The organism is Bradyrhizobium sp. Gha (genome assembly GCF_900113735.1).
Taxonomy (GTDB): Bacteria; Pseudomonadota; Alphaproteobacteria; order Rhizobiales; family Xanthobacteraceae; genus Bradyrhizobium.
Window position 1 is genome coordinate 1 of sequence record NZ_FOQM01000020.1, and the last position, 112,221, is coordinate 112,221.

General features: G+C 64.6%; 110 protein-coding genes, 1 tRNA gene and 1 riboswitch (1 of these 112 only partly in view). Of the genes, 47 read left to right on the forward strand and 64 right to left on the reverse strand.

Features of this window, described 5'->3' with window-relative positions; genetic code table 11:
- Positions 1-291: transposase (locus BM222_RS22620; RefSeq protein WP_177243383.1), on the forward strand; the 291-nt coding region annotated here is incomplete at its 5' end.
- A gap of 6 nt (positions 292-297) precedes the next feature.
- Here the strand turns inward: BM222_RS22620 and BM222_RS22625 are convergent.
- The 8 genes from BM222_RS22625 to dnaK form a co-directional block, all read right to left on the reverse strand.
- The gene (locus BM222_RS22625) at positions 298-921 is read right to left on the reverse strand and encodes a 2,3-bisphosphoglycerate-dependent phosphoglycerate mutase (RefSeq protein WP_092232298.1); all 624 of its coding nucleotides are present in this window, start codon (positions 919-921) and stop codon (positions 298-300) included.
- 25 nt (positions 922-946) lie between these two features.
- Positions 947-1,765, reverse strand: coding sequence for a 4-hydroxy-tetrahydrodipicolinate reductase (gene dapB / locus BM222_RS22630; protein WP_092232301.1), 819 nt, complete (start codon positions 1,763-1,765; stop codon positions 947-949).
- Between the two features lie 165 nt (positions 1,766-1,930).
- Positions 1,931-2,242, reverse strand: a complete 312-nt coding sequence (locus tag BM222_RS22635; RefSeq protein WP_092232303.1) for a DUF1330 domain-containing protein — start codon at positions 2,240-2,242, stop codon at positions 1,931-1,933.
- A 22-nt stretch (positions 2,243-2,264) separates the two neighbouring features.
- A complete protein-coding gene (gene pyrF, locus BM222_RS22640) occupies positions 2,265-2,975 on the reverse strand; it encodes an orotidine-5'-phosphate decarboxylase (RefSeq protein ID WP_092232305.1) in 711 nt (236 codons plus the stop codon).
- 6 nt (positions 2,976-2,981) lie between these two features.
- Positions 2,982-3,560, reverse strand: coding sequence for an NADPH-dependent FMN reductase (locus tag BM222_RS22645; RefSeq protein ID WP_092232307.1), 579 nt, complete (start codon positions 3,558-3,560; stop codon positions 2,982-2,984).
- A 57-nt stretch (positions 3,561-3,617) separates the two neighbouring features.
- Positions 3,618-4,217 (reverse strand): class I SAM-dependent methyltransferase, encoded by a 600-nt coding sequence (locus tag BM222_RS22650; protein ID WP_092232309.1) that lies wholly within the window; start codon positions 4,215-4,217, stop codon positions 3,618-3,620.
- Between the two features lie 88 nt (positions 4,218-4,305).
- Complete coding sequence (gene dnaJ, locus BM222_RS22655; protein WP_092232311.1) at positions 4,306-5,442, reverse strand: molecular chaperone DnaJ; 1,137 nt, start codon at positions 5,440-5,442, stop codon at positions 4,306-4,308.
- A gap of 246 nt (positions 5,443-5,688) precedes the next feature.
- A complete protein-coding gene (gene dnaK / locus BM222_RS22665) occupies positions 5,689-7,590 on the reverse strand; it encodes a molecular chaperone DnaK (RefSeq protein WP_092232313.1) in 1,902 nt (633 codons plus the stop codon).
- A 397-nt stretch (positions 7,591-7,987) separates the two neighbouring features.
- On the opposite strand from dnaK, the gene BM222_RS22670 reads away from it, so the two are divergent.
- Complete coding sequence (locus BM222_RS22670; RefSeq protein WP_177243384.1) at positions 7,988-8,926, forward strand: hypothetical protein; 939 nt, start codon at positions 7,988-7,990, stop codon at positions 8,924-8,926.
- A gap of 102 nt (positions 8,927-9,028) precedes the next feature.
- Positions 9,029-9,751: a bifunctional nicotinamidase/pyrazinamidase gene (pncA, locus tag BM222_RS22675; RefSeq protein ID WP_092232317.1), complete on the forward strand. Its 723-nt coding sequence runs from the start codon at positions 9,029-9,031 to the stop codon at positions 9,749-9,751.
- A gap of 123 nt (positions 9,752-9,874) precedes the next feature.
- On the opposite strand, the gene grpE is transcribed toward pncA, so the two are convergent.
- Together grpE and hrcA are read right to left on the reverse strand one after the other, a co-directional pair.
- A complete protein-coding gene (grpE, locus tag BM222_RS22680) occupies positions 9,875-10,480 on the reverse strand; it encodes a nucleotide exchange factor GrpE (RefSeq protein ID WP_092232319.1) in 606 nt (201 codons plus the stop codon).
- A 68-nt stretch (positions 10,481-10,548) separates the two neighbouring features.
- Entirely contained in the window at positions 10,549-11,667 is a 1,119-nt protein-coding gene (hrcA, locus tag BM222_RS22685) for a heat-inducible transcriptional repressor HrcA (protein ID WP_092232322.1), read from the reverse strand.
- A 167-nt stretch (positions 11,668-11,834) separates the two neighbouring features.
- Between hrcA and rph the strand changes: the two genes are divergently transcribed.
- The 3 genes from rph to hemW are packed head-to-tail and all read left to right on the forward strand — an operon-like array spanning position 11,835 to position 14,339.
- Positions 11,835-12,548, forward strand: a complete 714-nt coding sequence (rph, locus tag BM222_RS22690) for a ribonuclease PH (protein WP_092232324.1) — start codon at positions 11,835-11,837, stop codon at positions 12,546-12,548.
- 11 nt (positions 12,549-12,559) lie between these two features.
- Entirely contained in the window at positions 12,560-13,195 is a 636-nt protein-coding gene (gene rdgB, locus BM222_RS22695; protein WP_092232326.1) for an RdgB/HAM1 family non-canonical purine NTP pyrophosphatase, read from the forward strand.
- The gene (hemW, locus tag BM222_RS22700; RefSeq protein WP_092232328.1) at positions 13,182-14,339 is read left to right on the forward strand and encodes a radical SAM family heme chaperone HemW; all 1,158 of its coding nucleotides are present in this window, start codon (positions 13,182-13,184) and stop codon (positions 14,337-14,339) included. The genes rdgB and hemW overlap by 14 nt, the downstream gene beginning before the upstream one ends.
- Before the next feature lie 2 nt (positions 14,340-14,341).
- On the opposite strand, the gene BM222_RS22705 is transcribed toward hemW, so the two are convergent.
- A complete protein-coding gene (locus BM222_RS22705; RefSeq protein ID WP_177243385.1) occupies positions 14,342-15,577 on the reverse strand; it encodes a penicillin-binding protein activator in 1,236 nt (411 codons plus the stop codon).
- A gap of 328 nt (positions 15,578-15,905) precedes the next feature.
- On the opposite strand from BM222_RS22705, the gene rsmI reads away from it, so the two are divergent.
- From rsmI to BM222_RS22740, 7 genes are all read left to right on the forward strand, one after another.
- Positions 15,906-16,868, forward strand: a complete 963-nt coding sequence (rsmI, locus tag BM222_RS22710; RefSeq protein WP_092232333.1) for a 16S rRNA (cytidine(1402)-2'-O)-methyltransferase — start codon at positions 15,906-15,908, stop codon at positions 16,866-16,868.
- Positions 16,855-17,268 (forward strand): YraN family protein, encoded by a 414-nt coding sequence (locus BM222_RS22715; protein ID WP_092232336.1) that lies wholly within the window; start codon positions 16,855-16,857, stop codon positions 17,266-17,268. The genes rsmI and BM222_RS22715 overlap by 14 nt, the downstream gene beginning before the upstream one ends.
- 10 nt (positions 17,269-17,278) lie before the next feature.
- Complete coding sequence (gene gshB / locus BM222_RS22720; protein WP_092232340.1) at positions 17,279-18,223, forward strand: glutathione synthase; 945 nt, start codon at positions 17,279-17,281, stop codon at positions 18,221-18,223.
- 423 nt (positions 18,224-18,646) lie between these two features.
- On the forward strand, positions 18,647-19,462 hold the full coding sequence (gene cpaB / locus BM222_RS22725) for a Flp pilus assembly protein CpaB (RefSeq protein WP_092232343.1): 816 nt from the start codon (positions 18,647-18,649) through the stop codon (positions 19,460-19,462).
- A 10-nt stretch (positions 19,463-19,472) separates the two neighbouring features.
- Complete coding sequence (locus BM222_RS22730) at positions 19,473-20,990, forward strand: type II and III secretion system protein family protein (RefSeq protein ID WP_092232684.1); 1,518 nt, start codon at positions 19,473-19,475, stop codon at positions 20,988-20,990.
- 46 nt (positions 20,991-21,036) lie between these two features.
- A complete protein-coding gene (locus BM222_RS22735; RefSeq protein WP_092232346.1) occupies positions 21,037-21,774 on the forward strand; it encodes a CpaD family pilus assembly protein in 738 nt (245 codons plus the stop codon).
- A complete protein-coding gene (locus BM222_RS22740) occupies positions 21,771-23,057 on the forward strand; it encodes a CpaE/TadZ family protein (protein ID WP_092232349.1) in 1,287 nt (428 codons plus the stop codon). The genes BM222_RS22735 and BM222_RS22740 overlap by 4 nt, the downstream gene beginning before the upstream one ends.
- Before the next feature lie 38 nt (positions 23,058-23,095).
- On the opposite strand, the gene BM222_RS22745 is transcribed toward BM222_RS22740, so the two are convergent.
- Together BM222_RS22745 and BM222_RS22750 are read right to left on the reverse strand one after the other, a co-directional pair.
- Positions 23,096-23,872: a tetratricopeptide repeat protein gene (locus BM222_RS22745; protein WP_092232352.1), complete on the reverse strand. Its 777-nt coding sequence runs from the start codon at positions 23,870-23,872 to the stop codon at positions 23,096-23,098.
- Positions 23,873-23,955: 83 nt separating this feature from the next.
- A complete protein-coding gene (locus tag BM222_RS22750) occupies positions 23,956-24,201 on the reverse strand; it encodes a PilZ domain-containing protein (protein ID WP_092232357.1) in 246 nt (81 codons plus the stop codon).
- Positions 24,202-24,420: 219 nt separating this feature from the next.
- Between BM222_RS22750 and BM222_RS22755 the strand changes: the two genes are divergently transcribed.
- The 3 genes from BM222_RS22755 (at position 24,421) to BM222_RS22765 (ending at position 28,870) form a co-directional block, all read left to right on the forward strand.
- Positions 24,421-25,959 carry a YifB family Mg chelatase-like AAA ATPase gene (locus BM222_RS22755; protein ID WP_092232360.1) on the forward strand — a complete coding sequence of 513 codons (1,539 nt, stop codon included), beginning with the start codon at positions 24,421-24,423 and terminating at the stop codon, positions 25,957-25,959.
- Positions 25,960-26,056: 97 nt separating this feature from the next.
- Positions 26,057-26,524 carry a hypothetical protein gene (locus tag BM222_RS22760; protein WP_092232363.1) on the forward strand — a complete coding sequence of 156 codons (468 nt, stop codon included), beginning with the start codon at positions 26,057-26,059 and terminating at the stop codon, positions 26,522-26,524.
- A gap of 120 nt (positions 26,525-26,644) precedes the next feature.
- On the forward strand, positions 26,645-28,870 hold the full coding sequence (locus BM222_RS22765; protein ID WP_177243386.1) for an ATP-binding protein: 2,226 nt from the start codon (positions 26,645-26,647) through the stop codon (positions 28,868-28,870).
- A gap of 348 nt (positions 28,871-29,218) precedes the next feature.
- On the opposite strand, the gene coaA is transcribed toward BM222_RS22765, so the two are convergent.
- The 7 genes from coaA to hisB all read right to left on the reverse strand — a co-directional run bounded on the left by coaA (position 29,219) and on the right by hisB (position 34,128).
- Complete coding sequence (coaA, locus tag BM222_RS22775) at positions 29,219-30,175, reverse strand: type I pantothenate kinase (RefSeq protein ID WP_092232370.1); 957 nt, start codon at positions 30,173-30,175, stop codon at positions 29,219-29,221.
- Between the two features lie 21 nt (positions 30,176-30,196).
- The gene (locus BM222_RS22780; protein WP_092232373.1) at positions 30,197-30,523 is read right to left on the reverse strand and encodes a phosphoribosyl-ATP diphosphatase; all 327 of its coding nucleotides are present in this window, start codon (positions 30,521-30,523) and stop codon (positions 30,197-30,199) included.
- 77 nt (positions 30,524-30,600) lie between these two features.
- Positions 30,601-31,374: an imidazole glycerol phosphate synthase subunit HisF gene (gene hisF, locus BM222_RS22785; RefSeq protein WP_092232376.1), complete on the reverse strand. Its 774-nt coding sequence runs from the start codon at positions 31,372-31,374 to the stop codon at positions 30,601-30,603.
- Between the two features lie 3 nt (positions 31,375-31,377).
- Positions 31,378-32,115, reverse strand: a complete 738-nt coding sequence (hisA, locus tag BM222_RS22790) for a 1-(5-phosphoribosyl)-5-[(5-phosphoribosylamino)methylideneamino]imidazole-4-carboxamide isomerase (RefSeq protein WP_092232378.1) — start codon at positions 32,113-32,115, stop codon at positions 31,378-31,380.
- A gap of 172 nt (positions 32,116-32,287) precedes the next feature.
- Positions 32,288-32,938, reverse strand: coding sequence for an imidazole glycerol phosphate synthase subunit HisH (hisH, locus tag BM222_RS22795; RefSeq protein ID WP_092232381.1), 651 nt, complete (start codon positions 32,936-32,938; stop codon positions 32,288-32,290).
- Positions 32,935-33,465: a DUF2628 domain-containing protein gene (locus tag BM222_RS22800; RefSeq protein WP_092232384.1), complete on the reverse strand. Its 531-nt coding sequence runs from the start codon at positions 33,463-33,465 to the stop codon at positions 32,935-32,937. Before BM222_RS22800 ends, hisH begins: the two co-directional genes overlap by 4 nt.
- A 69-nt stretch (positions 33,466-33,534) precedes the next feature.
- Positions 33,535-34,128, reverse strand: coding sequence for an imidazoleglycerol-phosphate dehydratase HisB (gene hisB, locus BM222_RS22805; RefSeq protein WP_092232387.1), 594 nt, complete (start codon positions 34,126-34,128; stop codon positions 33,535-33,537).
- A gap of 200 nt (positions 34,129-34,328) precedes the next feature.
- Between hisB and hslV the strand changes: the two genes are divergently transcribed.
- From hslV to BM222_RS22825, 4 genes are all read left to right on the forward strand, one after another.
- The gene (hslV, locus tag BM222_RS22810) at positions 34,329-34,889 is read left to right on the forward strand and encodes an ATP-dependent protease subunit HslV (protein ID WP_092232686.1); all 561 of its coding nucleotides are present in this window, start codon (positions 34,329-34,331) and stop codon (positions 34,887-34,889) included.
- A 181-nt stretch (positions 34,890-35,070) separates the two neighbouring features.
- Positions 35,071-35,673, forward strand: coding sequence for a DUF2585 domain-containing protein (locus tag BM222_RS22815; RefSeq protein WP_092232389.1), 603 nt, complete (start codon positions 35,071-35,073; stop codon positions 35,671-35,673).
- A 51-nt stretch (positions 35,674-35,724) separates the two neighbouring features.
- A complete protein-coding gene (hslU, locus tag BM222_RS22820) occupies positions 35,725-37,029 on the forward strand; it encodes an ATP-dependent protease ATPase subunit HslU (protein ID WP_092232391.1) in 1,305 nt (434 codons plus the stop codon).
- A 190-nt stretch (positions 37,030-37,219) separates the two neighbouring features.
- The gene (locus BM222_RS22825) at positions 37,220-38,344 is read left to right on the forward strand and encodes a hypothetical protein (RefSeq protein ID WP_092232394.1); all 1,125 of its coding nucleotides are present in this window, start codon (positions 37,220-37,222) and stop codon (positions 38,342-38,344) included.
- Between the two features lie 152 nt (positions 38,345-38,496).
- Here the strand turns inward: BM222_RS22825 and BM222_RS22830 are convergent, their stop codons facing one another.
- Genes BM222_RS22830 through BM222_RS22840 form a run of 3 tightly spaced genes read right to left on the reverse strand, consistent with a single transcriptional unit; the run spans position 38,497 to position 41,286 of the window.
- Complete coding sequence (locus tag BM222_RS22830; protein WP_092232397.1) at positions 38,497-39,087, reverse strand: Smr/MutS family protein; 591 nt, start codon at positions 39,085-39,087, stop codon at positions 38,497-38,499.
- Entirely contained in the window at positions 39,084-40,604 is a 1,521-nt protein-coding gene (mltA, locus tag BM222_RS22835; RefSeq protein WP_092232400.1) for a murein transglycosylase A, read from the reverse strand. The genes BM222_RS22830 and mltA overlap by 4 nt, the downstream gene beginning before the upstream one ends.
- Positions 40,582-41,286, reverse strand: a complete 705-nt coding sequence (locus BM222_RS22840; protein ID WP_092232402.1) for a Tim44/TimA family putative adaptor protein — start codon at positions 41,284-41,286, stop codon at positions 40,582-40,584. Before BM222_RS22840 ends, mltA begins: the two co-directional genes overlap by 23 nt.
- 410 nt (positions 41,287-41,696) lie before the next feature.
- Between BM222_RS22840 and secB the strand changes: the two genes are divergently transcribed.
- Positions 41,697-42,185: a protein-export chaperone SecB gene (gene secB, locus BM222_RS22845; RefSeq protein WP_092232405.1), complete on the forward strand. Its 489-nt coding sequence runs from the start codon at positions 41,697-41,699 to the stop codon at positions 42,183-42,185.
- Here secB and dnaQ read toward each other — a convergent pair.
- The 4 genes from dnaQ to BM222_RS22865 are packed head-to-tail and all read right to left on the reverse strand — an operon-like array spanning position 42,182 to position 45,020.
- Positions 42,182-42,898, reverse strand: coding sequence for a DNA polymerase III subunit epsilon (dnaQ, locus tag BM222_RS22850; protein ID WP_092232408.1), 717 nt, complete (start codon positions 42,896-42,898; stop codon positions 42,182-42,184). The genes secB and dnaQ overlap by 4 nt on opposite strands.
- A 37-nt stretch (positions 42,899-42,935) precedes the next feature.
- The gene (coaE, locus tag BM222_RS22855; protein ID WP_092232411.1) at positions 42,936-43,535 is read right to left on the reverse strand and encodes a dephospho-CoA kinase; all 600 of its coding nucleotides are present in this window, start codon (positions 43,533-43,535) and stop codon (positions 42,936-42,938) included.
- A 22-nt stretch (positions 43,536-43,557) separates the two neighbouring features.
- Positions 43,558-44,166 carry a Maf family nucleotide pyrophosphatase gene (locus BM222_RS22860; RefSeq protein ID WP_092232414.1) on the reverse strand — a complete coding sequence of 203 codons (609 nt, stop codon included), beginning with the start codon at positions 44,164-44,166 and terminating at the stop codon, positions 43,558-43,560.
- 8 nt (positions 44,167-44,174) lie between these two features.
- Entirely contained in the window at positions 44,175-45,020 is an 846-nt protein-coding gene (locus BM222_RS22865; protein ID WP_092232417.1) for a pyruvate, water dikinase regulatory protein, read from the reverse strand.
- 460 nt (positions 45,021-45,480) lie between these two features.
- Between BM222_RS22865 and hemJ the strand changes: the two genes are divergently transcribed.
- The 3 genes from hemJ (at position 45,481) to mnmE (ending at position 49,067) form a co-directional block, all read left to right on the forward strand.
- A complete protein-coding gene (gene hemJ / locus BM222_RS22875) occupies positions 45,481-45,915 on the forward strand; it encodes a protoporphyrinogen oxidase HemJ (RefSeq protein ID WP_092232689.1) in 435 nt (144 codons plus the stop codon).
- A gap of 262 nt (positions 45,916-46,177) precedes the next feature.
- Complete coding sequence (gene rho / locus BM222_RS22880; protein WP_092232423.1) at positions 46,178-47,443, forward strand: transcription termination factor Rho; 1,266 nt, start codon at positions 46,178-46,180, stop codon at positions 47,441-47,443.
- Between the two features lie 301 nt (positions 47,444-47,744).
- Positions 47,745-49,067 (forward strand): tRNA uridine-5-carboxymethylaminomethyl(34) synthesis GTPase MnmE, encoded by a 1,323-nt coding sequence (mnmE, locus tag BM222_RS22885; protein WP_092232426.1) that lies wholly within the window; start codon positions 47,745-47,747, stop codon positions 49,065-49,067.
- A 151-nt stretch (positions 49,068-49,218) separates the two neighbouring features.
- Here the strand turns inward: mnmE and BM222_RS43360 are convergent, their stop codons facing one another.
- Positions 49,219-49,368 (reverse strand): hypothetical protein, encoded by a 150-nt coding sequence (locus BM222_RS43360; RefSeq protein ID WP_502690916.1) that lies wholly within the window; start codon positions 49,366-49,368, stop codon positions 49,219-49,221.
- A gap of 112 nt (positions 49,369-49,480) precedes the next feature.
- On the opposite strand from BM222_RS43360, the gene mnmG reads away from it, so the two are divergent.
- The 4 genes from mnmG to BM222_RS22905 all read left to right on the forward strand — a co-directional run bounded on the left by mnmG (position 49,481) and on the right by BM222_RS22905 (position 54,080).
- Positions 49,481-51,358 carry a tRNA uridine-5-carboxymethylaminomethyl(34) synthesis enzyme MnmG gene (mnmG, locus tag BM222_RS22890; protein ID WP_092232429.1) on the forward strand — a complete coding sequence of 626 codons (1,878 nt, stop codon included), beginning with the start codon at positions 49,481-49,483 and terminating at the stop codon, positions 51,356-51,358.
- 9 nt (positions 51,359-51,367) lie between these two features.
- Entirely contained in the window at positions 51,368-52,141 is a 774-nt protein-coding gene (rsmG, locus tag BM222_RS22895; protein WP_092232432.1) for a 16S rRNA (guanine(527)-N(7))-methyltransferase RsmG, read from the forward strand.
- Between the two features lie 29 nt (positions 52,142-52,170).
- Positions 52,171-53,037, forward strand: coding sequence for a ParA family protein (locus tag BM222_RS22900; protein ID WP_092232434.1), 867 nt, complete (start codon positions 52,171-52,173; stop codon positions 53,035-53,037).
- 155 nt (positions 53,038-53,192) lie between these two features.
- A complete protein-coding gene (locus BM222_RS22905; protein ID WP_177243387.1) occupies positions 53,193-54,080 on the forward strand; it encodes a ParB/RepB/Spo0J family partition protein in 888 nt (295 codons plus the stop codon).
- Positions 54,081-54,243: 163 nt separating this feature from the next.
- Here BM222_RS22905 and holA read toward each other — a convergent pair whose 3' ends face one another.
- From holA to BM222_RS22925, 4 genes are all read right to left on the reverse strand, one after another.
- Complete coding sequence (gene holA, locus BM222_RS22910; RefSeq protein WP_092232440.1) at positions 54,244-55,272, reverse strand: DNA polymerase III subunit delta; 1,029 nt, start codon at positions 55,270-55,272, stop codon at positions 54,244-54,246.
- A gap of 61 nt (positions 55,273-55,333) precedes the next feature.
- The gene (gene lptE, locus BM222_RS22915; RefSeq protein ID WP_092232443.1) at positions 55,334-55,885 is read right to left on the reverse strand and encodes an LPS assembly lipoprotein LptE; all 552 of its coding nucleotides are present in this window, start codon (positions 55,883-55,885) and stop codon (positions 55,334-55,336) included.
- Positions 55,872-58,508, reverse strand: a complete 2,637-nt coding sequence (gene leuS, locus BM222_RS22920) for a leucine--tRNA ligase (RefSeq protein WP_092232446.1) — start codon at positions 58,506-58,508, stop codon at positions 55,872-55,874. The genes lptE and leuS overlap by 14 nt, the downstream gene beginning before the upstream one ends.
- A gap of 145 nt (positions 58,509-58,653) precedes the next feature.
- Entirely contained in the window at positions 58,654-60,369 is a 1,716-nt protein-coding gene (locus tag BM222_RS22925) for a diguanylate cyclase domain-containing protein (RefSeq protein ID WP_092232449.1), read from the reverse strand.
- 109 nt (positions 60,370-60,478) lie between these two features.
- Between BM222_RS22925 and BM222_RS22930 the strand changes: the two genes are divergently transcribed.
- Positions 60,479-61,168, forward strand: coding sequence for a YggS family pyridoxal phosphate-dependent enzyme (locus BM222_RS22930; RefSeq protein ID WP_092232452.1), 690 nt, complete (start codon positions 60,479-60,481; stop codon positions 61,166-61,168).
- An 87-nt stretch (positions 61,169-61,255) separates the two neighbouring features.
- On the opposite strand, the gene BM222_RS22935 is transcribed toward BM222_RS22930, so the two are convergent.
- The gene (locus BM222_RS22935; RefSeq protein ID WP_092232455.1) at positions 61,256-61,825 is read right to left on the reverse strand and encodes a L,D-transpeptidase family protein; all 570 of its coding nucleotides are present in this window, start codon (positions 61,823-61,825) and stop codon (positions 61,256-61,258) included.
- A 202-nt stretch (positions 61,826-62,027) separates the two neighbouring features.
- Here BM222_RS22935 and BM222_RS22940 point away from each other — a divergent pair, with 202 nt between their 5' ends.
- Both BM222_RS22940 and BM222_RS22945 read left to right on the forward strand, forming a co-directional pair.
- A complete protein-coding gene (locus BM222_RS22940; RefSeq protein WP_007598630.1) occupies positions 62,028-62,714 on the forward strand; it encodes a response regulator transcription factor in 687 nt (228 codons plus the stop codon).
- 60 nt (positions 62,715-62,774) lie between these two features.
- Positions 62,775-63,218 carry a cyclic nucleotide-binding domain-containing protein gene (locus BM222_RS22945; RefSeq protein ID WP_092232458.1) on the forward strand — a complete coding sequence of 148 codons (444 nt, stop codon included), beginning with the start codon at positions 62,775-62,777 and terminating at the stop codon, positions 63,216-63,218.
- A gap of 62 nt (positions 63,219-63,280) precedes the next feature.
- Here the strand turns inward: BM222_RS22945 and xth are convergent, their stop codons facing one another.
- From xth to BM222_RS23005, 12 genes are all read right to left on the reverse strand, one after another.
- Positions 63,281-64,096 carry an exodeoxyribonuclease III gene (gene xth / locus BM222_RS22950; RefSeq protein ID WP_092232460.1) on the reverse strand — a complete coding sequence of 272 codons (816 nt, stop codon included), beginning with the start codon at positions 64,094-64,096 and terminating at the stop codon, positions 63,281-63,283.
- A gap of 159 nt (positions 64,097-64,255) precedes the next feature.
- The gene (locus BM222_RS22955; protein WP_092232691.1) at positions 64,256-64,984 is read right to left on the reverse strand and encodes an outer membrane lipoprotein carrier protein LolA; all 729 of its coding nucleotides are present in this window, start codon (positions 64,982-64,984) and stop codon (positions 64,256-64,258) included.
- A gap of 193 nt (positions 64,985-65,177) precedes the next feature.
- On the reverse strand, positions 65,178-67,658 hold the full coding sequence (locus tag BM222_RS22960; RefSeq protein ID WP_092232462.1) for a DNA translocase FtsK: 2,481 nt from the start codon (positions 67,656-67,658) through the stop codon (positions 65,178-65,180).
- An 8-nt stretch (positions 67,659-67,666) separates the two neighbouring features.
- The gene (locus tag BM222_RS22965) at positions 67,667-68,881 is read right to left on the reverse strand and encodes an aminotransferase class I/II-fold pyridoxal phosphate-dependent enzyme (RefSeq protein WP_177243389.1); all 1,215 of its coding nucleotides are present in this window, start codon (positions 68,879-68,881) and stop codon (positions 67,667-67,669) included.
- Positions 68,882-69,201: 320 nt separating this feature from the next.
- Positions 69,202-69,606, reverse strand: a complete 405-nt coding sequence (locus BM222_RS22970) for a GFA family protein (RefSeq protein WP_092232465.1) — start codon at positions 69,604-69,606, stop codon at positions 69,202-69,204.
- 217 nt (positions 69,607-69,823) lie between these two features.
- Positions 69,824-71,272, reverse strand: a complete 1,449-nt coding sequence (locus tag BM222_RS22975; protein ID WP_092232467.1) for an ammonium transporter — start codon at positions 71,270-71,272, stop codon at positions 69,824-69,826.
- A gap of 38 nt (positions 71,273-71,310) precedes the next feature.
- Positions 71,311-71,649 (reverse strand): P-II family nitrogen regulator, encoded by a 339-nt coding sequence (locus BM222_RS22980; RefSeq protein WP_092232470.1) that lies wholly within the window; start codon positions 71,647-71,649, stop codon positions 71,311-71,313.
- A gap of 321 nt (positions 71,650-71,970) precedes the next feature.
- Positions 71,971-72,588 (reverse strand): ATP-dependent Clp protease proteolytic subunit, encoded by a 618-nt coding sequence (locus BM222_RS22985; RefSeq protein ID WP_092232473.1) that lies wholly within the window; start codon positions 72,586-72,588, stop codon positions 71,971-71,973.
- Between the two features lie 41 nt (positions 72,589-72,629).
- Positions 72,630-73,004, reverse strand: coding sequence for an SRPBCC family protein (locus BM222_RS22990; protein WP_092232476.1), 375 nt, complete (start codon positions 73,002-73,004; stop codon positions 72,630-72,632).
- Entirely contained in the window at positions 73,001-73,315 is a 315-nt protein-coding gene (locus tag BM222_RS22995) for an ArsR/SmtB family transcription factor (RefSeq protein ID WP_092232479.1), read from the reverse strand. Before BM222_RS22995 ends, BM222_RS22990 begins: the two co-directional genes overlap by 4 nt.
- Positions 73,316-73,357: 42 nt before the next feature.
- Positions 73,358-74,659, reverse strand: coding sequence for an ammonium transporter (locus tag BM222_RS23000; RefSeq protein WP_092232698.1), 1,302 nt, complete (start codon positions 74,657-74,659; stop codon positions 73,358-73,360).
- A gap of 74 nt (positions 74,660-74,733) precedes the next feature.
- Positions 74,734-75,072 (reverse strand): P-II family nitrogen regulator, encoded by a 339-nt coding sequence (locus tag BM222_RS23005; RefSeq protein ID WP_092232482.1) that lies wholly within the window; start codon positions 75,070-75,072, stop codon positions 74,734-74,736.
- Between the two features lie 245 nt (positions 75,073-75,317).
- Here BM222_RS23005 and BM222_RS23010 point away from each other — a divergent pair, with 245 nt between their 5' ends.
- Positions 75,318-76,208, forward strand: a complete 891-nt coding sequence (locus tag BM222_RS23010; protein ID WP_092232485.1) for a DUF4339 domain-containing protein — start codon at positions 75,318-75,320, stop codon at positions 76,206-76,208.
- A 58-nt stretch (positions 76,209-76,266) separates the two neighbouring features.
- Here the strand turns inward: BM222_RS23010 and tesB are convergent, their stop codons facing one another.
- Entirely contained in the window at positions 76,267-77,130 is an 864-nt protein-coding gene (gene tesB, locus BM222_RS23015) for an acyl-CoA thioesterase II (RefSeq protein ID WP_092232488.1), read from the reverse strand.
- Positions 77,131-77,326: 196 nt separating this feature from the next.
- Between tesB and BM222_RS23020 the strand changes: the two genes are divergently transcribed.
- The gene (locus tag BM222_RS23020; protein WP_092232491.1) at positions 77,327-78,547 is read left to right on the forward strand and encodes a ubiquinone biosynthesis hydroxylase; all 1,221 of its coding nucleotides are present in this window, start codon (positions 77,327-77,329) and stop codon (positions 78,545-78,547) included.
- A gap of 67 nt (positions 78,548-78,614) precedes the next feature.
- Here BM222_RS23020 and BM222_RS23025 read toward each other — a convergent pair whose 3' ends face one another.
- Both BM222_RS23025 and BM222_RS23030 read right to left on the reverse strand, forming a co-directional pair.
- Positions 78,615-78,812 carry a Trm112 family protein gene (locus BM222_RS23025; RefSeq protein ID WP_092232493.1) on the reverse strand — a complete coding sequence of 66 codons (198 nt, stop codon included), beginning with the start codon at positions 78,810-78,812 and terminating at the stop codon, positions 78,615-78,617.
- 58 nt (positions 78,813-78,870) lie between these two features.
- Complete coding sequence (locus BM222_RS23030) at positions 78,871-79,401, reverse strand: TetR/AcrR family transcriptional regulator (protein WP_092232496.1); 531 nt, start codon at positions 79,399-79,401, stop codon at positions 78,871-78,873.
- 89 nt (positions 79,402-79,490) lie between these two features.
- On the opposite strand from BM222_RS23030, the gene BM222_RS23035 reads away from it, so the two are divergent.
- The 4 genes from BM222_RS23035 to BM222_RS23050 all read left to right on the forward strand — a co-directional run bounded on the left by BM222_RS23035 (position 79,491) and on the right by BM222_RS23050 (position 83,650).
- Complete coding sequence (locus BM222_RS23035) at positions 79,491-79,841, forward strand: hypothetical protein (protein WP_092232499.1); 351 nt, start codon at positions 79,491-79,493, stop codon at positions 79,839-79,841.
- A 192-nt stretch (positions 79,842-80,033) separates the two neighbouring features.
- On the forward strand, positions 80,034-80,312 hold the full coding sequence (locus BM222_RS23040) for a PepSY domain-containing protein (RefSeq protein ID WP_177243390.1): 279 nt from the start codon (positions 80,034-80,036) through the stop codon (positions 80,310-80,312).
- A gap of 46 nt (positions 80,313-80,358) precedes the next feature.
- Entirely contained in the window at positions 80,359-80,931 is a 573-nt protein-coding gene (locus BM222_RS23045) for a cytochrome b/b6 domain-containing protein (RefSeq protein ID WP_092232507.1), read from the forward strand.
- A 211-nt stretch (positions 80,932-81,142) separates the two neighbouring features.
- Entirely contained in the window at positions 81,143-83,650 is a 2,508-nt protein-coding gene (locus BM222_RS23050) for an EAL domain-containing protein (RefSeq protein ID WP_092232510.1), read from the forward strand.
- A gap of 112 nt (positions 83,651-83,762) precedes the next feature.
- Here BM222_RS23050 and BM222_RS23055 read toward each other — a convergent pair whose 3' ends face one another.
- Positions 83,763-84,440 carry an LON peptidase substrate-binding domain-containing protein gene (locus tag BM222_RS23055; RefSeq protein WP_092232513.1) on the reverse strand — a complete coding sequence of 226 codons (678 nt, stop codon included), beginning with the start codon at positions 84,438-84,440 and terminating at the stop codon, positions 83,763-83,765.
- An 84-nt stretch (positions 84,441-84,524) separates the two neighbouring features.
- Positions 84,525-85,445, reverse strand: coding sequence for a thioredoxin (gene trxA, locus BM222_RS23060; RefSeq protein ID WP_177243392.1), 921 nt, complete (start codon positions 85,443-85,445; stop codon positions 84,525-84,527).
- A 274-nt stretch (positions 85,446-85,719) separates the two neighbouring features.
- Here trxA and BM222_RS23065 point away from each other — a divergent pair.
- A tRNA-Gly gene (locus tag BM222_RS23065) sits at positions 85,720-85,794 on the forward strand.
- A 198-nt stretch (positions 85,795-85,992) separates the two neighbouring features.
- Here BM222_RS23065 and panE read toward each other — a convergent pair.
- The 4 genes from panE to BM222_RS23085 all read right to left on the reverse strand — a co-directional run bounded on the left by panE (position 85,993) and on the right by BM222_RS23085 (position 89,760).
- Positions 85,993-86,916 carry a 2-dehydropantoate 2-reductase gene (panE, locus tag BM222_RS23070; protein WP_092232521.1) on the reverse strand — a complete coding sequence of 308 codons (924 nt, stop codon included), beginning with the start codon at positions 86,914-86,916 and terminating at the stop codon, positions 85,993-85,995.
- Positions 86,917-87,036: 120 nt separating this feature from the next.
- The gene (locus tag BM222_RS23075) at positions 87,037-87,651 is read right to left on the reverse strand and encodes a 2-hydroxychromene-2-carboxylate isomerase (protein WP_177243393.1); all 615 of its coding nucleotides are present in this window, start codon (positions 87,649-87,651) and stop codon (positions 87,037-87,039) included.
- A gap of 90 nt (positions 87,652-87,741) precedes the next feature.
- Positions 87,742-89,076: an MATE family efflux transporter gene (locus tag BM222_RS23080; protein ID WP_177243394.1), complete on the reverse strand. Its 1,335-nt coding sequence runs from the start codon at positions 89,074-89,076 to the stop codon at positions 87,742-87,744.
- An 87-nt stretch (positions 89,077-89,163) separates the two neighbouring features.
- The gene (locus BM222_RS23085) at positions 89,164-89,760 is read right to left on the reverse strand and encodes a DUF2239 family protein (protein WP_092232529.1); all 597 of its coding nucleotides are present in this window, start codon (positions 89,758-89,760) and stop codon (positions 89,164-89,166) included.
- Between the two features lie 147 nt (positions 89,761-89,907).
- Here BM222_RS23085 and BM222_RS23090 point away from each other — a divergent pair, with 147 nt between their 5' ends.
- Positions 89,908-90,573: a glutathione S-transferase family protein gene (locus tag BM222_RS23090; RefSeq protein ID WP_092232532.1), complete on the forward strand. Its 666-nt coding sequence runs from the start codon at positions 89,908-89,910 to the stop codon at positions 90,571-90,573.
- A gap of 67 nt (positions 90,574-90,640) precedes the next feature.
- Here BM222_RS23090 and ggt read toward each other — a convergent pair whose 3' ends face one another.
- Positions 90,641-92,392 (reverse strand): gamma-glutamyltransferase, encoded by a 1,752-nt coding sequence (ggt, locus tag BM222_RS23095; protein ID WP_092232536.1) that lies wholly within the window; start codon positions 92,390-92,392, stop codon positions 90,641-90,643.
- A 100-nt stretch (positions 92,393-92,492) separates the two neighbouring features.
- Here ggt and BM222_RS23100 point away from each other — a divergent pair, with 100 nt between their 5' ends.
- Positions 92,493-93,878 (forward strand): MFS transporter, encoded by a 1,386-nt coding sequence (locus BM222_RS23100; RefSeq protein ID WP_092232540.1) that lies wholly within the window; start codon positions 92,493-92,495, stop codon positions 93,876-93,878.
- Positions 93,879-93,994: 116 nt separating this feature from the next.
- Here the strand turns inward: BM222_RS23100 and purH are convergent, their stop codons facing one another.
- From purH to BM222_RS23115, 3 genes are all read right to left on the reverse strand, one after another.
- A complete protein-coding gene (gene purH, locus BM222_RS23105; RefSeq protein WP_092232543.1) occupies positions 93,995-95,587 on the reverse strand; it encodes a bifunctional phosphoribosylaminoimidazolecarboxamide formyltransferase/IMP cyclohydrolase in 1,593 nt (530 codons plus the stop codon).
- A gap of 24 nt (positions 95,588-95,611) precedes the next feature.
- A riboswitch (ZMP/ZTP riboswitch) is annotated at positions 95,612-95,693 on the reverse strand.
- Positions 95,694-95,752: 59 nt separating this feature from the next.
- Positions 95,753-97,471, reverse strand: coding sequence for a heparinase II/III family protein (locus BM222_RS23110; RefSeq protein WP_177243395.1), 1,719 nt, complete (start codon positions 97,469-97,471; stop codon positions 95,753-95,755).
- A 158-nt stretch (positions 97,472-97,629) separates the two neighbouring features.
- A complete protein-coding gene (locus BM222_RS23115; protein ID WP_092232551.1) occupies positions 97,630-98,976 on the reverse strand; it encodes an RsmB/NOP family class I SAM-dependent RNA methyltransferase in 1,347 nt (448 codons plus the stop codon).
- A gap of 186 nt (positions 98,977-99,162) precedes the next feature.
- On the opposite strand from BM222_RS23115, the gene BM222_RS23120 reads away from it, so the two are divergent.
- Entirely contained in the window at positions 99,163-99,360 is a 198-nt protein-coding gene (locus BM222_RS23120; RefSeq protein WP_092232554.1) for a DUF1674 domain-containing protein, read from the forward strand.
- Positions 99,361-99,417: 57 nt separating this feature from the next.
- Complete coding sequence (locus BM222_RS23125; protein ID WP_092232557.1) at positions 99,418-100,008, forward strand: thermonuclease family protein; 591 nt, start codon at positions 99,418-99,420, stop codon at positions 100,006-100,008.
- Positions 100,009-100,061: 53 nt separating this feature from the next.
- Here BM222_RS23125 and BM222_RS23130 read toward each other — a convergent pair whose 3' ends face one another.
- Both BM222_RS23130 and acs read right to left on the reverse strand, forming a co-directional pair.
- The gene (locus BM222_RS23130; protein WP_092232560.1) at positions 100,062-100,577 is read right to left on the reverse strand and encodes a L,D-transpeptidase; all 516 of its coding nucleotides are present in this window, start codon (positions 100,575-100,577) and stop codon (positions 100,062-100,064) included.
- Positions 100,578-101,005: 428 nt separating this feature from the next.
- Complete coding sequence (gene acs / locus BM222_RS23135) at positions 101,006-102,946, reverse strand: acetate--CoA ligase (protein ID WP_177243396.1); 1,941 nt, start codon at positions 102,944-102,946, stop codon at positions 101,006-101,008.
- A gap of 408 nt (positions 102,947-103,354) precedes the next feature.
- Between acs and BM222_RS23140 the strand changes: the two genes are divergently transcribed.
- Positions 103,355-104,524: a DNA topoisomerase IB gene (locus BM222_RS23140; protein WP_092232565.1), complete on the forward strand. Its 1,170-nt coding sequence runs from the start codon at positions 103,355-103,357 to the stop codon at positions 104,522-104,524.
- 11 nt (positions 104,525-104,535) lie between these two features.
- Here the strand turns inward: BM222_RS23140 and BM222_RS23145 are convergent, their stop codons facing one another.
- Positions 104,536-104,991 carry an SRPBCC family protein gene (locus BM222_RS23145; protein ID WP_092232704.1) on the reverse strand — a complete coding sequence of 152 codons (456 nt, stop codon included), beginning with the start codon at positions 104,989-104,991 and terminating at the stop codon, positions 104,536-104,538.
- Between the two features lie 197 nt (positions 104,992-105,188).
- Here BM222_RS23145 and BM222_RS23150 point away from each other — a divergent pair, with 197 nt between their 5' ends.
- Entirely contained in the window at positions 105,189-106,280 is a 1,092-nt protein-coding gene (locus tag BM222_RS23150) for an adenylate/guanylate cyclase domain-containing protein (RefSeq protein ID WP_177243400.1), read from the forward strand.
- A 4-nt stretch (positions 106,281-106,284) separates the two neighbouring features.
- On the opposite strand, the gene BM222_RS23155 is transcribed toward BM222_RS23150, so the two are convergent.
- Genes BM222_RS23155 through tsaD form a run of 3 tightly spaced genes read right to left on the reverse strand, consistent with a single transcriptional unit; the run spans position 106,285 to position 108,757 of the window.
- A complete protein-coding gene (locus tag BM222_RS23155) occupies positions 106,285-106,698 on the reverse strand; it encodes an EVE domain-containing protein (protein ID WP_092232571.1) in 414 nt (137 codons plus the stop codon).
- A gap of 2 nt (positions 106,699-106,700) precedes the next feature.
- Positions 106,701-107,681 carry an NAD(P)H-dependent glycerol-3-phosphate dehydrogenase gene (locus BM222_RS23160; protein ID WP_092232574.1) on the reverse strand — a complete coding sequence of 327 codons (981 nt, stop codon included), beginning with the start codon at positions 107,679-107,681 and terminating at the stop codon, positions 106,701-106,703.
- 2 nt (positions 107,682-107,683) lie between these two features.
- Positions 107,684-108,757 (reverse strand): tRNA (adenosine(37)-N6)-threonylcarbamoyltransferase complex transferase subunit TsaD, encoded by a 1,074-nt coding sequence (gene tsaD / locus BM222_RS23165; RefSeq protein WP_092232577.1) that lies wholly within the window; start codon positions 108,755-108,757, stop codon positions 107,684-107,686.
- A gap of 112 nt (positions 108,758-108,869) precedes the next feature.
- Here tsaD and BM222_RS23170 point away from each other — a divergent pair, with 112 nt between their 5' ends.
- The 3 genes from BM222_RS23170 to BM222_RS23180 form a co-directional block, all read left to right on the forward strand.
- A complete protein-coding gene (locus tag BM222_RS23170) occupies positions 108,870-109,616 on the forward strand; it encodes a uroporphyrinogen-III synthase (protein ID WP_092232579.1) in 747 nt (248 codons plus the stop codon).
- 65 nt (positions 109,617-109,681) lie between these two features.
- On the forward strand, positions 109,682-110,935 hold the full coding sequence (locus tag BM222_RS23175; protein WP_092232582.1) for a COG4223 family protein: 1,254 nt from the start codon (positions 109,682-109,684) through the stop codon (positions 110,933-110,935).
- Between the two features lie 35 nt (positions 110,936-110,970).
- Positions 110,971-112,221, forward strand: partial view of a heme biosynthesis protein HemY gene (locus tag BM222_RS23180; protein WP_092232586.1) — the 5' portion only. Its footprint extends 519 nt past the window's final position; only the first 1,251 of its 1,770 coding nucleotides appear in the window; the start codon lies at positions 110,971-110,973; the stop codon falls past the right edge of the window.

A 112,221-nucleotide genomic window follows, 5' to 3' on the forward strand; every position in this document is an offset into this window, starting at 1 on the left:
CTGCGCGAAGGCGACATCGTCATTCTCGACAATCTCGGAAGCCACAAGTCGAAAGCTGTCAGGCAAATGATCCAAGCTGCTGGCGCCAGGCTCTGGTACCTGCCGCCATACTCGCCCGACCTCAACCCGATCGAACAGGCATTCTCCAAGATCAAACACTGGATGCGGCAAGCTCAGAAGCGCACCATCGAGGACACTTGGCGCCACATCGGTCACCTCATCCAGGGCATCCAGCCTCGCGAATGCGCCAACTACTTCGCCAACGCAGGTTATGCTTCCGTCAAAATGTGAAACGCTCTAGCTCGCCAGATCCAGCTTCGAGGCCACGGTCGAATCCGCGTTGAGCCGGTAGATGATTGGCACGCCCGTCGCGAGCTCGCGCTTCAGGATGCCTTCGGGCGACAGCTTCTCCAACACCATGATCAGCGCACGCAGCGAATTGCCGTGGGCGGCGACCAGGGTGCGCTTGCCGTTGAGCACGCCGGGCAGGATTTCCTGCACGTAATAAGGCAGCGCGCGGGCCAGCGTGTCCTTCAGGCTTTCACCGCCGGGCGGCGGCACGTCATACGAGCGGCGCCAGATCAGCACTTGCTCCTCGCCCCATTTCTTGCGGGCGTCGTCCTTGTTGAGGCCGGAGAGATCGCCGTAGTCGCGCTCGTTCAGCGCGAGGTTCTTCGAGGTCGGCAGCCCGGTCTGGCCGAGCTCGCCGAGAATGAGATCGAGCGTGTGCTGCGCGCGCGTCAGCACCGAGGTGTAGGCGACGTCGAACACGAGGCCCTCGGCCTTCAGCTTGCGGCCGGCTTCGGTTGCTTCCTTGACGCCGAGCTCGGTGAGATCAGGATCCTTCCAGCCGGTGAACAGGTTCTTCAGATTCCATTCGCTCTGGCCGTGCCGCACCAGCACGAGAAGACGTTCGCTCATTGACTGCTTTCCGTTCAGGTTATCGTTAGATGTCCGCGAGGCCGAGCACGTCGGCCATGGAGTAGTGCCCCGGCTTCTTGCCATGCGCCCACAGCGCCGCCTTCAGCGCGCCGTGCGCGAACAGAATGCGGTCTTCGGCGAGATGGGACAGAGTCAGCCGCTCGAACGGGCCGAGGAAGGTGACACTGTGCTCGCCGGCGACGGTGCCGCCGCGCAACGAGGCAAAACCGATGGCCCCGGGCTTGCGCGCGCCGGTGATGCCGTCGCGGCCGCGTTCGGAATGCGCTTCGTCGAGCGGGATGCCGCGACCGGCGGCTGCCGCCTGGCCCAACATCAGCGCGGTGCCGGAGGGCGCATCGACCTTCATGCGGTGATGGGATTCGACGATCTCGATGTCGAAGCTCTCGTCGAGCGCCTTGGCGACGCGCTTGACCACGGCGGCGAGGAGATTGACCCCCAGGCTCATATTGCCCGACTGCACCACGACCGCGCGGTTGGTGACGCTCTTGATCACGGCATTGTCCGAGGCCGAAAGCCCGGTGGTGCCGACGACGTGGACCAGCCCGCGCTCGGCCGCGATCGCGACATTGGCGATGGTTGCGGCCGGCACGGTGAAATCCAGGATGCCGTCGGCGTTCTTGGACATCGCCCAGAGGTCGGCTGACAATCTGATGCCGTTTTCAGGCAGACCCGCAAGCACGCCGGCATCCTTGCCCAAGAGCTCCGAGCCCGGCGCCTCCAGCGCGCCAGCCAGCACCGCGCCTTTGCTGTCGGCAATCGCCCGCACCAGGGCGCGGCCCATCCGGCCCCCGGCTCCAGCAACAATCAAGCGCATGTCTGACATGGTGTGATCCTCTCAGCGCCGTTGTAGCGGCGGGATGCAGTTCCGGCAACCGAGGGGATCGGGGGCGTGTCGCCACGTTCACCGTCATTCCGGGGGCTCGCAGACCCGAACCCGGAATCTCGAGATTCCGGGTTCGCCTTCGGCGCCCCGGAATGACAGTGTGTTTCAGCCGTCCTGCGGCTGCGGGCCCTCATAGCCCTCGATGATGATGAGGTCGGCGATCGAGTGTGGCTGGCGCACCTTGATATTAGCCTGGTATTCCGGCGAGTTGTAGCAGGCGATCGCGGTCTGGTAGTCCGGGAATTCGATCACGACGTTGCGGGTGCGGCTGGCGCCCTCGACTGTGGTGAACTTGCCGGCGCGGACGACGAAGCGACCGCCCCATTTCTTGAAGATGGGACCATTGGCGACGGCATAGGGCTTGTAGCCCTCGTCATTGTTCACATCGACGCGCCCGATCCAGTAGCCTTTTGCCATTGTTCTTCTCCTTGGTTGTTATTCAGCCGAGCGCTTGCGCGATTTCACTTTGGATGGCTTCAGCGACCGCCTTCGGATCGGCGGCTTCCACCACCGGCCGGCCGACGACGAGATAATCCGCGCCCGCGGCAATTGCACGGCCCGGCGTCATGATGCGCTTCTGGTCTCCGGCCGCCGATCCAGCCGGACGAATGCCTGGCGTGACGAGATGCATCTTGTGGCCGACGATCCTGCGCAAGGCTCCCGCCTCCTCGGGCGACGATACCAGCCCATCGATGCCGAGCGCCTGTGCCTGCCCCGCGCGCGCTTCGACGAGCTCGGAGACGCCGAGCGGGAAACCGGCCGCGTGCAGATCGTCCTGATTGTACGAGGTCAGCACCGTGACGGCGAGAAGCTTCAGCTTCGAGGAGCCGCGGCCCTCGACGGCGCCCTTCATGGTCTGCGGATAAGCATGCACGGTGAGGAAGGTTGCGCCCAGCCTGGTGATGCTCTCGACGCCTTGCGCCACGGTGTTGCCGATGTCGTGCAGCTTGAGATCGAGGAAGACCTTCTTGCCCTCGTCGGCAAGCCTGGCGACCAGCGGCAAGCCGCCGGCATAAGCGAGCCGATAGCCGATCTTGTAGAAGGTGACGCTGTCGCCGAGCCCAGCGATCATCGCCTCCGCGGCATCGACGCTGGGCAGATCGAGCGCGACGATCAGACGGTCCTTCGGAGCGATTTCGGCTGGCGTCATGTCACCTCACATCATGCGTTGGGAAATGTCGATCAACTGCCGCACCATCTCCTTCAGCCCGTCGCTGTCGGTCTGGCTCTTGAGCCTGTCCATATCGTCGTAGGCCTGGTCGGCAAAGGCGAGCGTGAATTGGCTGGCGATCACATTGGCCTGGCAGGACGTCAGGATCAGCCGCAATGCCTGAAGCGCACGGGCGGCACCCAACCGGCTCTGCGACGCACCGGCGAGTGCGAAGGCGCGGTTGCGGAAGACATCGCCGCGTGCCTCGTGCAGATCGTGCACGCGGCTCACCCAGTCGATCGCGTTCTTCAGCAGCGGCGGCACCGAGGCGTTGTATTCGGGCGAGACGATCAGCACGCCATGATGCGCGCCGATCATGCGCTTGAGATTGATGGCGTGCTTCGGGATGCCTGACTTGGCCTGGAGATCGCCGTCATAGATCGGCAGCGGAAAATCGGCCAGCGAGATGCGGGTGATGTCGACACCGGCCTGGGCGAACTCATAGGCAGCGACCGCCGCCAGCTTCGCATTGTGCGAGCCGGTGCGCAGCGAGCCGGGAATGACCAGGATTTTCGGTGCGGACATCCGCTTCCATACGTTCGGCGAAACAAGCCCGCCGCGCAGAGAAGAAAGCCGGCGGAATTAGTCCTTGCGATACACCCAGACGCGGGCCGGCGGAAGGTTCATCCAGATCCGTTCCGAGGCCTCTGTGGACACGCCGGGCAGCGATTTCGGGATCGGCGGCACCACCGCATAGGTGAACTGGACGAACGGCGCGCCGGGCGCCAGCGCCAGGAAGGAATCGCGAATGAGCCGCAGCCGGGTCAGCATCGGCTTCGTGACCAGCGGCAGGCCGGAGACAACGGCGGAGGCCGGCGCGCTCAGGACGTTCCAGAGCGTGTCGCGCAGGCGATAGGCGTCGCCCTGCACCACAGTCGCCTGCGGATAGCGGTCGCGCAGCAGCGCGCAGAAGCCGGGATTGTATTCGACGAGCACCAGACGCTTCTGGTCGACGCCGCGCTCGATCAGGGCCGAGGTGATGGCGCCGGTGCCGGGCCCAAGCTCGACCACCGGAGCGTCGGAATCGACATCGACATAATGAGCCATGGTCCGGGCCAGCAGCTTGCCCGACGGCATCACCGCGCCCATGTGGAGGGGCTTTTCGATCCACGATCTGAGAAAGCGCACCTCGTCATCTAGACGGGGCTTCTTCAACGCACGCGCGGACGATGGCAATGGCATGTCAGGACCGGACGGGACCGCGTGACAGCGGCGTGTCAGAAAAAGGTCATAAAGACGTATAGGCCGAAGCCGATACGGTCAAGCCGGCTCAGTTCGCTCGATTACCGAAGAAATCCTTGACCTTGGTGAAGAAGCCCTCGGATTCCGGCTGGGTGTTGCCGGAGGAGAGCTTTTCGAACTCGGCCAGCAATTCCTGCTGCTTCTTGGTGAGGTTCTGGGGGGTCTCGACCACGACCTGAACGTACATGTCGCCCATCTGGCGCGAGCGCAGCACCGGCATCCCTTTTGATGCGATGCGGAATCGGCGAGCGGATTGGGTTCCGGCAGGCACCTTCACTTTGGCCTTGGCCTGATCGATGGTCGGCACCTCGAATTCGCCGCCGAGCGCCGCTGTCACCATCGAGATCGGAACCCGGCAATGCAGATCGGCGCCGTCGCGCTGGAAGAACTGGTGCTGGGCCAGCGACAGGAAGATGTAGAGATCGCCGGGCGGGCCGCCGCGGACGCCGGCTTCGCCTTCCCCGGCGAGCCTGATCCTGGTGCCGTCCTCGACGCCTTGCGGGATATTGACCGACAGCGTGCGCTCGCGGGTGACGCGGCCCTGGCCCGAGCAGGTCGGGCAGGCGTCCTCGATCATCTGGCCGCGGCCTTGGCAGCCGGGGCAGGTGCGTTCGAGGGTGAAGAATCCTTGCGACTGCCGCACGCGGCCGGCGCCGCCGCAGGTCGAGCAGGACTTGGGCTTGGTGCCGGCCTTGGCGCCGATGCCCGAGCAGGCCTCGCAGGTGACCGAGACCGGAATCTCGATCTGCGCGGTCTTGCCGCTGAAGGCTTCCTCGAGGGTGATTTCCATGTTGTAGCGCAGGTCGGCGCCACGCTCGCGACCGCCGCGGCCACGCTGGCCGGCCATGCCAAACAGATCTTCGAAAATATCGGAGAAGGAGGAGGCGAAGCCCGCACCGAAGCCGGCGCCACCGCCGCCGGGACCGCCCTGCTCGAACGCGGCATGGCCGAAGCGGTCATAGGCCGCGCGCTTGTCCTTGTCCTTGAGGACCTCGTAGGCCTCGTTGATCTCCTTGAACTTGACCTCGCTGGTCTCGTCCCCGGGATTGCGGTCCGGATGAAACTTCATCGCCAGCTTGCGGAACGACGATTTCAGCTTGCTCTCGTCGGCCGTGCGTTCGACTTCGAGGGTTTCGTAGTAGCAGCGCTTGGTGGACGTGGACATGTCTGACTCAGGTCTATCCGATCGCGATTCAAGTCGGAGCGAAACAACGTCGCCACGCGACGATATGGGCGGCCTTCCGCGTCGTGGCAGCGGAGTGCATGGGAGCGTTGAGCATAAATGCCGGGAATTGATTGATCGTAGCGGGCGCATCGCCCGTCTGTCCCGACACGAAAGCCTCCCCCCTCAGGGGGGAGGCCGACGAAGCGTGTGGGGTCCAAGCCGTCCGCATCATACCCTCTCGGGGCTTCAGGCGGACTTCTTGTTGTTCTTGTCGTCGTCGACTTCGGTGAATTCCGCGTCCACAACGTCGTCCTTCGCAGCGTCCTTGGCCGCATCGGCCTCGGCCTGCTGCTTGTACATGGCTTCGCCGAGCTTCATCGAGGCCTGCGCCAGCGTGTTGGTCTTGGCCTTGATCGCCTCGGCATCGCTGCCCTTCAGCGCTTCCTTCAGATCGCTAACGGCGTCCTCGATGGCGCGGCGCTCGGTTTCGGCGACCTTCGAACCGTGCTCGGCCAGTGCCTTCTCGGTGGAGTGCACCAGCGCATCGGCATGGTTCTTGGCGTCGACCGCCTCGCGGCGCTGCTTGTCGGCCGCGGCGTTGGCCTCGGCGTCCTTGACCATCTTGTCGATGTCGGCTTCCGAAAGGCCGCCGGAGGCCTGGATGCGGATCTGCTGCTCCTTGCCCGTGGCTTTGTCCTTGGCCGAGACGTTGACGATACCGTTGGCGTCGATGTCGAAGGTCACCTCGATCTGCGGCATGCCGCGCGGCGCCGGCGGGATGCCCATCAGGTCGAACTGGCCGAGCATCTTGTTGTCGGCCGCCATTTCACGCTCGCCCTGGAAGACGCGGATGGTGACCGCGTTCTGGTTGTCCTCGGCGGTCGAGAACACCTGGCTCTTCTTGGTCGGGATCGTCGTGTTGCGGTCGATGATGCGGGTGAACACGCCGCCCAGCGTCTCGATGCCCAGCGACAGCGGGGTCACGTCGAGCAGCAGCACGTCCTTGACGTCGCCCTGGAGCACGCCGGCCTGGATCGCGGCACCGATCGCCACGACTTCGTCCGGGTTGACGCCCTTGTGCGGCTCCTTGCCGAACAGCTGCTTCACGACTTCCTGGACCTTCGGCATGCGCGACATGCCGCCGACCAGAACGACTTCGCCGATCTCACCGGCGGTGACGCCGGCGTCCTTGAGCGCCTTGCGGCAGGGCTCGACGGTCTTCTGGACGAGGTCGTCGACCAGCGCCTCGAACTTGGCGCGGGTGAGCTTCATCGTCAGATGCTTCGGACCGGTCTGGTCCGCGGTGATGAAGGGCAGGTTGATCTCGGTCTGCGTCGTCGACGACAGCTCGATCTTGGCCTTTTCAGCGGCTTCCTTCAGGCGCTGCAACGCGAGCTTGTCGTTGCGCAGGTTGATGCCCTGCTCCTTCTGGAACTCGTCGGCGAGATAGCCGACCAGCCGCATGTCGAAATCTTCGCCGCCGAGGAAGGTGTCGCCGTTGGTCGACTTCACCTCGAACACACCGTCGCCGATTTCGAGAATGGAGATATCGAACGTGCCGCCGCCGAGATCGTACACGGCGATCGTACCGGCCTTGGTCTTGTCGAGGCCATAGGCCAGCGCGGCCGCGGTCGGCTCGTTGATGATGCGCAGCACCTCAAGGCCCGCGATCTTGCCGGCGTCCTTGGTCGCCTGGCGCTGGGCGTCGTTGAAGTAAGCGGGAACGGTGATGACCGCCTGGTCGACCTTCTGGCCGAGATGGGCTTCCGCGGTCTCCTTCATCTTCTGCAAGATGAACGCAGAGACCTGCGAGGGCGAGTAGGTCTGGCCGTCGGCCTCGACCCAGGCGTCGCCGTTCGAAGCCTTCACGATCTTGTACGGAACGAGCTTCTTGTCCTTCTCGACCATCGGGTCGTCGTAGCGGCGGCCGATGAGGCGCTTCACTGCGAAGAACGTACGCTCTGGATTGGTCACGGCCTGGCGCTTGGCGGGCTGGCCGACGAGGCGCTCACCGTCATCAGTCACGGCGACGATCGAAGGCGTCGTGCGCATGCCTTCGGAATTCTCGATAACTTTGGCGTTCTTGCCGTCCATCACGGCGACGCACGAATTCGTGGTGCCGAGGTCGATCCCAATGACCTTTCCCATGGTCCTGATATCCTTCTTTTTGCGGCAGGTTGGCTGGGCCCAGAAGGCACCCGAACCGAAACCCCCTAAGATCAAACATTCGCGATATTGCGATGGTTGAGGCTCATATAGGAGGGGGGCAGGAGCCCGCAAGGACCGAACGCAAGTTTGGACCGTGAAAACATCGGGTTTTGGAAGATCATATCCGGGCTTCACCGCCCTTGCAGGTGAGGATTTGTTAACAGGTTCAGCCCCCGGGCCGTCCCCGCTGCCGTGATCGGCCCGGCCCTGTTGCCGGCGCACCAAACCCGCTAAAAGGCGGACCGGCCGGGCAGCCTCGTCACGGGGCTGCTTCGCGCGACAAAGCGGCCAATGGCCGACCATCGTACGGCCTCAATATGAACCAATCAGAGTGCCCATGAAGCTGATCCGCCCCCTCGCCGCGCTCGCCCTTCTCGTTGTCTCCGCGCTTCCGGCGCTTGCTGCCGACGCCGTGTATCCGCCGGGTCTGCGTCTCGGCATGGTGCCGCTGGTCGGGCTGAGCAAGGCCAAGACCTTCCCGGGCTTCGAGAACGAGGACGGCAGCGTCAAAGTGCTGGTCACCGAACTGCCGCCGGCGGCCTATAACGAGGTCGCAACGGCCTTCAACGCCAATCCGGCCGGCGCCAACGGCGTCAAGCCGGAGAAGATCGAGACATCAGCGGGGCTTGCCTATTTTACCACCGAGAGCGGCAAGGCCGGGGACACGCTGGTGAAGCGCTATTCGATGATCGTGCCGGGCACTGGCTTCTCCGGCTATGTCGCGGTGCAGGTCCCGGAGAACGCCACGAAGATCTATACCGACGAGGCGGTGCGGCAGATGTTTGCGACCGCCACCCTGCGCAAGGAGGTGTCGGCTGACGAGCAGCTCGGACTGATGCCGTTCAAGATCACCGATCTCGCCGGCTTCAAGGACATCCGCACGCTGGTGCCGGGCTCGAGCATCATCCTGGCCGACGGTAGCGAGAGCGCGGGCTATGAAGCGAAGCCGTTCATGATCCTCGGCCTGATCGGCGCCACCCCGCAAGCCGCCGACGACCGCGCCCGCTTCGCCCAGGAGGCCGCGCTCCAGATCCCCGGCCTGCGCGAGTCCCGCGTCACCATGTCCGAGCCGATCCGCATCAACAGCCAGCCCGGCTTTGAGACCCGGATCGACGGCGTCAGCGGCAAGGACAAGACCCCGGTGACGGTCGTGCAATGGATCCGGTTCGGCGGCGGCACCTCGCTGCGCATCATCGCCAGCGCTCCGCGCGACCAGTGGTCCGACGCCTTCACCCGCTTCCGCGCCGTGCGCGACGGCATCCAGCCGAAGGGGTAGCGCCCATCCCCTCACCAGGGCCGGCTGCATTTTCGGGCTTTCGTTTGTACACGAACGGAACTAGGCTTCCCTCCACTGGATCAACCTTGAGGGAGGCGGACGATGCTAAATCGACGACAGATATTGGCCGCGCTGGGGACGACCACACTCGCGAGCCTCGCGCCATCGGCACTTTTCGCAGCAGGCTCGATCAAGCCGGACGATGCATCCGCGCTGCTCGTGATCGACGTGCAGAACTGCTTCCTGCCGGGCGGCAGCCTCGCCGTGAAGGAAGGCGAGCAGGTCGTGCCTGTGATCAACAAGATGGCCAAAGCATTTTCGAATGTGGTGATGACGCAGGACTGGCACACGCCCGGCCACGTCTCGTTCGCGTCAGTGCATGCCGGCAAGAAGCCGTTCGAGACCATCGACCTGCCCTATGGCAAGCAGGTGCTGTGGCCCGACCATTGCGTGCAGGGCACCGATGGCGCCGCGCTGTCGAAAGACCTCTCGATCCCGCAGGCCGAGCTCATCATCCGCAAGGGCTTCCACAAGGATGTCGACAGCTATTCGGCCTTCCTCGAAGCCGACGGCAAGACAACGACAGGCCTCGCCGCCTATCTGAAGTCCCGCAAGATCAAGCGCGTCTTCGTCGCGGGCCTCGCCACGGACTTCTGCGTCGCCTGGACCGCGCTCGATGCGCGCAAGGCCGGTTTTGAAGTCTATGTCGTGGAAGACGCCTGCCGCGGCATCGACAATCAGGGCTCGCTCGCGAAGGCCTGGGCCGACATGGCCAAGGCCGGCGTGAAGCGGATTCAGTCCGCGGATATCGCGGTGAGCGCGTAGGATACTATCGGTCGTTCCGGGGCGATGCGAAGCATCGAACCATGGTGCGCAGTTGCGCACCTGAGAACCTCGAGATTCCGGGATCGGCTCTGCGAGCCGCCCCGGAATGACTCTCAAGAAAACTCAGTTCGCTTCGTTGCTGTTCGCCGCGGGCGCGCGCTTTGCGCCGCCCTTGGCGACGCCGACCAGCGCCGGGCGCAGCACGCGCTCGCCGATGGTGTAGCCGGCCTGCATGACCTGCACGACGGTGCCCGCGGGCACCGACGCATCGGGCACCTCGTACATCGCCTGCTGGAAGTTCGGATCGAACTTCTGGCCCTGCGGATCGAACTTCTTCACGCCATGCTTTTCCAGCGCGTTGAGCAGCGAGCGCTCGGTGAGCTCGACGCCCTCGATCAGCGCGATGAGGCCGGGATCGGCCGCGGCACGCGCTTCGGCCGGAACGGCGTCGAGCGCGCGCTGGAGATTGTCGGCGATGTCGAGCACGTCGCGGGCAAAGCCGGTCACGCCGTAGAGCTTGGAGTCGGCGACCTCCTTGGCGGTACGCTTGCGCAGATTTTCCATCTCAGCCAGCGTCCGCAGCATGCGGTCGCGCGCCTCGGCGGCTTCCTTCTGCAACGTTTCGACCGAGCCGGGCTCGGGATCGTCGGGCATGATGTAGGGCTTCGACACCACGGGTTCGCCGGTCGGCGCGGCCGTGTCTTCGGGTTGCCGGTTTGGATCGGTCATCGGCTGCTTCTCGAACTCGTCTCAAGGGAGGTTTGCTGGCCCGGATATCGTGCTTCGGACGCCGAAAATCAAGCGCCCGTGATCGGCTCAATGCCGGTCAGCCCGCCCAGCAGGCGGCTGACGATGCGGGCGGCGTAGTCCACGGTCGGGATCACACGGGCATAGTTCAGCCGCGTGGGCCCGATGACACCCAGAACGCCGACGATGTGGCCGGCGGCATCCCGATAGGGCGAGATGATCGTGGAGGAGCCCGACAGCGAAAACAGCTTGTTCTCGCTGCCGATGAAGATTCTGACGCCTTCGGCGGTTTCGGCGCGCCCCAACAGGTCGATCACCCCGCGCTTGGTCTCGAGATCCTCGAACAACAGCCTGACACGCTCGAGATCCTCGAGTGCGTGCAGATCCTCCAGCAGGTTGGCGTGCCCGCGCACGATGAGCTGGCGGTCCTCGTTCTCGCCGCCCGACCAGCTCGCGATCCCGGCCGAGATCACCTTTTGCGTCAATTGATCGAGCTCGGCGCGGGCCTCGGCGAGCGCGGTTTCCAGCTCCAGCCGCGCCTCGGCGAGCGTCCGCCCGCGAATCCGCGCATTGAGGAAATTGCCGGCTTCCGTGATGGCCGAGGAGGGAACCCCCGGCGGCAGCGCCAGTACGCGGTTTTCCACCTGGCCGTCCTCTCCGACCAGGATGACCAGCGCCTTCTCGGGTTCCAGCCGGACGAATTCGATGTGCTTCAGCCGCGCATTGGACTTCGGCGTCAACACCACCGCCGCGGCGCGCGTCAGGCCGGAGAGCCGGGTCAACGCCTGATCCAGCGCCGCCTCCACCGATTGGGCGTGGCCGACCGTGGCGAGCTGGCCCTGGATCGATTGCCGCTCGGACTCGTTGAGATCGCCGACCTGCATCAGGGCGTCGACGAAGAAGCGCAGGCCGAGTTCCGTCGGCAGCCGGCCGGCGGAGGTATGCGGAGCGTAGATCAGACCGAGCTGTTCCAGATCGGCCATGACGTTGCGCACCGAAGCCGGCGACAGCGGCATCGCGATCAGGCGCGAGATATTGCGCGAGCCCACCGGCTCGCCGGTCGCGAGGTAACTTTCGACAATTTGACGAAAGATGTCGCGGGAACGCTCGTTGAGCTGGGCGAGGCCTGCGCTCGGCGCGATCAGATGGATCGGATCGTGATGGGCCACAGACGTTAACTCCTGTCAGTTCCTCGTAATTTGTCCATCCCGGGCGCGTCTGACAAGCGTGGCGTTTGCGGGGCAGATATCAGGGGCGAAAAAGCCTTGCTGCCCACCCTCACCCCCCCTACAAGCACCGCGAATAGCCTGACCTTGCGAGTTTTGGAGGATTTCCCATGCGGCCAAGCCGCCGTGCGCCCGACGAATTGCGCCCCGTGACGCTCGAGCGTGGCGTGGTCAAATATGCGGAGGGCTCCTGCCTCGTGAAATTCGGCGACACCCACGTGCTTGTGACCGCCACGCTGGAAGACCGCCTGCCGCCGTGGCTGAAGGGCCAGGGTCGCGGCTGGGTCACCGCCGAATACGGCATGCTGCCGCGCGCGACCTCGGAACGCACCCGCCGCGAGGCCTCGGCCGGCAAGCAAAGCGGCCGCACCGTCGAGATCCAGCGCCTGATCGGCCGCTCCTTGCGCACCATCGTCGATCTCGAAGCGCTCGGCGAGCGTCAGATCACCGTCGATTGCGACGTGCTCCAGGCCGACGGCGGCACCCGCACCGCCTCGATCACCGGGGCCTGGGTCGCGCTCGCCGACTGCATCAACTGGATGAAGTCGCGCAACATGATCAAGGCCAACGTGATGCGCGACAACGTCGCCGCGATCTCATGCGGCATCTACAAGGGCACGCCGGTGCTCGATCTCGACTATGCCGAGGACTCGGCAGCCGAAACCGACGCCAATTTCGTCATGACCGGTGACGGCCGCATCATCGAGGTGCAGGGCACTGCGGAACGCGAGCCGTTCACGCAGGACGAGTTCCTGGCGTTGATCGCATTGGCGCAAAAAGGCATCGCGCGTCTGGTGGACTTGCAGAAACTGGCTGTCGCGTAGTCAATAGGCCCATGCACCGCCGAATCACCGGAAAGCTCGTCATCGCGACCCACAATCCCGGCAAGCTCGCCGAGATGAAAGAGCTGCTCGCGCCTCACGGCATCGAGGTGGTGTCGGCCGGTGAGCTCGGCCTTGGCGAGCCTGACGAGACCGGCAACGATTTCCGCAGCAACGCCGCGATCAAGGCGATCGCGGCCGCGCAGGCGACCAAGCTACCGGCTTTCGCCGATGATTCCGGAATCGTCGTCGACGCGCTCGACGGCGCGCCCGGCATCTACAGCGCACGCTGGGCCGGTCCGTCCAAGGACTTTGCCGCCGCCATGGCGCAAATCGAGCGCCTGTTGCAGGAGCGCGGCGCCACCACGCCGGATAAGCGCAAGGCGCATTTCGTCTCGGCGCTGTGCGTCGCCTGGCCCGACGATCATCTCGAACAGGTCGAGGCGCGCGTCGACGGCACGCTGGTGTGGCCACCCCGCGGCACCGCCGGCTTCGGCTACGATCCGATGTTCCTGCCCGACGGACACGACCGTACCTTCGGTGAGATGACCAGCATCGAGAAGCATGGCCTGCCGCCGCTCGGCCTCGGCCTGTCGCATCGCGCCCGCGCCTTCGTGAAACTGGCGGAGATCTGCCTTGAGCCGCGCTGATAAAGAGGCGTTCGGCGTCTACGTGCACTGGCCGTTCTGCCTGTCGAAGTGTCCCTATTGCGACTTCAACAGCCACGTCCGCCACGCCGCCATCGACGAGGCGCGTTTTGCGGCCGCCTTCGCGCGCGAGATCGAAACGACTGCGCAGCGCTCGCCCGGTCGCGAGGTCAGCTCGATCTTCCTCGGCGGGGGCACACCATCGCTCATGCAGCCCGCCACCGTCGGCGCGGTGCTCGATGCGATCGGCAAGCACTGGCGCGTTGCCAACGACGTCGAAGTGACGCTGGAGGCAAACCCGACCAGCGTCGAGGCCACGCGCTTCGCCGGCTATCGCGCTGCCGGTGTCAATCGCGTCTCGCTCGGCGTGCAGGCGCTCGACGATGCCTCGTTGAAAGCGCTTGGCCGCATGCACAGCGCCCGCGAGGCACTCGACGCCGTCGCCATCGCGCGCCGCTCGTTCGATCGTTATTCGTTCGACCTGATCTACGCCCGTCCCGACCAGACCCCGGCGATGTGGGCGGACGAGCTGCGCCTTGCGATCGATGAGGCGGCCGAGCATCTGTCGCTCTACCAATTGACGATCGAGGAAGGCACGCCGTTCTTCGGCCTGCACCAGGCGGGCAAATTGAAGACGCCGGACGAAGTGGTCGCGCGCGCGCTCTACGATGTGACGCAGGACACCTGCGACAAGCTCGGCCTGCCCGCCTACGAGATCTCGAATCACGCGCGACGCGGCGCCGAGTGCCGGCACAATCTGGTGTACTGGCGCGGTGAGGAATATGCCGGCATCGGCCCCGGCGCCCATGGCCGCCTCGACATCGACGGCATCAGGCACGCCACCGCCACCGAGAAGCGCCCCGAAGCATGGCTGATGCGGGTGGAGACCAACGGCGACGGAATCGTCACCGACGATCTCCTCAACAGCGAGGAGCGGGCCGACGAATTCTTGCTGATGGGATTGCGCCTGGCCGAAGGCATCGACCCCGAGCGCTACAAGGCTTTGTCTGGCCGTCCGCTCGACCCCAAACGTATCGCGCTGCTGCGTGAGGAAGGCGCGATCACGGTCGACGCGGCGGGACGGTTGCGGGTGACGAGCAGCGGTTTTCCGGTGCTGGACGCGGTGGTCGCGGATCTCGCGGCGTAGGACTACGCCCCAAAACTCTTCGGCGAGCCCGCGACCGCCACACCGCCGCCCGTGGTCACCTTCATCACCGCAAGGCCGCGCTCATTGGTGCCGTCCGCACGGAAGCGGAACAGGCCATCGATGCCGGCGAAACCGGAGGGATTCGTGAGCACGTCGGCCGAGAAGCGCGTCGTACCCTGCGTGCGCGCAAGCGCTGCGACGAGCGCGACCGCATCATAGGCGAGCGTCGCGGTGCGGATCGGCTCGGCGCCATATTTGGTGCGGTAGCGGCCGGAGAACGCGCGGAAGCCGGCCGGATCCGGCGCAGCGTAGAGGCCGCCCTGCAGCGCCGGGCTCGCATAGACGCGCGGGCTGTCCCACAGGCCTGTCCCGAGCAGCTGGATGTTGCGCAAATTCGCGCCCGCTGCGGTCATCGCGTCTGCGACCGAAACGACGGCATCGCCGTCGTCGGCAATGAACAATGCGTCCGCGCTGCCGAGCTGCTGTGCCACGTTGCGCGCCGGCGTGGCTCGATCGACGCCGTATCTTTCGAACGCGACGACACGTCCACCGCGCCTGGGCACCGCGGCCTTCACCGCGGCTTCGACGACGTTGCCATAGGCATTGTCGGGCACGAGCACGGCAACGGAGCGTTTTCCGATGCCGGCGGAATATTCGATGATGCGGTTGACGTCGGACTCCGGCAGGAAGCTCAGGAGATAGACGCCGCGGCCGGCGATGCTGGAATCGGTCGAGAACGCCATCACCGAGATGCCGCGTGTGCGCGCGACCTGCGCCACCGCCGGCACCGACTGCGCGAACAGCGGCCCCAGGATGATCTCGGCACCTTCGTCGACCGCCTGCTGCGCACCGGCTTGCGCGCCCTGCGGGCTGCCATTGTCGTCCTTGATCAGGAGCTGGATGTTCGGGTTCTGGAACTCGGCCAGCGCCATCTCGGCGGCGTTGCGCATGGATTGCGCCGCAAGCCCGGCATTGCCCGCGGCCGAGAGCGGCAGGATCACCCCGACCTTCACGCCGCCGGTGCCGGCGGTCGTCGCCTGCTGTGGCGGACCGGCCGGCTGGGCCGGAGGCGGCGAGGAGCTGGAGAACGGGCTGGAAAACTGACTGAGGCTCTGCTGCACGCCGGCGCAGGCCGAGAGCAAGGGCGTGCCGAGCAGCAGGCCAAGCGCACTCCGCCGGGTCGCCCCCGACATCGGGGGTCCCTGAACGGAAGACTTCGGATCACGCGGGCCCACCATGGCAGCTTCTCTTCTGACCGGCCGCGGGCGGCCCGTCACTTCACTTTTGTCCGCAACACAAGCCGCGGATTCAGGCATGTTGTCTGCAAATAGTTAACCAGAACAAAAGGATAATGACCGCTTAACGCGGCTGCCCGTCGTTCCTGGCCAGCTGTTCGCCGTCCGTCACGCAGCATCAAGGCGGGGTTTCCGCCGCGAATATGGCACTGACGCTTCATTCCCCTCGAATGTGATGCCAGATGGATCACATTCCAGCCCCCTCTCCAATATGATCTTTTTCCGGGGACTGGTTCCCAGCCCTCGGGATCATGCCTAAGTTCGATTCATTATGCGCGCAAAGCCGGCCCCGATAAATACGACTGAAGCTGCGGACGCCGCGTCGCGCGGTTTCTCCATCGACGCCCATCGGCTGTCAGCTCCGAAGCCGGCCGCCGGCCTCTATCTGGTCGCGACCCCCATCGGCAATCTCGGCGACATCACCTTGCGGGCGCTCCAGACGCTGGCCGGGGTCGACGTCATCGCCTGCGAGGACACCCGCATCACGCGGCGCCTGACCGAACGTTACGACATCTCGGCGCAGCTCAAGCCATATCACGAGCATAATGCCGAGGCTGCGCGGCCAAAGATCCTGCAGGCACTCGCGGCGGGCGGCTCGGTCGCGCTGGTGTCAGACGCCGGCACGCCGCTGATCTCCGACCCCGGTTACAAGCTGGTGCGCGAGGTCTGCGCCGCCGGCCATGCGGTCTTTGCGCTGCCCGGCCCGTCGTCGGTGCTGGCGGCCCTGTCGGTTGCGGCGCTGCCGACCGACCGTTTTTTCTTCGAAGGCTTCCTGCCCGCCAAATCGGCCGCGCGAAAATCGCGCCTGGCCGAGCTCGCGCGCCTCGATGCCACCCTTGTGATGTTCGAATCCGGCAATCGCGTGCAGGACACGCTTGCCGAGCTCGCCGAAATCATGGGGACGCGCGAAGCCGCGATTTGCCGCGAGCTGACGAAATTGCACGAGGAGGTTTCGCGGGCGATGCTGAGCGAGCTTGCGCGCGAAGCCCACACGCTGGAGACGCGCGGCGAATTCGTGCTGGTGATCGCGCCGCCCGCGGCCGACGCCGACATGTTGACATCGGATGCACTGGACGATCTCCTGCGCGCGCAGCTCGCCACCAACAGCGTCAAGGACGCCGTCGCGCATGCCGTCGCGCTTTCGGGGCGGCCCCGCCGCGAGATCTATGCCCGCGCGCTCGAACTCGCCAAGAGTCTGCACGAGGATTTGCGGGGCGGCGATGGCGAAGACTGAGAGCGTCGCGGAACCCAAACCGGAGCGAAAGGTCGCCTCGCCCGAGCGTGTCGCCGCGTTCCGCACCGGCATCTCGGCCGAGAGCCGCGCCGCCGCCTTTCTCATCGCCAAGGGTTACCGCATCCTCGCCAAACGCTACCGCACGGCGCATGGCGAGATCGACCTCGTGGCGCGCCGCCGCAACCTGATCGCCTTCGTCGAGGTCAAGGCGCGCGCCAGCCTCGACGAGGCCGCCTATGCGGTCACGCCACGGCAGCAGCAGCGCATCATCGATGCCGCGCAGGGCTGGCTCGCAGCGCATCCCGAGCATGCGGAATTCGAGTTGCGATTCGACGCCATGCTGATTGCGCCGCGGTCACTTCCACGCCATGTGTTGGCGGCATTCGACGCCTCGACCTGAAAGGCAGCCCATGAAACTGAACGTCGCCGTCCAGATGGACCCCATCGCCCGCATCAACATCAAGGGCGATTCCACCTTCGCGCTGCTCCTGGAGGCGCAGAAGCGCGGCCACGGCCTGTCCTATTATACGCCCGACAAGCTCTCGATGATCGGCGAGGAGATCGTCGCGCCGGTGCAGCTGCTGACGGTGCGCGACGAGCCCGGCGATCATTTCACCCTCGGCGAGCCCAGGCGCGAAGCGCTCAACGGCTTCGACGTGGTGCTGCTGCGCCAGGATCCGCCGTTCGACCTCGCCTATATCACCTCCACCCATCTGCTCGAACGCATCCATCCAAAGACGCTGGTGGTCAACGATCCCGCCGCGGTGCGAAACGCGCCCGAGAAACTGTTCGTGATGAACTTCCCGCAGCTGATGCCGCCGACTTTGATCTCGCGCGACTTGGATGAGATCAACGCGTTCCGCGACAAATACGGCGCCGTGGTGATGAAGCCGCTGCACGGCCATGGCGGCGCCGCGGTGTTCCGCGTGATGCCGCAGGACATGAATTTCGGCTCGCTGTTCGACATGTTCTCGGTGACGTTCAAAGAGTCCTGGGTGATCCAGCAATTCATCCCCGAGGTGAAGCTCGGCGACAAGCGCATCATCCTGGTCAATGGCGAGTTCGCAGGCGCCGTGAACCGCGTGCCGGCGACCGACGATCTCCGCTCCAACATGGTGCGCGGCGGCGCGGCCAAGGAGACCGAGCTGACGCCGCGCGAACGCGAGATCTGCGCCACCGTCGGACCCGCGCTGCGCGAGCGCGGCCTCCTGTTCGTCGGCATCGACGTCATCAACGGCAACCTCACCGAGATCAACGTGACCTCGCCGACCGGCATCCGCGCCATCGCACGCCTTGGCGGCCCTGACGTTGCGGCCAAAATCTGGGACGTGATCGAGCAGAAGCGGGCGAAGTAGCTCCGCATCCATCAGCGTCACCCTGAGCGGGAAGCTCCTTCAGCGGCCCCTGAAGGGCAACGGCCCGGCTGCATCTCGGCCGGTCATGCTTCGAGGCTCACGGCGCGCTGCTTTGCATCGCGCCGGTCGCACCTCGGCATGACGGATCAATGTCGTCACCGTGACGACGCGCCTCGCCGTCACTAACCACCCATTCACCATGACGCCGCCGCGCTTCCTCCGAAGGTAGGAGTGCACCTGCGTGAAACTACGGGGCCACTGACCGACCGGGATAACGCGGCATTCACCATCCGCCCAAAACGCGCACCGTCACTGGACATCACACTCGGCCTCGCAACACCCCTTATACTTTTACTCCCTACTCATCGACGCGGGGGAACCCGCCACGTGCGGTTCGAGTGCCCCGCGTGAGAGTAGAAGCGTATGAACACCGCACGCATTGTCGTTCTCGTCATCGCGCTGAGCGCCGGCGGCCTCGCTGCGTATCTGGCGAGCAGCTACGACAACAAGCCCGCGCCGGTCGCCCCGGTGGCCGAGAAGCTGCCGACGACCGAGGTGCTCGTCGCCAAATCCGACATCCAGCTCGGCCAGGCCGTGAAGACTGAGGATCTGCAATGGCAGACCTGGCCGCAAGCGACCGCCAGCAGCGCCTTCGTCCGGCGCGACAGCAGGCCCAACGCGCAAGCCGAGATCGCCGGATCGATCGCGCGCGTGCCGTTGATGCAGGGCGAGCCGATCCGCGAGCAGAAGCTGGTGAAGGCCGACGGCTCCGGCTTCATGGCCGCGATCCTGCCCTCGGGCATGCGGGCCGTATCCACCGAGATCTCGGCAGAGACCGCTGCCGGCGGCTTCATCCTGCCAAACGACCGCGTCGACGTCGTGCTGACGCGCCGCCTGAAGAACCCCGACACCAGCGGTGCGACCGGCGGCAATGACCTGATCCTGTCGGAGGTCGTCCTGTCCAATATCCGCGTGCTCGCGATCGACCAGGCGCCGAAGGAAAAGGACGGCCAGACCGCCGTGATCGGCAAGACCGTCACGCTCGAGCTGAAGCCCGAGCAGGTCGCCACGCTGTCGGCCTCGCGCCAGGGCGGAACTTTGACACTCGCACTTCGCAGCATCGCCGATGCCAGCGCCGCCGACGGCGCGGCGGAAGACCAGGCGCTCAAGCAGCGTCAGAGCGGCGTGAACGTGATCCGCTACGGCGTGCAGACGCGACAACTAACGTCACAGAAGTGATGGAGACATGATGAACGACGGGGATTATCGGATGGGCCTGCGCATTCGGGGGAAGCGCGCCGGCTCGTTCTGGGCAGGGGCGATGGTGATGGTGGGGCTGGTCGCAGCCCCCAATCTCGTGCGCGCCGCGGATGCGCCGGTCGGAGACCAGGCGCCGATGCAGGCGCCGGACCTCGGCGTGGCGCCGGTCGCGACCACCGCGCCCGCACGGACGCGTTCGCTGTCGCTTGGTATCGGCAAGTCCGTGGTCATCGACCTGCCGCGCGAGGTCAAGGACGTGCTGGTGGCCGATCCCAAGATCGCCAATGCGGTGATCCGGTCGTCGCAGCGCGCCTACATCATCGGCGCACAGGTCGGCCAGACCAACGTGGTGTTCTTCGGCGCCGAGGGCCAGCAGGTCGCCTCCTACGACATCGCGGTGAAGCGCGATCTCAACGGCATGCGGACGGCGCTGCGCCAGTCGCTGCCGGGCGTGCAGATCGAAGGCGTCGGCGACAGCGTGATTCTGACCGGTTCGGTGTCGAGCCCGGTCGAGGCCCAGCAGGCCGGCGACGTCGCCGCGAAGCTCGTCGGCGGCAGCGACAAGGTCGTCAACAACATCGTCGTCCGTGGCCGCGACCAGGTCATGCTGAAAGTCGTCGTCGGCGAAGTCCGCCGCGACATCGTCAAGCAATTGGGCGTCGACCTCAGCGCCAGCCTGAATGCCGGCACCGCGGTGGTGAACTTCAACAATTCCAACCCGTTCACTGCCAGCGGCGGACCGCTGGTCGGCAACAACGGCCTCGGCGTCACAGGGCTTGCCAAGGGCGTCGCCACGGTCAACGCCACGATGCGCGCGATGGAGAGCGCGGGCGTGATGCGGACGCTGGCCGAGCCGAGCCTGACCGCGATCTCGGGTGAATCGGCGACTTTCATCGCCGGTGGCGAATTCCCGATCCCCGGCGGCTACGCCTGCGATCCGGCCACGCATGTCTGCACCACCCAGATCACCTACAAGAAGTTCGGAATCTCCCTGAACTTCACGCCGGTGGTGCTCAGCGAGGGCCGCATCAGCCTGCGCGTGATGACCGAGGTTTCGGAGCTGTCGAGCCAGAACGCGATCACGGTGTCGCAGGCGCTGTCCGCGAACTCGACCAACTCGATCACCATTCCCTCGGTCCAGACCCGCCGCGCCGAGACCACGCTGGAAATTCCCTCCGGCGGTTCGATGGCAATGGCCGGCCTGATCCAGCAGCAGACCAAGCAGGCCGTCAACGGCCTGCCCGGCGTCGACCAGATCCCGATCCTCGGCGCGCTGTTCCGCAGCCAGGACTTCGTCAACAACGAGACCGAGCTGATGGTGATCGTGACCCCCTATGTGGTGCGCGCGGTCGCCCAGAAGGAATTGTCGCGGCCCGATGACGGTTTCGCACCATCTTCGGATGCGCAGTCGGCGCTGCTCGGTCGCATGAACCGCCTCTATGGCATCGCGCGCCACGTCGATCCGATCGAGGGCATCAGCGGCGATTTCGGCTTCATCATCGACTGACACGAACGGTTTGGGGACCGGGACAGCGGTAAGAGGGGACCAGGCGATGACGACGACGACAGAAGATCGATTTCGCAGATTGCGTATCGCGCTCGCGCTGACCGGGCTTTCCGTCATGCTGGGAGCCTGCAACACCACCAGCGACGTCGTCACCACGCAGACGGTGCCGACCGATTACCGCATGCGTCACCCGATCGCGGTGCAGGAAGGCACGCGCTCGATCGTGATCTTCGTCGGCAAGGCGAGAGGCGGTCTTTCGGCCCCGCAAGCCGCGGACGTGATGGGCATTGCCCGCGACTGGGTGCGCGAAGGCACCGGCTCCGTGGTCGTCGACGTGCCCATCGACACCGCGAATTCGCGCGCAGCAGCTGCGACCTATCACGAAATCCGCGCCGTGCTCGGCAGTGGCGGCGTGCCGTCGCGCGCCATCGTCCAGCATGCCTATCGCCCCGAAGATCCCGGCCTGTTGCCGACCATCCGGCTGAGCTATTCCAAGATCACTGCGGTCGCCGGCCCCTGCGGGCTGTGGCCCGAGGACATGGGACCGTCCATCGTCGATCCCGGCTACAACGAGAACAAGCCCTACTTCAATCTCGGCTGCGCCACCCAGCGCAATCTCGCGGCGATGATCGACAATCCCGCCGACCTCGAGCAGCCGCGCGCGGAGACGCCCGCCTATACCGCGCGGCGCGACATCGCCTTCGACCGCTACCGCAAGGGCAACCCGACCGCGACCACCTATCCCGAGGCCGACAAGGCCAAACTCAGCGACACAGGCAAATGACTGAGATCCACGACGAGGCGGACGATCCGCAGCACCCCGACGAACACATTGCGCCGGTTCCTCGTATCTCGGTGCAGGCCTTTTGCGAGACCGAGCAGACGCTCGCCTCCATCACTGCGGCCGGGCAGGACCGCCGTCTCGCCAAGGCGCATCTCACCGTCAGGAGCGGCGGTCTCGCCGCGGCCATCGACGTCTATGACACGATGCCGACGCCGAACGTCATCGTGATCGAATCCGACGGCACACGCGACATTCTCGAAGGCCTCGACGACCTCGCCGGCGTCTGCGATCCCGGCACGCGCGTGGTCGTGATCGGCAATCCCAACGACACCGCGCCTTATCGCGAGCTGGTGCGTCGCGGTGTCAACGACTACGTGATCGGCCCGGTCCAGACCATCGACGTGGTGCGCTCGATCTGCAGCCTGTTCTCGGCTTCCGAGGCCATCATCACCGGCCGCATCATCGCGGTGGTCGGCGCCAAGGGTGGCGTCGGCGCGTCGACCATCGCGCACAATTTGGCCTGGACCATCGCCCGCGATCTGGCGCTCGACTCCGTCGTGATCGATCTCGACCTCGCCTTCGGCACCGCCGGCCTCGACTACAACCAGGATCCGGCGCAGGGCATCGCCAACGCGGTGCTGTCGCAGGACCGGCCCGATACGGCGCTGATGGAGCGCCTGCTCGCCAAATGCACCGAGCGCCTCAGCCTCCTTGCCGCACCTGCGACCCTCGACCGGGTCTATGATTTCGGCGCCGAAGCGTTCGACGCGATCTTCGACACCTTGCGCATGACCACGCCATGCATCGTGCTCGACGTGCCGCACCAATGGTCCGCCTGGACCAAGCGCGCGCTGGTCAATGCCGACGACATCGTCATCGTGGCCGAGCCTGACCTCGCAAACTTGCGCAACACCAAGAACATGCTGACCGTGCTCAAGGCGGCGCGGCCGAACGACCGGCCCCCGCTCTATTGCATCAACCAGGTCGGCATGCACAAGCGGGCCGAGATCGACGTCAAATCCTTCGCCAAGACGATGGAGGGCCAGCCGCTCGCGGTGATCCCGTTCGACTCGAAGCTGTTCTCGACCGCGGCGAATAACGGCCAGATGATCGCGGAGGTCTCCAAGAGCCACCGCACCACCGAACTGTTCCAGACCATGGCCAACCGCCTCGCCGGGCGCGGCGAGGTGAAGAAGCCGAAGCGTTCGCTGCTCGGACCGCTCCTGAAGAAGCTGAAGGGCAAGAGCGGACGCGCATCAGCGCCGCATCGCAAGGCGTCGTAAAGCGCGGAGCGTTTTCGAGCGAACGAAATCGGCGGAGATTATTTCTCCGCCCGCTGCTGCTGCTTCTTCGACAGCAGCTGACGCAGCGCCGTGACCTTTGCCGCGGCCTGGTCCGGCGGCAGATCGGCCTTCACGATGGTCTCGGCCTCGGCCTGCTTGCCCTCCAGCCCCAGCACCAGCGCGAGATTGGCCCGCACGCGGGAATTGCCGGGATCGCGCTGATAGGCGCGGCGCATGGTTTCCTCGGCGCGCGGCAGGTTGTTCTGCAGCATGTAGGACAGGCCGAGATTGGACAGCACCGACGGTTCGTCCGGCACGATCTTCAGCGCGCTCGCGTAATATTGCTGCGCTTCCTCGTTGCGGCCGAGCTGATCAAGCACGGCGCCCTGAGCCGACAGGATATGCCAGTCGGGATCTTCAGGCGCATGCGCGCGGCCCAGCACGTCAAACGCCTGCTGGAAATTGCCATTGTCGGCGAGCGCGCGGCCGTAGCCGGCGAGCAGCGCCTTGTTGCTGGGATGCAGAAGGACGGCCTGCTCCATCACCGCCGCCGCCTGGGCCCGCTGGCCGCTCTCGCGCAGCGCCTTGCCGTAGTCGAGCGCAACGTTGGGATCGCTGGGATTGGCACGATAGCGCTCGCGCAGGGCGTTCATGTCGGGCTTGGCGTCGGCCGTGGCGACAGGCTCAGATCGGCCGCCGAGCGCGCCGGTCACGTCCTCCAGGCCTGTGGTCTGGCAGCCACCGAGGGCGAGCACCGCGAGCGCGGGAAGCAGAAATCTCGCCGGGGAAGAGGCAAGGGACGAACGCTTGGACATACTCTGATCACCGCCGGCGGACTGATCAGAGATGCTTTGCCGATTAACCCTAAAGTCCGGTTAAGGACCCGCCCCTGTTGGGCTCAGTCGGTAAATTCCGCACCGAATTCGCAACCGATGCGCCAGCGCAGGCGGCACTGACGGGAATAATCCGGCGCGAAGATGATGGTGAATTGCGGCGGCACCTCGATGAATTCCGCCACGACCTTCACACCTCCGTCCGAAATGTCAGTGATCGTGCAGTCCCGTGGCAGCGAGCCGGCTCCAAAATGGATCTTGGCAAGCCTGGTGCACACCCGTCGTTCGCTTCTGCGGCGATTTGCAAGCATTTGAATTGTTCACCCGTTAGATCACGGCCCATCCCGCAGGCTCAGGAGTAGCGGACATTCGTTGGAATGTGCTGAGGAGAGCCGCTCGCATTCGAGACGTAGTGTCGGCACCTTGTTGACGCCTCGGTAAGGATCGGCGCCCCCTCGCCCGCCGTTCCCGTATTGTTCTTGCCAGGATCGTCGGGCTCTGCTACCCTTGGATGTGCGAGGGGGCAGCATATGGTCCAGCGGGTTTCGACAGTCGCCTTTGAAGGGATCGAGGCCCGCGCGGTCGACGTGCAGGTGCAGGTCGCGCCCGGCCTGCCGGCCTTCGCCATTGTCGGCCTGCCCGACAAGGCGGTGTCGGAGGCGCGCGAGCGGGTCCGCTCGGCCTTGATCGCCTCCGGGCTGGCGCTGCCGGCGCGGCGGATCACCGTCAATCTCGCGCCTGCCGACGTCCCGAAGGAAGGCAGCCATTACGACCTGCCGATTGCACTGGGCCTGATGGCGGCGATCGGCGCGATCCCGCCCGATGCGCTGACCGGCTTCACCGTGCTCGGCGAGCTCGGACTCGACGGCTCGATCGCGCCTGTCGCCGGCGTTCTGCCCGCCGCGATCGGCGCCAATGTGCGCGAGGAGGGCTTGATCTGCCCCGCCGCCTGCGGCTCGGAGGCGGCGTGGGCGAGCCCTGACATCCAGATCGTCGCCGCGCATTCGCTGATTCAGATCGCCAACCATTTCAAGGGCACCCAGGTGCTGTCGCGGCCGGTGCCGAAAGTGCACGAAGCGGCAAGCTCGCCGCTCGATCTGCGCGACATCAAGGGCCAGGAAAGCGCCAAGCGGGCGCTGGAGATCGCAGCTGCCGGCGGACATCATTTGCTGATGATCGGCGCGCCCGGTGCCGGCAAATCGATGCTGGCGGCGCGGCTGCCCTCGATCCTGCCGCCGCTGTCACCGGGCGAATTGCTCGAGGTCTCGATGATCGCCTCGGTCGCCGGCGAGATCGAAGGCGGCGCGCTGACATCGCGACGTCCGTTCCGCTCGCCGCATCATTCCGCCAGCATGGCGGCGCTCACCGGCGGCGGCGCGCGCGCAAAGCCCGGCGAGATCTCGCTGGCGCATCAGGGCGTGCTGTTCCTCGATGAGCTGCCCGAGTTCGATCCGCGCGTGCTGGATTCGCTGCGCCAGCCGCTGGAGAACGGCGAAGTCTCGGTCTCGCGCGCCAATCACCGCGTCACCTACCCTGCCCGCTTCATGCTGGTCGCGGCGATGAATCCCTGCCGCTGCGGCAATGCGTTCGAGCCAGGCTATGCCTGCAAGCGCGGCCGCGTCGATCGCTGCACCGGCGATTACCAGGCCCGCATCTCCGGCCCGCTGATGGACCGCATCGATCTGCGCATCGAGGTCCCGGCCGTGACCGCGGCCGATCTGATCCTGCCGCCGCCGGCCGAAGGTTCTGCCGAAGTCGCGGCGCGCGTGGCGGCGGCGCGCGACATCCAGCGCGCACGCTACGCCGATGCCGGCCTGCCCAAGGTGCGCACCAATGCCGAGGCACCGGCGTCCATTCTGGAAGACATCGCCAAGCCGGATGCGCAGGGTCAAAAGCTTTTGCGCGATGCTGCCGAAACCATGCGGCTGTCGGCGCGCGGCTATCACCGGGTGCTGCGGGTGGCGCGCACGCTCGCCGATCTCGCCAACGCGGACAAGATCGGCCGGCTGCATCTCGCCGAGGCGCTGTCCTACCGCGCACTCGCGGAGGATGTGCGCCAGCTGGCGTGATCATATCGCGCGTCAACCCGGCGGTAACGAGTTTCCTTTACGCTCTGCAAACCATAAGGCCCACAAGTTCCTGTAAGGGCCCGGCGAGTAGCGTGTCATGTTGCGTTTCAAGATCCTGGCCTCGGTGGTTCCCCTGTTGGCGGCTGCGGTATTCGCCCGCAACGAGACCGGATCGATCTCGCACCCTTGCGTCGCCATCGGCGATACCTCCGTCGAGCTCACCTCCTTGTTCTGGACCGCCGGCGTGCAGATCGCATTCACCGACGATCCCGCGCAGGCGACGGTGCGGGTGCAGATCACCGACGATCCCGACGCGGCCGACTTTGCCGTCGTCGACGATGGCGAAAGCGATGAGCCCGGCGCCTGCCAGGGCAATCCGTCCACGCAGCTGGTCGCCATATCAGGGCAAGGCGGCGGCAACCGCCCGACGATCTATCTCAGCAGCGAAGGCCCGGCCGATTACCGCATCTATGTGCGCTCGAAGACGTTCTCGCGAAGGGAAGCGGCAGCCTTGATCGTCGGCGCCCGCGACGGCCACCGCCATCTCCAGGCCGCTTCGCTCTAGTTCGCGTTAACACCTCGTCAACCCTGTTTCGAGGCGGCCCCGAAGCCTCAAGCTGTTCGCAAGGTGGTCAAGACATCGTCGCGCAGGGCGGTGGCGGGTTTCGGACAAGGGTCGGTGGCGATGGGTCGGACGTTCCGGATCAAGGTGCACATGCGCCGCTTCAGGCGACAGCATCCGCGCATCGCCTTCGCGATCCGCTCCTTCATGATCTTCTCGGCGACGTTCGGCGGTGCCTACGGCTTCGTCACCGGCAGCCGCTCGGAGAATTCCGGCTACGATCCCAACACTTTCGCGATCGGTGCGAGCTTCCTGTTCGCACTGGCCTGCCTTGGCCTTGCCACGCTCAGCATGCGGCTGCGCTTCGTCAACAAACGCATGCGCAAGCTCGCGGCACATAACGAGGCACTGATCGACCGCAATTGGGAGCTGAAGGAAGCCGAAGAACGCGCGCGCAGCCTGTTCGAGCAGCAGGGCGATCTCATCGTGCTGCGTGACGATCAGGGCCGCATCACCTTCGCCAACGACGCCTATTGCGCGCTGACCGGGCAGGCGCGCAGCGCGCTGGTGGGCACGCGGTTCGACTTCGACGTGCTGGAGCAGGGCGACAGCGCGCGCGAAAGCAACGGCACGCGCATTCACGACCAGAAGATCTCGACCCCGCTCGGCGCACGCTGGATCGCCTGGCGCGAAGGCTTTGTGCGGCTCGATGCCGGCCAGCCCGCCGAATTGCAGAGCGTCGGCCGCGACGTCACCGATCGCACCGAGACCGAACGCGCGCTGGCCGACGCCCGCGACCAGGCCGACGCCGCCAACCGCGCCAAATCGCGCTTCCTCGCAATGGCCTCGCACGAAATCCGCACCCCACTCAACGGCATCATCGGCATGGGCGGCCTCTTGCTCGACACCAATCTGACGCTGGAGCAGGCGACTTACGCGCGGGCGGTGAAGACATCAGGCGAAGCGCTGATGGCACTGATCGAGGAGCTGCTCGACTATTCCAAGATCGAAGCCGGCAAGCTCGATCTCGAGCAGCGCCCGTTTGCGCTTTCGATCCTGATCGAAGAGGTCACCGAATTGCTGGCGCCGCGCGCGCAGGCGAAGAACCTCGAGATCGCGGCTTATGTCGACGAGCGGCTGCCGCTCGAGGTCACCGGTGATGCCGCACGGCTGCGCCAGGTGCTGCTCAACCTCGCCGGCAATGCGATCAAGTTCACCGCAGCAGGCGGCGTCGCTCTGATCGTCGAGCCCGGCATCTGGCCGAACGAAATCAGCCTTCTGGTCCGCGACACCGGCATCGGAATCGCGCCGGAAGCGCAATCGCGCATCTTCCGCGAGTTCGAACAGGCCGACGACCGCGTCGCCCGAACCTATGGCGGCACCGGGCTGGGCCTTGCCATCAGCGAGCGCATCGTCAAGCGCATGGGCGGCCGCATCACCCTCGAGAGCGAACCCGGCAAAGGCTCGACCTTCGAGGTCGCAATTCCACTCGCGCCCTCGCAAGCCGACGCCGGACGGACGACGTTTCCGAGCCCGGACCTCACCGGCAAGTCGATCCTGCTGGTGGCCGACGGCATCGAGGCATCGCTGATCGCGCGGCGGCTGGAACGCTGGGGCGGCCAGACCTGCCTGGTGACGGATGCGGCGGTGGCCGAAGCGCTGCTGCCGGAGCGCTCATGGCATGCTGTACTCGTTGACCGCGCGCTCGGCCCTGACGTGGCCGATCGCCTCGGCGAGGCCGCCCGCGCCCATGCGGCGCAGCGGCTGGTGCTGCTGACGCCGAGCTCGCGCCATGACAAGCTCTCGCCTGATTTCACCGGCTTCCTGGTGAAGCCGCTGCGTGCAGCCTCGCTCGCCGCACGTCTCGCGCTGACACCGGACGTCGCCTCGCCCGATCTCGCGCCGGAGCCGGTCGAGCCCGCGCCTGGCAGAGCGCCGGCCGGCGGCCTGTCGATCCTAGTCGCCGAGGACAACGAGATCAACGCGCTGCTGATGCGGTCGCTGCTGACCAGGCTCGGTCACCGCGTCGTCATCGCTGTTCATGGCGAGGCCGCGCTGGAGTCCTGGCTGGCGGCGAACACTGCCGGCAGCCCCTATGATCTGGTCCTGATGGACATCCAGATGCCGCAGCTCGACGGCATCGAGGCAACCAAGCGCATCCGTGCGCACGAGGTAGCCACCGGTCGACACCACACGCCGATCCTCGCACTCACCGCGAACACGCTGGTGGAAGATCGCTCCGCCTGCTTCGAGGCGGGCATGAACGGATTTTTGATCAAGCCGCTCGATCGCGAGAAGCTGGACGAGGCGCTGGCCGGGCTGGCAGCGACGCGGCCACTGGCGGTGTAACTACGACCGACATGGCGCTAAGCGGCAAGAAACCGCGGTGCCGAAAGCTTCTCAGGCGGCAGTCTGGTGCCCTTGAAAACGGTGTCTGCCTGGGCCGCGCGCTTGCAATGGGGGCACACGAAAAGATGCGCAATAACAGGAGTGGGCTCGTCCGCCAGCAACTCTGAGCGGTACCATCTCATCTCAATATGGCAGTCCGGGCAGGTGGGTGCTTCGAGCTGTTCCGCTGCACTTTTGAGACGATCAACCATGGAGGCCCTCGCGTTTGCGGAACCATAACTGAATACCCTTGGTCGGTCGGTAACAAAAGATACTCGGCCCGAAATTTAATGGACGCGGCCGTCGCGCCTACAGCCTTCTCAGCGCCACGCTCTCGACCGCATGATCGGCGCCCTTCTTCAGGATCAGCGTCGCGCGGGGGCGGGTCGGCAAGATGTTGTCCTCGAGATTGGCGAGGTTGGTGCGCTCCCAGATCGCAGTCGCGGTCGCAATGGCCTCTTCGTCCGACAGCAGCGCATAACGGTTGAAGTAGGACTTTGGATCGGTGAACGCGGTGTCGCGCAGCGCCAAGAAACGTTTGATGTACCAGCGCCGCAGTGCAGCTTCGTCAGCGTCGATATAGACCGAGAAGTCGAAGAAGTCCGAGACCACAGGCACCGCCTTGCCGTCACGCGGCAGCTTGCCGGTCTGCAACACGTTGACGCCTTCGACGATCAGGATGTCGGGCTGATCGATTTCGGTCCATTCGTTCGGCACGATGTCATAGGTCAGATGCGAATAGACAGGCGAGCGCACGTGGCGGCGGCCCGACTTGATGTCGGACAGGAAGTTGAGCAGCAGCGGCAGGTCGTAGCTCTCGGGAAAACCCTTCTTCTGCAGGATGCCCTGCTGCTCCAGCAGAGCCTTCGGGTAGAGGAATCCGTCGGTGGTGATCAGCTCGACCTTCGGCCGCGGCGACCATCGCGCCAGCAGCGCCTGGAGCACGCGGGCGGTGGTGGATTTTCCAACGGCGACCGAGCCGGCGACACCGATGATGTAGGGCACCTTGCGGTCGCGGATGTCGAGAAACTGGCGTTCGGCGTAATACAGGCGCTGCATCGCATCGACGTAGATCGAGAGCAGGCGCGACAGTGGAAGATAGATGTCCTCGACCTCCTTGAGATCGAGGCGATCGTGCAGCGAACGCAGCCGGTCGAACTCGCCCGGCTCCAGCGTCATCGGCGTGTCGTCGCGCAGTCGCGCCCACTGCTCGCGCGTATAGATGCGGTATGGATTATACTGCTGCTCCGGTGCGCGGATATCCATGACGCGATCTCTCCACCTCGGCTAGTTGCCGTTTTTACGCGACGCCTTTTCTTCCAACCCGGACATGTTCGTCCGCTTGTCCAGCGCGGCTTCGACCTCTTCCAGCTTTACGCCGCGCACCTTGAGCAGCACAAGGAAATGGTAGAGCAGGTCGGCACTCTCCGCGATCAGATGCGCGCGATCGTTTTCGACTGCTGCGATTACGGTTTCGACTGCTTCCTCACCGAACTTCTTGGCGCAATGTTCGGCGCCCTTGTCGAGAAGCTTGCGGGTATACGAGCCTTCGTCACCGGAGGCCGCGCGAGCGTCGATGGTGACGGCGAGATCGTGGATCGTGAAACGCGGCATACTGAACACTCGAAACGCCGTCTGGCCGGCGGGGCCAGTCCCCGCGGATGATGTAGCACTTTTATGACCTGGAGTCGTCAGGCATCCAGGCGCATGGGTAGCCCGCGCCGGGCCATATGCTCCTTGGCTTCACGGATGGTGAATTCCCCGAAGTGGAAGATCGAGGCTGCCAGCACGGCGGTGGCGTGTCCGTCGCGGATACCGTCGACGAGATGGTCGAGATTGCCGACGCCGCCCGAGGCGATCACGGGCACGGGAACAGAGTCGGCGATCGCCCGGGTCAGCGGAATGTCAAAGCCCTGCCTCGTGCCGTCACGGTCCATCGAGGTGAGCAAAATTTCACCCGCGCCGAGCGCGACCACTTCCTGAGCATATTCTATGGCGTCGATGCCGGTCGCGTTGCGGCCGCCATGGGTGAAGATCTCCCAGCGGTCGCCCCCCGGGCGTTTCACCCGCTTGGCATCGATCGCGACCACGACACATTGCCCGCCGAACTTTTCGGCGGCTTCCTTGACGAACTCACGCCGCGACACCGCGGCGCTGTTGATCGAGACCTTGTCTGCGCCCGCACGCAGCAGCGTCTTGATGTCGTTGACCTCACGCACACCACCGCCGACGGTCACAGGCATGAAGCAGGCTTCCGCCGTGCGCCGGACCACGTCCAGCATGATGCCGCGGTTCTCGTGGGTCGCGGTGATATCGAGAAAGGTCAGCTCGTCGGCGCCAGCGGCGTCATAGGCGATGGCGGCCTCCACGGGATCGCCGGCATCCCTGAGGTCGACGAAGTTGACGCCCTTGACGACGCGGCCGTCCTTGACGTCGAGGCAGGGGATCACGCGCACCTTGAACATGTGTCAGCTCCTGCGCGCGTCGTGGATCAGGTTAAGGGCGGCGGCGGGATCGAGCCGGCCGTCATAGAGCGCGCGGCCGGCAATCGCGCCGGCGAGCTTTGTCGCGCGTGGCGTCAGCATCGCCTTGACGTCCTCGATCGAGGCGAGGCCGCCGGAGGCGATCACGGGGATCGAGATGCTGTCTGCCAGCGCAATGGTCGCGTCCAGGTTCAGGCCCTTGAGCAGGCCGTCGCGGGCGATATCGGTGAAGATGATGGCGGCAACGCCCGCATCCTCGAAGCGCTGCGCGATCTCCAGCACCGTGACCTGCGAGGTCTCGGCCCAGCCTTCGACGGCGACCTTGCCGTCGCGCGCATCGAGGCCAACAGCGACACGGCCGGGGAATTTTTTCGCGGCCGCCTTCACCAATTCGGGATCGCGCACCGCCGCCGTGCCGATGATGACGCGCGTGATGCCTTTCGCGAGCCAGGCCTCGACGGTCGCGAGATCGCGAATGCCGCCACCGAGCTGCACCGGAATCCGGATCGTCTTCAGCATCGCCTCGACCGCCTGCGCATTGACCGGCTTGCCGGCGAAGGCGCCGTCGAGATCGACGACGTGGAGATACTCAAAACCCTGGGCGACGAAACTCTGCGCCTGGGCGGCGGGATCGAGATTGAACACGGTCGCGCGCGCCATGTCGCCTTGCTCGAGGCGCACGCACTGGCCGTTCTTGAGGTCGATGGCAGGGAAGAGAATCATGATTGAGCCAGGATTTTTCCGCGCGAACGGTGCGCTCCCTCCGGCCTTGTGGGGGAGGGTGGGGGAGAGGGGTAAGCCACGGACACCGCCGTTGCGGCTACCCCCCTCCCGAATGCTTCGCATTCGACCTCCCCCACAAGGGGGGAGGTAACAAGAGAGAGCGAAGCCACCATCACGGTTTCCATCGCAAAAAGTTCGAGATCAGGGCCAGGCCAAAACGCTGGCTCTTCTCGGGGTGAAACTGCGTGCCGATGGCGGTGTCCTTCGCGACGATCGCGGTGACGGGACCTCCATAATCGGCGCGCGCGAGCACGTCCGCCTCGTTGGCGGCGTTGAGGTGGTAGGAGTGCACGAAATAAGCGTGCTGCCCCTTGGGGCCGAGCGGCAGCTTGTTCAGCACCGGATGCTCTTGCAGCACGTCGAGCGTGTTCCAGCCCATGTGCGGGATTTTCAGGCTTTCATCGCGCGGCGTGATCTTCTCGACGTCGCCGCCGATCCAATTGAGGCCTTCGGTGACGACATGCTCTTTGCCGCGGCTTGCCATCAGCTGCATGCCGACGCAGATGCCGAAGAACGGCCGTGCCTTGACGCGCACGGCTTCCGTGATCGCCTCGACCATGCCGTTGACCGCATCGAGCCCGCGCCGGCAATCGGCGAAGGCGCCGACGCCCGGCAGCACCAGGCGATCGGCCTCATAGGCCTGATCGGGATCGCTGGTGACGAAAACCTTCTGCGGATTTTCGAGGCTGCGCGCGGCACGCTCGAACGCCTTGGCGGCGGAATGCAGATTCCCGGAACCGTAATCGATGATGGCGACGCTCATCTTGACCCTCCCGGTTCTGGAAACAATCCTATGATGCCGCCGGCCGGCATTGGAGGCGGGTTGGAAAATGGCTGGCCCGGCATGTTCCGGGTCGGCGGCGGGCCGCCGCGCTCGACGGCCCATCGATCATGGACGATGCCGCGCTGTGACTTGCTCCAGCGTTCGAAGAAGCGACGTTCGGCGGTGTCCTCATTGTCGGCGAGCACGACATCGAGTTGCCGCCAATTGCCGCGCGACAACGTCCAGCGGCGCAGGCTCGAGGCCTCGAAGCCCATCAGCACCGCGACGATGATGTTGGCAAAGAAGATCGAGCGGCGGCCGACACCGAGGCTGGATAGCCCGGCATCGAAGGCGGCGAAAAACACGATCCAGCCGATCAGGGCCAGCCAAAGCCTGTTCCAGAGCAGCCAGATCGGACCGAACACCATCGCCCAGAAATGGAAGCCGTCGCGCACGAACACGAATTTGTCGGTCGCGCGCAGATCGACCCCGCCTGGGGTGGGAGCGTGAACTGTGTAGACAGGCATTTTCGATGCCCCGTGCTCGAGAATTTAACTCAATGCCGCCGGCAGCGCGTGGCCACCGGGACGGAGATGTCAGCCGCCAAGCGAGCCCTTGGTGGACGGGATTTCGCCCGCCGTCTTGGGATCGATCGCAACCGCGGTGCGCAGCGCCCGCGCCAGGCCCTTGAAGCAGGACTCGGCGATATGGTGGCTGTTATCGCCATATAGGGTCTCGACGTGCAGAGTCACGCCGGCGTTGATGGCGAAGGCCTGGAACCACTCGCGCACCAGCTCGGTGTCGAACTGACCGATCTTGTCGCGGGGGAAGTCAGCCCTGAACACCAGGAACGGGCGGCCCGAAATGTCGATGACCACACGCGTCAGCGTCTCGTCCATGGGCATGTGCACGCCGGCATAGCGGGTGATGCCCGCCATGTTGCCGAGCGCCTGCTTGATCGCCTGGCCGAGCGCGATGCCGGTGTCTTCGGTGGTATGGTGATAATCAATGTGCAGATCGCCCACCGCCTTCACCGTGAGGTCGATGCGGGAATGGCGGGCGAGGAGATCGAGCATATGGTCGAAAAAGCCGATGCCGGTCGCGATATTGGCCACGCCGGAGCCATCGAGGTTCACGCTGACCTCGATGTCGGTTTCCTTGGTCTTGCGCTTGATCGTCGCGGTGCGCATTGAAAGCTGGCTTTCATCCTAGCTTGGGAGCCGAAAACGCCAGTCTCTTAACAGCCAAATGACGCCTTCGCTACTGCGGGAACGGCTGACCGGGCCTCTACTTCTGCCTATGGTGAGCAAATTCGGCCCGGAACGGTCGTTGTGCGCCTGTTGTCCCCTTGGCCATGACCGCCTAAATCAGCCGGGACAACGAGGTGATGATGCAAGATTCCCAGAACAGCTCGCCGGTCTGGCACGGCACCACGATTTTGACGGTCCGCAAGGGCGGCAAGGTGGTGGTCGGCGGCGACGGCCAGGTCTCGATCGGCCAGACCGTGATCAAGTCCAATGCCAAAAAGGTCCGGAAACTCGGCAAGGGCGACGTCATCGGTGGCTTTGCCGGCGCCACCGCCGACGCCTTCACCCTGTTCGAGCGGCTGGAGAGCAAGCTCGAGCAATATCCGGGACAATTGACCAGGGCTGCGGTCGAGCTGGCCAAGGACTGGCGCACCGACCGCTACCTGCGCCGGCTCGAGGCCATGATGATCGTGGCCGACAAGGACGTCTCCCTGGTGCTGACAGGCACCGGCGACGTGCTCGAGCCCGAGGCCGGCGTGATGGCGATCGGCTCCGGCGGCAATTACGCGCTGGCCGCGGCCCGCGCCCTTGTTGACACCGACAAGGACGCCGAGACCATCGTCCGCCGCTCCCTCGACATCGCCGCCGACATCTGCGTCTACACCAACCGCAACGTCACCATCGAAGCGCTGACGGCCGGTTGAAGGATCCATCGATGGATGAACAGCCTAGCGGCGCGCTCGGTCTAACCTCTCCCGCTTGCGGGGGAGGTCGCGCCGAAGGCGCGGGTAGGGGCTCTCGCCTCTTGGGAGCCCTCGCGAGCGGAGACACCCTCTTCCCAACCCTCTCCCGCAAGCGGGAGAGGGAGCGCACCGCTCTTTGGGCATGACCCTCGCGCCCGCCAGCACCAGGACGGTGATCCCCGCGGTCTACTGGGTCGGCATCGCGCTGTTGCTGCTGGCGCTGCAGGCCTCGATCCTGTTTGCGATGGGGCGGGTGCCGATCTGCACCTGCGGCTACGTGAAGCTCTGGCATGGCGTGGTGAACAGCTCGGAGAACTCCCAGCACATTGCCGACTGGTACAGTTTTTCGCACGTCCTGCACGGCTTCCTGTTCTATGGAGTGACGTGGCTCTTGTTCTCACGGCGGCTCGGCTGGCCCGCGCGGCTGATCATCGCGATGCTGATCGAGGGCGCCTGGGAGATTGTCGAGAATTCGCCTGTGATCATCGAACGCTACCGCGCCGGCACGATCTCGCTGGATTATTACGGCGACAGCATCGTCAATTCGGTCTCGGATACGCTGTTCATGGTGCTGGGGTTCCTCACCGCACGCGTGCTGCCTGTTACCGCGACTGTCGTGATTGGGCTTGCCTTCGAGATCATGCTGGCGCTGCATATTCGCGACAATCTGACCCTCAACGTCCTGATGCTCATTCATCCGGTCGAGACCGTGAAGCAATGGCAATCCGGTCCACCGATCATTTGACAGTCAAAAGGCGGCTTGTCGCCGCCGGCTTCTAATCCTAGCTAAGGTCCCATGACAGACTTCTCTCCCCGCGAAATCGTTTCCGAACTCGACCGTTTCATCGTCGGCCAGACCGACGCCAAGCGCGCCGTCTCGATCGCGCTGCGCAACCGCTGGCGCAGGCAGCAGCTCACGGGCTCGCTGCGCGAGGAAGTGCTGCCGAAGAACATCCTGATGATCGGTCCGACCGGCGTCGGCAAAACGGAGATCGCACGACGGCTTGCCAAGCTCGCGAATGCGCCATTCCTGAAGGTCGAGGCGACCAAGTTCACAGAGGTCGGCTATGTCGGCCGCGACGTCGAGCAGATCGTGCGCGACCTCGTCGAGGTCGCGATCGCCCAGGTGCGCGAACGCAAGCGCAAGGACGTGCAGGCCCGCGCCCAGCTCGCAGCCGAAGAGCGCGTGCTCGATGCGCTTGTTGGTGCCAATGCCAGCTCGGCGACCCGGGAATCCTTCCGCAAGAAGCTGCGCGCCGGCGAGCTCAACGACAAGGAAATCGAGATCGAGACGCAGTCGTCGGGCGGCGGCCTGCCGATGTTCGAAATCCCGGGCATGCCGGGCGCGCAGATGGGCGCGATCTCGATCGGCGACATCTTCGGCAAGCTGGGCGGCCGCAGCAAGACGCGGCGGCTGACCGTCGAGGGCTCGCACGAGATCCTCGTCAACGAGGAATCCGACAAGCTGCTGGACACCGATCAGCTGACGCTGGAGGCGATCAGCGCGGTCGAGAACAACGGCATCGTCTTCCTCGACGAGATCGACAAGATCTGCGCCCGTGAAGGCCGCGCCGCCGGCGACGTCTCGCGCGAAGGCGTGCAGCGCGATCTCTTGCCGCTGATCGAAGGCACCACGGTCTCGACCAAGCACGGCGCGGTGAAGACCGACCACATCCTGTTCATTGCCTCTGGCGCCTTCCATGTCGCCAAGCCGTCCGACCTGCTGCCGGAATTGCAGGGCCGCCTGCCGATCCGCGTCGAGCTGCAGGCGCTGACGCGCGACGACATGCGCCGCATCCTGACCGAGCCCGAGGCCTCGCTGATCAAGCAATATGTCGCCTTGATGCAAACCGAGGGCGTGACGCTCGACATCACCGACAGCGCCATCGACGCGCTCGCCGACGTCGCGGTCGCCGTCAATTCCACCGTCGAGAACATCGGCGCAAGGCGGCTGCAGACGGTCATGGAGCGGGTGCTGGACGAGATCTCCTTCACCGCCCCGGACCGCAACGGCGAGACCGTTCGGGTCGATGCCGATTTCGTGCAGAAACACGTCGGCGACCTCGCCAAGAACGCCGATCTGAGCCGGTTCATTTTGTAATTCGGCTGTGGTCAGCTATCTATCCCGCTGTCGTCCCCGCGAAAGCGGGGACCCATAACCACCCAGCGGTTCTTGTCAGAAAAGATAGCGGCTTCAACCTTGGCTCAAACAGCATCCTGTGGTTATGGGTCCCGGGTCGCGCTTCGCTTGCCCGGGACGACGGCGGAGTTCGACGCGCCGCGGGTGCCACGTGCTCGCTGACGTCAAGAAAAACCCCTGGCGGCTGCTGCTCGCGATCAACGCGGCGGTGATCGCCGGCGTGTTCATCCACAAGGTGAAGCTGCCGCCTTACGTCCCCTATATCCATCTCCTCGTCGACTACCATTTCGGCTTCATCAAGCGCGCGCTGATCGGAGCGATCGTCGCGCTGTTCACGGACAAGGTGCCGGTCTGGCTGGTGTTTGCGATTTCAGGCGCGGCGTGGCTGGTGACGCTGGGCCTCTATCTCAGGCTGTTCCAGAAGACGTTCGGCTTCACCGCCAAGACGCTGCCGCTGTTCGTCTTCATCGCGGGCTCGCCGTACTTCCTCAAGAACTTCATGCACACGCTCGGCCATTTCGACATCTATGGCTGCCTGCTGGCACTCGTCCTGCTGCTGATGCCGGCGCGGTCACTGCTGTTCGTGGCGGCGGCGGCGCTGTTCTCGATCATCCTCGTCCTGATCCACCACATCCATCTGCTGATGTATGTGCCGACCATCATCACCATCGTCGTGATCAGGCACTATCTGACCTACGGCTGCAACCGGACCAACATCGCGTTTGGCGTCGTTGGCGTCGTCGCCGTTTCCGCGCTGTTCTTCGCGGCCCAGTTCCTCGGAACGATGCCGATCCCCGAAGCGGATTTCGTGGCCTATCTGAAGACCCGGATGGTCGATCCCTCGCGCACCGATCTGCTGCAATTCGCCTATATCTGGTATCAGCCGCTCTCGAAGGAGATTTCCGACACCTGGGACTGGCTGCCGCACAACAGCCTCGGCATTCCCGTGTTCGCGCTGCTGCTCTGGCTGCACACGCCGCTGTGGCGCTATTTTGCCGATCTGATCCGCGCAGTGGCGAGCGATCTGCACCGACGCCTTATCATCGCGACGCTGATCGGGGTCAGCCTTGCCTATGTCGTGATGTTCGCGATGGTGTTCGACTATTCGCGCTGGATGTCGAGCTGGGCGGTCTGCATGTTCCTGATCCTGCACGCTGTGAAGATGCTGCCGGCGAAGCACGAGACGCCGCTCATACCGGCCGAGGACAAGAAGACCAATATTTTCGGCCTGATCATCACGCTAATCCCGCGCGTCGGGATCGTCCGGCCGTTTTGATGGTGTGCTCCCTCTCCCGCTTGCGGGAGAGGGTTGGGGAGAGGGTGCGGCCGCAATGGGGCACTGCCGATGCGGAGAGAACCCTCACCCGGCGCGCGGGACGATGCTTCGCATCGCCGACCTCTCCCGCAAGCGGGAGAGGCGTAGAGCCGCTAAAACCTCGCGCGCCTGATCCGCACATACAGCGCGCCCTCGCCGCCATGGCCGATTGCGGCCTCTTCAAACCCGACCACGAAGGCACGGAATTCCGGCAGGCTCAGCCATTCCGGCACCTGGCGGCGGAGCACGCCGCTTTCACCGCCGCTGCGGCCCTTGCCGGTGATGACGAGCACAAAGGTCAGGCCCTCGTGATGGGCGCGATGGAGGAAGCCGGTCAGGGCGCGATGCGCGCGCATCTGGGTCATGCCGTGCAGATCGAGCCGTGCCTCGATCTCGCTGCGGCCGCGCGACAGCTTCGTCCGCTCGCGCTTGCCGAGCGGGGCGAGCGGCGGCATCGCCGGCTTCGATGGACGCGGCGCCGGCGGAGCAGCCGAAAGCCGCGGCGACAGCGCGGACTTGGCAGCCGGCGATACCGGCGACGGCTCGGCGCGCGACGCGGTGTGCAGCTTCGTCGCGCGATGTTTCCGCAGCGGCTTGACCTGCCTTGCCACGAGCTCCCACAGCTCGCGATCTTCCTCGGTGAGCACACGACGGCGTGGCTGGGGACGCGGATCCAGCACGGGCGGACGGGACGATCGCTTCATTGCTGGAAACGGATTTTCATATGCCTGCGCGATTCGCGGGCAGGTTCTATCACGGGCCGCGGCGACGGCAGCGGCACCGGGCCGGCAATGGCAACGGTCTCGTCCTTGCCCGGCGTTGAAGCGGCCGGCTGCGGAAACAGTTTTGCGATCTTCTCCGATGGTCGCGGATCCGGCACCGGAAGCCGCGCAGCGCGCAAATTGGGATCGAGGCTCTTCGGCACCAGCATCACGAAATGCATGGGGTGCCGCAGCCGACCCGAGACGCGGCCGGCGTCAGCGCCCGCGCCGAAATAGAGATCCGCGCGGGCGGGACCGATGATCGCCGAGCCGGTGTCCTGCGCGATCATCAGGCGATGGAACGGCGTCTTGGCGCGATCGGACTCGATCGGCAGCTCGCCCTCGATGAAGAACGGCGTGCCATAGACATGCAGCGATTTGTCGACCGCGATCGAGCGGCCGGCGGTCAGCGGGATGCCCTGCGCGCCGACCGCCTCGTCCTTGTCGGACAGGTTGACCTCGTGGAAGAAGATGTAGGAGCGGTTCTGGCGCCGCAGCTCCCTGGCACCGTCAGGGTTCTGCGCCATCCACTCCCTGATCTTCTGCATCGACATCTCTTCCTTGGGAATGATGCCGCGCTCGATCAGGATGCGCCCCACGGCCGTATAGGGATAGCCGTTGTAGGAATCGTAATTGAGCCTGATGCTGCTGCCGTCTTCGAACTTGATCCGCGCCGAGCCCTGGATCTGGGCAAACAGCAGATCGGTCGGGTCCTTCAGCCAGGCGATCTCCAGCCCACGACCGGCGATCTTGCCGTCCTCGATCTCGCCACGGTCGTAATAGGGCACCAGCTTGCGGCGACCGATCTTGCGGTAGACCGGTCCCTTGTTGGGCAGGCTGACGGAGGCCTGGTTGAATCCGCGCACGAACAGGTTCGAGGGGCGGCGATAGACCGGGACGTTGTAAACCTCGGTCTGGGTGCGCGAACCGTCCAGCACCGGCTCGTAATAGCCGGTGACGAAGCCGTCGGGCTCACCGAGGCGCGAGATGCGCAGCGGCGAAAAGTTTGCCTCGAAAAAGCTCTTTGCGGTCGCGTCGTCGGTCGACTCGCGTGACCTAGCGAGTGACCTATCGAGTGACTTGGCGGCTCGGCAGGGTTCAATCAGCGAGCCCGCCAAGGCTTTCGGCTCAGGCGGAGCGGTCTGCGCATTGATCGAATGGCAGCTGGCGCGGAAGGTCTTGTAGGCGGCGAGATGATCGTCATCGCCCCAACCCTTCACGTCGGCCCAGGCCACCGGCAGATATTGCGCGCCGGGAATCTCGAACGGGAGAGGGAGCTGCGGATAGGGCAAGGCACGCGGAGGGATCGCGGCCTCTTCGGGAACGTGATGGGAATGGCTGCGGTAGTGGCGCCGTGCAGCCTCGGCGCCAAGCGAAAACGAAGCCAGTACGACGAGACCTGCGCAAAGGGCGGTCGCGCTGGTCTTCAGGAAGGTCTTAATTCGCGCTTCCAGTGCCAACCAGCTTCCAGTTCGGATCGCGAGAGGTGGTGTCGCGGGCGAAAGTCCAGATGTCGGTGATATCGGCGACCTTGTCGGCGTTGCCGTCGACGATGTTGCCGGCCTTGTCGCGGGTCACCGAAATCATCTGCGAGACGAAGCGCACCGTGAGCTGAGCCGTACGGTCGCGCAGTTCGGCGCCGACAAGCTCGGCCTTGTCGATCGAGACGAAACGCGTCTCGGTCTTCTGATCGTTCTTCTCGCGTTCCCGGATGGCCGCGTCGAAGCTCTCATAGACCTCCGATGACAAGAGGTCGCGCAGCGCACGGCGATCGCCATTGGCAAAGGCCAGCACGATCATCTCGTAAGCGCCACGGGCGCCCGAGATGAAATGGCGCGGGTCGAAAGTGGAATCCCTGTCGACGATGGCGTCGAGGCCCTGGGCGAGCGCGGTCCCTGGCTCGGCCAGGCCCTTCCAACGGTCGGAAGGCGGGGCGGGCTCGGCAGTCGGCGGCAGCGGAGCCTGGTCGATCACCTTGCCCGGCATGGTCACGACGTTCTTGTCCGGGGCACCACCCAGCGTATTGCGGGCCGTACGATCGAACGGCGGCCGCTCGTTGCCCGTTCGCTGGCCCAGCACGCTGCGCAGTCGCAGGAAGATAAAGACCGCCAGCGCAAGGAAGATGATGGTGTAGATGTCCACGTCGTATCGCTTTCTGGTCTTTACTCAGGTCTTCTTTGGGGTCGCTGCCGCAAAAATCAATCCGGCCAGTAGACCGTTCCATACCGGAACGGCAAGATGACATCACCCTTTTAGGCCCGCGCGTCACGTCCGCCCGATGTAGGCACGAAATTTGGCCCGGCCAATGGCGCCTTTTGGCACAGTGCGAAGTGTAGCGCGTTTTATGCTCAAGGGGAAACCCGATCCTGGACGGAAATCGCGCAGCTTCAAGCGTTTAACGTCCGGTTTCGTGTCCGGGGCAGGTCAGATGTCGCAATTGCGGTCGCGGCCCCGATCGAGGCTTTGGAGCCGTTCGTCCTTGTGGAATGAGGCGGGCCTATGTTAGCCAACCGCCGCGAAATTCAGCCCAAATCGGGTAAGGAGACACTTCGATGACCAACGGTAACGGCACGCCTCCCGACGCGGCCCAGGCTCCCCAGCTCAACGTGCTGGCGCAATATACCAAGGACCTCTCGTTCGAAAATCCGAACGCGCCGACCTCGCTCCAGCAGCAGAGCCAGCCGCCCCAGATCAACATCCAGATCAATGTCAACGCCAGCAATCTCAGCGAAACCGAATTCGAGGTGACGCTGGCGGTCGAGGGCAAGGCCGAAACCGCGGGCAAGGTGATGTTCTCGTTCGAGCTCGCCTATGCCGGCGTGTTCCGCATTGCCAATGTGCCGAAGGAGAACCTGCACCCGCTGGTCATGATCGAGTGCCCGCGCCTGCTGTTCCCGTTCGCCCGCGAAATCATCGCAACGGCCGTGCGCGACGGCGGGTTCCCGCCGCTGATGCTGGACCCGGTGGACTTCGTCGGTCTGTATCGCCAGAACATGGAGCGGCAGATGGCCTCCGCCGGGGGCCAGGTCGGCCAAGCCTAACCAGCAGGCGTGGCAACTGGAGCGGGCAAAAACTCGTTCCAGATCGCCTTTTCGCCCATCGTTGCGATGAAGGCCCGATGAGCCTCGCGCTCGGCGTCTGATACCCGCGGCGCAAGCGGCACGGGCCGCTGCCGTCGCGGTGTATCGCTGCCGGCATTCACGCGAATCTCCTGCGCTTCCGACGCCAGCAGGAGCTGCGACTGCCGCGCCCCGACCAGATCAACATAGACTTCTGCCAGCAGCTCGGAATCGAGCAGCGCGCCGTGCTTGGTCCGGTGCGAATTGTCGATCGAATAGCGCGAGCAGAGATCGTCGAGCCGGTTCGACACGCCAGGATGCTTGCGGCGCGCCAGCAGCAGCGTATCGACCAGCCGCTCACGCGGGATCGCGGCGCGCTTGATCCGGTCAAGCTCGGCATTGATGAAGCCGATGTCGAAGGAGGCGTTGTGGATCACCAGCGGCGCGTCGCCGATGAAGGCCAGAAAATCGTCGACCACCTCGTGGAACAGCGGCTTGGTCGAGAGAAATTCAGCCGATAGCCCGTGCACGGCGAAGGCTTCCGCCGGCATGTCGCGCTCGGGGTTGATATAGACGTGATAGGTCTGTCCCGTCGGCATGCGATTGAAAATCTCGACGCAGCCGATTTCGACCAGGCGATCACCGCGCAACGGATCGAGGCCGGTGGTTTCGGTATCGAGAACGATTTCACGCATGTTCTAAGAGATCTGAGATGCCGGTGTGGACAGCGAATCAGGCTCGCCGCTGCGGCATCTTAACGACCTCGGTCAGGATGTGGGTGATTTGCGCGCGCACCGGCTCAAGTCCGTGTGAGGTATCCACGACGAAATCAGCCCGCTTGCGTTTTTCGGCGTCGGGCATCTGCTTGGCTATGATGGCATCGAGCTTGGCCTCGTCCATGGTTCCGCGCGCCAGCACACGCTCGCGCTGCAGTTCGGGCGAGGTCGAGACCACAACGACCGCGTCGACCCGTTTCTCGCCGCCGGTCTCGAACAGCAAGGGAATATCCAGGACCACCACCGGCGCCCCGGCGGCTTCCGCGTCAGCAAAAAATTTTTGCCGGGAGGCGCCGAGCATTGGATGGACGATCTGTTCGAGCTGCTTGATCGCGGCGGGATCATGAACGACGCGCGCGGACAATTTGGGCCGGTCGACCTTGCCATTCGCGGTCGTGCCGGGGAAGGCGGCCTCGATGGCGGGCGCCGCCTCGCCTTCATAGAGTTGATGGACGGCGGCATCGGCGTCGTAGACGGGAACGCCGGCCTCCGCGAACAATTTCGCGGTGGTGGATTTGCCCATCCCGATCGAGCCGGTCAGTCCGAGAATCCGCATCGGCGCAAAACCATCCTGTCAGTCACACCGCAATTAGCTGTTCGCGCCGCAGGAACGCAAGCAGCGGCAGCAGCGGCAGGCCGAGGACGGTGAAATGGTCGCCCTCGATGCGCTCGAACAGATGAACCCCGAGACCTTCGAGCTGATAAGCGCCGACGCTCGTGGTGACGGCGTCGCCTGCGGCATCGAGATAGGCTGACAGCTCGGCCTCGGACAGTGGCCGCATGGTCATGCGTGCGACCGAGACATCCTCGAAGACGATCTTGCCGTCATGTGCGACGGCGACGGCGGAATTCAGCTCGTGCGTGTTACCGACAAGATCATGCAATTGCGCCAACGCCTGTGCGCGGCCGGCGGGCTTGTTGAAGAGGCGATTCCCCAGCGCCAGAGTCTGGTCGGCACCGATCACATGGCTTCCGGGACGCTGGACTGAGACCGCTTTTGCCTTCTCGCGTGCCAGCAGCAGGGCGATCTCGCGCGGATTGGAAAGTTTTGAGGCGGCCTGAATGCCGCGTTCGTCGATATCAGCGGTCACAGCCTCGAATTCGAGCCCGGCGTTCGCCAGCAGCATTTTGCGCGCGCCGCTCTGCGAGGCCAGGATGAACGGAGTTTTGCCGCGCCACAAAGCCATCTCAAAAACTATTCCGAGGGCCGGTTGCGCTGACGATCGCTGTAAAGCTTCATGATCGCGGCTGCGGTTTCCTCGATCGAACGCCGCGTCACGTCCAGCAACGGCCAATCGTGCTTGGCGCTCAGCTTGCGCGCAAAGGCGACCTCCTCGGTGACCGACTGCCTGTCGGTATAGCTGTCGCTGCCGGATCCCGATTCGGCGCCCATGGACAGCAGGCGGTTCTGACGTATCTGGATCAAGCGTTCCGGCGTCGCGTGCAGGCTCACGACCAGCGGCCGGGTCAGCGTCTCCAGTTGCGCCGGAACGGGAATGCCGGGAACAAGCGGCACGTTCGCAGTGCGGATGCCGCGGTTGGCGAGATAGATCGAGGTCGGCGTTTTGGAGGTGCGGGACACACCGACCAGGACGACGTCGGCTTCCTCGAGCCCGTCGACGTGCTGGCCGTCATCGTGGATCATCGTGTAGTTCAGCGCGTCGATGCGCTTGAAATATTCGGCATTGAGCACGTGCTGCGCACCGACGCGACCGGTGGTCGCGGCGCCGAGATAGGCTTCGAACAATTGCATGACCGGGCCGATGATCGAGAGGCTCGGCACGTTGATCGCCTTGCACTTGTCCTCGAGCCTGGAGACCAGGTCCTTCTCCAGCAGCGTGAACAGCACGATGCCAGGCGCTTCCTCGATCTCGTCGAGCACACGATCAAGCTGCTTCTGGCTGCGCACCAGGGGATAGACATGTTCGACCGGCGTGACGTTGGCGTATTGCGCCGCGACGGCGCGTGCGACCGTGATCAGCGTTTCGCCGGTGGAGTCGGAGACCAGGTGCAGGTGGAAATAATTGTTCGAGGTCGGCACAAAAACCCTTTGTATGGAGTCGGTGTGATCTGTGGATTTCTGTGGACCTTAACCTCTCGGAAAGGGTTGCGCGACACCAGGGGCGGGACAAGTGCCAATTTTCTTCACATCACTGCCCGTCAGAACAAGTCCGAAGCCCCGCCGACATGGACACGGGAGGGCGCGGATAACCCCCTTGATAAGCTGCCGACAGGACGGCGCAAGCCATTGAGGCTGGCTGACTTATCGAAAGGCGCGAGAGCCCGCAGGGATATGTTGATGGATGTGAACAAGCGCGAGTGAACTTGCGGACGGAATTGCGTGAGTCCAATCCACGGTCACATAGACTCAAACCTTAAGAATCTAAGATTCTAGATTTGAGGAAGGTCCTACGGACGGATATGTGTGCAGGTGAGACCTTAACGGGTTCTTACTATCCCCAGACCGTCTGATGGCTGGGCGCAAAGCCGGATGCCGCGACATGTTTGAAGACGTCTATCTCTGGATCAAGGCGCTGCACGTGATCGCGGTCATCTCCTGGATGGCCGGCATGCTCTATTTGCCCAGGCTGTTCGTCTATCACTGCGAGGCCGAGGTCGGCTCGAAACAGTCCGAAACCTTCAAGATCATGGAACGCCGCCTGTTCAAGGCGATCATCAATCCCGCCATGATCGTCACCTGGCTCGCCGGGCTTTATCTCGCCTGGGCCGGCCATTGGTTCACTTTCGGCTGGCTGCACGTCAAACTGGCAATGGTCCTGGTGATGTCCGCGGTCCACGGCTTTTTTTCCCGCTGGCTGAGGGATTTCGCCGCCGACCGGCGCCCGCACGGCCAAAAATTCTTCCGTATTATCAATGAGGTGCCGACCGGCTTGATGATCATCATCGTCATCATGGTGATCGTGAAGCCGTTCTAGGCAAAATTCCAGGCAGGAAACGTGAACGATCGCTCAGCGCTTCGGCTTGCGGAGTGGAAAGCGATTTTCTATATTGGCGATATCCCACCCAACGCAGGCGGATGTGGTTGTGTCTGAGCTCTTTTAAAGGCCGGACACCGCATCAGGTTTGAAGCCCCCACCGGCACTTAACCTTGCCAGACCTGCGGACCTTACCTTCTCACGTCCGCATTTCAGAGCCTCCTCGCACCCCCTCCCAAGGTTACCCCACAGGACCACCCCAATGCGGGAAATTAAACTCCAGGACCTCAAGTCGAAGACGCCGGCCGAGCTCGTCTCGTTCGCGGAAGAGAATGGGGTCGAGAATGCCAGCACCATGCGCAAGCAGGAGCTGCTGTTCGCCATCCTCAAGCAGCTCGCGCTCGCAGAAACCGACATCGTCGGTGAGGGCGTCGTCGAGGTGCTGTCCGACGGCTTCGGCTTCCTCCGCTCGCCCGATGCCAATTATCTGCCGGGCCCAGATGATATCTACGTCTCGCCTTCGCAGATCCGCCGCTTCGGCCTGCGCACCGGCGACACCATCGAAGGCCATATCCGCAGCCCGAAAGAGGGCGAACGTTATTTCGCGCTGCTGAAGGTCAACACGCTCAATTTCGAGGACCCGGAAAAGGCCAAGCACAAGGTCAATTTCGATAACCTCACACCGCTGTTTCCGAATCAGCGTTTCCGCATGGAAATCGACGATCCGACGCGGAAAGACCTGTCTGCACGCGTGATCGACATCGTCGCACCGATCGGCAAGGGCCAGCGCGCGTTGATCGTGGCGCCGCCCCGCACGGGTAAAACCGTGCTGATGCAGAATATCGCGCATTCGATCACTGCGAATCACCCGGATTGCTACCTGATCGTGCTGCTGATCGACGAGCGTCCGGAAGAAGTCACTGACATGCAGCGCTCGGTGAAGGGCGAGGTCGTATCGTCGACCTTTGACGAACCGGCCGTGCGTCACGTCCAGGTCGCCGAAATGGTGATCGAAAAAGCCAAGCGCTTGGTCGAGCATGGCCGCGACGTCGTCATCCTGCTCGATTCGATCACGCGCCTTGGCCGTGCCTACAACACCGTGGTGCCGTCGTCAGGCAAGGTGCTGACCGGCGGTGTCGACGCCAACGCGCTGCAGCGGCCGAAGCGTTTCTTCGGTGCCGCCCGCAACATCGAGGAGGGCGGCTCGCTGACCATCATCGCGACCGCGCTGGTCGATACCGGCAGCCGCATGGACGAAGTCATCTTCGAAGAGTTCAAGGGCACCGGTAACTCGGAACTCATCCTGGACCGGAAGGTCTCGGACAAGCGTACCTTCCCGGCGATCGACATCTCGCGCTCCGGCACCCGCAAGGAGGAGCTCATCACCGATCCGCAGGTGCTCAAGAAGATGTACGTGCTCCGCCGCATCCTGAATCCAATGGGCACAATGGACGCGATCGATTTCCTGCTCGACAAGCTGCGCTCGACCAAGAGCAATTCGGAGTTCTTCGATTCCATGAATACCTGACCAGGATGCATCAAAAGATCAGAGGGCGCCTTCGGGCGCCCTTTTTTCTGCGGCTTTGCTGCGGCAAATGTGCAGCCATGGGGATAGAGTGCTACCCTTCTAAGACTTTGGTTTTTCTAAAAAAATACTGACCTGGCGCGAGCCGAAACCGGCTCGAGTCCGTGAAGATGCAGCAAAATGCTGCGGTCCATATTGCGATGCAACAAAGGTGGATGCTGCGGATTTGCACCGCAGCAAAGTGGGGGGCTGGCGTCGAACAACGCGCCGTTTGCGTTTTGGTCTGGACCCGGACAAATAAGCCATGCACCCGCGAGATCAGACCATCTTTGCGCTGTCGTCCGGCCGTCTGCCGAGCGCGATCGCCATGGTGCGCGTGTCGGGCCCGCGGGCTAGCCTGGTGCTGACGACTCTCGCGGGCAAATTGCCGGCCCCGCGGCAGACCAGTCGCCGGCTGCTGCGTGACAGCGCGGGCCAACAGATCGACGACGCGGTCGTACTCTGGTTTCCCGGGCCGGGCAGTGCAACCGGCGAGGACGTCGCCGAATTCCATGTTCATGGCGGCCGCGCGGTGCTGGCCGCGCTCCTCGCAGCTATTTCTGAGATTCCGAATACCCGCGCGGCCGAGCCCGGCGAGTTCACCCGGCGCGCCTTCGAGAACGGCAAGCTCGACCTCGTCGAAGCGGAGGGCCTCGACGATCTCATCCACGCCGACACCGAGCGCCAACGTCGCCAGGCACTGCGCCAGCTGCAGGGCCTGCTCGGCGATCGCGCGCGCGACTGGCGCGAGCGCATCATCGAAGCCTCGGCACTGATCGAAGCCGGAATCGATTTTTCCGATGAAGGCGATGTGCCTGCGGAATTGAGGGCGCCGGCCGTGAAGGCGATCGAAGCGTTGCACGATGAGATTGCAAAGGCCCTCGCGGCACAGGGACATTCTGAACGCCTGCGCGACGGCCTGGTGGTCGCGATCGCGGGCGAGCCGAATGTCGGAAAATCGACGTTGATGAATCAGCTCGCCCGCCGCGACGTCGCGATCGTCTCGCCCCACGCCGGCACCACGCGCGACGTGATCGAGGTGCAGCTCGACCTCGATGGCTATCCCGTTACTGTCATCGACACGGCCGGCATTCGCGAGACCGACGATCCCATCGAGCAGGAGGGCGTGCGCCGCGCGCGGGCGAGGGCCGATGACGCGGACCTCGTCCTTTGGCTGGTGGACGGAAAGAGTGCCGTTGATCCCGCGACGAAATCGCGCAATCGGCCCGGCCCGGTCTGGATCGTGCGCAACAAGATCGATCTCGGAGCGGGCGGCGTCCAGAGCGAGTTCCGAATCTCGGCAAGCCGCGGCGATGGCATTCCTGAATTGGTCGAGTCCCTCGTGAAATTCGCCGCGGACTTCTTCGGAACCACTGAAGGGGCATTGGTGACCCGGGCTCGCCAACGAGATCTGTTGAGCCGAGCTGCTGGCAGCTTGCGCCGGAGTCTGGAGCTTGTAGAAGATGGCGAAGAACTCGCCGCCGAAGAGCTGCGTACCGCAGCCTATGCCCTGGGTCGGCTGCTGGGCCGGGTCGACGTCGAGGACGTCCTTGGGGCCATTTTCCAGAAATTTTGCATCGGAAAGTAGCGCTAGTTCTTCAATGTAGAACTAGCGCTTGTTCCATTGCTTGTGTTTCACGTGAAACATTTGGGCGGCCCTATTTCACGTGAAACACCAGCGCTTCGCGAGCCAGCTGTGGTTGTTTCGCCACGCTCTATCCGCGTCATTGCGAGGAGCCCTAGCGACGAAGCAAATCCAGACCCTCCTGCCGAGTGATTCTGGATTGCTTCCCTTCGGCCGCAATGACGGGTGCGGCGCGGCGAGACGGCTCATGACCAGCGTCGTGCCAGCGCCAGCTTGTTTTACGTAAAGGATGCCCCACGCCCACCTACTATCCATGGGGTTGTTTTGCGCGAAGCCGCGGCGCCCGTTTCACGTGAAACACCATCTCACCCAGTTTCCACTTCCGGCTTTCAACCCTCTGAGCTAGAAGTCCGCTCATGCGATCAGAGCGAGAGAGTTACGACGTCATCGTCATTGGCGGCGGCCACGCCGGCTGTGAAGCCGCGGCTGCGGCCGCCCGAATGGGTGCTGCGACCGCTCTGGTGACGCATCGTTTCGCCACGGTCGGCGCGATGTCCTGCAACCCCGCCATCGGAGGTCTGGGGAAGGGCCATCTGGTCCGTGAGGTTGATGCCCTCGACGGTCTGATGGGCCGGGTCGGCGATGCCGGCGGTATCCAGTTTCGCGTCCTCAATCGCCGCAAGGGTCCTGCTGTTCGCGGTCCCCGGGCCCAGGCCGACCGGAAGCTCTATGCGGCGGCCATGCAGGCCGCGATCCGGGAGACTGATGGCCTTTCTGTCATCGAAGGCGAGGCCGACGAGCTGATCGTGGTCGAGGGACGGGTCACCGGACTGCGGCTGGCGGATGGCCACGAGCTCCGGGCAGGGGCTGTGGTCGTCACCACCGGCACCTTCCTGCGCGGTCTGATCCATCTTGGTGAGAAGAACTGGCCAGCCGGCCGGGTCGGCGAAGCGCCCGCGATGGGTCTTTCCGCCTCCTTTGAGCGTGCCGGTTTCACACTGGGACGGCTCAAGACCGGCACTCCACCACGTCTTGATGGCGCGACCATCGACTGGTCTGCGGTCGAGATGCAGCCCGGGGACGAGCCACCGGAACCGTTCTCGGTGATGACCGGGCGGATCACGACCCCACAGATCCAGTGCGGGATCACCCGGACGACATCGGTGACCCATAAGGTGATCCGGGCCAACGTCCATCGCTCCCCGATGTACTCCGGCCAGATCAAGAGCTCGGGGCCGCGCTATTGCCCGTCGATCGAGGATAAGATCGTCCGCTTCGGCGACCGTGACGGCCACCAGATCTTCCTGGAGCCGGAAGGGCTGGACGATACCACCGTCTATCCCAACGGCATCTCGACCTCCCTCCCGGAGGAGGTCCAGCTCGCGATCCTCGCCAGCATCCCCGGTTTGGAGCGGGTGAAGATGGTCCGTCCGGGCTACGCCATCGAATACGACCACATCGATCCCCGCGAGCTCGATCCGACCCTCCAGACCAAGCGTCTGCGCGGTCTCTTCCTGGCGGGACAGATCAACGGCACCACGGGATATGAGGAAGCTGCGGGCCAAGGCATCGTTGCCGGTCTTAATGCAGCCCTCTGCGCCAGCGGGGCTGCTCTCACTGTGTTCGACAGGGCGGACGGCTACCTCGGCGTGATGGTCGACGACCTTGTCACCCGCGGTATCAGCGAGCCCTATCGAATGTTCACCTCGCGGGCCGAGTATCGGCTGACCTTGCGGGCGGACAATGCCGATCAGCGCCTGACGGAGAAGGGGATCGCTCTCGGCTGCGTCGGCAGTGCCCGAATCCAATTCCACCGAACCAAGATGGACGCCTTGAACGCGGCCCGAGCTCTCTCGAAGTCCCTGACCATCACCCCGAACGAGGCGATCAAGCACGGATTGTCTCTGAACCGGGATGGTCAGCGGCGCTCGGCCTTCGAGCTGATGGCCTATCCTGATATCGGCTGGCGCCAGGTCCGGGCGATCTGGCCGGAGCTGTCCGCTATCGACCCGGTGATCGCGGCCCATCTCGAGATCGACGCCAAATACGATGTCTATCTGGAACGCCAGAGTGCCGATGTCGAGGCTTTCAGGCGCGACGAGGGGATGGTGCTGTCGGAAGTCGACTACAGCCAAGTCCCCGGTCTCTCCAACGAGGTCCGGGCCAAGTTGGAGAAAGCGCGGCCGTTCACAGTCGGACAGGCTGGCCGGATCGACGGAATGACGCCGGCCGCCCTCGGCATCCTTGCGGCCTATCTTCGCCGCGAGGCGCGGAAGTCCAAAGCAATCGCATAGGCGTTTCACGTGAAACAGCGCGGACCGGGCGGGGACAGGCCGCAATCGCGACGACCCGGAGCGGGTGAGGGCGACAGGCGTCGAACCGATCCGGGGTCGGCCAAGCTGAAGATCGACAAGGCCGGCGCCAATGATCAGGCGCTTGATTCCATCATCGCCGCCGACAAGCGCACCGCGTTGAAGCTCGCGCCCGTTTCACATGAAACGGAGGCGCGGCTCGATCGCTACATCACGCTGCTCCGGGAGTGGCAGGCCAAGACCAATCTGGTCGCGCCCTCGACCCTGCCGCAGCTCTGGACCCGGCACATCGCCGACTCGCTTCAACTCGTCGATCTCGCACCCTCAGCGACACGCTGGGCCGACCTCGGCAGCGGTGGCGGCTTTCCCGGCGTCGTGCTGGCTTGCGCCATGGCGGGGACTCCAGGTGCGAGCGTGCACCTGGTCGAGCGAATCGCCAAGAAGGCCGCTTTCCTACGCGAAGCTGTTCGCATCACCACATCTCCGGGGGTCGTACATCTCGCCGAGATCGGGGATAATGTGGATAGAATCACCGGCCCTGTCGATTGCGTCACCGCCCGCGCGCTGGCTCCGCTACATCAACTCATCGGCTTTGCGGAGCCGCTGCTGCGTCAAGGCGCAAAGGCGTTATTTCCGAAGGGTCAAGATGTAGAGGCTGAATTGACCGAAGCCGCTAAATATTGGAATATTCAGCCGCAACTCCACCGAAGCCGGACGGGCGATGGCTGGATCGTCGAGCTGACTTCAGTTGAACGGCGCGCCTGAGGCGCCAGGGGTTGAGTTGGGGAATTTCGATGACCGTGATTGACGTGCCGCAGCAGGATCAGACGGACCAAGAAAAGGCTGACGTCCCCCATGGCCACCCGCGCATCCTGGCGCTGGCGAATCAGAAGGGCGGCGTGGGAAAGACAACCACGGCGATCAATCTCGGAACGGCACTCGCGGCGATTGGCGAGCGCGTCCTGATCGTCGATCTCGATCCGCAGGGGAACGCCTCGACCGGCCTCGGGATCGATCGCCGCAACCGCTCGTGCTCGACCTACGACGTGCTGATCGGCGAAGCCCCGCTGCGCGAGGCGGTGGTCTCGACCGCGGTGCCGCGGCTGCATATCGCGCCCTCGACCATGGATCTCTCCGGCCTCGAGCTCGAGCTCGGCACCACGCCCGGCCGCGCCTTCAAGCTGCGCGACGCGATCGGCGCGCTCAACAACAACGTCTCGCCTGAGGCCGACTACACCTACGTGCTGATCGACTGCCCGCCTTCGCTGAACCTGCTCACGGTGAATGCGATGGCGGCGTCGGACGCGATCCTGGTGCCGCTGCAGTGCGAGTTCTTCGCGCTCGAAGGTCTGTCGCAATTGCTGCAAACGGTGGAGCAGGTGCGCTCGACGCTCAACCCGAACCTGTCGATCCACGGCATCGTGCTGACCATGTTTGACTCGCGCAACAACCTCTCCAACCAGGTCGTCGCCGACGTCAGGCAGTTCATGGGCGAGAAGGTCTACAAGACCATGATTCCGCGCAACGTCCGCATCTCGGAGGCGCCGTCCTACGGCAAGCCAGTGCTGGTCTACGATCTCAAATGCGTCGGCAGCGAAGCTTATCTGCGGCTCGCCACCGAAGTGATCCAGCGCGAGCGCGAGCTGCGCGTCACGCATTGACGGTGAGATCCGTAGGGCGGGTTAGCGCAGCGTAACCCGCCAAGTCTCTCGCCTCGAACAACCCTCTGGCGGACTACGCTTCGCTAATCCGCCCTACGACCACAATTTGAAATTCAGTTCTGGAGTGCTGCAGCGTGAATCCAAGGGAGCTGGCGATGGCCGATGAAGCGCGTTCGCGACTGGGCCGGGGTCTTGCGAGTCTGATCGGTGACGTCGGCGGCGAAGCTCAGCACGTCGACCGTCCACGCGCGCAGCGCAAGGTACCGATCGAATTCATCAAGGCCAATCCTCGCAATCCGCGCCGCACCTTTTCGGACACCGAGCTCAAGGAGCTCTCCGAATCGATCAAGCAGCATGGCGTGATCCAGCCGATCGTGGTCCGTCCCGTGAAGGGCGCGCAGGATCGCTTCGAGATCATTGCCGGCGAGCGGCGTTGGCGCGCCTCGCAGATGGCCGGTCTGCATGAGGTGCCGATCGTGCCGGTCGACATCAGCGACAGCGATGCGCTGGAATTCGCGATCGTCGAGAACGTGCAGCGCGAAGACCTCAACCCGATGGAAGAGGCGCTCGGCTATCATGCGCTCGCCAACGAGTTCAAACGCAGCCAGGACGACATCGCAAAGGTCGTCGGCAAAAGCCGCAGCCACGTCGCCAACATGATGCGGCTGACCAAGCTGCCGACGGAGGTTCAGACCCTGATCACCAGCGGTGAGCTGACGGCCGGTCACGCCCGCGCTCTGATCGGCGTGCCCGATCCGCTCGCTGCCGCCAAGCGCATCGTCGCGGAAGGCCTCAACGTCCGCCAGGCCGAAGCGCTCGCGCATGAAGAGGGCGTGCCGGAGCGCAAGCCGCAAAAGCCGCGCGCCACCGCGGCCAAGGAGAAGGACGCCGATACGATCGATCTCGAGAAGCGCGTCAGCGACGCGCTCGGCCTCAAGGTGACAGTCAATCACCGCGACCCCGGCGGCTCGGTCCAGATCAACTACCGCAACCTCGATCAGCTCGACGAGGTGATGAAGCGGCTGGCAAAGGGCGCGCTGTAGCCGCGTCCCTGGTGTCGTCCAGCGGGCAGGCTCCATCCGCTCGTCATTGCGAGCGCAGCGAAGCAATCCAGAGTCCCTCCGCGGAAAGATTCTGGATTGCATTGCTGCGCTCGCAATGACGTGGGTGAGAGTTGCGCTCCCGATGAGCTGAAGGGCGTCGGCCTTACCCCCGCCGCTTCGCATTCGCGGCGATCGCCATCAGCGTGCGCTGGGCGATGGCGGCGGCGAGCGTGGATTGCTTGCGGGTATCGAGTGCGGCGGTCGCAAGCTGCTCGATGATGGCGGCGAGCCGCGTCACGCTGAAATTGCGCAGCGCCGCCTCCACCGCAGGCTTTCGTGAAAAATGCAGACGCGGATAACCGCTATCGAGCACGGCCGAGGCCGGTGTGCCGTCGGCGATCGCGAGCGCCGACTTGTGCAGCCACGCGGCCTGGCGCTGCGCGGCGGAGATGATCACGCCGGGATAGGTGCCGGCGACCATGGCCTTGGCGAATTCAGTCTCGACGATGTCGGGCCGGCCGGCGAAGGCGCCGTCGACGATCGGATCGAGCTTCAGCTCGGACGCATCGGCGACCACCGACATCACGTCTTCAAGCGTGATCTCGCCCTTGCCGTGGGCGTAGAGCGTGAGCTTCCGCAGCTCGTTGCGCGAGGCCTGGCGGTCGCCGCCAAGGAAGGACATCAGCGCGGCGCGGGCATCCTGCGCGATGCGCAGATTGGCGATGCGGAGCTCGTCCTCCATCAGCTTCGCGAGATCGCGCTCGGTGTCGGGATAGCAGCCGATCGCCACGGCGGTCTTGGCCTTCTCGCAGGCCTTGCGCAGCGGCGATTCCGGCCGCAGCTCGCCGGCCTCGATCACGATGCGGCAATCCTTCACGCTCATCTCGGACAGCGTATCGACGCCGGCGGCAAAGCTGCGCGAGCCCGCGCGGATGCGAATGGCGCGGCGACCGCCGAACAGCGGCACGGTCATGGCTTCGTCAACGAGGCGCGACGGCTCGGCGGAGAGTTCGTCGCCGTCGAGTTTGACCAGCGAGAAGGGATCATCGGGATCGTCGACGGCGGACGCGATCAGCGCGTCGGCGCGTTCGCGCACGAGACCGGCATCAGGACCATAGAGCAGGACGATCGGCCGGCCCGCATCGGGTCGGGCGAGGAAGGCGTCGATCTCTTTTCCGCGCAGCGCGACCATGTTGCTCGAGTTTCGTCGCTCCGGGTTCGCGCTTCGCGCCCCCGAAACGATAGGAAACGGATCAGGTGCCCGCGGTGAAGAACGCGGCAAGCCGGGTGTTGATGTTCTCGGCGATCTCGTTCGCGGCACGATCCTCGGCGTCACGCGCCGCACGGTTGCGGGCGAAGCGCTGGTACGAGCCGGGCAGGTCGTAGGACACGCGCGAGAACGTGGTGCCGGTCATCACCGATTTGCCGGTCGCGACCTCGATCAGGTTGTACTGGCAGTCGATGCCGTAGTTCTCGGTGTTCGGCAGGCCGGTGTTGGGATCGACGATCAGCGACGACTTGCTGGAGCTGAAACGGATGTCCAGCCGATGGGTCGGGGGCATGCCCGTTGCCGAGCCGTACAGCTTGAAGGCGAGGGCGTTGCGGACTTCGACGCCGACCCGGGCCTCGCGCGAGGCGTTGGCCTTGCTGATCGGCGGAAGCTCGACCCCCATCAGCTTTTCGCGCAAGCCCGGGGTGCCATCCGTATGCTCGGCATACATCGGCTGGAAGCAGCCGGCCGTCAGCGCCGCCAATGCGCCGACCGCCAGCAAGCGGGCTGCGATACGGATCCTAGCCGACAACATTCACGATCCTCTTGGGAACGATGATCACCTTGCGGACGGGCTTGCCGTCCAGGGCCAGTTTTACAGCATCGAGGGCCAAAGCGGCAGCCTCGATTTCCGGATTTTGGGCCGCTGTTGCAACTGTGACTTCACCCCGCTTCTTGCCGTTGACCTGGACCACCAGGGTCACGCTGTCTTCAACCAGCAAATCGCGTTCGATTTGCGGCCAATTGGCCTCGGAAACCAGCCCGGGCTGGCCCAGAACCTGCCAGCACTCCTCGGCCAGATGCGGCATCATCGGCGAGACCAGCTGGACCAGGATCTGGCTGGCCTCCCGGATCGCCCACGCCAGATCTGGAGCCAAATCAGCAGCCGGCTGGCCGGGGCGCTGCAGCACCTCCGAGAAGGTGTTCGTGAACTCGCGGATATGGGCGAGGCAGACGTTGAAGTGCAGCCGCTCGATGCCGGTCGTGACCTTGTCGAGCGCGCCGTGGGCGGCCTTGCGCAGGGCAATCGCGTCGTCGCCAAACGAGGCCGGCCGAGCCGCTGGCGCGCCTTTACCGAGTTCCAGTGCGTCATTCACCAGCCGCCACAGCCGCTGCACGAAGCGCGAGGCGCCCTGGACGCGCTCGTCGCTCCAGATCACATCGCGGTCGGGCGGGGAGTCCGACAGCATGAACCAGCGGGCGACGTCGGCACCATAGGTCGCGATGATGTCGTCGGGGTCGACCGTGTTCTTCTTCGACTTCGACATCTTCTCGATCGGACCGATCGTGACGTCCTCGCCTGTGCTGAGCAGCACGGCGCGGCGTCCGTTGCCGCCGACCTCGATCTTCACCTCGGCCGGCTGCACCCAGCTGCCGTCGGCCTTCTGGTAGGTCTCGTGCACCACCATGCCCTGCGTGAACATGCCGGCGAACGGCTCGTCCAGCGCAAGGTGTCCGGTCGCCTTCATGGCGCGGGTGAAGAAGCGGCTGTAGAGCAGATGCAGGATCGCGTGCTCGACGCCGCCGATATACTGGTCGACCGGCAGCATCCGGTTGGCGACATCAGGCGTCGTCGGCGCGTTCGCGTTCCAGGGATCGGTGAAGCGCGCAAAATACCAGGACGAATCCACGAAGGTGTCCATGGTGTCGGTTTCGCGGCTCGCCTTGCCACCGCACTTGGGACACGTGACGTGCTTCCAGGTCGGATGATGATCGAGCGCGTTGCCCGGCTTGTCGAAGCTGACATCCTCCGGCAGCACCACCGGCAGGTCGGCATCCGGCACCGGCACCACGTCGCACCTCGGGCAGTGGATGACGGGAATCGGGCAGCCCCAATAGCGCTGGCGCGAAATGCCCCAGTCGCGCAGGCGGAAATTGACCTGGCGCTCACCGACCGGCGCGTTGCCGCGCAGCTCATTTTCCAGCCGCTTTGCGACCTCCTCCTTGGCCTGCTCGATCGTCATGCCGTCGAGGAAGCGGGAATTGATCATGCGGCCATCACCGTCATAGGCGGTGTCGGTGATGACGAACGTCTTGGGATCCTGGCCCTCGGGACACACGACGGGCGTGTTGCCGAGATTGTACTTGTTGACGAAGTCGAGGTCCCGCTGGTCATGCGCGGGGCAGCCGAAGATCGCGCCGGTACCGTATTCCATCAGCACGAAGTTGGCGACATAGACCGGCAGCTTCCAGCCCGGATCGAATGGATGAACCGCGCGGATCCCGGTGTCGAAACCCTGCTTCTCCGCGGTGTCGATGATCGACTGCGCGGTTCCGATCTTCTTGATGTCGGCGATGAACTCCGCAAGTTTCGGGTTCTTTGCGGCTGCTGCCTGCGCCAGCGGATGATCCGCCGAGATTGCCATGAATTTCGCGCCGAACAGCGTATCCGGGCGGGTCGTGAAAATCTTCAGCTCGCTCTCGCCGGCCGGCGTCGTCGCCTGATCCAGCGCGAAGCGGATCAAGAGGCCTTCGGAGCGGCCGATCCAGTTGCGCTGCATCAGCCTGACCTTGTCGGGCCAGCGGTCGAGGCCATCAAGCGCCGACAGCAATTCCTGCGCGTACTTCGTGATCTTGAAGACCCACTGGCTCATCTCGCGCTGCTCGACAACGGCGCCGGAGCGCCAGCCGCGGCCGTCGATCACCTGCTCGTTGGCGAGCACGGTCATGTCGACCGGATCCCAGTTGAGCTTGCGGTTCTCCCGCTCGGCAAGGCCCGCGGCGAGCATGTCCAGGAACATCTTCTGCTGATGCTTGTAATAGCTGGGATCGCAGGTCGCGAATTCGCGGGACCAGTCCAGCGACAGCCCGATCGAGCGGAGCTGCTTCTTCATCGCGGCGATGTTGTCGTAGGTCCAGGCCTTCGGCGCGACCTTGCGCTCGATGGCGGCGTTCTCGGCCGGCAGGCCGAAGGCGTCCCAGCCCATCGGATGCAGCACGTTAAATCCCTTGGCGCGCATGAAGCGGGCCAGCACGTCGCCGAGCGTATAATTGCGGACATGGCCGATATGGATGCGCCCGGAGGGGTAGGGGAACATCTCCAGCACGTAGTATTTGGGCCGGGAATCATCGTTCTTCGAGACGAAGATCGCCTGTTCGTCCCATATGCGCTGCCAGCGCGGTTCGGCGTCGCGGGCGTTATAGCGTTCGGAGGTCATGGAATCGTTGGGTTTTCGAGAGTTCGGGCCGCCTTGAGAGGGCGGACTAGGCCACAAAAGTCCTCAGCGGGTCAATGGCTTGCCGAAATGCAATAGGCCCCCCGGAGCACCTCAACGCTCGAATCAAGACGGCGGAGGCCCGGCTTCAAGACGCGACCAGGGAGACACCGCTCATCATCATGTCCGTGGCGCCGTTCTCGATCGCGTGCACGCCATGCTCGACCACGTTGTTGCGGCCGCGATGCTTGGCGGCGTAGAGCGCGGCGTCGGCGGCTTCGATCAGATCGCCCGGACGCAAGCTCTCGTTGGGCCGCGTCGCCGCAACGCCGATCGACACCGTAACCACCATATGGGCGGAGGTGATGTGCGGCAGGCAAAGCTTCAGCACGGCCGCGCGCACCTGCTCGCCGATCTCGACGGCGTGGTTCACGTCGGTGTTCGGCAGCAGCAGGCAGAACTCTTCGCCGCCATAGCGTGCCGCAAAGCCCATCGTGTCGGCGGCGATGCCGGACAGCGACTCGCCGAGCCGGGTCAGGCAGGAATCGCCTTCGAGATGGCCGTAGGTGTCGTTGAACAGCTTGAAATGGTCGACATCGATCATCAGCAGCGCGAGCTCGCTGCCATATTGCTGGGCGCGCATCCATTCGAAGTCGAGGCGGCTCTGGAACCCGCGGCGGTTGGCGAGGCCCGACAGCATGTCGATCGATGCCATCACCGTCAGCCGGTCATTGCTTGCGATCAGCTCGCGCTCGCGCTGGCTGAGCTGCGCGGCCATCGCGTTGAACGCGCGCGCCAGCGGCACGAATTCGGACGGCAGGCTTTTACGTGCTGCGCGGGCCGACAGATCGCCCTCGCCGAGACGCTTGGCCATGTCGGCGAGCATTTCGATCGGCATGATCACGAGCTTTTCAGCGGCAATCAGCGCGCCGAGCAGCACGAACACGACGACGAAGGCGAGCTGGAGATAGGCGGTCCTGATGTCGCGGCTCACCGCTGCGGACACCTTGTCCTCATCGATACTGGCGATCAGGCGGGCATTGGTGCCGGCGATACGCGTGTAGCTGACGGCGCGCCGCGAACCATCGGCGGCGAGGAACGACAGCGAACCTTCGTCCTGGTCGGAGCGCAAGGCCTGGTCTGCGATCGCGGACATCAGCGGCATGTCGTCGAGCGGACGACCGACCGCGCCGTGCTGGTCGGCGGGTGCGGCCATCACGGTGCCGGCGCTGTCGACCAGCACCGCCGTGATGCCTTCGCGGCCGCCAAGATTGTTCATCACCTTCGACATCCAGTCGAGGTTGACGGTTGCGAGCACGACGGCATCAGCGGCACCACTGAACGCGGAGACCGGGTAGACCGCCATCACGGTCGGCGCCTGCACCGGTCGCGACAGGATGAAGTCGGACAGCACGAAGCGGCCGGTCTGCTGGGCCTGCTGGAAATAGGGCCGATCGGAGAGGTCGAGGCCGACATACATGTTGTTGGTCGCGCACTGGATCCGGCCGTCCTGGCCGGCGATCAGGAGCGTGCGGATCCAGGGGAGGCTCGTCGGCAGGCTCGCACGCAGCACGTCGCAGCTCTTGCTGACGCCGCCGGCGGAGGCACGGATGAAAGCTTCTGATTTCAAGATGGTCTCGACCGACGAGATCACCTCGCGCTGCGCATCGGCGCTGTGCCTTGCGACGGTGGTGAATTCGGCCGTGGCCTGCGCAATCTGCTCGGTGCGGGTGTGCTCGAGCGATCGGATGCGCTCGAGCATCAGGGGCGCGACCAGAATCACCGCGAGCAATGCAAGCCTGGCCCTGATGCCGAGGACCTGCTTGAGTTTTGCTCGTTTGCGGTTGAAACTAACGTTTGCCATATGCGCGACCCACCCCGCGCACCAAGGTAAAGCGAAGGGTTCAAAAACCCTTTCTTGAACTCGGTAAAATTGGACCTACTTCCGTTACGATCACGGCTCAACCGACACCATGACAGAACACGACACGGCGCCGGTAACCGGCGATTCACCAAATGCGCTCGCTGCGGTCCAAGCGGAGATTGCACGCGCCTGCAAGGATGCGCGGCGTGATCGTGCGTCCGTCACGTTGATCGCGGTGTCCAAGACGTTCGCGGCGGACGCAGTCATCCCGGTTATCGGCGCCGGACAGCGCGTATTCGGCGAAAATCGCGTGCAGGAGGCCAAGGGCAAGTGGCCGGCACTAACATCTGTTTACTCTGACATCGCGCTGCATCTGATCGGGCCGCTGCAATCCAACAAGGCGAAAGAGGCGGTCGCGCTGTTCGACGCGATCCATTCTGTCGACCGTCCGAGCATTTGCCAGGCGTTAGCCAAAGAAATCGAATCCCAGAACAAGCACCCGCAACTCTTCGTCCAGATCAACACGGGCGAGGAGCCGCAGAAGGCCGGCGTCCCGCCCGGCGAGGCGGACGCCTTCCTCGAGAGCTGCCGCGACACCTATGGTCTGACGATCTCGGGCCTGATGTGCATCCCGCCGGTGGACGAGCCGCCGGCGGCTCATTTCGCGCTGACGGCCAAGATCGCCGCGCGCAACGGACTAAAGAACCTGTCGATGGGCATGAGCGCGGATTATGCGACCGCCATCATGTTGGGCGCCACCCATGTGCGCGTGGGAAGCGCCATCTTCGGGCATCGGTGATTGCCGACGGCAAGGATCGAGCCCGGCGACCGCTCTCGAATTCGTCATTGCGAGTCGCAATGACGGATCCTTGCCGAGCATGAACCATCACCCGATGATGATTCTTGTTCTTGGTCCTATCCGCCGCAGCAGATGGAGCATCGCCGCTCTGGTCATGGAGACGCAGCCGGCGGTCGGGCCGAAATTCTCGCGCGCCAGATGCAGGAACACGGCGCTGCCGCGGCCGGCGATGCGCGGCCTGGTGTTGTGGTCGATTTCGATGATGAAGTCATAGAGATGGTCCGCCCGCTTCAGCCGGTCGCCGCCCTCGCCCTCCCCGCGGCGGATCCACTGGTTGTAGTGGCGATCCCTGGGATCTTCGCACCAGGCATCCATGTCCCCGATCGTCCGTGCCGGCAAAAAGGTCTTGGGCCGGCTGTGGCGGTCGCCCCGCCACCACAATTGCCGCGGACGGAAATGGCCCCTGGGGGTGCCGCCATCGCCCTCGCGCTTATTGGCCAGAATGCCGCCGCGCCCCAGCGCCACTGGAATCGTCAAGCCACCTGCCGTCAGCCAGCCCCGGCGCGGATTGCCGGCGGCAGCCTTTACGCGGATCGCGGAAAGCGGTCCTGATCCACGATTTCTGTTGTAACTGGCTGAAACAGCTCTGTTTTTCATGTGAACGCGCCATGCAATGTACATTACAGGACATTCATCGGACCGCCCTGCTATTCTGGGTTAGAGTAATTCCGGCTTGTGAATCGGTCACAGCCCACTACTTCAACACGAACAACAATAAAAATAGCGATCGTTTTAAACTTCCCACCACGGCTGAGTGCGGCATGATGCGCCTCGCCGGACTCCAAAAGGATGACCCCCTATGGCCAATGCCCGCAAGATCCTGATCGTGGATGACGATACCGATCTGCGCGACACGTTGGTGGAGCAATTATCGCTGCACGAAGAATTTGAAGCCTCCGCCGTCGATACCGGCGCCAAGGGCGCCAGCGCTGCAAAGGCCAACGCTCCCGACCTCGTTCTGATGGATGTCGGCCTTCCCGACACCGATGGCCGCGAAGTGGTTCGCTCGCTGCGCAAGGGCGGCTTCAAGGCGCCGATCATCATGCTGACGGGGCATGACACCGATTCCGACACGATTTTGGGCCTGGAATCCGGTGCCAATGATTATGTCGCAAAGCCATTCCGTTTCGCGGTGTTGCTGGCCCGCATCCGCGCGCAGCTGCGACAGCACGAGGCCAGCGAGGACGCGGTGTTCTCGGTCGGTCCCTACTCCTTCCGCCCCGGCTCCAAGATGCTGACCGCGGCCAATGCCCGCAAGGTCCGTCTCACCGAGAAGGAAACCGCGATCCTGCGCTTCCTTTACCGGGCCGGCCAGATGCCGGTCTCGCGCGAGACCCTGCTCCAGGAGGTCTGGGGCTACAATTCCGGCGTGACCACCCATACGCTGGAAACCCACATCTACCGCCTGCGCCAGAAGATCGAGAAGGACGCCGCCAACCCGGAAATCCTGGTGACGGAAGCCGGTGGCTACAAGCTGGTGCCGTGATACGTTCCGGAAACGCGCGATTCGTCGTAAATTGGCGCGTTCCACGAGCCACGGACCGGAATGTCAATCGATGACGACGTAGCGCTGCTCGAGCGTGTCCCGACACTGCGCCTGTTGGGAGACGCCTCGTTGCGCATGCTGGCGATCGGTTCCGAGCAGCGTGACTTCGTTCGAGGCGATATCCTGTTCAATCTCGGTGATGACGCCGACGCCGGCTTCGTGGTCCAGCGCGGCGCCTTTCGCGTCGATGACGGCGCCGGCGCCGAGATGATCGCCGGCCCCGGTACGCTGATCGGCGAGCTCGCGCTGGTCGTGCCGATGAAGCGGCCGTCCGGCGCGGTCGCACTGGAGCACTCCTCCGTCATCCGCATCGCGCGCAGCCTGTTTCAGCGTGTGCTCGAGAGCGATCCCGCTGCGGCGGTCCGCCTGCGCGACGAATTCGCGGTTCGCTCCAGCCAGATCGCCAGCGATATCCTGATGGCGGGTTCGAAGCTGAGTACGTGAGTCTCTCTATCCGTCACTCCGGGGCTCGCGACTTTGTCGCGCCCCGGAATGACGGCGGAGGCCTAAACCTCCAGAGTCACCGTGACAGGGACGTGATCCGAGGGACGCTCCCAGCTCCGTGCATCGCGCAGGATCTTGAAATCGCTGACCGCATCCTTCAGCGCGCGCGAGACCCAGATGTGGTCGAGTCGCCGGCCGCGGTCGCCGACGGTCCAGTCGGCGGAACGGTAGCTCCACCACGTGTAGACTTTTTCCGACATCGGAATGCGGTCGCGCGCGACGTCGATCCATTCGCCGGCTTCGAGCGCCGCCTTCAGCTTCTCGGTTTCGACAGGCGTATGCGAGACCACTTTGAGAAGTTGCCTGTGCGACCACACGTCGTTCTCGTGCGGCGCGACGTTGAGATCGCCGACCAGGATATGGCGATCCTCCCCGCGGGGATGCAGCGGCTCGCACGCCTTCAACTCGTCGAGGAAGCGGAGCTTGTGGTCGAATTTTTCGTTGAGCGCGGGATCGGGAATGTCGCCGCCGGCGGGCACGTAGAAATTATGCAGCACCAGCGGCTTTGCCATGTTGGCCTTCTCGCCGAACGACACCGAGATATGGCGCGAATCCACCTTGTCGCAGAAGGTGCGGATGTCGGTTGCCTCGAACGGAATCTTCGAAACGATGGCGACGCCGTGATAGCCCTTCTGCCCGTTCAGCGCGACGTGCTCGTAGCCGAGCCGCCTGAAGCGCTTCAGCGGAAAGGCGTCGTCGATGCACTTGGTCTCCTGGAGGCACAGCACGTCGGGCCGTGCGCTCTTGAGAAACTTCGCGACCAGATCGATGCGCAGCCGCACCGAGTTGATGTTCCAGGTTGTCAGGGAAAGACGCATGAGAGTTGCGTCTTAGCATGGATTGTCGCGGGCGGCAGTTTGTAGGGTGGATCAGCGAAGCGTAATCCACCGACTTGCTTTTCGCTGAGGCAGAAGCGGTGGGTTACGCCCTGCAGATGCGCCTTGCGCATCTGCAGGGCTAACCCACCCTACGGACCGTCAACCCGGCGACGGCACGCTGTAATTGGTGAAGTCGATCTTGAACATGCTGGGATCGAGCTTCTTGCTCGCATCGAGATTGTAGACCGCCACCGTGGTGTCATAGCCTTGGGGATCAGTGACGGTCCATTGCTTCAGCTGGCCGTCCTTGGCGCCGATCATCAGCAGCAGGCGGCTGGTGCCGACCAGGGCCTGCTTCTCTTCGATGGTGACGCTGATGAAGAGATCGTCGGCGGTGACGTTGACGACATTGGTGTCCTTCATCAGATCGATGCGGTCAGACAACAGGAAGCGCAGCGGCGTCTGCGACAGCGGATAGACGTCCTGCGTCGCGAGCTTGCGGTCGCGCACCACCACCGACGATCCGTCGGCGATGATGTCGATCGGGCTCGGCGGATCATATTCGAAGCGGACCTTGCCCGGCTTCTGGATGTAGAAATCGCCTTGCGTCTTGCTGCCGTCGGGGCCGACCTGGACGAAATTTCCGACCAGCGTCGAGAGCGACGACAGATAGGCGCTGACCTTGGCCGCCTGCGCCTTCTGGTTCGCATCGAACGTCTGGAAGATGCTGCTCGGCACGTTGCGCCGCGGATCGGGAATGATCGGATTCGGCGGCGCCTGCGTCGCGCCTGTATTCGCCGGCCCTCCCGAGGGCGTAGCATTGTCACGGCCCTTCGGCGCCGGCTTCGGCACCGGCACGTTCTGCGCGAACGACGCTGCCGTCACCATCGCGGCGGTGACGAGAAGCACACCGGCTACGCGCGTGCTGCGGGCAGCAAGAGAGGCTGCGAATCCAATGTCCGGAGGTCTGGTCAACGCGTCGTCCTGTGTGGCTGGGCGCCGTTTTAACGTGATTTCGAGCAAAAGCAGAGATCGATTTTCCGTGAAAAGTCATTTCGAGGCGGGCCGGAAGCCCCTTGCCTCACATGTGACTGTCTTCCTCTTCGACCAGAATCTCGCGTTTGCCGGCGTGGTTGGCGGGTCCGACGATGCCTTCCAGTTCCATGCGTTCCATCAGCGATGCGGCGCGGTTATAGCCGATTTGCAGCCGGCGCTGGATGTAGCTGGTCGAGGCCTTGCGGTCGCGTTTGACGATGGCAACGGCCTGCTGGAACAGATCGCCGCCGCCATCCGCGCCCATTCCACTGGCGTCGAACACGGCGCCGCCATCTTCGTCCTCGCTCGGCTCTTCGGCGGTGACCGCTTCCAGGTATTCCGGCTGACCCTGTGTCTTGAGGTGGCGAACCACCTTCTCGACTTCGTCGTCCGAGGCGAACGGTCCGTGCACGCGGCTGATGCGGCCGCCGCCGGCCATGTAGAGCATGTCGCCCTGGCCGAGCAGCTGCTCGGCGCCCATCTCGCCCAAAATCGTGCGGCTGTCGATCTTCGAGGTGACCTGGAAGGCGATGCGGGTCGGAAAGTTCGCCTTGATCGTGCCGGTGATGACGTCCACCGACGGACGCTGTGTGGCGAGAATCACGTGCAGGCCGGCGGCGCGCGCCATCTGCGCGAGGCGCTGCACCGCGCCTTCGATGTCCTTGCCGGCGACCATCATCAGGTCGGCCATTTCGTCGACGATGATGACGATGTAGGGCAGCGGATCGAGCGAGAGCTTCTCTTCCTCGTAGATCGCCTTGCCGGTCTCCTTGTCGAAGCCGGTGTGTACGGTGCGCGTCGGCTCTTCGCCCTTGGCTTTCAGTTCGCCGAGGCGCGTGTTGTAGCCGTCGATGTTGCGCACACCGAGCTTGGCCATGTTCTTGTAGCGCTCTTCCATCTCGCGCACGGCCCATTTCAGCGCGACCACCGCCTTCTTCGGATCGGTCACGACGGGGGTGAGCAGATGGGGAATGCCGTCATAGACGGAGAGCTCGAGCATCTTCGGATCGACCATGATCAGCCGGCACTGATCCGGGCGCAGCCGATAGACCAGGCTCAGGATCATCGTGTTGATTGCAACCGACTTACCGGAGCCGGTGGTACCCGCGATCAGCATGTGCGGCGTGCGCGCGAGGTCGATGATGACGGGGTCGCCGCCGATGGTCTTGCCGAGGCAGAGCGGCAGCTTTGCCACCGTGTCGACGGCTTCCTTGGCGACCAGCAGCTCGCGCAGATAAACCTTCTCGCGATGCGCGTTCGGCAGCTCGATGCCGATGGCATTGCGGCCAGGCACGACGGCGACGCGCGCCGAGAGCGCGCTCATGGAGCGGGCGATGTCGTCGGCAAGCCCGATCACGCGCGACGATTTGATACCGGGCGCCGGCTCGAGTTCGTACAGCGTGACGACGGGTCCCGGATTGGCTTTCACGATCTCGCCGCGCACGCCGAAGTCCTGCAGCACGCCTTCGAGCGAACGCGAATTGGCTTCCAGCTCGGCCTTGCTGAGCGGCTGGCGATCGCCGGCCTTGGGCGCAGCCAGCACGGACACGGATGGAAGCTCGAACTTGTCGGAGGATCTTCTGGAAGCGGCTTTCGGTGCAGCCTTCTTGCGTGGCGCACGCGCGACCGGCTCCTCCTCTTCCTCCTCTTCGTCGTCTTCTTCCTCGTGCTCCTCCTCGTGGTCCTCGTCTTCGGATTGCGGCGAGATCGAGGGCGCGGCGCGGCCGCCGCCGAGATTGGGTTCTTGTCGGCTGAACGAAACGGCCTTGGTCTTCGATCCGCTCGAAACCAGCGAGCGATAGGCGGCGCCGCACAGCCAGATCAGCCGCGCCTTGGTGCTCATCAGCGCATGGAACAGCCAGCCCAGCGACACCGAACCGCGATCGCTGTCCTCTTCGTCATCGAGCGTCTTGTCGCCGTCCTCGATCTCCGCGAGCTCATCATCGCGCTCGCGGGCGCCGAGGCCGCAGGCGATCAGGAAGGTGGCGGCCAGCGCGACGAACAGGATGGTGCCGAGCACCATCCGATAGATCACGCCTGGTGGCCCGAAGATCACCGCGGGCGCACGCACCAGCGCGTCGCCGACCACGCCGCCCAAACCGGTGGGGAGCGGCCAAGCGCCGCCATGCGGCCAGCAGCTGACGAAGCCGGCCGTGATCACGGTGCAGAGAATCCAGGCGCCGAGCCGCAGCGCCTCGCGATCGAACGGACGGTGGGTCATCATGCGCCAGCCCCACACCGCGACGGTGAGGATCAGCATGATCGCGCCGAGCCCGAGGATCTGCATGGCGAGGTCGGCGCCGATGGCGCCGGCGTAGCCGAGAATGTTGTGGATCGGTCGCGAGGTCGCGTGGCTGAGGCTCGGGTCCTGGACCGACCACGTCATCAGCGCGGCGGACGCGACGCCCGACAGCGTGACCAGGCCGAAGCCGGTCAGCTCGCGCACGCGCCTCGCCAGCCCCTCGCGGATCGAGGGCGGCAGATGGCCGACCAGGGGAATGACACGTTCGATCGTCGACATGCTCATGGGCCCGCCTAACCCAGAGTTTCGACCAGCCGGTGCAGCGCCTGCGCCGTGGTCTCACTGTCCTGCACCAGCGCCAGCCTGATGTAGCCGGCACCGGGATTGAAGCCGTCGGGCTGAAGCCGCGCCAGGTAGGAGCCGGGCACCACGCGCACGCCGGCCTCCTTGAAGAGCTTCAGGGTCACGGAGACGTCATCGCCGATTTCCGACGTATTGAGCCAGACGCAGAAGCCGGCATCGGGCCGGCGATAGCCATAGCGATTGCCGATGATCTGGTCGGCGAGATCGAATTTGATCCGGTACAGCCTGCGGTTCTCCTCGACATGCGCCTCGTCGCCATAGGCAACCGTCGCGACATGCTGGAGCGGCACCGGCACCTGCGGCGCTGCGATGTTGCGCAGCTCCAGGAACATGCCGATGAGCTTCCTGTCGCCGGCGGCGAAGCCGACGCGCAGGCCCGGCAGGTTGGAACGCTTCGACAGCGACTGGAACGCGAGCACGCGGGTGAAATCGGCGCCCGCGCATTCGAGCGCGCTGCCCGGTGCTTCCCTTGTGTAGATCTCGGAGTAGCACTCGTCGCTGAGAATCACGAAGCCGTGGCGGTCGGCGAGGCTTTTCAGGCGCGTGAAATAATCGCGCGATGCGACCGAACCCTGCGGATTGGCGGGCGAGGCCAGGTAGAATGCCACGGTGCGCGCCAGCGTCGCCTCGTCCATGGCGTCGAGATCGGGGAGGAAGCCGTTGTCGACGGTGGTCGGCAGGTAAACCGGCTCGCAAGCCGCTGCGCCGGCGCCGGCGCCATAGACCGGATAAAACGGGTTCGGCATCAGGATGGCGGGCTTGCCGGGCTTCGGGCCGACATAGCGCGCTGCTGCGATCGCGGCGAGGAACAGCCCCTCGCGGCTGCCATTGAGGACCAGAATCTCGGTCTTTGGATCGAGCGGTCGCGGCAGCCTGAATCGCGACGACAGCCAGGCGCTCGCGGCCTGGCGAAACGGCTCGGTGCCCTGGTTCATCGGGTACCGTCCGAAATCGGCGATGTGCTTGGCCAGCACGGGGCCGACGAAATCGGGCACCGGATGCTGAGGTTCGCCGACCGCGAGCGAAATCAATGGCTTGCCGGGTTGATGCGGCGCCAGCAGCTCGTTCAGCCGGACGAAGGGCGAGCGTTCGTTGTTGGAGCTTCCACCTTCGAGCGGCGCACGGGATGAAGCGGTCATGACCATTCTGGGCGCCAGTACTCTCGGAACGGCCGGTCGCACGCGGGCGCCGGCGGGAAGGCGGTTCAATTCACCATAGATAGGGCGAGGTTAAGACGCGATTAACCATCGGCCGTCCGGCCCGTCCAGAGCGGGAATAATGGGACCGGATAACAACGGGATGCGGGGCGGGCTCGTCACCCCTCCCGCGTGCGGGAGAGATCGACGCGAAGCGTCGGGTGAGGGTTCTCTCCTCTTGGGGGTTCTCGCCCGCGGAGGCACCCCCACCCCAGCCCTCCCCGCAAGCGGGAGAGGGAGCGCACCGTCACCCTGGCTCGATTCAAACTTCAATGCCCCGGCAGTTTCTCGAACGTCGGCATGCCCGTGGGGATGGCGTGGAACTCCTGCTTGTCGCAGGTGTAGATCGCCAGCTGCGGCTTGAAGTGTTCCGGCTCATCCAGCGTGCCGACCTTGACCACGACCGCAGGCAAGCCGGGTATTCTCGTGATGAGATGCGTGCCGCATTCGGCACAGAATTCCCGCGTCACGGCGCGAGCGAGGTCCTTGCGCGTGAACTGCTTGGGCTGGCCGCTGATGTAGCTGAAGCCGTCCGCCGGCATCGCGATGAAGGTGTTGGGCGCGCCGCCCGAGATGTACTGGCACTCGCGGCAGTGACATTGGCCCTGCATCATCGGATCGCCCTCGGCCACATAGCGCAGTTCGCGGCAATAGCATCCGCCTTCCAACCGCATGACGACCTCCCGTCTTGTTGTTCGTTGTGACCGCCATCTCTGCGCCGGCGATGCAAAATGGCAATCCTTTTTTGATCACCGAATCGAAAACAAGCCTGCCAAAAAAAAGGGGCTCCAACTTGCGCTGGAGCCCCTCAACGGTCGGGGCATTGCCGGGTATGTGCCCAAACCGCAGGAGTGAACGCGATCTCCAGGGAGATCGCGCCCGGGAGAAAGGTTACATGTTGTAGGCGCGCTCGGTGTGCTCGGTGATGTCCAAGCCCTCACGCTCGGTCTCGACGTTGGCGCGAAGGCCGACGATCACGTCGACGACCTTGTACAGGATCGCCGAACCGATGCCGGACCACACCAGCGTGGTGCAGACGGCTTCGATCTGGGAGAGCATCTGCGCAGCGAAGTCGTAATCGGCAACCTTGGGCGGGATCGCGGTGTAGTCGATGATGCCAGCACCACCGAGAGCCGGATTGACCAGGATGCCGGTGCCGAGGGCGCCGACGATGCCGCCGATGCAGTGCACGCCGAACACGTCGAGCGAGTCGTCGTAGCCGAGCGCGTTCTTCACGACGGTGCAGAAGAACAGGCAGACCACGCCGACCACCAGACCGAGGACGATGGCGCCCATCACGCCGGAGTAGCCGGCGGCAGGCGTGACGGCCACGAGGCCCGCGACAGCGCCGGAGATGACGCCGAGCACCGACGGATGGCCCTTGATGATCCACTCCGCGAACATCCACGACAGCGCGGCGGCTGCAGTGGCGACGAAGGAGTTGGTCATGGCGAGCGCAGCACCACCATTAGCCTCTAAGTTGGAGCCGGCGTTGAAGCCGAACCAGCCGACCCAGAGCAGCGAGGCGCCGATCATCGACATGGTCAGCGAGTGCGGAGCCATCAGCTCCTTGCCGTAGCCGACGCGCTTGCCGATCAGGAGAGCGCCGACGAGACCCGCGATGCCGGCGTTGATATGCACCACCGTGCCGCCGGCGAAGTCGATCGCGCCCTTCTTGAAGATCCAACCGGCGTCGGCGTTGATCTCGTCGAGCTTGGCCTGAGCCGCAGTCTTCGCCGCCGCGTCAGTCGCGGCAGCAAGAGCCTTGGCCGCATCCTGGATCGCGTCCGGGCCGGGCCAGTACCAGACCATGTGCGCGATCGGGAAGTAGATCAGCGTGACCCAGAGCGGAATGAAGAGAGCGATTGCCGCGAACTTCATGCGCTCGGCGAAGGCGCCGACGATGAGGGCCGGCGTGATCGCCGCGAAGGTCATCTGGAAGCACACATAGACGAGCTCCGAGATGTTGGCGTCGACCGAGAAGGTCGCGGCCTTCGAGTCGGTGGTGACGCCCATCATGAAGGCCTTGGAGAAGCCGCCGATGAAGTCGGAACCGCCGGTGAAGGCGAGGCTGTAGCCGTAGACGGCCCAGATCACGGTGACGACGCAGACGGTGTAGAACACCTGCATCAGCACCGAGAGCATGTTCTTGGAACGAACGAGGCCGCCGTAGAACAGCGCGAGGCCGGGGATGGTCATCAACAGCACCAGCACTGTCGATGTCAGCATCCAGGCGTTGTCTCCCTTGTTGACCGTTGGCTCGGCATAGGCTGCGGTCGCAGCGAACAGGCCGACTGCGAGAGCCGCCAATCCCGCGCCATAGGGACGCTTAAACGTCATTTCATTTACTCCTGATTGGATTTTGGTTGAGCGCGAAATCAAAGGGCCGCGGCGTCGGCTTCGCCGGTGCGGATGCGGACCGCATGGTCGAGGCTGATGACGAAGATCTTGCCATCGCCGATCTGTCCGGTTTTGGCGGCAGACGTGATGGCGTCGATGGTCTTGTCGACCTGCTCGGAGGCGATGGCGACTTCGATCTTGATCTTGGGCAGGAAGCTCACGGCATATTCGGCGCCGCGATAGATTTCCGTGTGGCCTTTCTGACGGCCATATCCCTTGACTTCTGTCACCGTGAGACCGTGAACGCCAATGGCGGTCAAGGCATCACGGACTTCTTCCAGCTTGAATGGCTTGATAATCGCCATAACAATTTTCATGGGTCCTATCCCCGCTTCGCTTGGGCCCGGTCCGGACATGGCCGGGCGTTTCTCGACTGGTTCGCCACGAGGGAGAAGTTCACTACGCGGGCACAGCCGGGACCCTTAGAATCAAATGCCGTGCCAGAACCGGCGGCTTGCCTAACGGACTATGAAAACGGGGGCTTTTCGCGTTGGGCGGGTAATCCGCCGCAATGCGCCAATACGTCGCGCTCAATACGTGGTCAGACCTGATCAAAAACTGGGCATGACAGGGTGCCGACACAATTGCTGCTCACGTGTCGGGCACCAAGGCAGGTATCTGATTACAGAGGTGGCCTCTCAGCTGGCTTCGCGATCAGCCGGCTGGCGCTCGGCAAATACCCGATCGATCAAGCCCCATTCGACCCCCTGCTGCGCGGTCATGAAGTGGTCGCGGTCCAGGGTCCGCTCGACGTCCTCTACGGTCCGGCCGCAATGCTGCGCATAGAGCCTGGTGATGCGCCGCTTGGTTTCCTGCATCTCGTTGGCGTGGATCAGGATGTCGGACGCCTGGCCCTGGAACCCGCCGAGCGGCTGATGCACGTGAAGGCTCGCATTGGGCAACGCGGCGCGGTGGCCGGGCTCCCCGGCCATCAGCAGGAACGACCCCATCGAGCGCGCGGTGCCCATGCATAGCGTATGCACCGGCGCCTTGATGAACTGCATGGTATCGTACATCGCAAGACCGGAGGTGACGACGCCGCCATAGGAGTTGATGTAGAGATTGATCGGCCGGTTCGGATTCTCCGCCTCCAGGAACAGGAGCTGCGCGCAGACCAGGCCCGACATCGCGTCATTGACCTCGCCGTTGAGGAAGATGATGCGCTCGCGCAGCAGCCGCGAGTAGATGTCGAAGGACCGTTCGCCGCGTGCGGATTGCTCGACGACCATGGGGACGAGCTGAAGCATGTCGCGCATCGGCGACCTCCATGTCTGCTGGTAATGAGGTTCGGTTGGTGTCAGGCCGCCGCGCGCATCAGGCAGCGATTGCTATTGGCCGGCTGCGGCAGTTTTACACTGATCTCGCAGGCCTGCTGGATGATGCGGAAGCGGGTGCCGCCTGACACGTTCGGCTCGATTCGGAAGATGACGCGGCTCTCGCGATACGGCGGTTCGGAATCGCGAAGCCGGTAGCGCACCTCTTCGCCCGGGATCGATGTTTCCGGCTCGGCGCCCGCAAGATCGCAATCCGGCAGCCAGCGCTCGCGCAAGGCTGGAATGGTTACGGCGCGCCAGACTTTTGCCGGTGGCGCGTCGAATTCATATTCGAGCACCAAGGCTTCTTCGAGCACCAGGGCTTCGTCAGGATGTTCGGGCTTCGCGGCGTCGCTCATTGATCCATATCCTTCAGGAGGTCAGCGAGTGCTTCCATGCGCTTCGGCCAATAGGCGCGGTAGCGCGCAAGCCAGGTACCGATGGCGACGATTCCGTCGGGATCGACTTCGTAATTCACAAAGCGGCCTTGCCGCTGCTCCCGCACGAGGCCTGCCGCGCGCAGCACCGAAAGATGCTGCGACATCGCCGGCTGGCTGATCTCCAATCCGTCGCGCAAGGCGCTGGCATTGAGGCTGCCGTTGGCGAGCTTCTCAAAGACCCTGCGGCGGGTCGGGTCGGCCAGCGCCCTGAAAATATCGGCTTCGATCATGGCAACACATAAGCACGCGCTTATGTGTTGCGCAAGCCCTGATTATTGCAAAGCTTCGCCGTGCTGGGTGATGTCGAGGCCCTCGAGCTCCTGCTCGCGGGACACGCGCAAGGGCACGAACAGGCCGACCAGCTTGAGCAGGATGAAGCTCACGCCCGCCGACCAGACGAAGGTGACGGCGACGCCATAGAGCTGGATCAGCACTTGCTGCGGATGGCCCTCGAGCAGGCCGGCGGTGCCTCCGATGGCGCTGGTCGCGAACACGCCGGCGAGCAGCGTGCCGGTCAGCCCGCCGATGCCGTGGACGCCGAACACGTCGAGCGAATCGTCATAGTTGAAACGGTGCTTCAGCCAGGTGCAGGCCCAATAGCAAATGGCGCCGGCGGCGATGCCGATGACGATGCCGTGCCACGGCGCGACGAAGCCCGAGGCCGGCGTGATGGTGCCGAGGCCGGCCACCGCGCCCGAGATCATGCCGAGCACCGAGGGCTTGCGCCGCGTCGACCATTCGATCGCCCCCCAGGTCAGTGCGCCGGAACAGGCCGCCAGATGTGTCGCGATGATCGCCATCACCGCGCGCGAATTGGCAGCACCCGCCGAGCCGCCATTGAAGCCGAACCAGCCGACCCACAACAGGCCGGTGCCCATCACGGCAAGCGACAGATCGAACGGCGACAGATTTTCGGTGCCATAGCCGTAACGCCGTCCCATCACTTTCGCGGCGACGAGGCCACCGGTGCCGGCCGACAGATGCACGACTAATCCGCCGGCGAAATCCATCACGCCCATGCTGTTGAGGAAACCGCCGCCCCACACCCAATGTGCCAGCGGAATGTAGACGAAGATGAACCAGGCCACCGAGAACAGGAGATAAGCGGAGAACCGCATCCGGTCGGCGACCGAGCCCGCCACCAGCGCCACCGTGATGATCGCAAACGTCATCTGGTAGAGCATGAACAGCGCTTCCGGGATCGTCTTCGCGGCCGGGTTGACGCTGTCCATGGTCATGCCGGCGAGGAACCAGCGATCGAGCGAGCCGATCCACGGGCCGTCGCCGACGAAGCACAGCGAGTAGCCGAACGCGACCCAGAGAATGGAGATGATGGTCACCGCGGCAAGGCTCTGCGCCATGGTCGCGAGCACGTTCTTCTTGCGCACCATGCCGGAATAGAACAGCGCCAGTCCCGGGATCGTCATCATCAGCACCAGGGCGGTAGCGACGATCATCCAGGCGGTGTCGGCGGTGTTGATCTCCGAAGTCGCGGCGTGGGCCGGCGCGGCCATCACCGACAACAATCCGAACGGCGCAGCCATAGCGGCCACGCGGCGCAACAATCCCGCCATGTCGTTTTCCCCCAGCATGAGTGATTGCGTCGCTACGGCGTCGTTGCCCGCGGCGAACGAAAGTAGAGTTTGCGTTAGAGCGCGTCGCTGTCGGTTTCGCCGGTGCGGATGCGCAGCGCATGGTCGATCGGCGTGACGAAGATCTTGCCGTCGCCGATCTGCCCGGTCCGGGCCGAGGCGGTGATCACGCTGACCGCCTTGTCGGCGATATCGGAGGCGACCGCGATCTCGATCCGCAGCTTCGGCAGGAAATTCACGACATATTCCGCGCCGCGATAGATTTCGGTGTGACCCTTCTGGCGGCCGTAGCCCTTGACCTCGGTCACGGTCATGCCGTGGACGCCGATCGCCGTCAGGGCCTGGCGGACTTCATCGAGCTTGAAGGGTTTGATGATCGCGACGACGAGTTTCATGGTCAGGCCTATTCCCCGGGGATGCGCCCCGCCGTATGTCCCCGGCGCTGCGTCAATCTGGCATCTTTCCGGGCAAATGGCACAAAAAACTTGCACATTGAAGCGGAAAAACGTTCGGCCAAGGGGGGCATGTGAACGGCCGCCTCTGTACAGGGCATCTGTTCATCCCCCACAATGTATCTTTGGCATGGATGCGGTGAACCCGCGCCTGGCGGGCGGTACATAAGTATTTTGGGGGGCGCGTCATGGCGAGTTGGTTCTATGCATTCGAGGGCAAGCAGCAGGGGCCCTATCCCGAGGGGCAATTCCGCGACCTGATCGCGCAAGGGGTCGTGCGTCCGGATACGCTGGTGTGGTCCGAAGGCATGGCCGGCTGGCAGAAGGCCGCCGAAATTCCCGGACTGATCCCTGGCGGCGGCGCGCCGCCGGTCATCCCCGCCGGGGGCCCGCCGATGATGGGCGGTGGCGCCTATACCGGCGCAGGCAGTGCGGCCGGCGGATCGCTGTCGGTCGATTTCGGCATTCTCGACTTCACCTGGCGCACGCTGGTGATGGTGATCCTTTCGGCCCTCGTCATCCCGGTGCCGTGGGTGTTCGTCTGGTACACGACATGGATCGTGTCCTGCGTCAGGGTCCCGGGGCGGCCGAACCTGTCCTTCACCGGCACTGCGATGACGATGGTGCCCTGGTTCTTCGGCTTCATCGTTCTGGCCGTCGTCGTCGGCTATTCCGGCGTCCAGGTGCTCAACCTTGCGCTCTTTATCGTCGAGATCGTCCTCTACTGGATGCTGATCAAGTGGATGGTCGCTAATCTCGCCTCCAACGGGCAAGCGCTCGGCCTCAGCTTCAACGGCTCGATCCTGGGCTATATCGGCTGGAATCTGCTGTTCGCCATCTCCATGATCACCATCATCGGATGGGCCTGGGTCGCGGCCGCCCAGCTACGTTGGATCTACCGCAACATCGAGGGCACGCGCCGCGAGATCATCTTCCATGGCACCGGGCTCGGAATCCTCTGGCGCGGAATCGTGGCGGCGATTCTGTGCAGTTTCCTGATCCCGATCCCGTGGGTCTATCGCTGGATCCTGAACTGGTTCGCCTCGCAGACCGAGCTCGCGCCGCGCCGTTCGATGTAAGCACGATCAGGGCCTCGCAAGCGCGATGAACTCGCGCTCGCGATCATCAGCTATCGAGCTAGCTTCTGCGCTCGCGTACCGAGCCTTCCTGCGCGACGGAGGCGACGAGCGTGCCGTCCGGCTTGAAGATCGAGCCGCGCGTCAGGCCGCGGCCGCCTTGCGCGCTCGGCGAATCCTGCGCGTAGAGCAGCCATTCGTCGGCGCGGAACGGGCGGTGAAACCACATCGCGTGATCGAGGCTCGCCGGCATCATGCGCTTGTCGAACAGCGTGCGGCCATAGCGCGCCATGATCGCATCGAGCAGCGAGAAGTCCGAAGCGTAGGCCAGCGCGCACATGTGCAGCGCCGGATCGTCAGGCAGCTTTGCTGCCGTCTTGATCCAGACATGGATGCGGCCGTCCTCGATCTTCTGGCCGAAATAGCGGCCGAGCTCGACCGGGCGCAGCTCGATCGGACGATCGGATTCGTAGTAGCGGCGGATGAACTCGGGCATCTCGCGGAACATCGGCTGCTTCGCCACCTCCTCCGCCGTGAGCTTTTCCGGCGGCGGCACGTCAGGGATCTTGTCCTGGTGGTCGAACGCGCTCTCTTCCTCGGCGTGGAACGAAACCATGATCGAGAAGATCGCATTGCCGTGCTGGATCGCGGTGACGCGACGCGTGGAATAGCTCTTGCCGTCGCGCAGGCGCTCGACCTGGTAGATGATCGGGATCTGCGGATCGCCCGGCAATATGAAATAGCAATGCAGCGAATGCGGCAGCCGGCCCTCGACGGTGCGGCAGGCCGCCACCATCGCCTGTCCGATCACCTGCCCGCCGAACACCCGCTGCCAGCTCGTCTTCGGGCTGTTGCCGCGAAACAAATTCACCTCGAGCTGCTCGAGATCGAGGATCGAAATCAGGTCGATCAGGCTTTTGGACATGGTGGTGCTTTCAAATGCCCCGTCATTCCGGGGCGCACGGAGTGCGAACCCGGAATCTAGAGCTGATAACCTCTGGATTCCGGGTTCGCGCGTTGCGCGCCCCGGAATGACACATCAGGCTGTTCCGCCTTCACCGCACTGTTTCGCCCACCTCAAGTCTGCTAGCAAGACCCCAGAATTGGCCGGGAAGCTTGGTATGTCGGGACAGAACAGCATTGTCATTGGCGGCGGCGCATTTGCGGGCCTCGCGCTCGCGCTGGCGCTGCGCCAGGGCCTCGGCCCCGAGATACCCGTCATCGTCGCCGATCCCGCGCTCGCCACGCGCCCCAGCCGCGATCCCCGCGCGACCGCGATCGTCGCGGCCTGCCGGCGTCTGTTCGAGGCGCTCGGCGCCTGGGACGACGTCAAGGCTGAGGCGCAGCCGATTCTCGACATGGTCGTCACCGATTCCAAGCTGGAGGACGCCACGCGTCCTGCGTTCCTGAATTTCGCCGGCGATGTCGCGCCCGGCGAGCCCTTCGCGCACATGGTCGAGAACCACCGGCTGATCGATGCGCTGGTGGTGCGCGCCGAAGCTGAAGGCATCGATCTTCGCGCCGCCACCGTGTCGTCCTACGACGCGCGCGCCGAGGGGATCGACGTGACGCTCGGCGATGGCAGCGTCATCGCGGCGAGCCTGCTGGTCGCGGCTGACGGTGCGAAGTCGAAATTGCGCGAGCGCGCGGGCATTGCGACGCACGGCTGGGAATACGACCAATCCGGCATCGTCGTCACCGTCGGCCACGAGCGCGATCACGAAGGCCGCGCGGAAGAGCACTTCCTGCCCGCGGGCCCGTTCGCGATCCTGCCTCTGTCAGGCAAGCGATCGTCGCTGGTGTGGACCGAGCGCCGCGCTGAGGCTGCGCGCATCATCGCGCTTGGCGAGGACGAGTTTCACGCCGAGCTCGAGCAGCGTTTCGGCTTGCATCTCGGCGAGGTGAAAGCGCTCGACAAGCCGCGCGCGTTTCCGCTGTCCTATTTCGTGGCGCGCTCCTTTGTCGCCGAGCGCCTCGCGCTGGTCGGCGATTCCGCCCACGTCATCCACCCCATCGCGGGGCAAGGCCTCAACATGGGGCTGAAGGATGTCGCCGCCTTGGCCGAGGTCGTCGTCGATGCCGCCAGGCTCGGCATGGATCTCGGCGGCGCCGACGTGCTCGATCGCTATCAGCGCTGGCGCCGCTTCGACACCATGGCGATGGGCGTCGCCACCAACTCGCTGAACTTCCTGTTCTCGAACCAGTCGACCTTGCTGCGCACGGTGCGGGATATCGGCCTCGGCATCGTCGACCGCACCCCGCCGCTCAAAAACCTCTTCATCCGCCAGGCCGCGGGGTTGACCGGCGAGATCCCGCGGCTGTTGAAGGGCGAGGCGCTGTAAGGGCGAATGGCGAGTAGCGAATCGCGAATGGCTGCATTCGCTATTCGCTACTCCCTATGCGCCAACCTCAATCGATCTTCCGCGCCTCTTCCGGCAGCATGATCGGGATGCCGTCGCGGATCGGATAGGCGAGCTTGGCGCTGCGCGAGATCAGCTCCTGCTTGGCGGAGTCGAATTCCAGCGGACCCTTGGTCAGGGGGCAGACCAGGATCTCCAGCAGTTTTGGATCGACGCTGTTTTCGGGACGTTCGGTCGGCGCGTTCATTGGGGTCTCCGGCGATCGGCTGGCTGTAGCATAGAAAATCACGCCCGCCCATTGCGCGCTATGCCGAGACCATCCGCTCGATTTCGTCGAGCAGGCCCTGCAGCCGCGCGGCCGGCATCGGCGTGCTGGCGAGTGCATAGCCCAAAAACGTCCAGTACAGGATCTGCGCGCGCGCCTGCGCGACCGCGGGCTCAACCCCCCGATGCACCAGCAGCGCCTCGATATAGTCGAGCCGGCGGCGGTCGATGGCGCGAACGGCCGCTTGCGCGGCCAGATCGAACGCGGCCCAGTTGCGCACCGCGCGCTCGAGATCGAGCCGGGCGCCAAAGGTCCTGCGCAGCAGCGCCCTCACGGGCTCGTCGCTGTCGGCCTCGACGCGAGCGATGATCTCTTCGGCCGCGATCTCGCGCCAGCGCTTCAGCACGGCGGCGTGGAACGCGCCGAGATCGGCAAAATGCCAGTAGAAGCTGCCCCGCGAAACGCCCATGCTCTTTGCCAGGGGCTCGGCCTTCAGTGCAGTGAAGCCGCTCCTGGTGAGCGCCTTGACGCCCTCTTTGATCCAGTCCTCCGCGGAAAGTTGCCCGGCCATGTCAGCTTCCGAAATCCGACCATACACTAGTGTATTGACAGGCGGCGCGCCAGCGCTTATCCAACCATACACAAATGTATGGAGCCTCGATGCGTGATCTCTTGCTGCAATGCGCCGGTGTCGGCGCCATCATCGTGGCCGTCATCCACGGCATCCTCGGCGAAACCAAGGTCTTTGCCCGCGCCACCATCGAGCCGGAGCGGCTCCGCACCTTGATCCGCCTGGTCTGGCAGGCCTCGACAGTGGCCTGGATCGGGTGCGGCGCGCTGCTGGTCGCGGCGCCCTTGATGGATTCGGCGCTCGCGCGCCACTGGATCGTCGTCACCATGGTCTGCGTGTTCGGCCTCTCCGCCTGCGCCAACGCATGGGGAACGCGTGGTCGCCACTTCGGCTGGATGGCGCTCAGTGCGGTCGTGGCGATGACCATTGCCGGTTATTGAATGCAGCCACCGAGCCGTGAGGCGTAAGGCCGCAGCACACCGCAAAACACGCGCGCCCGTCGGAGGGCGCTGATCTTTTCGCGACGGCTGGAATAGCTCTAAGACGTCGCCGATCCGAATCGGAATTGACTTCCCCTTCCCCTTCGCTTCCTTCGCGTGCGTCGCGCATCGGCGACAGAGGAGGACATATCAGTGAAAGTCATTCGCGTTCTTGCCATCGCATTGACGGTCGGCGCCGGCATCGCCTCGACGGCGATGGCCGATGGCTTCAAGGATTGCACCAAGCTCGCCAAGGCGTCGTGGAAGCCGGCGACCGAAGCCGAAGCCCAGGCGAAAGCGTTGGGTTATGAAGTGCGCCGCTCCAAGATCGAAGGCTCATGCTACGAGGTCTATGTCGTCAAGGAAGGCAAGCTCTACGAGCTGTTCTACAGCCCGGAAGATCTCAGCCTGAAGCACACGATCGCCAAATGAGGGCCAAGTAAGGGCCCAGTAAGGGCCCAGGTTGAGAGGACTCGGCTTGATCGACACAGCGCTGCGCCGGGAGCCGAAAGCGATCCTCGCGGATCGAACGGTCGCCGTCTGGGACCTGCCGCTGCGCCTCTGGCACTGGGCCATCGCAGCATGTGTCCTGGTCGCCTGGTTCACGCCCACGGTCCATGACGGCCTGCATCGCATCGTCGGCTATGCGGCCATCGGGCTTCTCGCCTTCCGCCTGGTCTGGGGCTTCTGGGGCGGCCGCTATTCACGCTTTCGCATGATCGGCGTCCGCCTTCATGCAGCCCCCTCCTATCTCTGGAACCTCCGCCGCGGCATCGCCGGACGCTATATCGGGCTCAATCCCGCCGGTACTATGATGCTGTTGGCACTGTTATCGTCACTCGCCGTCTCGGCGGTCACGGGCGCATTGTCGGTCACCGTCAGCTTCTTCGGCATCTGGTGGGTCGAGGACACCCATGCCTACGCATCGGATGCGGTCATCGTCCTGGTCGTGCTGCATGTTGCAGGCGTGGTGCTGATGAGCGTGCTTCAGCGCGAGAACCTGGTGCGCGCCATGATCACGGGCCGCAAGCGCATCCGCAACCATCCCTAGGCGGAGCTGGCAAGGTTCGAACGGGCCTTCCTTTACCCGGGTAGTTTCAAGGGGGCCCGCGCCCGCTTACCGCACGAATACCGCCAACGGCGTCATTTGCCGCATAATGTTTACCTGGCAATAGGCATACAACTGGACATTGTGAAATATTAACGCGGAACAAGCCCGCCTGGATCAATCCTCGGTAGTATTGACGAAGGAGCGATATTGCATGTTCCGTGTTTTTTCCTGCCTGACCACCGAGCACGATTGGCGGCTCGTTGTGCTCGCTGGCCTGGTTTGTTTCGTTGCAAGCATCGTGGCGGTCAGCATCTTCCATCGCGCGATCGCGTCGGGCGCCTGGACGCGGCGGATCTGGATTGCGATCGCCGGTGCCGCTATCGGCTACGGAATCTGGGCGACGCATTTTGTCGCAATGCTCGCCTACGACCCCGGCGTCTCGACCGGCTACGGCCTCGGCCTGACGGCGCTGTCGCTGGCTGCCGCGATGGTGCTGACGTCAGGCGGCTTCGGCGTCGCCGTCAACAATTCCGGCCGCTGGCGCGCAGCTGCCGGTGGCGGCATCATCGGCGCCGGCATCGCAAGCATGCATTATGTCGGCATGTGGGCTCTCGAGGTGCCGGGTCATGTGGTCTGGTCGCCAGCGTTGGTGCTCGTCTCGGTCGGTCTCGGCCTGGTTCTGAGCTATGCGGCACTCACGGTCGCGATGGGCCGCAAGGACAAGCGGGGGACCTTGGCCGCTGCGCTGCTGCTGACGCTTGCCATCGTGTCGCATCATTTCACGGCCATGGGCGCCGTGCAGATCGTTCCCGATCCGGCGCTGGCGAACGATGCATTGTCGCTTTCGCCGACCGTCCTGGCCATTGCAATTGCCGGTGTGGCGCTGTCGGTGCTCGGGATGAGCTTCGTCGGTGTCCTGGCGGATCGTCGCCTCGCGGCCAGAACCGGCAGATTCGAGGAAATCATCGGCGAACTTTCTCGCGCCAGGCAACAGGTGGAAGATTCGCAACAGAAGATCCAGGAGCAGAAACTCAGGCTGGATACGGCCATCAACAACATGGTCGAGGCCTTGTGCATGTTCGATGCGGAGAAGCGGCTTGTCGTCTGCAACGAGCGTTATGCCGGGCTCTACCGACTGCCGCCGGAGCTACTGAGAACGGGGACGCCGCACGCCGACATCATCAGGCACCGCGTCGTGACCGGCATCCTCAAGAGCGACACCAGCGAGGGCGCCGCCGAGCAATTCCTCTCGAAATTGGCCGCGTTGCCGTTCGATGCCGTCTCGAGCAGAATCGACGAGTTCGCGGATGGTCGGTTGATCTGCGTCACGCGACAGCCGATGGCCGGCGGCGGTTGGGTAGCCACGCATCTCGATGTCACCGAGCAACGCCGGTCCGAGGCCAAGATCGCTCATATGGCGCAACACGATGCCTTGACCGATTTGCCAAATCGAGTGCTGCTCCGCGAGCGGATGGAGCATGCACTTGCGGTGACGCGCAATGGCGACCGCGGTCTGGCGGTGTTGATGCTCGATCTCGACCGGTTCAAGGAGGTCAACGACACGCTGGGACACCCCGCGGGCGATTCCCTGTTGCGCGCCGTCGCCACGCGTTTGCGCGAATGCACCACGGACACCACGTTGATTGCCCGACTGGGCGGCGATGAGTTCGCCGTGATCGACTATGTGACCAGCCCCGCTGTTGAGGCCGCCGCGCTCGCCGAGAACATCAGAAAAGCGCTTTGCGAACCCTTCGATCTCGACGATCACCGGTTCACGGTGAGCGCCAGCATCGGAATTGCCATCGCGCCGCGCGATGGCGACGATTCCGACGTGCTGATGAAGAGCGCGGATCTCGCACTCTACTCGGCCAAGAGTTGCGGGCGTGGTGCATTCCGCTTCTTCGAGCCGGAGCTCGACGAGCTCATGCATGCGCGGCGCGACCTGGAGCGCGACATGCGGGATGCGCTTGCTGGCGGCGAATTCGAGCTGCACTACCAGCCGTTCGTCAATACCGCGACCGGTGAGATCCGCGGCTTCGAAGCCCTCCTACGCTGGCATCACCCGCGGCGAGGCCTGGTCATGCCCGGCGAATTCATTCCGCTCGCGGAGGAGGCCGGCTTGATCGTGCCGCTGGGAGAATGGATTCTGAAGACCGCATGTAGCGAAGCCGCCAAATGGCCCGCCCATCTCAGGATCGCGATCAACCTGTCTCCAGCCCAATTCAAGAGTAAGGAGCTAGTCCAGGTCATTGTCGGCGCACTGGCGAATTCGGGAGTTGCGCCACACCGACTTGAGCTCGAGGTGACCGAGACGGCAATCATGCATGACAGCGAGGCCGTGTTCGCAGCACTTGGCCAACTGCGCGAGCTCGGCGTGCGAGTAGCCCTGGACGACTTCGGCACCGGCTACTCTTCGTTGAGTTTCTTGCAAAGATTCCCGTTCGACAAGGTCAAGGTCGACCGCAGCTTCGTCAATGAACTGTCCAGCGCAAGCCCAGACGCGCATCATCTCGCGCGGGCGGTCGTTCGCTTCGCGGTCAGCCTGGGCAAGACGACGACCGCCGAAGGCGCCGAAACGAAGGAGCAGCTCGATATCCTCCGTGAAGAGGGCTGTGTCGAAACGCAAGGCTACTATTTCGGCCGGCCCATGCCTGCATCCGGCATTGCGAAAATGCTGAGTGCCAGGCGAGCCGACAAGGCGGCCATCCGCGCGGCCTGAATCAGAGCCTGATCCGGGAAAGTGTGAAGCGGTTTTCCGAAAAGATCATGCTCGAACAAGAAGCCAGAGCGCGATGATGATTCGACCCAATCTCATGGCGCGTTAGCACCGCTCATTGCAACGGCGGATCGCCGCTGGTGCGCTTCTTGGCGAGGTCCATCTCGGTGACCGCGATCAGGATCTCGGCGCGCGTCTTCAGATCGGGCGCTTCAAGCATGGCCTGCTTCTCGGCCGGGCCATAGGGCGACATCATCGCCAGCGCGTTGACGAGCGCCTCATTGGGCGCGCTTTCGACGCCCTCCCAGTCGACCTTGAGATTATTGGCCTTGAGAAAATCCGCCAGCGCCACCAGCAGCGCCTCGCGGTTGACCTCGTCCTCGCCCATGCGCGCGGTGAAATCGTCGGTGAAGGCGAAAAAATCGACCTTGCACTGCCGGTAGGGGGTCAGCACCTCGAGCTCTTCGACCACCTTGAAGCGCGCGATGCCGGTGAGCTCGAGGATGTAACGGCCGTCACCGGATTCGGCGAGCTGGGTGATACGGCCGACGCAACCGACGCGGAACAGCGTCGGCTTGTCGGAATTTTTGGGCGAGTGCGCGACGTCAGGCTGGATCATGCCGATCAGCCGATGGCCGTCGCGGAATGAATCGTCGACCATCGCGAGATAGCGCGGCTCGAAGATGTTGAGCGGCATCTGGCCGCGGGGAAGCAGCAGCGCCCCCGGCAGCGGAAAAACCGGAATTATTTCCGGCAGGTCGGCGGGGCCGCGATATTCGATATTGATCGGCATCTGGTCCCCGCTAGAGCATGATCCGGAAAAGTGCGCAGCGGTTTTCCGACAAGATCATGCGCAAACAATAACCGCACGCTATCCCTATGAAAACAGGATCGTCGACAAGCGCTTGCGGCCCTCGACGGTTGCTTCATCCGTGCCGCCCCAGGCCTCGAAGAACTGCACCAGCTGCTTGCGGGCGCCGTCGTCGTTCCATTTGCGGTCGCGCTTGACGATCGCGAGCAGCTGCTCGGTGGCCGCAGCGCGGTCGCCCTTCGCGTTCAGCGCGGTGGCAAGGTCGAAGCGGGCCTGATGATCGAGCGGGTTTGCGGCGACTTTCTGTTCCAGCTCTGCGACAGGCCCGAGCTGTTCCGCTTGTTCGGCAAGATCGATCGCGGTCTGCACGGCCTTCACGGCCGGGTCGTTGCGCTTGGATTCCGGCACCATGGCGAGCGTCTGCTTGGCTTGCTCCATCGCGCCCGAGACGGCGTAGCATTTTGCCAGCCCGGCCAAAGCCGCGATGTTGGTCGCCTCGTGCTGCAGCACTTCGGCATAGATCTGCGCGGCCGCGGCGGCATCGCCCTCGGCGAGCACGGCCTCGGCCTCCTGCAGGATCTCGGCAATATTGGGCTCGCCTGGAGCCGTCACACCCTTGGTCAGCTTCTCGATGAAGGCGTTGAGCTGGCTCTCCGGCACAGCGCCCATGAAGCCGTCGGCGGGCTGGCCGTTGACGAAGGCGATCACGGCCGGGATCGACTGGATGCCCATCTGGCCGGGGATCGCCGGATGCTGGTCGATGTTCATCTTGACCAGCTTGACCTTGCCCTTGGCTGCCTTGACCGCCTTTTCCAGGATGGGGGTGAGCTGCTTGCAGGGACCGCACCACTCCGCCCAGAAATCGATCAGCACCGGCTGGCGCTTCGATTCCTCGATGACGTCCTTCACGAACGTCTGGGTGGTGGTGTCCTTGATCAGATCGGCCGCAGCCGGGCCCGCTCCGTTAGCCTGGTCGATGATCGTCACGGGATCCCCTCGTCTGATGTCTGGAATGGCGGGTCTTTAGCACGTCGCCATCGCATATGCTTCGTTTCAGGCCCTAAAGTTGGGCCGGGTCGGCCGAATTTCAATCCATGGCCGCCGATTCGACAGTTCCGGACCATTTTTGGTCGATTTGGCCGGGATGGGGCTCATATAGGGGCTCCGAAAGCGAGATGATGCTGCCGGTAGCTGTTGCATTCGCCTCCCGCTTTTGGCATACGACAGCCGTTGCCGGCGCGTCACGCGACCGACACAGGATGCGGGTGTAGCTCAGTGGTAGAGCACGACCTTGCCAAGGTCGGGGTCGAGGGTTCGAGCCCCTTCGCCCGCTCCAATTTTTCCCGGTGCGATCCTCCGGGCTCCGGCACCGCGGGTCGCCGGCCGCCGTCGTCCTACTGTGCATGGGGTTGTTTTCGCGAAGCGCACGCTGTTCGTCGGCGCCGCGATGGCCGATGCCGCCTCTCACATGAGCGACGAGGAAATCACCGCCGTCGCACACTATCTCGCGTATCTCAAATAATGCTGGGCGCGATTACCCCGCGCGCTGCTTCTCATACGCCTTTAGATGCGTGTATGCGATGCGCAGCTTCGGCACCGGCACCTTGGCGGCATCGGCGCGCGCGATCAGGTCGCCGATCACGTGATCGGCCTCGACGGGCAAGCCCGCCTTGATGTCCCGGAACATCGAGGCCGTCATCGGAGAGCCCTCGGTGGTCAGGTTGCCCTTCACGCGCTCGAAGAACGGGCCGCCAGGCGTGTAGCCGGACGCGGTGGCGATTGCGCTGGTCTCGTCGAGGATGCCGAGCAGGAAGTCCCTGCCTCCGGGTGCCGCAAGGATGTTGCCGACAGAGGTCCGCATCAGGCTGGTAGAAGCTGCGAGCGAGGAGAGGAACACCCACTTTTCCCACATGTCCTGCATGATGTTCTCGCTGACGGTGGCCCCGACGATGCCACTCTTGAAGGCCTCGTCGATCGCCTTGATGCGATCCGACGACCCGCCGTCGCGTTCGCCGTAACTGATCGCCTGCATCGGCTGCAGCTGCACCACTTCCCGCCTCTCGTTCAACGTCGCCGCGATGGCGCAGAGACCGCCGAGCACGCGCTCCTTGCCGAACCTCTGGTCGAGCGTGTCGAGATGCTTCATGCCGTTGAGCATCGGGATGATCGCAGTGTTCGGGCCAACCGCCGCGGCGAACGAGTTGATGGCGTCGTCGAGGTCGAACGCCTTGCAGCTGAGCAGCACGACGTCGAACGTGTCCTTGATGGCGTCGGCCTGCACGGTCGGCGGATTCTTCAGCGTCGCGTCGCCGTTCGGGCTCTTGATGGTCAGGCCGTCGCGCGCGAGTTCGCCGGCGCGCCTGGGACGGACCAGGAAGGTCATGTCGCGGCCCGCCTGCAACAGCCTGCCACCGAAATAGCCGCCGATGGCGCCGGCGCCGACCACGAGGATACGCATGGGACAAACTCCGTTATCGTTGCTCTTTGGACAGAGGCGAATGGCGAATAGGGAGTAGCGAATAGAATAGCAGATGACGAAATGCGAGTAACGTTTCGACTATTCGCCATTCGCCATTCACTACTCGCCATTCTCCAGCACCATCTCCTCGACGTCCCGCAGTTGCTCCTTGCCAAAAAACATCTCGACGCCGACGAAGAAGGTCGGCGAGCCGAAGGCTCCACGCGCGACCGCCTCCTCGGTGTTCTTGATCAGCTTGCCTTTCACGTCCGGCTGCTGGGCGCGGGCGAACAGCTTTTGGGCGTCGAGTCCGGAAGACGCGAGCGCCTTCGCCGCGACTTCAGGATCGTCCATCTTCTTCGGCTCGCGCCACATGTGATGGAAGGCGGCGTCGACATATGTCTCGAACACGCCCTCGAGCTGCGCCGCGATGGCGGTGCGCATCAGGTTCAACGTGTTGACGGGAAAGTTGGGATTGAAGACGTAAGGCTGAACCTTGAAGCGCTTGACGAAGCGCTCGGTCTCGACCTCTTGGAACTCGCGCTTGTTCTTGATGCCGGCGAGCGTCTCGGCCGGCGATCGGTTGTTGGTCGCTTTGAAAATGCCGCCGAGCAGGATCGGCACATATTCGAATTTGACGCCGATGCGCTGTTCGATCGCAGGGATGGCGAGATGGCTGAGATAGGCGTTCGGGCTGCCGAAATCGAACAGGAATTGCGGGGCTGTGCGGGTCAAATGCGTTCTCCCTGACGTCACTTTTCGCCCATTGTGGCGCAGGGCGCGCCACAGGTCCACCGTTTAATGATGGTCATAATATCTTGGTGATCAGACCAGACGCCGGATGGCCCGCTTGCGCCACACCAGGAGGTAATAGCCAATCTGCAAGACGAACATGGCGCAGAATACGATCGGGTAAGCGGCCCATACACCCGCAAGGCCGATGGTGCGACTGAGGATCACCGCACTGGGCAGCTCGATCGCAACGATGGCTGATATCGACAGCAGCATCGGCGTCAGCGCCACGCCTGCGGCACGCATCGCTCCGGAAAACGTCGTCGCAAGACCGAACGGCACTGAGCTCCACAAGGCGACGAAAAGCAGTCCTTGCGCCAGATCGAGCACGGCGCCGTCGGTGATGAAGATGCCGAGCACGGCGCGAGGCGCGAGATAGATCAACGTTACCAGCCCGCCCGTCAGTACGAGGTTGAATGCGAGGCCGGTTCGCACGATGCCATCGAGCCGCGTCCGGTCGCCGCCGCCGATGGCCTGCGCGCCGAGAATCGAGACCGCGATCGAGATCGACATCGCCGTGAACTGCGTGTAGCCCATCACCTGGTTGACGGCGCCATACGCAGCCGTGGCGTGGGACCCGAAGCCGTTGACGAGGCCGAGCAGCACCAACTCGGCGATCGCCATCACGACCATGCCGACGGCGCTCGGCAAGCCGATGCCGAGGATTTGTCCGATCACCGCGCGATTGATCCGCACATGGCGCAACAGTGCCGCGTCCGGTGCGAGCACGTGCTTCCTCCGCAGCAGATAGGCGGCGAGCGCGATCAGCGTCAGTGCGTTGGAGATCGCAGCCGCCCAGGCCGGGCTGGTGATGCCGACCGCCCCGTGGATCAGCATCGGTGTCAGGATCAGACCGATCGCGGTCGACAACGCCAACGCCAGCAGCGGCGTCACTGCGTCGCCGACACCGCGGATCATCGCGGTCATCAGCAGGAAGGTGAAGCCAAACGGCATCGTCAGCAGCATGATGCGCGCATAGCGGCTAGCCGGCTTGAGAATGTCGGCGGGCGTCGCGAGTGCGATCATCAATTGCCGGCTGAACAGTCCACCGACCAGTCCCACTGAGATCGAGAGGAGCAGGCCGACCGCGAGCGTCGCGCCGGCGACGATCTTGATCCTGTCGAGCTTGCCCGCGCCAAAGGCCTGGCCGATCAACACGGTGGCGCCGGTGCTCAGGCCCATGACGAAAGCGAACAGGAAGAAGAATACCGGGAAGAAGATCGAAGCCGCAGCGAGTGCGTCCACGCCGATCATGTGACCGACATAGACATTGCTGACCGTGCCGAACAACGATTGCAGCGCGTTGCTCAGCATCAACGGCGCGAGGAAGCGCAGGAAGGATTGCCAGAGCGGCTTTGGAGCGGACATGGTTCTGCCTTTCACCAGGGCGTGCGAAGCCGTTGCCGAGCAATGCGCGGCTTGGCCGTCGATAGGGGCGTGAGACGTGCTGCGCGGCTAAGCGCGGTCGTTGTAGGCGAGCTTGACGATGTGGTCGCGGATATCGGCGGGCCAGTCGGCGATCAGTCCGGTGAAGCGGCGCCGGTCATCTGCGAACAGCGCGCGCGAAGCTTCCTCGAACCGCGCCAGATTGCCCGCCATGGTCGACATGAAGTGATAGGCGGCATCGCGCGCCTGCCGTGCGCGATCCTTGTCGCCGCTCGCGCGCCTGGCCTCGTCGACGAGTTTTCGCAGCGCGACCGAAGCGCCGCCGGGCTGCACGCCGAGCCATTCCCAATGCCGCGGCAGCAGCGTCACCTCGCGCGCGACCACGCCGAGTTTCGGCCGGCCGCGTCCGCGCGGCTCGGCCGGCGGCGCGGCCTCCTCGACCGGCGGCGGGATCAGCTTCGCCAAACGCGCCAGCACCTCGCGATCGCCGCCGCGCAGATCGAAGTCGATCGATCGGCCCGTGGCGTCCTCGAAGATGATGATCGCCTCGTCCGCCCGCGGGGCTACCCGCTTGACGACCAGAGCGACCTCTCCCGCCGGCCCGGACACCAGGCGGCGCTGCCCTTGAAAGGCGGTGAAAGTTGCTTGCATTGATATCATTGCCATATTGACGACCGTGGCGCTTTTAATACCCGGGTAAATAATTGCCGTCAATATACCCGGGTGAAAATATCCTCCGAACGGCTCGACATTGTGGTTCCGGGCTGGCAGGTACGCGGTCGGCCCACCAAACCAAGCCCGGGGATTCTCGCGATGCTGACCGTCCATCACCTCAACAATTCGCGCTCGCAGCGCGTGCTGTGGCTGCTCGAGGAGTTGGGCGTGCCCTACGAGATCGTGCGCTATCAGCGCCAGCCGGACATGCGCGCGCCGAAGGAGCTGCGTGCGATTCATCCGCTCGGCAAATCGCCCGTCATCACCGACAACGGCAACACCATCGCCGAGTCAGGCGCGATCCTCGAATATCTCGTCGCGACCTATGGCAATGGCCGCCTGATCCCGCCGCCTGATACGCCGGAGCGGCTGCGCTTCACCTATTGGCTGCATTACGCCGAGGGGTCCGCGATGTCGCCGCTGCTGTTGAAGCTGCTGTTCACGCTGATGCCGAAACGCGCGCCGGCGCTGCTTCGCCCGCTGGTGCGCAAGGTTTCGAACCAGGCGCTCACGGCGCTGGTCAATCCGCAGCTCAAGCAGCACATGGACTATTGGGAGGGCGAGCTCGGCAAGAGCGAGTGGTTCGCCGGCAGCGAATTCACCGCCGCCGACATCCAGATGAGCTTTCCGCTCGAAGCGGCCCAAGCCCGCGGCGGACTCGAGCAGGGCCATCCCAAGGCGATGGCCTTTCTGGAACGCATCCACGCGCGGCCGGCTTATGCGCGCGCGCTGGAAAAGGGCGGACCGTACCAGGTGGGGCGGTAAGTTTCCTCACCCCGCGATGATCGGTCAGTCGGGCTGCAGCCACCCGCCCGCGCGGCAGGGGCCCGCGTTACTGTCCCGCTGCTTCCGCGCCACGCGTGCGCGGATCGGGCGCGCCAAGCGGCCCGTTCGGCGTCACGAAAATCGAATTGGCTGACGTCTGCCCCATCGGCTCCACGACGAGATGATCCATCGCCTTCAGCTCGAACAGCACGTCGTCGGGGAATCCGTGCTCGACGCGCACTTCATCCGGCAGCCATTGATGATGGAGCCGCGGCGCAGCCACCGCCGCCGCGACGTCCATCCTGTAGTCGAGCACGTTCACGATGACCTGGAGCACGGTCGAGATGATGCGACTGCCACCAGGCGAGCCCGTCACCAGCACCGGCTTGCGGTCTTTCAGCACAATGGTCGGCGACATCGATGATAGCGGCCGCTTGCCCGGCCCGGGCAAATTGGCCTCGTAGCCGACAAGACCATAGGCATTGGAGGCGCCGACGGCGGCGGTGAAATCGTCGAGTTCATTGTTGAGCAGCACCCCGGTGCCCTCGGCGACCAGACCGACGCCGTAGCTGAAGTTCAGTGTGTAGGTGTTGCTGACGGCGTTGCCGCCACTGTCGACGACCGAATAGTGCGTCGTATTGCTGCCTTCGCGCGGAGATGTGGCGGTGGACACGAGATCCTTCGACGGCGTGGCGCGCTCGGTGGAAATGCCGGCGCGCAGCTTCGCGGCGTAGTCCTTTGCAATCAGCCTGTCGATCGGCGCGTTGACGAAGGCGGGATCGCCGAGATAGCGCGCACGGTCGGCGTAGGCGCGCTTCATGGCCTCGATCAGCAGATGAAGCGAGGCCGGCGATCCCTGCTTCAGGTCCGCAAGCTGAAAGCCTTCGAGCATGTTGAGGGTCTCCAGCAGCACCACGCCGCCCGAGGACGGCAGCGGCATCGAGACGATGTCGTAGCCGCGATAGGTGCCGCGCACCGGCGTGCGGATCACCGCCTGATACGCCTTCAGATCAGCTGGCGTCATGATGCCGCCGGCATCGGATACGGCCTTGGCGATCTTTTCCGCCACCGGTCCCTCGTAGAAGCCGCGCGGTCCTTGCGCCGCGACGCGCGCCAGCGTGTCGGCGAGGTCGCTCTGCACCAGCCTGTCACCTTCGCCAAACGGCTTGCCATCGGAGCTTGCGAAGATCTTGGCTGAGGACGGCCAGCGCGCGAGCCGCGGATACCAGCCAGGCAGCGTATCGGCGATGTCGTCGGTGACGATGAATCCATCACGGGCCAGTGCGATCGCGGGCTCCAGCAACTGCGCCAGCGTGAACCGACCCGAGCCGTATTGATCGTGTGCCAGAGCCAGGCCTGCGATCGTGCCGGGCACGCCGATACCAAGCCCGGAATCGCGCGATTTTGCGGGATCAGGCTTGCCGTCGGCTCCGAGGAAGATTTGCGCCGTGGTCGCCGCGGGCGCGGTCTCGCGATAGTCGATCGCGACATCTTCGTTGCGTTCGGCGGAATGGATCACCATGAAGCCGCCGCCGCCGATATTGCCGGCGCGCGGATAAGTCACCGCCATTGCGAAGCCGGTCGCGACGGCAGCATCGACGGCGTTGCCGCCTCGTCGCAAGACGTCGGCGCCGACTTGCGCCGCCATCTTCTCCTGTGCCACCACCATGCCGTGCTCGGCCGGAACGGCGTGCACGCTGTCGAGCGCGGGAGGCACATAGGGTAGCCGCGCACCTTGTGCGACCGCTGACGCCAGACCAAACGCCAGAGTAGCAATGAGCGCGAAAAAAGCGCGCCGTGTCGAAAATGTCGCCATCATCAAATTTCCGCTGGGCTCTCAGGCGAATTCAAGCGCGCCGCGACAATGCTATACGGTTTGCGCTAGGAGAGGCAAAACTGTTTGTGATGAGGACAGGGTGATGACGACGATCGCCCCGGATGCGCCAGTCACCGGCGCCTCGCGGACCTATCCGCCGCGCTCAGCGGTCGTCAGCTGGATCTTCTTCGATTGGGCCGCCCAGCCCTATTTCACGTTGATCACGACCTTCGTGTTTGCGCCCTATTTCGCCACCAGTATCGCGCCGGATCCCGCCACCGGCCAATCGCTCTGGGGGTTTGCGATGGCGGCAGCTGGCATGGCGATCGCGTTGCTGTCACCCGTGCTCGGCGCCATTGCCGATGCGTCGGGCCGGAGGAAACCGTGGATCGCTGCGTTCGGCGCGGTTCTGGTGGTGTCCTCCTGCGCGCTGTGGATCGGCAAGCCGGGCGATCTCTCGATCATTCCGCCGCTGCTGATTGCGGTCGCGTTGGCCAGCGTCGGCGCGGAATTCGCCACGGTCTTCAACAATGCCATGATGCCGACTTTGGTGCCGCCGGACCGCATCGGCCGGCTCTCGGGCACCGGCTGGGCCACCGGCTACATCGGCGGCATCGTCAGTCTGATCTTCGTGCTCGGCTTCCTCGCCGCCAATCCGGAGACCGGGCGCACCCTGCTCGGCTTCACGCCGCTGTTCGGGCTCGATCCCGTCACCCATCAAGGCGAGCGCGCCGCAGGGCCTTTGACCGGGTTGTGGTTCATCATCTTCGTGACGCCGATGTTCCTGTTCACGCCCGACTATCCGGCGAAGCGTCCGGTACGGCAGGCTCTGTACGAAGGTCTGCTTGATCTCAAGCAGTCGCTGAAGGATTTGCCGCAGCAGAGGTCGCTTGCCGCGTTTCTGCTCGCCAACATGATCTACACCGATGGTCTGGTGTCGCTGTTCGCTTTCGGTGGCATCTATGCCGCCGGCACCTTCGGCTGGCATACGATTCAGATCGGCACGTTCGGAATTATTCTGGCCATCGCCGGCACCTTTGGCGCATGGCTCGGCGGCAAGCTCGACGATTTCCTCGGTCCGAAGCGCGTCATTGCCGGCAGCATGCTGATCCTGCTGCTCGCGGTCGCTGCAATTCTGCTGGTCGACAAGGACAGCGTCCTGTTCGTCAAGGTCACGCCGCCGGTGCCGGGCGGTCCGCTGTTCAGCGCTGCGGCTGAGCGTGCCTATATCGTGCTCGGCTGCCTGATCGGCGCTGCCGGTGGGCCGCTTCAGGCGGCGTCGCGAACGCTTCTGATCCGGCTCGCGCCGAAGGATCGTATCGCGCAGTATTTCGGCTTGTTTGCGTTGACCGGGAGGGTGACGTCCTTCGTCGGCCCGCTGCTGATCGGCGTGGTCACCGCCGCAACCGCGAGCCAGAAGGCCGGCATGGCCGTGCTGGTGGCGTTTTTCACGACGGGGTTTGCGCTGCTGATGCGGGTGAAGGAGTAGCCGCCCTCTCTCCGGTTTCACCACCGTCATTGCGAGGATTGAAGCGACGAAGCAATCCAGACTTCCTCGCGGAAAGATTCTGGATCGCTTCGCTGCGCTCGCGACGAGTTGATAGATCAGTGCCTGAAATGCCGCGTGCCCGTGAACACCATGGCGATGCCGTGCTCGTCGGCGGCCTTGATGACCTCGTCATCGCGCATCGATCCGCCGGGCTGTACCACGGCAGTAGCGCCGGCTTCGATGCAGGCGAGCATGCCGTCGGCGAACGGGAAGAACGCATCCGACGCCACGACCGAACCCTTGGTGAGCGGCTCGACGAGCTTCAGCTCGTTGGCGGCGTCTTGTGCCTTGCGCGCTGCGATGCGGGCCGAATCCACCCGGCTCATCTGGCCCGCGCCGATGCCGACGGTGGCGAGATCCCTGGCGTAAACGATCGTGTTCGACTTGACGTGCTTTGCCACCCGGAACGCGAACTTGAGATCGCGCATCTCGGCATCACTGGGCGCACGCCTGGTCACGACCTTGAAAGTCATGTCGTCGACCACGGCGTTGTCGCGGCTCTGCACCAGAAGACCGCCGGCCACGGTCTTGGCGGTGAGGCCGGGGGCGCGTGGGTCGGGCAGGCTGCCGGCAAGCAACAGACGTAGATTCTTGCGCGCGCCGATGATGGCGATGGCTTCCTCGCTGGCGTCGGGCGCGATGATCACCTCGGTGAAGATCTTGGTGATCTCGCGCGCGGTGTCGGCGTCGAGCGCGCGGTTCATCGCGATGATGCCGCCGAAGGCCGAAGTGGAGTCGCAAGCCAGGGCCTTGCGATAGGCCTCGACGAGGTTCGCGCCTTCAGCAACGCCGCAGGGATTGGCGTGCTTGACGATGACGCAGGCAGCGGTGCGCTTGGTGTCGAACTCGCCGATGCACTCATAGGCCGCATCGGTGTCGTTGATGTTGTTGTAGGAGAGTTCCTTGCCCTGGAGCTGCCGTGCAGTCGAGACGCCCGGGCGCTTGTCCGGTGTCGCATAGAACGCCGCCGTCTGGTGCGGGTTCTCGCCGTAGCGCAGCGACTGGATCAGTTTGCCGCCGAAGGCACGGAAGTCGGGCGCCTCGATCTCGAGCTGGCGGTTGAACCAGTTCGATATGGCAGCATCATAGGCCGCGGTGCGGGCATAGGCCTTTGCGGCAAGCCGCCGGCGCAGCTTCAGCGTGGTCGCACCGTTGTTGGCGGCGAGCTCGTCGAGCACGGCCTTGTAGTCATCGGCCTCGACCACCACGGCGACGTCGTCGTGGTTCTTCGCGGCGGCGCGGATCATCGCGGGACCGCCGATGTCGATGTTCTCGATGCAATCCTCGAATCCCGCGCCTTTGTCGACGGTCGCTTCGAACGGATAGAGATTGACGACGAGCAGGTCGATCGGCGCGATACCGTGCGCCTTCATCGCTTCCGCGTGCTCCTTGTTGTCGCGGATCGCGAGCAGGCCGCCATGCACCTTCGGATGCAGCGTCTTGACGCGGCCGTCCATCATCTCGGGGAAGCCGGTGAGGTCGGAGACGTCCTTCACCTTCAGGCCGGCGGCGGCGATGGCTTTGGCGGTGCCGCCGGTCGAGACCAGCTCGACATCATGCGCGGCCAGCGCCTGGGCGAACTCGATCAGGCCTGATTTGTCGGAGACGGAAAGAAGGGCGCGGGTGACGCGGCGGGGGCGGTCGGTCATGAGCAAGATCCTCTGTTCAGGGAGTGTCTATGCCCAGGCGCGCGGCGGATATGTATCGCGCTTCCCGATGGTGCTCCATCCAAGGTCGCCAGTCGCGCGAACGAGCGTTCGATAGCAGTTTTCGACGCCCTTCACAACGATCGGATAGCGCCGAATCCCGGCTCTTTACAGCGGAAGTTCCGGCTCCCGGCGGGCGTTGCGGCGGGCATTGGTGACCGCCGGCGATGCGGTCGAGCGCACAAAACTCCAGCGAATCGAGGCCGCTTGGCGGGCATCCTGGCGGATCACGATCTGGGCGGTCCGGCGCGGGCCGTCATTGCCGGCCAGGAACACGCTGTCCTCCAGGTCGACCTTCTCGTCCAGCGCTTCAAAGGTCCAGACGTCGCGGTTCGGCAGCACCAGCATGACGCCGCGGGCATCCGACAGGCGGCTCGCCTTCACCGCGGGATGCAGGTGGAAACGCAGCGCGAAGTCGGCGCCGGCGCCTTTCAGCCGCGCGCCCTGCGGCGGCGACAACGTATCCTCGCCGTCAATCCGCGCTCCGTCATTGGCCATCATCAGCACGCGGCGATGGATCACGCCGAACCTGGCGAGATAGCCGTCATGGGAGGTCGTGAGCAGCGTGCCGTCCTGGATGATCTCGCGATAGCTCTCGACGTCGTGGGGGCCGCTGGTGATCGGTGCACCGTGCAGCAGCCGCTTCATCGCCGACATCTCGACGAACTGGCAGGACGAGGTGTCGTGATAGGTCAGCGTCGAATGCGCCGCGGTGCCGCGCGCGAACGGCCGCCAATTGTCGCGGCCCGTGGCCGGCATGCCGCAATTGGTGACGATGCGGCTGATGCCGGAAGACAATTCGAACGACAGGCAGCCGGCATGCGCATCGTGGCTGACGCCGGGCGGCGGCGGCGGGCCAGTGTCGATGATCACAGTGGTCGGCCCGGCATCGAGGCGCTGGAAGCCGGTGTGCGGCATGTTCGCCATCGGCGCGCCATGGGCGTCGTCATAGGCGAGCAGCGTGGCCAGCAGATCCGATGGCGTCGCGCTCATGCCGTTGAACAGCGCGAAATTGCCGTCGCCGTGCCGGAAGAAGCGCAGCATCGGCATCATGCGATCGATTGCATTGAGCAGCGCCGGCGGCGGCGCGATGTTGCGCGCGGCAAAGGTCTGCCGCAGCGGCAGCAGGTCGATCAGCAGCTCGATCAGCGCGCCGGGATTTCTGGAGATATGCCCGCCGTCGGGGAGGATCTGCCGCTGCAATTCGTCTGAGAGCTTTTTCGACGCGCTGCGGATGTGACGGGCCTGGTTGGCGAGGCACAACGTCGTGTAGCAGAGCGCGATCTGCACCTGGAGTCTCGGCACCCCATCGGGGATGTTGACCATGGTGAAGCGCAGCAAGCGGATCTCACGTGCGAGCGCGCGCAAGTAACGGCGGTAGAATTTGTTGTCGGTGTCGTTGAGCACCAGCGGCGCTTGCGACAGCAGCGAGATCACGCGCCGCGCCAGCACGTCGGCGCGGCGGGCGACCGGCCGGCGCTTGTTGGCGGGGTTGCCGATCCAGTCCTCGACCAGCGCGCGCGCATTGGCCCGGGTCAGTGCGGTGTCGGCGGCGCGTAAGTGTCGCAGCCAGCCGAAGCCGAGCAGCGCGACCTCCCAATCCTCCGAGGGCGGATCGAGATCGAAGATGGAGCGTCCGTGGCAGTTGACGATCTTTCCGGCGAAGACGAAGCGCCCTGCATAGATCTCCGCGGCGCGCGTCGCATCCGCGGTGCGCAGATCGTGCGGCGCGATGATCAACCGGTCGGTGCGACCGGGCCAGACCCGCGACAGCGCAACGGAACCGCCGCTCGCGCGCGCGAGCATGTTCCGCGCGAAGCGGTTCATGACCAGCGTCGAGATACGTCTGCGTTGAGCGACCGACACGCCTTACCTTGAAGGGGGGAGAGGATTCCGACGAATCCTTATTAATCCCAAAATCGGACCGCGGACACCACCTTGAAAGACCCCGAATCAGGGTCGTGGCTGCAAAATCCGGTGCAAAATCAGGATTTAACCAGCCGGGCCGCGAAAAATCCGTCGAGCCCACCAAGCTTCGGGTCGGCGTGCGGCAGATGGCTCGGCAAGGTCCGGAGATCGCCCTCGGCGGTGATGATTTCGCCGAGCCCGGAGACCTCGCCGGTCTCGATCGGCACGCGGCGAAGCGAGGGCTCTGCGGCCAGCAGCGTGGCGATGGCTTGCTCGCCTTCCTCGGGTTCCAGCGAACAGGTGCAATAGACCAGCGTCCCGCCCGGTTTGAGCAACGAGACCGATTTCTTCAGCAGCCGCTGCTGGAGAACGGTCATCGCGGCAACGTCTGAATCCTGCCGCAGCCATGCAACATCAGGATGCCTTCGAATCGTTCCGGTCGAGGTGCAGGGCGCATCGATCAGGATTCCATCGAAGCCGTCCGCTGGGCCCGTCCATTCCACGGCGTCAGCGACCACAGTCTCGGCCTGGAGCGACAGCCGGTTGAGATTTTCGCGCAGCCGCGCCACGCGGGCGGGCGAACGGTCGAGCGCCGTGACACGCGCTCCGGCTTGTGCCAGCTGCGCCGTCTTGCCGCCGGGCGCGGCGCAGAGATCGGCGATGGATTTGCCGGCGATATCTCGGAACAGCCGGACCGGCAGCGCGGCGGCGGCGTCCTGCACCCACCATTGTCCTTCGGCGAAACCGGGCAGCATGGTCACCGAGCCATGCAGCAGCGTGCGCACAGATCCGGTCGGCAGCACTTCGCCATGCAGACGGCTTGCCCAGTGTGCGGCGTCGGACTTCACAGTCAGATCGAGCGAAGGTTCGTGGCCGAGCGCGAGCGCCATGTCCCGTGCGGTCGCCTCGCCATAATGCGCGCTCCAGCGCGCCAGCAGCCAGGGCGGCAGGTCCAGCGATTGCGTCGCGATCTCCTCGACCAGCGCCTGGCCCTCGCGCGCGCAGCGGCGCAGCACGGCGTTGACGAGGCCGGCATAGCGTGCGGCGCGCCGGTCGGATTGCACCAGGCGCACCGACAGATCGACGGCAGCGTGATCGGGCACGTCCATCCAGAGGATCTGGGCGGCACCAATTAGCAGGGCGCTCTGCGCGCGCGGTGCATCGGACGGGATACCCTTGTCGAGCAGGCGAGACAGCACATGGCCGAGCGTGCCGAGCCGACGCAGGATGGTCGCGACCAGACGCCGCATCAGCGCGCGGTCGCGGTTGGCGAGCGTCTTCAGTCCGGGATGGGCGCCGGAGCCGTCGAGCTGGTCGTCGAGCGTGCGGTGCTTGTGTAACACGCCGTCGACGATGTCGGCAGCGATCCGCCGCGCCGCTAGACCAGGCACTTCGGATGGAGGGGCAAAACGTTGAGATGGCATGCGGACGTAAGGTTCTGAGCAAGCGGCAGTTCCGCCGGGTAGGCGCATGCCTTAAGATCAGCTTCTGTGGCATGCGAATATGCCAAATGTAAGAACGGCCTCTGGCGATTTCGGCCCGCCGGAGCCATTTCAGCAATGCGTTATTGAACGTCGCGCGCCTGACGATCCTGCGCTAGGACCCGAACGATGAACGACCAGCCTGCTGTCCCCAATCGCAAGCCCTTGCCGCCGGCCGCCCAGCGCGCGCTGGCCGAAGCGGAGGCACGCCGGCAAGCCGCCGCGGCCCGTGCCGAAGCTGCGCCGAAGGAATTGCAGGGGCCGAAGGGACCCGAGCCCACGCGCTACGGCGATTGGGAGCGCAAGGGGATCGCCTCGGATTTTTGAGGTTCGGATTTTTTAGGTCGCTTGTCGGTCTGGCCGACTCAGCCCTAGCGTGCGCGGATGTCGCGCTTCGACCCAGATAGGTCTCGTCGGCCCTCTTATGGCGGCTCGCCATTTGGCCGTCGTCTCTCCGGACTGGTGCCGTGGATGTTCATCGTCGCCGTCGCGGTGGCGATCGTGCTCATCTTCCGGCACGGCACCAACTGGCCGCTTCGGCATCCGGCCGATGGCCGCGCGCAGGATGCCGAGATCATCCTTCAGCATTCAGGCTCTCCCGAGAATCGCCTGCAGGTCGACGTGGTCCGCACCATCGATGGTGACACCTTCCTGGCGCGGGTGCATCAACGCGACGGACGCGATCTCGTCGCGCGGGTTCGGCTGCGCGGCATCGATGCGCCCGAGATGAAAGCATCCTGTCGCGACGAGCTCGACAAGGCGGAAGCCGCCACCGAGGCGCTGCGCAACCTGCTCGGCCAGGGCGGCGTCACGATCTACAATCTCGGGACGGAAAAATACGGGCGCGTTCTGGCCGATGTGGCGACCAGACGAACCGCCAACGTTTCGGCGGCGATGCTCGCAGGCGGTTACGCGCGCAGCTACGAGGGCGGCCATCGCGACGGCTGGTGCACGCGCGGCTGGCGCTTCTGGTAACAAAAAAGCCGCGTCGAAACGCGGCTCTTTCAATCGCTGTTTGGCCGCGGCGATCAGCGTGTCACGACGACCTTCGTTCCCACGGACACGCGGCTGTAGAGATCGGTGATGTCGTCGTTGAGCATACGGATGCAGCCATAGGAGACGAAGCCGCCGACCGAGTTCGGCACGTTGGTGCCATGGATGGCATATTCTCCCCCCGCAAGCGTCATCGCTGCTACGCCCATCGGGTTGCGCGGCGATCCGCCCGGGATGACGTCGGGAAGCTGCGGCTTGTCGCGCTTCACCTCGGCGGGCGGCGACCAGGCCGGATTGCGATACTTGCCGTCGATGCGGGTAACGCCGGCCCATTGCTTGCCTGATTTGCCGACGCCGACCGGATAGCGCATGGCGTGGCCGTCATCGAGGATGAGATACAGCCTGCGTTCGTTGGTTTTGACCACGATGGTGCCCGGCGAGAAGTCGGCAAGATGGGCGCCCACCAGTTCCGGCCGCGCCTCGGCTGTCGTCGGCATCAAGGCCCCCGCGGCGATGGTCGCGGCCAGCGCGAATGCAATCTTCATCGACATCAATTTTCCCCTCGGCCCGGAACGGATCGTCCAAATTCACGCAAACCTGAAATCGCCGGCCTCGCCCAGACATTCTTAACCGCGCTTGTTAACCGGACGGTTTCCACGCGCGGCCGCCGAGGGCGAGCCGGCAGGGGAAGAAAGGAAATGTTCGAAATAAAGTAAATGACCTGAAAACAACACTCCGCGGGAAAGACGCCGCCGCGCCGGCGGGCGGGCTGACAAGTGCGTGAGCACGTGAACGGCGGTTTGCGGGCTATGTCTAAGCTCGTGTCCCGGACGCGGCGCGGCACGCAGTGCTGCGACGCAGAGCCGGGACCCGGAAGCCAAGCGTTCTGCCGTGACATGGATCCGGGCTCTGCAGCGCACCGCACCGAACGATGCTTCGCATCATCGGCAGCGCTGCGCTGCGTCCGGGGCACGAGAGCTTACTTCTTGTTCTGGCGGTTCTTGACGAGATCATCGACCACGGCGGGATCGGCCAAGGTCGAGGTATCGCCCAGGCTGCCCGGCTCGTCCTCGGCGATCTTGCGCAGGATGCGGCGCATGATCTTGCCGGAACGGGTCTTGGGCAGGCCTGGCGCGAACTGGATCTGGTCGGGCGAGGCGATCGGCCCGATCTCTTTGCGCACCCAGGTGACGAGCTCCTTGCGTAGCTCCTCGGTCGGTTCGATGCCGGCCATCAGGGTCACGTAGGCGTAGATGCCCTGGCCCTTGATGTCGTGCGGGAAGCCGACCACGGCCGCCTCGGAAACCTTATCATGCGCGACCAGCGCGCTCTCGACTTCCGCGGTGCCCATGCGATGGCCTGACACGTTGATGACGTCGTCGACGCGGCCGGTGATCCAGTAATAGCCGTCGGCGTCGCGCCGGCAGCCGTCGCCGGTGAAGTACTTGCCCTTGTAGGTCGAGAAATAGGTCTGCTCGAAACGCGCATGGTCGCCGTAGACGGTGCGCATCTGGCCCGGCCATGAGCGGGTCAGGCAGAGATTGCCCGTGGTCTCACCTTCCAGCACCTTGCCGTCGGCATCGACGATTTCAGGCACCACGCCGAAGAACGGCTGCGTCGCCGAACCCGGCTTCAGCTTTGTCGCGCCCGGCAGCGGCGTGATGAGAATGCCGCCGGTCTCGGTCTGCCACCAGGTATCGACGATCGGGCACCTGTCGTCACCGACGACGCGGTGATACCACTCCCAGGCCTCGGGGTTGATGGGCTCGCCGACCGAGCCGAGCAGGCGGAGCGAGGCACGCGAGGTCTTCTTCACGGGCTCGTCGCCGCCTTGCATCAGCGCGCGGATCGCGGTCGGCGCGGTGTAGAAGATATTGACCTTGTGCTTGTCGATGACGTTCCAGAACCTGGAATTGTCGGGGTAATTCGGCACACCCTCGAACATCAGCGTGGTCGCGCCGTTGGCCAGCGGTCCATAGAGAATGTAGCTGTGGCCGGTGACCCAGCCCACGTCGGCGGTGCACCAGTAGATGTCGCCATCGTGATAGTCGAAGACATATTGATGCGTCATCGCGGCGAACACGAGGTAACCGGCCGAGGTGTGCAGCACGCCCTTGGGCTGGCCGGTCGAGCCTGAAGTATAGAGGATGAACAGCGGATCCTCGGCATGCATGTGCTCGACCGGGCATTCCGTCGTCACCATCGCCGCTGCCTCGTGATACCAGAGGTCGCGGGTCGGGTTCATGTCGATCTTGCCGCCGGTGCGCTTGACGACGACGACCCAGTCGACGCCCTCGGCCTTGGCGAGTGCCGCGTCGACATTGGCCTTCAGCGGCACCTTCTTGCCGCCGCGCAGACCCTCGTCCGCGGTGATGATCACCTTGGACTGGCAGTCGTTGATGCGCTGGGCGAGCGAATCCGGCGAGAAGCCTGCGAACACCACAGAGTGGATGGCGCCGATCCGCGCGCAGGCCAGCATCGCGTAGGCCGCTTCCGGAATCATCGGCAGATAGATGGTGACGCGGTCGCCCTTCTTCACATTGCGGGTGCGCAGGATGTTGGCCATCCGGCAGACCTCGTCGTGCAGCTCCTTGTAGGTGATGTGCCTGGACTGCGAGGGATCGTCGCCCTCCCAGATGATCGCGGTCTGGTTGGCGCGCTTGTGCAGATGCCGGTCGATGCAATTTTGGGCGACGTTGAGGATGCCGTCCTCGAACCATTTGATCGAGATGTTGCCCGGCGCGAAGGACACGTTCTCGATCTTGGTCGGCGCGTGCATCCAGTCGATGCGCTTGGCCTGCTCGGCCCAGAACGCGTTGGGGTCCGCGACCGAGCGGGCGTACATGTCCTTGTATTTGGCCTGATCGACCCAGGCGCGCTTGGCCCATTCCGCGGGGACGTCGTAGATCTTCTCGGACATGCTTCCCTCCACATACGGCAAGCCGAGCACAGCAGACTGGCGAGCCGACTTCATCGTTGCACGATTATGCGTCGGGCTAACCGGCCCCGACAAGGAGCACAAGCTGGACCTTGGATGAGCGGCCGGCCATGCGGAGAATCAAACTGCAATGACTGGCTGTCGCAAATCTGAAACAGGCCGGACGGCGGCTTGGCTCTTTACCCAAAACCCGGGAACGGCCTCGCGCAGGGCGCCCATGCGTCGCAGGAGGTATTTAGAGACCGCTTCTTGCTGATTCGGGACTCGCAATGCGGTTCGGAACACCCTAAGTGGCTAACCCGGGTCCCGAGAGGCCCTCCAGGCAACGCCTGGAACAAACATCAGAACAGCGGCATTGAACGGTAACAGACAGGGTCAAGGCGTAAGACTATGATGGAACAGCAGAATCTCGGGACGATGCGGCCTGCCTCGGCCGATCCTGCTGCCATCGCGCTGGCCAAAGCCCTCGGACAATGGCCGAAACCATCAGGTTCCACCCGTCCCAGCCCCAAGAAAGTGTTCGACTCGGCGTCCCCGGCGACGGTCGAGGCGCTGGCGAAAGAGCTGGGCCTGCGGCTCGGCGACCAGAACGAGCTGACCATCCGCCGCATCAAGCGCGGCAAGGGCTATTCCTTCGTCCGCCCCAACGGCGCGCATATCCGTGACGCCCGCACCATTCGCCGCCTGCACGCCATGGCGGTGCCGCCGGCCTATCGCGAGGTGCGCTACTCGGCCGATCCGAGCTCACATCTCCAGGCGGTGGGACGCGATGCCGCAGGCCGGCTGCAATATCGCTATCACGCCGACTGGGAGAAGGTCCGCGAGCATCGCAAGGCGCATCGCCTGGAAAAGCTGGTCGGCGCGCTGCCCAAAATCCGGCGCAAGGTCTCGGCGTTCCTGTCGGGCGACGAGCCGACCCGCGAATTCGCACTCTCGGCCGTGATCGAGCTGATCGCGCGCACCGCGATCCGGCCCGGTAATGAATCCTACGCCCGCCTCAACGGCACCCGCGGTGCCACGACGCTGCTGAAGTCCAACGTCACGCTGGAAGACGACTGCTTCGTGCTGACCTTCAAGGCGAAGGGCGGCAAGGCCGTTCGCAAGGAGTGCGACGCCGCCAAGCTGGTGCGCGCCATCGGCATTTTGCAAAGCGTCCCCGGCAAGCGCATGTTCCAGTATCGCGATGCCTACGGCATCGTGCGCGCCGTCAGCACCACGCAGGTGAACGCGTTCCTGCGCGAGATCGCGGGCATCAAGATTTCGCTGAAGGATTTTCGCACCCTGATGGCCTCGGCCGTGGTCGTGGAATCGCTGTCGCGGATCACGCCGGCGACCAGCCAGCGCGGCCGCAAGAAGCAGGTGCTGGACGCGATCCGCGCCGCCGCCGACAAGCTCTCCAACACGCCGGCGATCTGCCGCAAGAGCTACGTCCACGACACCATCGTGACGGCGTTCGAGGAGGGCATCCTCGAGCGCTTCGCGGCGACCATGAAGGGCCAACGCTCTCAAGCCCGACGCGAGCAGCTGTTGCAGCAGGTGGTGGCGACCGCAGCGGTGTAACCCTCGCGTCGCTACATATTGTCCGAGATACCCCGGTCCGGACCTGGATCGCCGCCGGCGGCGGCGCTCGTGAGTCGATTCAGATAATGCGCCCAGCCTTTCGCGTGGGCGGCCATCTGTTCCTCGGTCGGCAGCCCGCTATGCGTCATGCGCAGCAGCGTGCCGCCGTCGCGTTCGATCAGGTCGATCTCGATCAGGCTCGATCCGGGCGGCACTTCCTGACCGCCCTCCCAGCCGAACGTATAGGCCAGGCGATGCACCGGCACGACCTCGCGGAAGGCACCCCGGGCGATGCTGCCGCGCGGCCCGATACCCCTGAGAAGATAAAGCCCGCCGGGATGCGGCTCGGTGGTCGCATCCGAGCCCATCCAGCTCAGGATTTTCTCCGGGTCGGTCAAATAGGCGAAGACGGTGGCGCGCGGGGCGGCGATCTGGGTCTCGCGTCGCAATACGAAGGGCTCGGTCATCGGGATCATCCCTGGGCTAGAGTCCCGTTCCGACGGTGTCGGAACGGGACTCTAGTTTCTGTCTTGACGCGTTTTCTTTACGCGAACCGGCATCCACTTCGCTTGAAAACGCGCTGATACCGGCACATGGCGGCGCCAAAGCAGCCCGTCAAGGATTGCCCGTGACAAAGGCGGCCCTCCTTCGCCATCATCGGATCATGCAACTCTCCCCGACCCTCGCCTGGCTTGTCGATGCCGCCTCGGAAACCGCCGGCGCCGATCGCCTGCTCGCGGACCTCGGCGCGCATCTGCTCGCCGACGGCGTGCCGCTTGCGGCCGGCGCCCTGACGCTGGAGGTGCCGCATCCGCTGATCGCGAAGCGGACCTGGTTGTGGCGTGCGGACAACGGCCGGGTGATTGAGGCGCTCGGTTTTGCGCCGGGCGGCCTGGCGCCCGATTTGCCTGACGATGCCGGTCGCCGCTGGCTGCGCGATATCGCAGGCGGCGATGTGCACGAGGACATTGTCGGGCGCGATGGGCCGCTGCTCGGCTGGATCGGTCCGCATCCGTTCACATCAGACCAAATCGACCAACTGCGTCAGGCCGCGCGCTTTGCCGCGACGCCGCTCGCCGCGCTCGCTGCACGCGCGACGTTGCGCGCGACGCTGGAGGCCTATCTCGGCAAGCGCAGCGCCGAGCGGGTGCTGGCAGCGCCGTTGCGGCGCGATCTCGGTGAAACCATCCAGGCTGCGCTGCTCTATGCCGATCTGCGCGGCTTCACGACCCTGTCGGAAAGCAGTCCGCCTGCCGATGTGATCGCCGCGCTCGATGCCTGGTTCGATCGCATCGCAGGTGCCGTTCACGCCTTCGGCGGCGAGGTGCTGAAATTCATCGGCGATGGCGTGCTCGCGATCTTTCCGGTGGTCGAGGCGTCGCCGCGCCGCGCCTGTGATGCCGCGTTGCGTGCCGCCGGCGCGGCCGAAGCCGGGATGGCGTATCTCAACGCGGAGCGAAGCGCGCTGGGATTGCCGCTACTTTCCTTCGGTGCTGCCCTTCATCTCGGCGAGATGCTCTGGGGCAATATCGGCGCCGCCAATCGGCTCGACTTCACGGCGATCGGTCCTGCCGTCAACCTCGCCAGCCGGCTCGAAGGTCTGTGCAAGCCGCTTCGTAGGACCGTGCTGGTCTCGGGCGCGCTCGCCGCCGAGACGGACATGCCGCTGATCGCGCTCGGACTGCACAAGCTGCGCGGCATTGCCTCGCCATGCGAGGTGCTTGCGCTGCCGGAGACGCAAGGGCGGATAACGTAAGCCCCTAGAGCCCGCCCATCTTGCAGACGAGCTTCCATTCCTCAGGCGTCACGGGCTGCACCGACAGGCGCGAATATTTCACCAGCGCCATCTCGGCGAGCTTCTTCTCGGCCTTGATCGCGACCATCGTCACCGGCGTCTTCAAGGGCTTGTCGGCCTTGATGTCGACGCAGACGAACTTTTCGGTCTTGTCGGTCGGATCGGGATAGGCTTCCTTGATGACTTCCGCGATTCCAACGATCTCCTTGCCCTCGTTGGAATGGTAGAAGAACGCCTTGTCGCCCTTCTTCATGTTCACGAGATTGATGCGCGCAGTGTAGTTGCGCACGCCGGTCCAGGCTTCGCCTTTGGCGCCCTTCGCGACCTGCTGGTCCCAGGACCACACCGATGGTTCGGATTTCACCAGCCAGTACGCCATGCTCATTCCTCTGCCTTGAAGGGCCGCGTCAACAATCCGGAGATCGCAGCGTCGATCGTGCTTCTGCCGCCCAGGATTGATGCGACTGCTTCTGATACCGGCATCTCGATGTTTTGCGAAGCCGCGAGCTCGATCAGCACCGGCGCGGTGAATTCGCCTTCGGCAAGCTTGCCCGCGGGCGGCGGCTCACCGCGGCCGAGCGCGAGCCCAAGCGCGAAATTGCGCGATTGCGGGCTCGAGCAGGTCAGGATCAGATCGCCGAGCCCGGACAGGCCCGTGAGTGTCTCGCCGCGTGCGCCGAGCGCGCGGCCAAGCCGCGTCAACTCGGCAAAGGCGCGGGTGGTCAGTGCAGCCTGGGCGGAAGCACCGAGCTTGCGCCCGACCGCAATGCCGACCGCGATCGCCAGCACGTTCTTGGCCGCGCCGCCGATCTCGACGCCGCGGATGTCGGTGGAGTGATAGGGACGGAAGGTCGGCGAGCCCAGCGCCTGCACCAGCGCGCTCGCCAGCGCCTCGTCCTTCGCCGCCAGCGTCACCGCCGTCGGCAATCCGTGCGCGACGTCGTCGGCAAAGCTCGGGCCCGACAGGATCGCCGGCTGCGCATGCGGCGCGGCTTCCGCGATCACGTCAGTCATGAATTTGTGGGTGCCGTGCTCGATGCCCTTGGCGCAGGCGATGACGGGCACGGACGGGGTGATCTGCGCGGCCAGCATGTTGACCACGCCGCGCAGATGCTGCGCCGGGGTCGCGATCAGCAGCAAGTCGGCGCGCGCGGCTTGTGCGAGCTCGTGTGTGACGATGATCTCCGGCGCGAGCCGCACGCCGGGAAGGCGCGGATTGTCACGGGTCGATCCGATCCGTGCAGCATGGCCGGCGTTGCGTGCCCATAGCGTCACGCTCCTCCCGGCGCGCGCGGCCACCGTCGCCAGCGCCGTGCCCCAGGCGCCGGCACCGATCACCGCGACGGAGCGGAACGGCGTCATGGTCAATACCCCGCCCGCGTCTTGCCGTAGCCGTCAGGCGCGGTGGCGTTGGCGTCGAGCAGCCAGCGGGCGCGCGGCTGTGCGTCCATCGTATCGGTGATGCCGAGCGCGAGGCGTTCGGCGCCAGCCCAGGCAATCATCGCGCCATTATCGGTGCAGAGCGCGGGGGGCGGCATGATCAGCTGCGTCTTCGCTTCGCCGGCAACGTCGAACAGTGCGCCGCGGATCGCCTGATTGGCGGCGACGCCGCCGGCGGCGACCAGCGCGCGCGGCGCGCCGAATTGCTCGCGGAAGAGTTTCAGGCCGACGCGCAGCCGGTCTGCGGTCGAGTCAAGCACTGCGGCTTGGAAGCTCGCGCAGAGATCGCTGATGTCCTGCGGCGTGATCGCGCTGAGCCGGCTCGCCTCGGTGCGCACCGCTGTTTTCAGTCCCGACAACGAGAAGTTGGCGTCGGGACGGCCCTGCATCGGCCGCGGAAACGCAAAACGCGTCGGATCGCCAGTCGCCGCCGCGCGCTCGACTTCCGGTCCGCCGGGGTAGGGCAGGCCCAGCATCTTCGCCACCTTGTCGAAGGCCTCGCCGATGGCGTCGTCGACGGTGGTGCCGAGCCGCACATATTGGCCGATACCGGTGACCGCGACGATCTGGGTGTGGCCGCCGGAGGCGAGGAACAGACAATACGGAAATTCGATGCCGTCCGTCAGGCGCGGGGTCAGCGCATGCGCCTCGAGATGGTTGACCGCGACCAGCGGCGTGTCATGCACCATTGCGATCGCCTTCGCAGTGGTGAGGCCGACGATGACGCCGCCGATCAGCCCCGGTCCTGCGGCTGCCGCCACGCCGTCGAGCTGGGCGAAGTCGATGCCCGCCTCGCTCATGGCGCGGTCGATGATGCCGTCGAGCAGGTCGACATGGGCGCGCGCGGCGATCTCCGGCACCACGCCGCCGAAGCGGGCGTGCTCCTCGACCTGCGACCGCACGATGTTGGAGAGGATCTTGCCGCGGCCGTCCGGCGCGCGCTCGATCACGGCTGCCGCGGTCTCGTCGCAGGTGGTCTCGATGCCCAGTACCAGCATTGGCGAATTGTTATCCAATTTGCGCCCTTGCGCTCATCCGTAAAGCAGAGTTCTGGTACGTCCGACAGCATTCGTCAATGCGTCACGGCCACGTGGATCGGGAACACAAGCGATGTCCATTCTTGTCACACGGCCGCATCCCGACAATCAGGCAACAGCGGAGAATCTGCGCGCGCGGGGGCATGTGGTGCTGCTCGCGCCGGTGCTCAAGTTCGAGCCGGTCGCTTTTCATGACGAGAGCGAAACCGGCTACAGCGCCATCATCGTGACATCGGCCAATGCGATCCGCGGCGTCGCGTCGCAATTGCGCGAGCGCGGCCTCTTGGAGCTGCCGCTGTTCGCGGTCGGAGAGCACACCGCTGCCGTGGCGCGCGACGTCGGCTTCACGAAGGTGCTCGTTGCCGGCGGTGATGCCGCGTCCCTGCGCGATAGGATGATGCAGGGTGCGCGCGACAAGGTGCTGAAGAAAAAGAGTACGCTGCTTTATCTTGCCGGGGCCGATCTGTCGCGGGATCTCGGCGGCGAGCTTGGCGCGGAAGGGTTTAGCGTGGTCACGCAAACGACGTATCGCATGGCCCCCGTCAATATCCTGCCGCGCGAGGTCAGCGACGGCTTTGCCGACCATGGCATCGAGGCGGTGCTGCACTACTCCCGGCGCAGCGCGCGCGCCTTCCTGGATGCGGCCCGGGACGAGGGCGTCGAAATCTCGGCACTGTCGATCCCACAATGCTGCCTGTCCGAGACGGTTGCGAGCGTACTCCGCGATGCCGGCGCGTCGCAGGTTCTGGTGGCCGCGACCCCGGACGAAAATGCCCTGTTTGACGCCTTGGAGCGTGCTTTGCGGACCCGTTTGGCGTAAGAGGACGGGCCGAATCCGACGCAATCGGGCTCGTCTCTGGTATGCAAGTGTGAGGAACCGTCACGATGGCCGACGACAAGCCTGAAGAGGCAGGATTGGCTCCCGAGTCCGGCCGTGCCAAGCGCACCCCGCCCACCATCGACCTCGAGGCGACCGAAGTCTCCACTCAGCCGCAAGAGGTCGCGGCCGGGCCGGAGGCACAGCCGTCGGCTGAGCAGGCAACATTCGGGCAGGCCGGTGTCGATGATGGCACGGTCGAGACCGGAAAGGCTGAGACAGCCAGAGCTGACACGGACAGGGCTGAGCCGCAGCGAAACGACGCGCAAGCTGCTGCTGCGTCGGCCCCGATCTCTCCCTGGGTCATCGCGCCATTTTCCGGCGCCGTCGCGGCCGCGCTCGTGATCGCGGTCGGTTGGGTGCTGGGCTGGCCCGCGGTCCAGGCGCCGCCGGCCGCGCCGCAAGTGACGAGCGCGACCATCGATGCGCTGAGCGGACGTGTCGCCGCAATCGAAGCCAAGGCGGTCAGGCCCGCGCCAGATCCGGCGATGACGTCGCGGCTCGATGCGTTGGAAAAATCCGTCGGCACGCTGCGCAGCGATATCGCCAATCTGCGTACGCAGTCCGACAAGGTCGCGGGCGCATTGAACGATGCTAAATCCGCGCCGCGCGATGCGGCGTCGTCATCCGGCCTCGCCGCCCTCGACGAGCGCGTCTCCCAGCTCGAGCGCGCCAGCACCTCTGCCCGCGCCGAGCTCGCGCAGCAGAGCGAAAAGATCGCCGCCGATGCCAAGCAGACGGACGACAAGCCGTTGCGCTATGTCGTTGCCGCCACCCTGCTCGACGTTGCCGTCCGCCATAACGACCCTTATGAGGCGCAGCTCGCAGCGGCGCGGTCGCTTGCGGCCAAGCCCGAGATGCTGAAACCGCTCGACATGTTCGCGGCCTCAGGGATTCCGACCCCGGTCGCGCTGAGCCGCGAGCTCCTCAACATCGTGCCAAAGCTGTCGCCGCCGGCAGAAGCTCCGGCCGCGGGGGCCGGCATCGTCGAGCGCCTCCAGGCTGGAGCATCGAAGCTCGTCCGCATCGAGCGTACCGACGGGGCCGGCACCGACCACGGTGCCGTTGTCGCACGGGTCACGGCGGCGGCGCTGCGCAACGACGTCGTCGAGGCGCGTCGCGAGTTGAAGACACTGTCCGAGGCCGATCGTGCGCCCGCGCAAGGCTGGCTCGACAAGGTCGATGCGCGCGATGCCGCGCTCGCGGCCTCCCGTCGATTTGCCGACGACGCTCTGGCCGGTCTCACCAAGCCTGCGCAATAAGATTCGCGCAACAATCCGCGCGTATAGGGATAGCCATGCTTCGCATCGTCCTCTTCCTCGTTCTGATTGCGCTCGCAGGCGCCGGCGCGGCCTGGGTTGCCGATCAGCCCGGCAATGTCGTGATGACCTGGGGCGCTTATCGGGCCTCACCGAGCATTCCGGTGTTCGTGCTCTGCCTCGGCATCTTTGCCGTCTTGATCGTCCTGCTCTGGAGCATCTTGACCGCGATCTGGCGCATGCCCGGTCGGATGCGTCGCCGGCGGCACGAAAAGCGCCACGCGCGCGGCCGCCACGCCATCACGCATGGTTTGCTTGCGATCGGCCACGGCGATACCGGCCTTGCCCGCCGTCACGCCGAAGCGGCGCGGCGCCATGCGCCGGATGATCCGCTCGCGCTGCTCTTGCACGCGCAATCGGCTCAGCTCGACGGCAATCGCGACGAGGCGCAGCGCGCCTTCCGCGCCATGGTCGAGCGCGAGGACACGCGGCTGCTCGGGCTGCGCGGCCTGTTCATCGAGGCGCAGCGCGCCGACGATGCGGTCGGCGCGGTGATGATCGCGGAGGAGGCGATCAAGCTGTCGCCATCCTCGACCTGGGCCTCGCATGCGGTGCTCGGCTTCCGCTGCGCGCGCGGCGATTGGAGCGGCGCGCTCGCGATCCTCGATTCGAATCTGTCCGCAGGCCTGATCGACAAGCAAGCCTATCGGCGCCAGCGCGGCGTGCTGCTGACGGCGCGCGCGCTGGAGTTGGAAACCGTGGACCGCGACGTCGCGCGCGAGAGCGTGATGGAAGCCGTCAAGCTCGCGCCGACCTTGGTGCCGGCCGCCGTGCTGGCGGCGAAATTCGAGAGCGAAGCGCATCAGGTGCGTCGCGCCATGAAGCTGGTCGAAGCCGCATGGCTCGCCAATCCGCATCCCGATCTGGCCGACGCCTACGCGCATGTGAAGCTCGGCGATTCTGCGCGGCAGCGCCTGCAGCGGATCGAGACGCTCGCGGCGAAAGCGCCCGCTGACAAGCCCGGCCATGTCGAGGGACAGCTGGCGATTGCACGCGCCGCGATCGATGCCTCCGAATTCGCCCGCGCGCGCGAAGTGCTGGCGCCCTATGTCAACGACCCGACCCAGCGCGTGGCGCTGCTGATGGCCGAGCTCGAGCGCAGCGAGCACGGCGACGGCGGACGCGCCCGCGCCTGGACGTTGCGCGCGGTGCGTGCCCGGCACGATCCCGCCTGGACCGCCGACGGCTATGTCAGCGATCGCTGGCGTCCGGTCTCCCCGGTCACCGGG

Coding starts and splice junctions, on each gene's coding strand:
- rho (WP_092232423.1), top strand. CDS start 46,178: ATGCGGGAAATTAAACTCCAGGACCTCAAGTCGAAGACGCCGGCCGAG.
- pyrF (WP_092232305.1), bottom strand. CDS start 2,975: ATGACGCCAGCCGAAATCGCTCCGAAGGACCGTCTGATCGTCGCGCTC.
- ggt (WP_092232536.1), bottom strand. CDS start 92,392: ATGATGGCGACATTTTCGACACGGCGCGCTTTTTTCGCGCTCATTGCT.
- mnmG (WP_092232429.1), top strand. CDS start 49,481: ATGCGATCAGAGCGAGAGAGTTACGACGTCATCGTCATTGGCGGCGGC.
- hisB (WP_092232387.1), bottom strand. CDS start 34,128: ATGCGCACCGCGACGATCAAGCGCAAGACCAAGGAAACCGACATCGAG.
- BM222_RS23085 (WP_092232529.1), bottom strand. CDS start 89,760: ATGGCAATGATATCAATGCAAGCAACTTTCACCGCCTTTCAAGGGCAG.
- BM222_RS22735 (WP_092232346.1), top strand. CDS start 21,037: ATGACGACGACGACAGAAGATCGATTTCGCAGATTGCGTATCGCGCTC.
- dnaJ (WP_092232311.1), bottom strand. CDS start 5,442: ATGTCCACGTCCACCAAGCGCTGCTACTACGAAACCCTCGAAGTCGAA.
- rph (WP_092232324.1), top strand. CDS start 11,835: ATGCGGCCAAGCCGCCGTGCGCCCGACGAATTGCGCCCCGTGACGCTC.
- tsaD (WP_092232577.1), bottom strand. CDS start 108,757: ATGCTGGTACTGGGCATCGAGACCACCTGCGACGAGACCGCGGCAGCC.
- dnaK (WP_092232313.1), bottom strand. CDS start 7,590: ATGGGAAAGGTCATTGGGATCGACCTCGGCACCACGAATTCGTGCGTC.
- hisF (WP_092232376.1), bottom strand. CDS start 31,374: ATGTTCAAGGTGCGCGTGATCCCCTGCCTCGACGTCAAGGACGGCCGC.
- BM222_RS23125 (WP_092232557.1), top strand. CDS start 99,418: ATGTCGCGCTTCGACCCAGATAGGTCTCGTCGGCCCTCTTATGGCGGC.
- tesB (WP_092232488.1), bottom strand. CDS start 77,130: ATGTCCAAAAGCCTGATCGACCTGATTTCGATCCTCGATCTCGAGCAG.
- BM222_RS23000 (WP_092232698.1), bottom strand. CDS start 74,659: ATGGCGGGATTGTTGCGCCGCGTGGCCGCTATGGCTGCGCCGTTCGGA.
- BM222_RS22930 (WP_092232452.1), top strand. CDS start 60,479: ATGACAGAACACGACACGGCGCCGGTAACCGGCGATTCACCAAATGCG.
- hslV (WP_092232686.1), top strand. CDS start 34,329: ATGCAAGATTCCCAGAACAGCTCGCCGGTCTGGCACGGCACCACGATT.
- BM222_RS22980 (WP_092232470.1), bottom strand. CDS start 71,649: ATGAAAATTGTTATGGCGATTATCAAGCCATTCAAGCTGGAAGAAGTC.
- BM222_RS22900 (WP_092232434.1), top strand. CDS start 52,171: ATGACCGTGATTGACGTGCCGCAGCAGGATCAGACGGACCAAGAAAAG.
- BM222_RS22670 (WP_177243384.1), top strand. CDS start 7,988: ATGAAGCTGATCCGCCCCCTCGCCGCGCTCGCCCTTCTCGTTGTCTCC.
- BM222_RS23175 (WP_092232582.1), top strand. CDS start 109,682: ATGGCCGACGACAAGCCTGAAGAGGCAGGATTGGCTCCCGAGTCCGGC.
- grpE (WP_092232319.1), bottom strand. CDS start 10,480: ATGACCGATCCAAACCGGCAACCCGAAGACACGGCCGCGCCGACCGGC.
- panE (WP_092232521.1), bottom strand. CDS start 86,916: ATGCGTATCCTCGTGGTCGGCGCCGGCGCCATCGGCGGCTATTTCGGT.
- BM222_RS22860 (WP_092232414.1), bottom strand. CDS start 44,166: ATGGCTTTGTGGCGCGGCAAAACTCCGTTCATCCTGGCCTCGCAGAGC.
- BM222_RS22765 (WP_177243386.1), top strand. CDS start 26,645: ATGGGTCGGACGTTCCGGATCAAGGTGCACATGCGCCGCTTCAGGCGA.
- BM222_RS23010 (WP_092232485.1), top strand. CDS start 75,318: ATGGCGAGTTGGTTCTATGCATTCGAGGGCAAGCAGCAGGGGCCCTAT.
- cpaB (WP_092232343.1), top strand. CDS start 18,647: ATGAACACCGCACGCATTGTCGTTCTCGTCATCGCGCTGAGCGCCGGC.
- BM222_RS23120 (WP_092232554.1), top strand. CDS start 99,163: ATGAACGACCAGCCTGCTGTCCCCAATCGCAAGCCCTTGCCGCCGGCC.
- BM222_RS23145 (WP_092232704.1), bottom strand. CDS start 104,991: ATGACCGAGCCCTTCGTATTGCGACGCGAGACCCAGATCGCCGCCCCG.
- BM222_RS23110 (WP_177243395.1), bottom strand. CDS start 97,471: ATGAACCGCTTCGCGCGGAACATGCTCGCGCGCGCGAGCGGCGGTTCC.
- BM222_RS22755 (WP_092232360.1), top strand. CDS start 24,421: ATGGTCCAGCGGGTTTCGACAGTCGCCTTTGAAGGGATCGAGGCCCGC.
- mnmE (WP_092232426.1), top strand. CDS start 47,745: ATGCACCCGCGAGATCAGACCATCTTTGCGCTGTCGTCCGGCCGTCTG.
- BM222_RS23140 (WP_092232565.1), top strand. CDS start 103,355: ATGATGGAACAGCAGAATCTCGGGACGATGCGGCCTGCCTCGGCCGAT.
- acs (WP_177243396.1), bottom strand. CDS start 102,946: ATGTCCGAGAAGATCTACGACGTCCCCGCGGAATGGGCCAAGCGCGCC.
- BM222_RS22800 (WP_092232384.1), bottom strand. CDS start 33,465: ATGCCTGTCTACACAGTTCACGCTCCCACCCCAGGCGGGGTCGATCTG.
- coaE (WP_092232411.1), bottom strand. CDS start 43,535: ATGCGGATTCTCGGACTGACCGGCTCGATCGGGATGGGCAAATCCACC.
- BM222_RS22635 (WP_092232303.1), bottom strand. CDS start 2,242: ATGGCAAAAGGCTACTGGATCGGGCGCGTCGATGTGAACAATGACGAG.
- BM222_RS22960 (WP_092232462.1), bottom strand. CDS start 67,658: ATGAGCATGTCGACGATCGAACGTGTCATTCCCCTGGTCGGCCATCTG.
- BM222_RS22750 (WP_092232357.1), bottom strand. CDS start 24,201: ATGCTTGCAAATCGCCGCAGAAGCGAACGACGGGTGTGCACCAGGCTT.
- BM222_RS22985 (WP_092232473.1), bottom strand. CDS start 72,588: ATGCGCGACATGCTTCAGCTCGTCCCCATGGTCGTCGAGCAATCCGCA.
- BM222_RS22740 (WP_092232349.1), top strand. CDS start 21,771: ATGACTGAGATCCACGACGAGGCGGACGATCCGCAGCACCCCGACGAA.
- BM222_RS22830 (WP_092232397.1), bottom strand. CDS start 39,087: ATGAAGCGATCGTCCCGTCCGCCCGTGCTGGATCCGCGTCCCCAGCCA.
- BM222_RS23050 (WP_092232510.1), top strand. CDS start 81,143: ATGTTCCGTGTTTTTTCCTGCCTGACCACCGAGCACGATTGGCGGCTC.
- BM222_RS23150 (WP_177243400.1), top strand. CDS start 105,189: ATGCAACTCTCCCCGACCCTCGCCTGGCTTGTCGATGCCGCCTCGGAA.
- hslU (WP_092232391.1), top strand. CDS start 35,725: ATGACAGACTTCTCTCCCCGCGAAATCGTTTCCGAACTCGACCGTTTC.
- BM222_RS23130 (WP_092232560.1), bottom strand. CDS start 100,577: ATGTCGATGAAGATTGCATTCGCGCTGGCCGCGACCATCGCCGCGGGG.
- BM222_RS22935 (WP_092232455.1), bottom strand. CDS start 61,825: ATGAAAAACAGAGCTGTTTCAGCCAGTTACAACAGAAATCGTGGATCA.
- BM222_RS22905 (WP_177243387.1), top strand. CDS start 53,193: ATGGCCGATGAAGCGCGTTCGCGACTGGGCCGGGGTCTTGCGAGTCTG.
- BM222_RS22955 (WP_092232691.1), bottom strand. CDS start 64,984: ATGGTGACGGCAGCGTCGTTCGCGCAGAACGTGCCGGTGCCGAAGCCG.
- secB (WP_092232405.1), top strand. CDS start 41,697: ATGACCAACGGTAACGGCACGCCTCCCGACGCGGCCCAGGCTCCCCAG.
- BM222_RS23160 (WP_092232574.1), bottom strand. CDS start 107,681: ATGACGCCGTTCCGCTCCGTCGCGGTGATCGGTGCCGGCGCCTGGGGC.
- BM222_RS23020 (WP_092232491.1), top strand. CDS start 77,327: ATGTCGGGACAGAACAGCATTGTCATTGGCGGCGGCGCATTTGCGGGC.
- BM222_RS22625 (WP_092232298.1), bottom strand. CDS start 921: ATGAGCGAACGTCTTCTCGTGCTGGTGCGGCACGGCCAGAGCGAATGG.
- BM222_RS22990 (WP_092232476.1), bottom strand. CDS start 73,004: ATGAGCGACGCCGCGAAGCCCGAACATCCTGACGAAGCCCTGGTGCTC.
- BM222_RS23055 (WP_092232513.1), bottom strand. CDS start 84,440: ATGCCGATCAATATCGAATATCGCGGCCCCGCCGACCTGCCGGAAATA.
- BM222_RS22975 (WP_092232467.1), bottom strand. CDS start 71,272: ATGACGTTTAAGCGTCCCTATGGCGCGGGATTGGCGGCTCTCGCAGTC.
- BM222_RS23155 (WP_092232571.1), bottom strand. CDS start 106,698: ATGGCGTACTGGCTGGTGAAATCCGAACCATCGGTGTGGTCCTGGGAC.
- BM222_RS22945 (WP_092232458.1), top strand. CDS start 62,775: ATGTCAATCGATGACGACGTAGCGCTGCTCGAGCGTGTCCCGACACTG.
- BM222_RS22780 (WP_092232373.1), bottom strand. CDS start 30,523: ATGCCGCGTTTCACGATCCACGATCTCGCCGTCACCATCGACGCTCGC.
- BM222_RS23025 (WP_092232493.1), bottom strand. CDS start 78,812: ATGAACGCGCCGACCGAACGTCCCGAAAACAGCGTCGATCCAAAACTG.
- BM222_RS23170 (WP_092232579.1), top strand. CDS start 108,870: ATGTCCATTCTTGTCACACGGCCGCATCCCGACAATCAGGCAACAGCG.
- BM222_RS22965 (WP_177243389.1), bottom strand. CDS start 68,881: ATGGTCATGACCGCTTCATCCCGTGCGCCGCTCGAAGGTGGAAGCTCC.
- BM222_RS22970 (WP_092232465.1), bottom strand. CDS start 69,606: ATGCGGTTGGAAGGCGGATGCTATTGCCGCGAACTGCGCTATGTGGCC.
- BM222_RS22760 (WP_092232363.1), top strand. CDS start 26,057: ATGTTGCGTTTCAAGATCCTGGCCTCGGTGGTTCCCCTGTTGGCGGCT.
- lptE (WP_092232443.1), bottom strand. CDS start 55,885: ATGTTGTCGGCTAGGATCCGTATCGCAGCCCGCTTGCTGGCGGTCGGC.
- BM222_RS22745 (WP_092232352.1), bottom strand. CDS start 23,872: ATGTCCAAGCGTTCGTCCCTTGCCTCTTCCCCGGCGAGATTTCTGCTT.
- BM222_RS22705 (WP_177243385.1), bottom strand. CDS start 15,577: ATGGTGGGCCCGCGTGATCCGAAGTCTTCCGTTCAGGGACCCCCGATG.
- BM222_RS22815 (WP_092232389.1), top strand. CDS start 35,071: ATGACCCTCGCGCCCGCCAGCACCAGGACGGTGATCCCCGCGGTCTAC.
- BM222_RS22925 (WP_092232449.1), bottom strand. CDS start 60,369: ATGGCAAACGTTAGTTTCAACCGCAAACGAGCAAAACTCAAGCAGGTC.
- BM222_RS23090 (WP_092232532.1), top strand. CDS start 89,908: ATGCTGACCGTCCATCACCTCAACAATTCGCGCTCGCAGCGCGTGCTG.
- BM222_RS23005 (WP_092232482.1), bottom strand. CDS start 75,072: ATGAAACTCGTCGTCGCGATCATCAAACCCTTCAAGCTCGATGAAGTC.
- pncA (WP_092232317.1), top strand. CDS start 9,029: ATGCTAAATCGACGACAGATATTGGCCGCGCTGGGGACGACCACACTC.
- rdgB (WP_092232326.1), top strand. CDS start 12,560: ATGCACCGCCGAATCACCGGAAAGCTCGTCATCGCGACCCACAATCCC.
- hemJ (WP_092232689.1), top strand. CDS start 45,481: ATGTTTGAAGACGTCTATCTCTGGATCAAGGCGCTGCACGTGATCGCG.
- BM222_RS22940 (WP_007598630.1), top strand. CDS start 62,028: ATGGCCAATGCCCGCAAGATCCTGATCGTGGATGACGATACCGATCTG.
- hisH (WP_092232381.1), bottom strand. CDS start 32,938: ATGAGCGTCGCCATCATCGATTACGGTTCCGGGAATCTGCATTCCGCC.
- BM222_RS22645 (WP_092232307.1), bottom strand. CDS start 3,560: ATGTCCGCACCGAAAATCCTGGTCATTCCCGGCTCGCTGCGCACCGGC.
- purH (WP_092232543.1), bottom strand. CDS start 95,587: ATGACCGACCGCCCCCGCCGCGTCACCCGCGCCCTTCTTTCCGTCTCC.
- hisA (WP_092232378.1), bottom strand. CDS start 32,115: ATGATTCTCTTCCCTGCCATCGACCTCAAGAACGGCCAGTGCGTGCGC.
- holA (WP_092232440.1), bottom strand. CDS start 55,272: ATGGTCGCGCTGCGCGGAAAAGAGATCGACGCCTTCCTCGCCCGACCC.
- BM222_RS23030 (WP_092232496.1), bottom strand. CDS start 79,401: ATGGCCGGGCAACTTTCCGCGGAGGACTGGATCAAAGAGGGCGTCAAG.
- BM222_RS22715 (WP_092232336.1), top strand. CDS start 16,855: ATGGCGAAGACTGAGAGCGTCGCGGAACCCAAACCGGAGCGAAAGGTC.
- BM222_RS23100 (WP_092232540.1), top strand. CDS start 92,493: ATGACGACGATCGCCCCGGATGCGCCAGTCACCGGCGCCTCGCGGACC.
- rsmI (WP_092232333.1), top strand. CDS start 15,906: ATGCGCGCAAAGCCGGCCCCGATAAATACGACTGAAGCTGCGGACGCC.
- leuS (WP_092232446.1), bottom strand. CDS start 58,508: ATGACCTCCGAACGCTATAACGCCCGCGACGCCGAACCGCGCTGGCAG.
- BM222_RS22730 (WP_092232684.1), top strand. CDS start 19,473: ATGAACGACGGGGATTATCGGATGGGCCTGCGCATTCGGGGGAAGCGC.
- BM222_RS23035 (WP_092232499.1), top strand. CDS start 79,491: ATGCGTGATCTCTTGCTGCAATGCGCCGGTGTCGGCGCCATCATCGTG.
- dapB (WP_092232301.1), bottom strand. CDS start 1,765: ATGTCAGACATGCGCTTGATTGTTGCTGGAGCCGGGGGCCGGATGGGC.
- xth (WP_092232460.1), bottom strand. CDS start 64,096: ATGCGTCTTTCCCTGACAACCTGGAACATCAACTCGGTGCGGCTGCGC.
- BM222_RS22995 (WP_092232479.1), bottom strand. CDS start 73,315: ATGATCGAAGCCGATATTTTCAGGGCGCTGGCCGACCCGACCCGCCGC.
- dnaQ (WP_092232408.1), bottom strand. CDS start 42,898: ATGCGTGAAATCGTTCTCGATACCGAAACCACCGGCCTCGATCCGTTG.
- BM222_RS23115 (WP_092232551.1), bottom strand. CDS start 98,976: ATGCCATCTCAACGTTTTGCCCCTCCATCCGAAGTGCCTGGTCTAGCG.
- BM222_RS22650 (WP_092232309.1), bottom strand. CDS start 4,217: ATGCCATTGCCATCGTCCGCGCGTGCGTTGAAGAAGCCCCGTCTAGAT.
- gshB (WP_092232340.1), top strand. CDS start 17,279: ATGAAACTGAACGTCGCCGTCCAGATGGACCCCATCGCCCGCATCAAC.
- BM222_RS23080 (WP_177243394.1), bottom strand. CDS start 89,076: ATGTCCGCTCCAAAGCCGCTCTGGCAATCCTTCCTGCGCTTCCTCGCG.
- coaA (WP_092232370.1), bottom strand. CDS start 30,175: ATGGATATCCGCGCACCGGAGCAGCAGTATAATCCATACCGCATCTAT.